This is a genomic window from Sulfitobacter sp. HGT1 (assembly GCF_013282155.1).
In the GTDB taxonomy this organism is placed as follows: Bacteria; Pseudomonadota; Alphaproteobacteria; order Rhodobacterales; family Rhodobacteraceae; genus Sulfitobacter.
The window spans coordinates 1-115,343 of the sequence record NZ_BLWI01000002.1 but is presented as its reverse complement, the minus strand read 5'-3'; the positions used below and the strand labels follow the sequence as shown (position 1 = coordinate 115,343).

105 protein-coding genes, 2 tRNA genes and 1 pseudogene (1 of these 108 running past the window's edge) are annotated in these 115,343 nt (G+C 58.4%); 58 read left to right on the top strand and 50 right to left on the bottom strand.

What is annotated here, in order from left to right; translation table 11 throughout:
* The 7 genes from HGT1_RS18270 to HGT1_RS02620 all read left to right on the top strand — a co-directional run.
* Positions 1–4,542: the 3' portion of a Hint domain-containing protein gene (locus HGT1_RS18270; RefSeq protein WP_255200073.1), read on the top strand. Its footprint begins 2,430 nt before the window's first position; 4,542 of the gene's 6,972 nt are visible here — the last part of the coding sequence; the start codon falls outside the window, past its left edge; it ends in the stop codon at positions 4,540–4,542.
* Between the two features lie 325 nt (positions 4,543–4,867).
* A complete protein-coding gene (locus HGT1_RS02645; RefSeq protein ID WP_176248438.1) occupies positions 4,868–5,998 on the top strand; it encodes a TRAP transporter substrate-binding protein in 1,131 nt (376 codons plus the stop codon).
* A gap of 75 nt (positions 5,999–6,073) precedes the next feature.
* Positions 6,074–6,658, top strand: a complete 585-nt coding sequence (locus HGT1_RS02640; protein WP_176248437.1) for a TRAP transporter small permease subunit — start codon at positions 6,074–6,076, stop codon at positions 6,656–6,658.
* Positions 6,655–8,073, top strand: a complete 1,419-nt coding sequence (locus HGT1_RS02635; protein ID WP_176248436.1) for a TRAP transporter large permease subunit — start codon at positions 6,655–6,657, stop codon at positions 8,071–8,073. The genes HGT1_RS02640 and HGT1_RS02635 overlap by 4 nt, the downstream gene beginning before the upstream one ends.
* A complete protein-coding gene (locus tag HGT1_RS02630) occupies positions 8,063–9,427 on the top strand; it encodes an amidase (RefSeq protein WP_176248435.1) in 1,365 nt (454 codons plus the stop codon). Before HGT1_RS02635 ends, HGT1_RS02630 begins: the two co-directional genes overlap by 11 nt.
* Positions 9,428–9,440: 13 nt before the next feature.
* Complete coding sequence (locus HGT1_RS02625; RefSeq protein WP_176248434.1) at positions 9,441–9,602, top strand: hypothetical protein; 162 nt, start codon at positions 9,441–9,443, stop codon at positions 9,600–9,602.
* Positions 9,603–9,606: 4 nt separating this feature from the next.
* Positions 9,607–10,566 (top strand): D-glycerate dehydrogenase, encoded by a 960-nt coding sequence (locus tag HGT1_RS02620; RefSeq protein ID WP_176248433.1) that lies wholly within the window; start codon positions 9,607–9,609, stop codon positions 10,564–10,566.
* A gap of 33 nt (positions 10,567–10,599) precedes the next feature.
* Here HGT1_RS02620 and HGT1_RS02615 read toward each other — a convergent pair whose 3' ends face one another.
* Positions 10,600–11,247 (bottom strand): GntR family transcriptional regulator, encoded by a 648-nt coding sequence (locus HGT1_RS02615; protein WP_176248432.1) that lies wholly within the window; start codon positions 11,245–11,247, stop codon positions 10,600–10,602.
* Between the two features lie 142 nt (positions 11,248–11,389).
* On the opposite strand from HGT1_RS02615, the gene dctP reads away from it, so the two are divergent.
* The 6 genes from dctP (at position 11,390) to HGT1_RS02585 (ending at position 17,350) form a co-directional block, all read left to right on the top strand.
* Positions 11,390–12,376 carry a TRAP transporter substrate-binding protein DctP gene (gene dctP / locus HGT1_RS02610; protein ID WP_176248431.1) on the top strand — a complete coding sequence of 329 codons (987 nt, stop codon included), beginning with the start codon at positions 11,390–11,392 and terminating at the stop codon, positions 12,374–12,376.
* Positions 12,377–12,450: 74 nt separating this feature from the next.
* Positions 12,451–12,999: a TRAP transporter small permease gene (locus HGT1_RS02605; RefSeq protein WP_176248430.1), complete on the top strand. Its 549-nt coding sequence runs from the start codon at positions 12,451–12,453 to the stop codon at positions 12,997–12,999.
* Positions 12,999–14,315 carry a TRAP transporter large permease gene (locus HGT1_RS02600; protein ID WP_176248429.1) on the top strand — a complete coding sequence of 439 codons (1,317 nt, stop codon included), beginning with the start codon at positions 12,999–13,001 and terminating at the stop codon, positions 14,313–14,315. Before HGT1_RS02605 ends, HGT1_RS02600 begins: the two co-directional genes overlap by 1 nt.
* Entirely contained in the window at positions 14,312–15,550 is a 1,239-nt protein-coding gene (locus HGT1_RS02595) for a malonyl-CoA decarboxylase (RefSeq protein WP_176248428.1), read from the top strand. The genes HGT1_RS02600 and HGT1_RS02595 overlap by 4 nt, the downstream gene beginning before the upstream one ends.
* 11 nt (positions 15,551–15,561) lie before the next feature.
* Positions 15,562–17,076 (top strand): malonyl-CoA synthase, encoded by a 1,515-nt coding sequence (locus HGT1_RS02590; protein WP_176248427.1) that lies wholly within the window; start codon positions 15,562–15,564, stop codon positions 17,074–17,076.
* 61 nt (positions 17,077–17,137) lie between these two features.
* Positions 17,138–17,350, top strand: coding sequence for a DUF2805 domain-containing protein (locus HGT1_RS02585; RefSeq protein WP_176248426.1), 213 nt, complete (start codon positions 17,138–17,140; stop codon positions 17,348–17,350).
* A gap of 7 nt (positions 17,351–17,357) precedes the next feature.
* Here the strand turns inward: HGT1_RS02585 and HGT1_RS02580 are convergent, their stop codons facing one another.
* From HGT1_RS02580 to glpD, 9 genes are all read right to left on the bottom strand, one after another.
* Positions 17,358–18,500 (bottom strand): iron-containing alcohol dehydrogenase, encoded by a 1,143-nt coding sequence (locus HGT1_RS02580; RefSeq protein ID WP_176248425.1) that lies wholly within the window; start codon positions 18,498–18,500, stop codon positions 17,358–17,360.
* 29 nt (positions 18,501–18,529) lie between these two features.
* The gene (gene glpK / locus HGT1_RS02575; protein ID WP_176248424.1) at positions 18,530–20,017 is read right to left on the bottom strand and encodes a glycerol kinase GlpK; all 1,488 of its coding nucleotides are present in this window, start codon (positions 20,015–20,017) and stop codon (positions 18,530–18,532) included.
* Positions 20,018–20,154: 137 nt separating this feature from the next.
* Positions 20,155–21,876 (bottom strand): ABC transporter substrate-binding protein, encoded by a 1,722-nt coding sequence (locus HGT1_RS02570; protein ID WP_176248423.1) that lies wholly within the window; start codon positions 21,874–21,876, stop codon positions 20,155–20,157.
* Positions 21,877–21,943: 67 nt separating this feature from the next.
* Positions 21,944–22,216 (bottom strand): DUF2160 domain-containing protein, encoded by a 273-nt coding sequence (locus HGT1_RS02565; protein WP_176248422.1) that lies wholly within the window; start codon positions 22,214–22,216, stop codon positions 21,944–21,946.
* 12 nt (positions 22,217–22,228) lie between these two features.
* Positions 22,229–23,077 carry a carbohydrate ABC transporter permease gene (locus tag HGT1_RS02560; protein WP_176248421.1) on the bottom strand — a complete coding sequence of 283 codons (849 nt, stop codon included), beginning with the start codon at positions 23,075–23,077 and terminating at the stop codon, positions 22,229–22,231.
* On the bottom strand, positions 23,077–23,949 hold the full coding sequence (locus tag HGT1_RS02555) for a carbohydrate ABC transporter permease (protein WP_176248420.1): 873 nt from the start codon (positions 23,947–23,949) through the stop codon (positions 23,077–23,079). Before HGT1_RS02555 ends, HGT1_RS02560 begins: the two co-directional genes overlap by 1 nt.
* Before the next feature lie 2 nt (positions 23,950–23,951).
* Positions 23,952–25,031, bottom strand: a complete 1,080-nt coding sequence (locus HGT1_RS02550) for an ABC transporter ATP-binding protein (RefSeq protein ID WP_176248419.1) — start codon at positions 25,029–25,031, stop codon at positions 23,952–23,954.
* Positions 25,032–25,042: 11 nt separating this feature from the next.
* Complete coding sequence (locus HGT1_RS02545; protein ID WP_176248418.1) at positions 25,043–26,131, bottom strand: ABC transporter ATP-binding protein; 1,089 nt, start codon at positions 26,129–26,131, stop codon at positions 25,043–25,045.
* Positions 26,131–27,753, bottom strand: coding sequence for a glycerol-3-phosphate dehydrogenase (glpD, locus tag HGT1_RS02540; RefSeq protein WP_255200072.1), 1,623 nt, complete (start codon positions 27,751–27,753; stop codon positions 26,131–26,133). The genes HGT1_RS02545 and glpD overlap by 1 nt, the downstream gene beginning before the upstream one ends.
* Positions 27,754–28,050: 297 nt before the next feature.
* On the opposite strand from glpD, the gene HGT1_RS02535 reads away from it, so the two are divergent.
* Genes HGT1_RS02535 through HGT1_RS02525 form a run of 3 tightly spaced genes read left to right on the top strand, consistent with a single transcriptional unit; the run spans position 28,051 to position 30,540 of the window.
* The gene (locus tag HGT1_RS02535; protein ID WP_176248416.1) at positions 28,051–28,809 is read left to right on the top strand and encodes a DeoR/GlpR family DNA-binding transcription regulator; all 759 of its coding nucleotides are present in this window, start codon (positions 28,051–28,053) and stop codon (positions 28,807–28,809) included.
* 58 nt (positions 28,810–28,867) lie between these two features.
* The gene (locus HGT1_RS02530) at positions 28,868–29,734 is read left to right on the top strand and encodes a carbohydrate ABC transporter permease (RefSeq protein WP_176248415.1); all 867 of its coding nucleotides are present in this window, start codon (positions 28,868–28,870) and stop codon (positions 29,732–29,734) included.
* Positions 29,731–30,540, top strand: coding sequence for a carbohydrate ABC transporter permease (locus HGT1_RS02525; protein ID WP_176248414.1), 810 nt, complete (start codon positions 29,731–29,733; stop codon positions 30,538–30,540). The genes HGT1_RS02530 and HGT1_RS02525 overlap by 4 nt, the downstream gene beginning before the upstream one ends.
* Before the next feature lie 3 nt (positions 30,541–30,543).
* Here the strand turns inward: HGT1_RS02525 and HGT1_RS02520 are convergent, their stop codons facing one another.
* From HGT1_RS02520 to HGT1_RS02510, 3 genes are all read right to left on the bottom strand, one after another.
* The gene (locus HGT1_RS02520) at positions 30,544–32,175 is read right to left on the bottom strand and encodes an alpha-D-glucose phosphate-specific phosphoglucomutase (RefSeq protein WP_176248413.1); all 1,632 of its coding nucleotides are present in this window, start codon (positions 32,173–32,175) and stop codon (positions 30,544–30,546) included.
* A 203-nt stretch (positions 32,176–32,378) separates the two neighbouring features.
* Positions 32,379–32,567 (bottom strand): hypothetical protein, encoded by a 189-nt coding sequence (locus tag HGT1_RS02515; protein WP_176248412.1) that lies wholly within the window; start codon positions 32,565–32,567, stop codon positions 32,379–32,381.
* Between the two features lie 534 nt (positions 32,568–33,101).
* A complete protein-coding gene (locus tag HGT1_RS02510; RefSeq protein WP_176248411.1) occupies positions 33,102–35,420 on the bottom strand; it encodes a hypothetical protein in 2,319 nt (772 codons plus the stop codon).
* A 127-nt stretch (positions 35,421–35,547) separates the two neighbouring features.
* On the opposite strand from HGT1_RS02510, the gene HGT1_RS02505 reads away from it, so the two are divergent.
* Entirely contained in the window at positions 35,548–40,686 is a 5,139-nt protein-coding gene (locus HGT1_RS02505; RefSeq protein WP_176248410.1) for a VWA domain-containing protein, read from the top strand.
* Between the two features lie 77 nt (positions 40,687–40,763).
* Here the strand turns inward: HGT1_RS02505 and HGT1_RS02500 are convergent, their stop codons facing one another.
* The 4 genes from HGT1_RS02500 to HGT1_RS02485 all read right to left on the bottom strand — a co-directional run bounded on the left by HGT1_RS02500 (position 40,764) and on the right by HGT1_RS02485 (position 43,118).
* The gene (locus HGT1_RS02500) at positions 40,764–41,129 is read right to left on the bottom strand and encodes a hypothetical protein (RefSeq protein ID WP_176248409.1); all 366 of its coding nucleotides are present in this window, start codon (positions 41,127–41,129) and stop codon (positions 40,764–40,766) included.
* A 108-nt stretch (positions 41,130–41,237) separates the two neighbouring features.
* Positions 41,238–41,747 (bottom strand): hypothetical protein, encoded by a 510-nt coding sequence (locus tag HGT1_RS02495; protein ID WP_176248408.1) that lies wholly within the window; start codon positions 41,745–41,747, stop codon positions 41,238–41,240.
* Positions 41,748–41,800: 53 nt separating this feature from the next.
* Positions 41,801–42,514, bottom strand: a complete 714-nt coding sequence (locus HGT1_RS02490) for a DUF3592 domain-containing protein (RefSeq protein WP_176248407.1) — start codon at positions 42,512–42,514, stop codon at positions 41,801–41,803.
* A 22-nt stretch (positions 42,515–42,536) separates the two neighbouring features.
* The gene (locus HGT1_RS02485; RefSeq protein ID WP_176248406.1) at positions 42,537–43,118 is read right to left on the bottom strand and encodes a hypothetical protein; all 582 of its coding nucleotides are present in this window, start codon (positions 43,116–43,118) and stop codon (positions 42,537–42,539) included.
* Between the two features lie 212 nt (positions 43,119–43,330).
* On the opposite strand from HGT1_RS02485, the gene HGT1_RS02480 reads away from it, so the two are divergent.
* The 5 genes from HGT1_RS02480 to HGT1_RS02460 all read left to right on the top strand — a co-directional run bounded on the left by HGT1_RS02480 (position 43,331) and on the right by HGT1_RS02460 (position 47,651).
* Complete coding sequence (locus HGT1_RS02480) at positions 43,331–43,861, top strand: hypothetical protein (protein ID WP_176248405.1); 531 nt, start codon at positions 43,331–43,333, stop codon at positions 43,859–43,861.
* Positions 43,862–43,897: 36 nt separating this feature from the next.
* A complete protein-coding gene (locus HGT1_RS02475; RefSeq protein WP_176248404.1) occupies positions 43,898–44,419 on the top strand; it encodes a hypothetical protein in 522 nt (173 codons plus the stop codon).
* Positions 44,420–45,360: 941 nt separating this feature from the next.
* Positions 45,361–46,362, top strand: a complete 1,002-nt coding sequence (gene dusA, locus HGT1_RS02470; protein WP_176248403.1) for a tRNA dihydrouridine(20/20a) synthase DusA — start codon at positions 45,361–45,363, stop codon at positions 46,360–46,362.
* Between the two features lie 32 nt (positions 46,363–46,394).
* Positions 46,395–47,216: a sulfite exporter TauE/SafE family protein gene (locus tag HGT1_RS02465; protein ID WP_176248402.1), complete on the top strand. Its 822-nt coding sequence runs from the start codon at positions 46,395–46,397 to the stop codon at positions 47,214–47,216.
* A 231-nt stretch (positions 47,217–47,447) separates the two neighbouring features.
* Positions 47,448–47,651: a hypothetical protein gene (locus tag HGT1_RS02460; RefSeq protein WP_176248401.1), complete on the top strand. Its 204-nt coding sequence runs from the start codon at positions 47,448–47,450 to the stop codon at positions 47,649–47,651.
* A gap of 5 nt (positions 47,652–47,656) precedes the next feature.
* Here HGT1_RS02460 and HGT1_RS02455 read toward each other — a convergent pair whose 3' ends face one another.
* Genes HGT1_RS02455 through ccmI form a run of 3 tightly spaced genes read right to left on the bottom strand, consistent with a single transcriptional unit; the run spans position 47,657 to position 49,601 of the window.
* The gene (locus HGT1_RS02455; RefSeq protein WP_176248400.1) at positions 47,657–47,896 is read right to left on the bottom strand and encodes a DUF1289 domain-containing protein; all 240 of its coding nucleotides are present in this window, start codon (positions 47,894–47,896) and stop codon (positions 47,657–47,659) included.
* A complete protein-coding gene (gene ruvX / locus HGT1_RS02450) occupies positions 47,893–48,378 on the bottom strand; it encodes a Holliday junction resolvase RuvX (protein WP_176248399.1) in 486 nt (161 codons plus the stop codon). Before ruvX ends, HGT1_RS02455 begins: the two co-directional genes overlap by 4 nt.
* A complete protein-coding gene (ccmI, locus tag HGT1_RS02445; protein ID WP_176248398.1) occupies positions 48,375–49,601 on the bottom strand; it encodes a c-type cytochrome biogenesis protein CcmI in 1,227 nt (408 codons plus the stop codon). Before ccmI ends, ruvX begins: the two co-directional genes overlap by 4 nt.
* Before the next feature lie 221 nt (positions 49,602–49,822).
* Here ccmI and HGT1_RS02440 point away from each other — a divergent pair, with 221 nt between their 5' ends.
* The 6 genes from HGT1_RS02440 (at position 49,823) to HGT1_RS02415 (ending at position 56,316) form a co-directional block, all read left to right on the top strand.
* Positions 49,823–51,067: a sarcosine oxidase subunit beta family protein gene (locus HGT1_RS02440; protein WP_176248397.1), complete on the top strand. Its 1,245-nt coding sequence runs from the start codon at positions 49,823–49,825 to the stop codon at positions 51,065–51,067.
* 103 nt (positions 51,068–51,170) lie between these two features.
* Entirely contained in the window at positions 51,171–51,416 is a 246-nt protein-coding gene (locus HGT1_RS02435; RefSeq protein ID WP_176248396.1) for a hypothetical protein, read from the top strand.
* Positions 51,417–51,512: 96 nt separating this feature from the next.
* Positions 51,513–51,842, top strand: a complete 330-nt coding sequence (locus HGT1_RS02430) for a sarcosine oxidase subunit delta (RefSeq protein WP_176248395.1) — start codon at positions 51,513–51,515, stop codon at positions 51,840–51,842.
* Between the two features lie 77 nt (positions 51,843–51,919).
* Positions 51,920–54,937: a sarcosine oxidase subunit alpha family protein gene (locus tag HGT1_RS02425; protein ID WP_176248394.1), complete on the top strand. Its 3,018-nt coding sequence runs from the start codon at positions 51,920–51,922 to the stop codon at positions 54,935–54,937.
* Positions 54,930–55,505 carry a sarcosine oxidase subunit gamma gene (locus tag HGT1_RS02420; RefSeq protein ID WP_176248393.1) on the top strand — a complete coding sequence of 192 codons (576 nt, stop codon included), beginning with the start codon at positions 54,930–54,932 and terminating at the stop codon, positions 55,503–55,505. Before HGT1_RS02425 ends, HGT1_RS02420 begins: the two co-directional genes overlap by 8 nt.
* Positions 55,506–55,716: 211 nt before the next feature.
* Positions 55,717–56,316 (top strand): superoxide dismutase, encoded by a 600-nt coding sequence (locus tag HGT1_RS02415; protein ID WP_176248392.1) that lies wholly within the window; start codon positions 55,717–55,719, stop codon positions 56,314–56,316.
* A 328-nt stretch (positions 56,317–56,644) separates the two neighbouring features.
* Here the strand turns inward: HGT1_RS02415 and HGT1_RS02410 are convergent, their stop codons facing one another.
* Positions 56,645–57,196: a TIGR00730 family Rossman fold protein gene (locus HGT1_RS02410; RefSeq protein WP_176248391.1), complete on the bottom strand. Its 552-nt coding sequence runs from the start codon at positions 57,194–57,196 to the stop codon at positions 56,645–56,647.
* Between the two features lie 109 nt (positions 57,197–57,305).
* On the opposite strand from HGT1_RS02410, the gene HGT1_RS02405 reads away from it, so the two are divergent.
* The 3 genes from HGT1_RS02405 to HGT1_RS02395 all read left to right on the top strand — a co-directional run bounded on the left by HGT1_RS02405 (position 57,306) and on the right by HGT1_RS02395 (position 61,901).
* Positions 57,306–58,481 (top strand): Ig-like domain-containing protein, encoded by a 1,176-nt coding sequence (locus tag HGT1_RS02405; RefSeq protein ID WP_255200071.1) that lies wholly within the window; start codon positions 57,306–57,308, stop codon positions 58,479–58,481.
* Positions 58,482–58,645: 164 nt separating this feature from the next.
* On the top strand, positions 58,646–60,448 hold the full coding sequence (locus tag HGT1_RS02400; protein ID WP_176248627.1) for an ABC transporter ATP-binding protein/permease: 1,803 nt from the start codon (positions 58,646–58,648) through the stop codon (positions 60,446–60,448).
* 253 nt (positions 60,449–60,701) lie between these two features.
* On the top strand, positions 60,702–61,901 hold the full coding sequence (locus HGT1_RS02395; RefSeq protein WP_255200070.1) for a multidrug effflux MFS transporter: 1,200 nt from the start codon (positions 60,702–60,704) through the stop codon (positions 61,899–61,901).
* A 3-nt stretch (positions 61,902–61,904) separates the two neighbouring features.
* On the opposite strand, the gene HGT1_RS02390 is transcribed toward HGT1_RS02395, so the two are convergent.
* On the bottom strand, positions 61,905–65,723 hold the full coding sequence (locus HGT1_RS02390) for an efflux RND transporter permease subunit (protein WP_176248389.1): 3,819 nt from the start codon (positions 65,721–65,723) through the stop codon (positions 61,905–61,907).
* On the bottom strand, positions 65,720–66,985 hold the full coding sequence (locus HGT1_RS02385; protein ID WP_176248388.1) for an efflux RND transporter periplasmic adaptor subunit: 1,266 nt from the start codon (positions 66,983–66,985) through the stop codon (positions 65,720–65,722). Before HGT1_RS02385 ends, HGT1_RS02390 begins: the two co-directional genes overlap by 4 nt.
* Before the next feature lie 215 nt (positions 66,986–67,200).
* Between HGT1_RS02385 and HGT1_RS02380 the strand changes: the two genes are divergently transcribed.
* The 3 genes from HGT1_RS02380 to der are packed head-to-tail and all read left to right on the top strand — an operon-like array spanning position 67,201 to position 70,869.
* A complete protein-coding gene (locus HGT1_RS02380) occupies positions 67,201–67,914 on the top strand; it encodes a hypothetical protein (RefSeq protein WP_176248387.1) in 714 nt (237 codons plus the stop codon).
* 52 nt (positions 67,915–67,966) lie between these two features.
* Entirely contained in the window at positions 67,967–69,343 is a 1,377-nt protein-coding gene (locus HGT1_RS02375) for a PQQ-like beta-propeller repeat protein (protein ID WP_255200069.1), read from the top strand.
* 50 nt (positions 69,344–69,393) lie between these two features.
* Positions 69,394–70,869 (top strand): ribosome biogenesis GTPase Der, encoded by a 1,476-nt coding sequence (gene der / locus HGT1_RS02370; RefSeq protein ID WP_176248386.1) that lies wholly within the window; start codon positions 69,394–69,396, stop codon positions 70,867–70,869.
* A gap of 59 nt (positions 70,870–70,928) precedes the next feature.
* On the opposite strand, the gene HGT1_RS02365 is transcribed toward der, so the two are convergent.
* From HGT1_RS02365 to HGT1_RS02355, 3 genes are all read right to left on the bottom strand, one after another.
* The gene (locus HGT1_RS02365; RefSeq protein ID WP_176248385.1) at positions 70,929–71,636 is read right to left on the bottom strand and encodes a tryptophan-rich sensory protein; all 708 of its coding nucleotides are present in this window, start codon (positions 71,634–71,636) and stop codon (positions 70,929–70,931) included.
* 66 nt (positions 71,637–71,702) lie between these two features.
* A complete protein-coding gene (gene serS, locus HGT1_RS02360) occupies positions 71,703–72,995 on the bottom strand; it encodes a serine--tRNA ligase (RefSeq protein ID WP_176248384.1) in 1,293 nt (430 codons plus the stop codon).
* 90 nt (positions 72,996–73,085) lie between these two features.
* Positions 73,086–74,627: a pentapeptide repeat-containing protein gene (locus HGT1_RS02355; protein WP_217902968.1), complete on the bottom strand. Its 1,542-nt coding sequence runs from the start codon at positions 74,625–74,627 to the stop codon at positions 73,086–73,088.
* Between the two features lie 227 nt (positions 74,628–74,854).
* On the opposite strand from HGT1_RS02355, the gene yajC reads away from it, so the two are divergent.
* The 11 genes from yajC (at position 74,855) to HGT1_RS02300 (ending at position 82,547) form a co-directional block, all read left to right on the top strand.
* Positions 74,855–75,133: a preprotein translocase subunit YajC gene (gene yajC / locus HGT1_RS02350; protein WP_176248383.1), complete on the top strand. Its 279-nt coding sequence runs from the start codon at positions 74,855–74,857 to the stop codon at positions 75,131–75,133.
* 36 nt (positions 75,134–75,169) lie between these two features.
* The gene (secD, locus tag HGT1_RS02345) at positions 75,170–76,819 is read left to right on the top strand and encodes a protein translocase subunit SecD (protein ID WP_176248382.1); all 1,650 of its coding nucleotides are present in this window, start codon (positions 75,170–75,172) and stop codon (positions 76,817–76,819) included.
* A 9-nt stretch (positions 76,820–76,828) separates the two neighbouring features.
* On the top strand, positions 76,829–77,797 hold the full coding sequence (secF, locus tag HGT1_RS02340) for a protein translocase subunit SecF (RefSeq protein ID WP_176248381.1): 969 nt from the start codon (positions 76,829–76,831) through the stop codon (positions 77,795–77,797).
* Positions 77,790–78,545, top strand: a complete 756-nt coding sequence (locus HGT1_RS02335; RefSeq protein WP_176248380.1) for a sulfite exporter TauE/SafE family protein — start codon at positions 77,790–77,792, stop codon at positions 78,543–78,545. Before secF ends, HGT1_RS02335 begins: the two co-directional genes overlap by 8 nt.
* A 4-nt stretch (positions 78,546–78,549) precedes the next feature.
* Complete coding sequence (locus tag HGT1_RS02330) at positions 78,550–78,903, top strand: Mth938-like domain-containing protein (RefSeq protein ID WP_176248379.1); 354 nt, start codon at positions 78,550–78,552, stop codon at positions 78,901–78,903.
* A gap of 1 nt (position 78,904) precedes the next feature.
* Positions 78,905–79,522, top strand: a complete 618-nt coding sequence (ccmA, locus tag HGT1_RS02325) for a heme ABC exporter ATP-binding protein CcmA (RefSeq protein WP_176248378.1) — start codon at positions 78,905–78,907, stop codon at positions 79,520–79,522.
* Entirely contained in the window at positions 79,519–80,175 is a 657-nt protein-coding gene (ccmB, locus tag HGT1_RS02320) for a heme exporter protein CcmB (protein WP_176248377.1), read from the top strand. Before ccmA ends, ccmB begins: the two co-directional genes overlap by 4 nt.
* Positions 80,176–80,239: 64 nt before the next feature.
* Entirely contained in the window at positions 80,240–80,974 is a 735-nt protein-coding gene (locus HGT1_RS02315; RefSeq protein ID WP_176248376.1) for a heme ABC transporter permease, read from the top strand.
* Entirely contained in the window at positions 80,971–81,123 is a 153-nt protein-coding gene (gene ccmD / locus HGT1_RS02310; protein WP_176248375.1) for a heme exporter protein CcmD, read from the top strand. The genes HGT1_RS02315 and ccmD overlap by 4 nt, the downstream gene beginning before the upstream one ends.
* Positions 81,116–81,655, top strand: coding sequence for a DsbE family thiol:disulfide interchange protein (locus tag HGT1_RS02305; RefSeq protein ID WP_176248374.1), 540 nt, complete (start codon positions 81,116–81,118; stop codon positions 81,653–81,655). The genes ccmD and HGT1_RS02305 overlap by 8 nt, the downstream gene beginning before the upstream one ends.
* A 163-nt stretch (positions 81,656–81,818) precedes the next feature.
* Positions 81,819–82,547: a DUF3445 domain-containing protein gene (locus HGT1_RS02300; protein WP_176248373.1), complete on the top strand. Its 729-nt coding sequence runs from the start codon at positions 81,819–81,821 to the stop codon at positions 82,545–82,547.
* An 18-nt stretch (positions 82,548–82,565) separates the two neighbouring features.
* Here HGT1_RS02300 and HGT1_RS02295 read toward each other — a convergent pair whose 3' ends face one another.
* From HGT1_RS02295 to HGT1_RS02275, 5 genes are all read right to left on the bottom strand, one after another.
* A complete protein-coding gene (locus tag HGT1_RS02295; protein WP_176248372.1) occupies positions 82,566–82,994 on the bottom strand; it encodes a glyoxalase superfamily protein in 429 nt (142 codons plus the stop codon).
* A gap of 263 nt (positions 82,995–83,257) precedes the next feature.
* Entirely contained in the window at positions 83,258–84,061 is an 804-nt protein-coding gene (locus HGT1_RS02290; protein ID WP_176248371.1) for a lytic transglycosylase domain-containing protein, read from the bottom strand.
* Positions 84,062–84,194: 133 nt separating this feature from the next.
* Positions 84,195–85,601 (bottom strand): type I glutamate--ammonia ligase, encoded by a 1,407-nt coding sequence (gene glnA, locus HGT1_RS02285; RefSeq protein ID WP_176248370.1) that lies wholly within the window; start codon positions 85,599–85,601, stop codon positions 84,195–84,197.
* A gap of 35 nt (positions 85,602–85,636) precedes the next feature.
* Positions 85,637–85,975, bottom strand: a complete 339-nt coding sequence (locus HGT1_RS02280) for a P-II family nitrogen regulator (protein WP_176248369.1) — start codon at positions 85,973–85,975, stop codon at positions 85,637–85,639.
* Positions 85,976–86,368: 393 nt separating this feature from the next.
* Positions 86,369–86,890 (bottom strand): Hint domain-containing protein, encoded by a 522-nt coding sequence (locus HGT1_RS02275; protein ID WP_176248368.1) that lies wholly within the window; start codon positions 86,888–86,890, stop codon positions 86,369–86,371.
* A 120-nt stretch (positions 86,891–87,010) separates the two neighbouring features.
* Here HGT1_RS02275 and HGT1_RS02270 point away from each other — a divergent pair.
* Positions 87,011–87,094: transfer RNA gene (locus tag HGT1_RS02270), tRNA-Leu, on the top strand.
* 240 nt (positions 87,095–87,334) lie between these two features.
* Here the strand turns inward: HGT1_RS02270 and HGT1_RS02265 are convergent.
* The 11 genes from HGT1_RS02265 to HGT1_RS02215 all read right to left on the bottom strand — a co-directional run bounded on the left by HGT1_RS02265 (position 87,335) and on the right by HGT1_RS02215 (position 98,246).
* Positions 87,335–89,137 carry a sodium:proton antiporter gene (locus tag HGT1_RS02265; protein ID WP_255200068.1) on the bottom strand — a complete coding sequence of 601 codons (1,803 nt, stop codon included), beginning with the start codon at positions 89,135–89,137 and terminating at the stop codon, positions 87,335–87,337.
* 352 nt (positions 89,138–89,489) lie between these two features.
* Positions 89,490–90,503, bottom strand: a complete 1,014-nt coding sequence (rsgA, locus tag HGT1_RS02260; RefSeq protein ID WP_176248367.1) for a ribosome small subunit-dependent GTPase A — start codon at positions 90,501–90,503, stop codon at positions 89,490–89,492.
* A 135-nt stretch (positions 90,504–90,638) separates the two neighbouring features.
* The gene (locus HGT1_RS02255; protein ID WP_176248366.1) at positions 90,639–91,112 is read right to left on the bottom strand and encodes a CIA30 family protein; all 474 of its coding nucleotides are present in this window, start codon (positions 91,110–91,112) and stop codon (positions 90,639–90,641) included.
* Positions 91,109–91,744, bottom strand: coding sequence for a glutathione S-transferase (locus tag HGT1_RS02250; protein WP_176248365.1), 636 nt, complete (start codon positions 91,742–91,744; stop codon positions 91,109–91,111). Before HGT1_RS02250 ends, HGT1_RS02255 begins: the two co-directional genes overlap by 4 nt.
* The gene (locus HGT1_RS02245; RefSeq protein WP_176248364.1) at positions 91,741–92,670 is read right to left on the bottom strand and encodes an AEC family transporter; all 930 of its coding nucleotides are present in this window, start codon (positions 92,668–92,670) and stop codon (positions 91,741–91,743) included. Before HGT1_RS02245 ends, HGT1_RS02250 begins: the two co-directional genes overlap by 4 nt.
* A gap of 82 nt (positions 92,671–92,752) precedes the next feature.
* Positions 92,753–93,550, bottom strand: coding sequence for an MBL fold metallo-hydrolase (locus tag HGT1_RS02240; protein WP_176248363.1), 798 nt, complete (start codon positions 93,548–93,550; stop codon positions 92,753–92,755).
* Positions 93,550–94,356 (bottom strand): TatD family hydrolase, encoded by an 807-nt coding sequence (locus tag HGT1_RS02235; protein WP_176248362.1) that lies wholly within the window; start codon positions 94,354–94,356, stop codon positions 93,550–93,552. Before HGT1_RS02235 ends, HGT1_RS02240 begins: the two co-directional genes overlap by 1 nt.
* Positions 94,357–94,374: 18 nt before the next feature.
* A complete protein-coding gene (locus tag HGT1_RS02230; RefSeq protein ID WP_176248361.1) occupies positions 94,375–95,490 on the bottom strand; it encodes a DNA polymerase III subunit delta' in 1,116 nt (371 codons plus the stop codon).
* Positions 95,491–95,572: 82 nt separating this feature from the next.
* Positions 95,573–96,199: a dTMP kinase gene (gene tmk / locus HGT1_RS02225; protein WP_176248360.1), complete on the bottom strand. Its 627-nt coding sequence runs from the start codon at positions 96,197–96,199 to the stop codon at positions 95,573–95,575.
* Complete coding sequence (locus tag HGT1_RS02220; protein WP_176248359.1) at positions 96,196–97,365, bottom strand: D-alanyl-D-alanine carboxypeptidase family protein; 1,170 nt, start codon at positions 97,363–97,365, stop codon at positions 96,196–96,198. The genes tmk and HGT1_RS02220 overlap by 4 nt, the downstream gene beginning before the upstream one ends.
* Before the next feature lie 23 nt (positions 97,366–97,388).
* On the bottom strand, positions 97,389–98,246 hold the full coding sequence (locus HGT1_RS02215) for an SPOR domain-containing protein (RefSeq protein ID WP_176248358.1): 858 nt from the start codon (positions 98,244–98,246) through the stop codon (positions 97,389–97,391).
* 231 nt (positions 98,247–98,477) lie between these two features.
* On the opposite strand from HGT1_RS02215, the gene HGT1_RS02210 reads away from it, so the two are divergent.
* Both HGT1_RS02210 and HGT1_RS02205 read left to right on the top strand, forming a co-directional pair.
* Positions 98,478–98,567 (top strand) — tRNA-Ser (locus HGT1_RS02210).
* 208 nt (positions 98,568–98,775) lie between these two features.
* On the top strand, positions 98,776–99,186 hold the full coding sequence (locus HGT1_RS02205) for a transposase (RefSeq protein WP_176248357.1): 411 nt from the start codon (positions 98,776–98,778) through the stop codon (positions 99,184–99,186).
* 209 nt (positions 99,187–99,395) lie between these two features.
* On the opposite strand, the gene HGT1_RS02200 is transcribed toward HGT1_RS02205, so the two are convergent.
* The 3 genes from HGT1_RS02200 to HGT1_RS02190 all read right to left on the bottom strand — a co-directional run bounded on the left by HGT1_RS02200 (position 99,396) and on the right by HGT1_RS02190 (position 101,200).
* The gene (locus HGT1_RS02200; RefSeq protein ID WP_176248356.1) at positions 99,396–100,031 is read right to left on the bottom strand and encodes a transmembrane anchor protein; all 636 of its coding nucleotides are present in this window, start codon (positions 100,029–100,031) and stop codon (positions 99,396–99,398) included.
* A 20-nt stretch (positions 100,032–100,051) separates the two neighbouring features.
* Positions 100,052–100,714 carry a HupE/UreJ family protein gene (locus HGT1_RS02195; protein ID WP_375708104.1) on the bottom strand — a complete coding sequence of 221 codons (663 nt, stop codon included), beginning with the start codon at positions 100,712–100,714 and terminating at the stop codon, positions 100,052–100,054.
* Positions 100,715–100,840: 126 nt separating this feature from the next.
* On the bottom strand, positions 100,841–101,200 hold the full coding sequence (locus HGT1_RS02190) for a hypothetical protein (RefSeq protein WP_176248355.1): 360 nt from the start codon (positions 101,198–101,200) through the stop codon (positions 100,841–100,843).
* A 64-nt stretch (positions 101,201–101,264) separates the two neighbouring features.
* On the opposite strand from HGT1_RS02190, the gene HGT1_RS02185 reads away from it, so the two are divergent.
* From HGT1_RS02185 to HGT1_RS02175, 3 genes are all read left to right on the top strand, one after another.
* The gene (locus tag HGT1_RS02185) at positions 101,265–101,537 is read left to right on the top strand and encodes a metal-sensing transcriptional repressor (protein ID WP_176248354.1); all 273 of its coding nucleotides are present in this window, start codon (positions 101,265–101,267) and stop codon (positions 101,535–101,537) included.
* 9 nt (positions 101,538–101,546) lie between these two features.
* Positions 101,547–102,863 (top strand): MFS transporter, encoded by a 1,317-nt coding sequence (locus HGT1_RS02180; protein WP_176248353.1) that lies wholly within the window; start codon positions 101,547–101,549, stop codon positions 102,861–102,863.
* Between the two features lie 232 nt (positions 102,864–103,095).
* Positions 103,096–104,160: a hypothetical protein gene (locus HGT1_RS02175; protein ID WP_176248352.1), complete on the top strand. Its 1,065-nt coding sequence runs from the start codon at positions 103,096–103,098 to the stop codon at positions 104,158–104,160.
* 166 nt (positions 104,161–104,326) lie between these two features.
* On the opposite strand, the pseudogene HGT1_RS02170 reads toward HGT1_RS02175, so the two are convergent.
* The 5 genes and pseudogenes from HGT1_RS02170 to HGT1_RS02150 all read right to left on the bottom strand — a co-directional run.
* A pseudogene (locus tag HGT1_RS02170) lies at positions 104,327–105,261 on the bottom strand (IS3 family transposase); the annotation flags it as partial.
* A gap of 180 nt (positions 105,262–105,441) precedes the next feature.
* Positions 105,442–105,807 carry a hypothetical protein gene (locus HGT1_RS02165; protein ID WP_176248351.1) on the bottom strand — a complete coding sequence of 122 codons (366 nt, stop codon included), beginning with the start codon at positions 105,805–105,807 and terminating at the stop codon, positions 105,442–105,444.
* Positions 105,804–106,664 (bottom strand): extradiol ring-cleavage dioxygenase, encoded by an 861-nt coding sequence (locus HGT1_RS02160; RefSeq protein ID WP_176248350.1) that lies wholly within the window; start codon positions 106,662–106,664, stop codon positions 105,804–105,806. The genes HGT1_RS02165 and HGT1_RS02160 overlap by 4 nt, the downstream gene beginning before the upstream one ends.
* Before the next feature lie 90 nt (positions 106,665–106,754).
* Positions 106,755–108,266, bottom strand: coding sequence for an amidohydrolase family protein (locus tag HGT1_RS02155; protein WP_176248349.1), 1,512 nt, complete (start codon positions 108,264–108,266; stop codon positions 106,755–106,757).
* A gap of 27 nt (positions 108,267–108,293) precedes the next feature.
* Positions 108,294–109,154: an IclR family transcriptional regulator C-terminal domain-containing protein gene (locus tag HGT1_RS02150; RefSeq protein ID WP_176248348.1), complete on the bottom strand. Its 861-nt coding sequence runs from the start codon at positions 109,152–109,154 to the stop codon at positions 108,294–108,296.
* 159 nt (positions 109,155–109,313) lie between these two features.
* Between HGT1_RS02150 and HGT1_RS02145 the strand changes: the two genes are divergently transcribed.
* The 7 genes from HGT1_RS02145 to HGT1_RS02115 are packed head-to-tail and all read left to right on the top strand — an operon-like array spanning position 109,314 to position 115,245.
* Positions 109,314–110,123, top strand: a complete 810-nt coding sequence (locus HGT1_RS02145; protein ID WP_176248347.1) for a citryl-CoA lyase — start codon at positions 109,314–109,316, stop codon at positions 110,121–110,123.
* A gap of 10 nt (positions 110,124–110,133) precedes the next feature.
* Positions 110,134–111,282 (top strand): CaiB/BaiF CoA-transferase family protein, encoded by a 1,149-nt coding sequence (locus tag HGT1_RS02140; RefSeq protein WP_176248346.1) that lies wholly within the window; start codon positions 110,134–110,136, stop codon positions 111,280–111,282.
* A 31-nt stretch (positions 111,283–111,313) separates the two neighbouring features.
* A complete protein-coding gene (locus HGT1_RS02135; protein ID WP_176248345.1) occupies positions 111,314–111,718 on the top strand; it encodes a YciI family protein in 405 nt (134 codons plus the stop codon).
* A gap of 19 nt (positions 111,719–111,737) precedes the next feature.
* Positions 111,738–112,808 carry a C4-dicarboxylate TRAP transporter substrate-binding protein gene (locus HGT1_RS02130; RefSeq protein ID WP_176248344.1) on the top strand — a complete coding sequence of 357 codons (1,071 nt, stop codon included), beginning with the start codon at positions 111,738–111,740 and terminating at the stop codon, positions 112,806–112,808.
* Between the two features lie 12 nt (positions 112,809–112,820).
* Entirely contained in the window at positions 112,821–113,390 is a 570-nt protein-coding gene (locus tag HGT1_RS02125) for a TRAP transporter small permease subunit (protein WP_255200066.1), read from the top strand.
* Positions 113,387–114,700, top strand: coding sequence for a TRAP transporter large permease (locus tag HGT1_RS02120; protein WP_176248343.1), 1,314 nt, complete (start codon positions 113,387–113,389; stop codon positions 114,698–114,700). Before HGT1_RS02125 ends, HGT1_RS02120 begins: the two co-directional genes overlap by 4 nt.
* 20 nt (positions 114,701–114,720) lie before the next feature.
* A complete protein-coding gene (locus tag HGT1_RS02115; protein ID WP_176248342.1) occupies positions 114,721–115,245 on the top strand; it encodes an NADPH-dependent FMN reductase in 525 nt (174 codons plus the stop codon).
* Positions 115,246–115,343 lie beyond the last annotated feature (98 nt).

Sequence of the window (115,343 nt, the reverse complement as noted above, 5' to 3'; positions counted from 1 at the left end):
AATCTGGCCGCGATCAACATCACCGATGTCTATTTCGACGCGCCTGTTGATGCATCTGTTGGCGGCGCGGGCTTTGGCAACGACTCCCTTATGGGCGACGAAGGCGAAGATTTCATTGACGGCGGCGCTGGCAATGACACGATCGAAGGGGGTGCCGATAACGACACGCTGATTGGTGGCGATGACCGTGATTTGCTGACCGGCGGCGAAGGTGCCGACGTCATCAGCGGTGGTGCGGATCAGGATACGATCATCGGCGGCACGGCCGGCGATGTCGTTGACGGCGGCGCGGGCGGCTTTAACCCCGATGCATTGATCAACACCGATACGGATACGCTGGATCTGCGCAGCGTGAACTTCCGCCTGACCGACCTGACCCCTGACAGCAACGGCAACGGCCAGAACGGCACGGTTAACCTGTTTGATAGCGCGGGTAACCCTGCGGGATCCTTCACCTTTACCGAAATCGAAATCATCCTTGGCACTCCCTATGTCGGTCCGGTCGACGGGTTGGAAACGGGCGAGGTGATGAACCCCGGCTATACCGACGCGCAGGGTGACCAGATTGACGGCACCGACGGGGATAATGACACGATCTTTGGCAATGGTGGCGACGACACGATCAACAGCGGCAACGGCGATGACACCGTTGACGGCGGATCGGGCGACGATACGTTTGTTCTGACCGACGGTCTGGACAGCGACGTGATTGTGGGCGGCGAACTGGGCGAGACCGGTGGCGATACCATCGACAGCACCGGCATCAACGACAACCTGACCGTGGTTCTGACCGCGCCGGAAACCGGCACGATCACCGATGGCGTTGACACGACTTCCTTCGAGGAAATCGAGAACATCGCCCTTGGCGGCGGCAATGACACGGTCACCGGCTCTGACGGCGGCGACAACATCAGCACCGGCGGCGGCGACGACAGCGTTGCAGCGGGCGGTGGCAATGACACCATCGCAGGCGAAGGCGGCAATGACATCCTCGACGGCGGCGCGGGCGACGACCTGCTGGACGGCGGCGATGGCAATGACAGCATCGACGGCGGGATCGGCAATGACACCCTGTCGGGCGGCGCGGGCAACGACACCATCAATGGTGGCGACGGGGCCGACAGCATCAATGCAGGCGACGATGCCGACACGATCACGGGCGGTGCCGGTCAAGACACCATCGACGGCGGCGCGGGCGATGACAACATTGCCGCAGGCGACGACGCGGATGTGGTGATCGGCTCCACCGGCAGCGACACCATCGACGGTGGCGCGGGCACGGATAGCTATGACGCGGACGGCTCCCTGCCGGCCGAGCGGATCATCGTCAACGTGGATGACAGCGGCAACGGCACGGTCGAAAAGGTCGTCGACGGCACCACAGATACGGTGACCAGCGTCGAGAATTTCGTGGCCGGCGAACAGCTTGAGCCTGACGTGATCACCCTGACCACGGCGATCAACGCAGGCGATATCCCCACGGATATCATCGGGTTGGACGACAATTCGGTCGGGACCGTGACGGCGCTTGACGGCACCGTGACGGCCTTTGGTCCGGGCGAGGATTACCTGCTCAGCGATATTCTAAGTTATACCTCGCCGGACGGCATTCTGCCCGCAGTGGCACCGCTTGGTGACTTCAAAATCACCGCCGGTGACGAAGCAGGCCAGGTCGGCGACATCACCTTCGAGAACTTCGAAGAGATCAACTTTACCATTGTGAATGATGGCACGATCATCGGTCCGGTTGACGGGTTGGAAACGGGCGAGGTGATGAACCCCGGCTATACCGACGCGCAGGGCGACCAGATTGACGGCACCGACGGGGATAATGACACGATCTTTGGCAATGGTGGCGACGACACGATCAACAGCGGCAACGGCGATGACACCGTTGACGGCGGATCGGGCGACGATACGTTTGTTCTGACCGACGGTCTGGACAGCGACGTGATCGCGGGCGGCGAGCTGGGCGAGACCGGTGGCGATACCATCGACAGCACCGGCATCAACGACAACCTGACCGTGGTTCTGAGCGCACCGGAAACCGGCACGATCACCGATGGCGTTGACACGACTTCCTTCGAGGAAATCGAGAACATCGCCCTTGGCGGCGGCAATGACACGGTCACCGGCTCTGACGGCGGCGACAACATCAGCACCGGCGGCGGCGACGACAGCGTTGCAGCGGGCGGTGGCAATGACACCATCGCAGGCGAAGGCGGCAATGACATCCTCGACGGCGGCGCGGGCGACGACCTGCTGGACGGCGGCGATGGCAATGACAGCCTGGATGGTGGCGATGGCAACGACGTTATCTCGGGTGATGAGCCGGGTGTTGCCGGGGTGCCGGATGCCGATCTGCCTTTGATCTCGGAACCATTCGATCAGGATCCGAACCCGAATGACAACAAAGACACGATCAACGGGGGGGCCGGCAACGACACCATCGACGGTGGTGACGATGCGGATGTGATCGACGGTGGTATCGGTGACGATGTCATCGAAGGCGGGATCGACGACGATACCATCACCGGTGGCGAGGGCGACGATATCATCACAGATATCCAAGGCTCGGACAGCATCTTTGGCAACGATGGCAACGACTCCATCATTGCCGGTGTCGATACGTTCTCGGATTATCCGAACGACCAGCAGTTCATCACGAACCCGCTGACCGGCGCGACAATCCCGAACCCGTTCTTTGGCACAGGTGATCCGAACCCGGACGACAGCCGCGACTATGTCGATGGTGGTGCGGGCAATGACACCATCCGTACTGGCGATGATGCCGACACGATCTTTGGCGGGACGGGCCACGATTCAATCAACGCCGGTATTGACGACGACTTTGTAAGCGGTGGTGACGGCAACGACAGCATCATCGGCAGCCATGGCTCCGATACGTTGCGCGGCAATGACGGCAACGACACGATCTGGGGTGGCTTCGGTCCTGAAACCATTGCAGGTGTCGATGGTGATATCATTGACGCGCTGGATCCACAGCCGAACAACGGCAAGGATCTGATCGAAGGCGGTGCCGGCGACGACGTTCTGTACGGTGAAGACGATGACGACACCATCTTTGGTGGTGCCGACAACGACTATATCGACGGCGGGATCGACGATGACAGCCTTGATGGCGGTATCGGCAATGACACCATTCTGGGGGGGCAGGGCGATGATACCATCCTCGGCGCACAAGGCGATGATGTCATTGACGGCGGCGTTGGCAACGACTCCATCTTTGCGGGCAATGATCACGACAGCGTCCTGGGCGGCGACGGCAACGACACCATTGACGGTGGTCAGGGCAACGACACCATCGACGGCGGCACCGGAGACGACTCTATCACGGGCGGCTTTGGCGAAGACAGCATCCGTGGTGGTGACGGCAACGACACGATCTTTGCGGCTGGCGACAATGACACCGTAGACGGTGGCGACGGTGACGACAGCATCAGCGGTGTACGCGGTGATGACAATCTTTTCGGCGGCGAAGGTAACGATACCATCGACGGCGGCGAAGATAACGACGCGGTGTCCGGCGGGGCCGGCAACGACAGCCTGCTGGGTGGCTTTGGCAATGACGAATTGCTGGGCGGCTCTGGCGACGACACCATCAGCGGTGGCGGCGACAACGACACCATTCGCGGCGGGGCCGGCAATGACAGCATGCGCGGCGATGACGGGCAGGATACCTTCCTTGATGTCAACGGCGGCGACACCATCGACGGTGGCAGCGGGTCTGACCCAAGCGACTTTGACGTCATCGACCTTACCGGTTCGTTGAACGGCGGCGGGTATCGTCTTGAAAACATCACCCCGGATAATGACCCCGGTGATACGATTGACGGTGACAGCCCCAATGACGGTTTCGACGGGACGATTGTCTTTACGGACGCCGCCGGGAACGACACAGGCCGGTTGGACTTTACCAACATCGAAAGCATCGTCCCTTGCTTTACGCCGGGCACGTTGATTGCGACGGCAAAAGGCCAGGTCCGCGTCGAAGATCTGCAACCGGGCGATCGGGTTATCACCCGCGACAACGGTTTGCAGGAAATCGCGTGGGTCGGTCAGAAATCGTTGACGCAAAAAGACTTTATCGCACGGCCAGAGCTGAAGCCGGTTCTGATCAAGGCAGGGTCTTTGGGTGAAAACATGCCAGAGCGTGATATAATGGTATCGCCGAACCACCGGATGCTGATCGCGGATAAAGGAGCGTCGATGTATTTCGACGAGCCGGAAGTTCTCGCAGCCGCCAAGCACTTTGTTGGCAAGGACGGGATCTGTCACGTTGATGTATCCCAGACGAGCTACATCCACTTTATGTTCGAGCGTCACGAAGTCGTGCTGTCGGATGGAACGTGGACGGAAAGCTTCTATCCGGGTGACTATACCATCGGCGGCCTTGGGGCAGAGCAGCGCGATGAAATCCTCGCACTCTTCCCAGAGCTTGAGACAGAGGTCGGCATGAAGGGCTACCGGACGGCACGTGCAACGCTCAAGAAGTACGAAGCCAAACTGCTTCTGCGTTAATTCAGGTTTTGGAGCCCGCTGGGAGGCGGGCTCCAAGGCAGCTACAGTTGATTGATGGGGCATCGGTGGGGAGCCGTTCCTGACAAACCGTCAGGCGAAATCAATCAATCCGAAACATAAACCACGCTGATACAATCAGAAGGCCGTTTCATCGGGGCGCAGAGTGCAGTTCTGCGCCCCGATTTTTGTGCATATGCATTTATTTTTCGATGTTTGCGCAAACATTCTTGCTTCTGCGTATGAACGATTTACCCTAGAGCTTCGGGTCGTCCTATGCGCCGCAAACTGCGAGGGCCTAAGCGCGATCACTCTGGGAGGAGAAAATATGACGGAAAATAAAAACCTTAACCGGCGGTCGTTTCTGACAAAATCCGCCGTTGCCGGTGGCGCTGCTGCTGGTGGTATGCTGGCTGCACCTGCCGTTCTTGCGCAAGCGCCGCTTGTGATCAAGATGCAGACATCTTGGAATGACGCCAACATCTGGCAGGACTTTGCCCGCGATTATGCGTCGCGCGTCGAGGAAATGTCGGGCGGCCGCGTCAAGGTAGACGTGTTGCCAGCCGGTGCTGTTGTTGCCGCGTTCCAGGTTCTGGATGCTGTGAACGACGGTCTGATTGATGCCGCGCACTCGGTTCCTGTTTACTGGTACGGCAAAAACAAAGCCGCGTCCCTGTTCGGCACGGGCCCTGTTTTCGGCGGTTCCGCAACGACCATGCTGTCGTGGTTCTATGAAGGTGGCGGTCAGGCGCTGTATAATGAACTGACGCAGGATATCATGGGTCTCGACGTTGTTGGCTACATGGGCTTCCCGATGTTCGCGCAGCCCTTTGGCTGGTTCAAAGAAGAAGTGAACACCGTTGCCGACTTGCAGGGCTTCAAATATCGCACAGTTGGCCTTGCGGCTGACCTGATGGCCAAGCTTGGCATGTCCGTGGCGCAGTTACCCGGCGGTGAAATCGTGCCTGCGATGGAACGTGGCGTGATTGACGCGTTCGAATTCAACAACCCGTCGTCGGATAAAGACTTTGGCGCGCAGGACGTTGCCAAGAACTACTATCTGTCCTCGTACCACCAGGCATCCGAAAGCTTCGAATTCCTGTTCTCCAAGACCTTCTTGGAAGATCTGGACCCCGACATTCAGGCGATCCTGAAATACGGTGTCGAAGCGGTGTCGACGGCAAACACAGCCAAGGCGATGAACCGGTACTCTGCGGATCTGCAATTCTTGCAGAACGATGCAGGCGTGAACGTACGCCGCACCTCCAAAGAAATCCTCGATGCGCAGCTCAAGGCATGGGACGAACTGATTCCAGAACTGGAAACAGATCCGTTCATGAAGAAATGCCTGGACAGCCAGCGTGACTGGGTCAGCCGTGTCTCGTACTACGAACTGATGAACGCGCCTGATTACGGGTTGGCTTACGAGCACTACTTCCCCGGCAAGATCAAACTTTGACCGCTAAGGTCTGAGTGGCGAAACGAACCTCGGCATTCTTTATGCCGGGGTTTTTATGCGAGGTAAGGGAGTATCATGTTATCAATTATTCGGTTCGCCGATAACCTCTCCGCTTGGTTTGGCAAATCATTTGCCTGGCTCATTTTGCTGATGTCGATTGGCACCGGTTACGAAGTGTTCGTGCGCTACGTCATGAACAACCCGACCGCATGGGCGCTGGATGTGTCGTTTATCATGTATGGAACGCTGTTCATGATGGGCGGGGCCTATACGCTGTCTCGGGGTGGGCATGTACGGGGCGATTTCCTGTACCGGCTTTTGCAGCCCAAGACCCAAGGCAAAATCGACATTGTCTTGTACATCGTGTTCTTCTTTCCCGGCGTTATCGCGTTGATCCTGGCCGGCTGGAAATATGCCGCCCGGTCGTGGCAATATGGCGAAGTGTCGGTCAACAGCCCCGCAGGCGTGCCGATCTACCAGTTCAAAGCGGTGATCGTAGCGGCGGGTATCTTGCTGTTTATTCAGGGCATTGGACAAGTATGCCGCTGCATCATCGCAATCAGAGACAACTATTGGGTAGAGGCCGACGAAGATGTTTTCGAGACCGAAGACCTTTTGATGCAAGAAGCCAATAAGGCCGAGAAAGACCATATCACATGACCGATCCGCATATTGCCCTGATGATGTTGGGCCTGTTCATCATCTTTGTTTTCCTAGGCTTCCCGATTGCATTCACGCTCATGGCGATGGGCATCGGCTTTGGCTATTACGCCTATTTCGATGCACGCCGCATGTGGCGCAGCTTTGACCGATTAGATGAAACCGCGGGGCAGTGGGACCAATGGTCAACCTGGTTCGAGGGGTTATTTAACAACCGAATATTCGATTTATTCGTGAACCAGACCTTTACGGTGATGTCGAACGAAGTTCTGACCGCCGTGCCGTTGTTCTTGTTCATGGGCTATATCGTCGAGCGGTCCAACATCGTTGACCGTCTGTTCACCACCTTGAACGTCGCGTCCAAAAACGTTCCCGGCTCCATGGGTGTTGCGGCGCTGATCACTTGCGCCTTGTTCGCGACGGCCACGGGGATCGTGGGGGCGGTTGTGACTTTGATGGGCTTGCTGGCGCTGCCTGCGATGCTCAAGGCGCGCTATGATCCGTCTTTTGCGGCGGGCATCATCTGTGCGGGTGGTACCTTGGGTATTCTGATCCCGCCGTCGATCATGCTGATCGTTTATGCGGCCGCGACCAACGTCTCTATCGTGCGGCTTTATGCGGCGGCATTGCTGCCCGGCCTGACACTGGTGGGCCTGTATCTGGTCTATATCGTCGGTCGGTCGCTGATCCAGCCATCTTCGGCACCCCGACCCACTGACGACGAAGTGCCAGACATGCCGATGGGCAAACTGGTTTGGATGATCATCACTTCCTTTGTGCCGCTCGCCTTCCTGATCTTTGCGGTGCTGGGGTCCATCCTGTTCGGCCTTGCCACCCCGACCGAAGCGGCATCAATCGGCGCATTGGGCGGTATCTTTCTGGCCTTTATCTACCGCGCGATGACGTGGCAGCGGATGCGTGAAAGCGTCTATCTGACTCTGCGTACAACGGCGATGGTTTGCTGGTTGTTTGTCGGTTCCTATACCTTCTCGGCGGTGTTCTCGTATCTTGGCGGGGAACATGTGATTTCCGAGTTCGTTCAGGGCATGGACCTCACACCCATCCAGTTCCTGATCCTTGCACAGCTGATCATCTTCTTGCTGGGCTGGCCGCTGGAATGGTCCGAGATCATCATCATCTTCGTGCCGATCTTTCTGCCGCTTCTGGCCGTGTTCGGGATCGACCCGTTGTTCTTTGGGATATTGGTGGCGCTTAACCTGCAAACCAGTTTCCTGACGCCGCCCATGGCCATGTCGGCCTATTACCTCAAGGGGATCGCGCCGCCCGAACTCCGGTTGACGCAGATTTTCGCGGGGGTCATGCCGTTCCTGTTCTGCGTGATCCTGTCGATGGTGCTGATGTATATCTTCCCGTCGATCGTGTTCTATTTGCCGGAAATGTTCTATGGTAAATAAGGCCCAGCAATCGGATCGCACAGTGGCGTCACCCAGCGTGACGCTCCTGCGCGACCGTCTGGCATCCGGTGCGCTGGATGCCAGCGTCCTTGTCGAAAGCTATATCGCGCGGATCGAGGTCCGCGAGGCCGAGGTCGGCGCGTGGGCGTGGTTTGACGCCGATTTCGTTCGGGCGCAGGCCAAAACGCTGGATGCCCAACGCCGCGCGGGGCTGCCCTTGGGCCGTCTGCACGGGCTTCCGGTGGGGTTGAAAGACGTCATTGATACCCTGCGCATTCCGACTGAAAACGGCTGCGCGGGCGATGCGGGGCGGGTGCCTTTGCGCGACGCCTTTATCGTTGAACGCCTCAAGAAAGAGGGCGCGATCATCATGGGCAAGACGGTCACGACCGAACTTGCCTTCATGCATCCGGGCAAAACCGCCAACCCGCATAATCTGGCCCATACGCCGGGCGGGTCGTCGCAAGGGTCTGCCGCTGCTGTCGCTGATGGCATGGTGCCACTGGCGATTGGCACGCAAACCGGCGGGTCCGTGATACGACCTGCATCCTTTTGCGGCGTAACCGGGTACAAGCCGACATTCGGGGCGATCCCGCGGCGCGGGGTGCTGACCCAGTCGCCAACGCTGGACACCATCGGTGTTTTCGCCAGCGATCCGGCTGGTGCTGCCTTGCTGGCCGAAGTGCTGTTCGGCCATGATATCGACGACCCCGCAACCACGCTTGCCCCCACACCCGCGCTGCACGCCGCCGCCACATCCAAGCCACCGCTGGCACCTGTGTTCGGTTTCGTGCGCCCGCCCGGTTGGGAAGAAAGCGCAGAACCACAGCTGAAAGAAGCGTTCAACGAATTGATCGAAGCGCTTGGTGATCAGGCATTCGAATTGCCGCTGCCCTCGGTTTTCCAATCGGCGGCAGACCAGCGCAAGCTGATCAACTTTGCCGAAATGGCCTATCACTATTACCCCTATGCCCGCGACATGGGTGATACGCTGGGACAAGTGACCCGCGATGCGATTGCAGAAGGAAACGCGGTGCTTGCCCGCGATTACCAGTCGGCCTGCGATATGCCAAAGGTGCTGAACGCGGCCTTGGGCGAATTGCTGACCCGCTGCGATGCGTTGATCTGCCCGTCGGCAACCGGGCCAGCCCCGCTGGGTCTGGACACAACCGGCGATCCGATTTTCAACGGTCTGTGGACCTTTTGCGGCACACCTTGCATCAGCCTGCCGCTGCTCACCTCGCAAGAGGGGCTGCCGATGGGCGTCCAGCTGGTCGGGGAGCGTGGCAATGACGCGCGACTGATGCGCACCGCGCAATGGCTTTTCGACTGGGCCGATGGCGCAACACAATAAGGAATGACATGATATGAACCGCTTCCTCGCTCTTTTCGCCTTTGTCACGATCACTGTCTTCCTGCTGATTTTGGCGGTCAAGGTCCCCAGTCCGGACCTGGTGATCATCATCGTCGTGACCCTAGGGTTCGTGGCCTATGACTTTGCCACCTCAAGCAAAAACAAACGGGATTAACCATATGACCAAGCCGGTGATCTGGATCACACGCAGCCTTTCGGCGGCGACGCTCAACCGTGCGCGCCGCGATTACGAGGTTATCTGGGACCCTGCCGATGCACCGGGCAGCGCCGAAGATATCATCGCGATGAGCGCCAAGGTCGACGGGATCATCCCGTGCCATTCCGAACATTTCAGCGCGGATGTCGTGGCCCGTCTTGACCCGCGGCTTCGCATCGTCGCGAACCATTCTGTCGGCGTGGATCATTGCGATCTGCCCGCGCTGCGCGCCAAGGGGATCACGGTCACCAACACGCCCGGCGTACTGTCGGATGCCACCGCCGAACTGGCGATGATGCTGATGCTGGGGGCCGCACGTCATGCGGTTGCCGGCGACCGCACGGTGCGGTCCGGCGCATGGGATTTCTGGTCGCCCGCCTTTCTGGTGGGCAAGCAGGTCACCGGCGCACGGCTGGGGATTATCGGCATGGGCGGCGTGGGCCGCGCTTTTGCCCGCAAGGCGCGCGGGTTCGATATGGAAATCCACTATCACAACCGCAGCCGCCTGTCCGAGGCAGACGAGGCAGGGGCCACCTATCACGAAAACCTTGATGATCTGTTGGCGGTGTCCGATTTCCTGTCGCTGCATTGCCCTGCCACGCCTGAAACGACCGGATTGATGAACACCGACCGCCTTGCGAAACTACCGCAGGGATGTGTGATCGTGAACACCGCACGGGGCAATCTGATCGACGAAGCGGCGCTGCTGCAAGCCGTCGAATCCGGCCATGTCGGGGCGGCGGGTCTGGATTGTTTCGTCACTGAACCCGGCGGCAATCCGGCATTTGCGCAGCACGAGAACATCATGATGATGCCCCATGTCGGCAGTGCCACTGTCAAGACGCGCGATGCGATGGGGTTCAAGGCGCTGGATAATCTGGATGCGTTTTTTCGCGGTGACACGCCACCGGACAAGCTGTGATCAACAAACCGTCAGGGGCGGGCAGGCAGCACCCTAGCTGTTGAAATTCGCCATCAACTGATGGAATTTTTCGCCCTGAACGGCCACGTGGTTGCGCAATACTGTCGCGACCTTTTCTGCGTCTTCAGCCTCAAGCGCCTCTACGATCTGGCGGTGTTCGGCCATAGACTGCCCCATGCGGCCGCGAAACCGCAGTTGCATTTTGCGGTAGGCGCGCAGCTTGTTCTGCAACCGCAAGGCTTGTTTTTCCAGATACCCGTTCGCTGACCCGCGATAGATGATCTGGTGGAACTTCTCGTTCTCGGCATAGTATTGCGCGTGGTCATTCTGGGTGATCGCCTCTTGGCAGCGGGCGTTTGCCTCGGCCAGTTGTTGCAATCCCTGCTCTGTCATTCTTGATGCGGCCAGCCGCCCGCAGGACGCTTCCAGCTCGGCCATCATCTCGAACATCTCCATCAGCTCGACGGGGCCGGGCTGGCGCACGAAAACGCCACGGCGCGGAATCTGTTCGGCGATTCCGGCGGCAACAAGCACCTGAAGCGCCTCGCGGACGGGGGTACGTGACACACAAAACTGTTCGGCAAGTTTCACTTCGTCCAGACGTTCGCCGTCGCGATATTTACCTGCAAACACAAGCTGTTCCAGTGTTTCGGCGATCTTGTCTGCGCGTCTGATTTCCATGGGTGCTTTGTAACAGCAGGCGAAAAACAATGCAATATGGAAGAAATTGTATACAAGAAATTTGACTTGGAATGCAAAACGTGGAAAGCATGACATCGTAGAACCGGGGCGTTTGACCTTGGTCACATTCTGGGAGGAATATATGAAATTTACTGCACTCAAGGCAGCCGCGACGCTTGCCTGTTTTACGCTTGGTTCGGCCGCTCATGCTGAAACCCTGCGTCTGTCCCACCAATGGTCGAACGCCGATGTGCGCAATCAGGTCGCACAGATCGTTGCTGATGGTGTCAAGGCGGCGGATGTGGATCTGGAGATCCAGATTTTCGGATCAAAGTCGCTGTTCAAGCCGCGCGAACAATACCGCCCCCTCAGCAGCGGGCAGCTGGATATGACCGTTCTGCCGCTAAGCTATGCGGGTGGACAACAGCCTGCGTTTAACCTGACGTTGATGCCCGGTCTGGTGAAAAACCACGATCACGCCGCCCGCCTGAGCGCCTCGCCCTTCATGGCCGCGCTCGAAGAGAAAATGGCCGATGACGATGTCATGGTTCTGGTTCACGGCTATCTGGCTGGCGGTTTTGTCGGCAAAGACAAATGCATCACCAAGCCCGAAGATGTACAGGGCCTGCAAACCCGCGCGGCGGGCAAGGCGTTTGAACAAATGCTGGCCGGGGCAGGGGCGTCCATCGCCTCGATGGCCTCGTCCGAGATTTACAACGCCATGCAAACCGGCGTTTTGACAGCGGCCAACACGTCGTCGTCTTCCTTCGTGTCCTACCGGATTTACGAACAGGTGTCGTGCTATACCCCTGCGGGCGATGTGGCGTTGTGGTTCATGTACCAGCCATTGTTGATGAACAAATCCAAGTTCGAGAGCCTGACAGAACCGCAGCAAAAGGCATTGCTGGATGCATCGGCCAAAGCGCAGGCCTTCTATCTGGAAGAAGCCAAAAAGCAGGATGCAGAATCCGAGCAGGTGTTCCGTGATGCGGGCGTAGAGATTGCGCAGATGACACAGGCCGACTTTGACGCATGGCGTGCCCTGGCGCAGGAAACATCGTACAAAGCGTTCGTGGCAGATGTGCCGGACGGTCAAGCGTTGCTCGATATGGCGTTCGCGGTCGAATAAACTTCTCAAGGAAGGCTGCACATTTGCGGCCTTCCTTGCACATCTCAAATTCTCAAACTTCTAAGGATGGTGTTATGGCGGGCCAAAGCTCGGCCGTCGCTGCGCGGACAGGGGATAATCTGTTCTTGCGTGTTGTGGCTGCTCTTTCAACGGTTGCAGGTTGGTGTTCGGCGGCGATGATCGTCGCTGCGGTGGGCATTACCTGTCAGATGATCTTTATCCGTTTTGTGCTGAACGGATCGACCGTCTGGCAAACCGAGGCGGTGATCTATCTGGCCATTGCGTCAACGCTGGTCGGTCTGCCCTATGTGCAGCGTTTGCGCGGGCATGTGAATGTCGATCTGGTCCCGCTGTCGATGGGGCCGCGTGCGCGCTATTTCATGGCGATTTTCACCTTGTCGCTGTCCACCGTCATGGTCGCGATCATGCTGTGGCACGGCTATGAATTCTGGCATCTGGCGTTTGAACGCAACTGGAAATCCGACACCATCTGGGGGGTCCGTTTGTGGATACCCTATGCCGCGCTGCCCATCGGATTTGCGCTGTTTTTATTGCAACTGATTGCCGACCTGATCGCGGTTATCCTGAAAATTGATAAGCCGTTCGGCTTGGAGGACAGCTAATGGATCCGCTTACACTTGGTGCGTTTGTCGCCTTTAGCACGATTATCGTTCTGTTTTCCGGTGTGTCTGTAGCCCTTGGCCTGCTGATCGTGTCGACCGGATTTCTGATGATCTTTGACGGGATGCGGTCGCTTGAACTGCTGCCCGAAATCCTGTTCGGCAAGCTGGACAACTTTGCGCTTTTGTCGATCCCGATGTTTATCATCATGGGCTCGTCCATTGCCTCCACACGCGCAGGGGCCGACCTGTACGAGGCGCTTGAACGCTGGCTGACCCGCGTGCCGGGCGGGCTGGTGATTTCGAACCTCGGGGCCTGTGCACTGTTTGCCGCGATGTCCGGGTCCAGCCCCGCAACCTGTGCCGCGATTGGCAAGATGGGCATCCCCGAGATGCGCAAACGCGGCTATCCCGACGGTGTGGCGGCCGGATCTATTGCGGCAGGGGGCACCTTGGGCATTCTGATCCCGCCCTCGGTCACGATGATCGTTTATGGCATTGCCACGGAAACCTCGATCGGGCGGCTGTTTCTGGCGGGGGTGATCCCGGGTCTGATGTTGGTGGCGCTGTTCATGGCGTGGTCGCTTTATTCCACCTGGAAGTCCGGGAACCGTGAATTGCTGGCGACGGGCAACTATACGTGGAAGGAAAAGTTCGAGATCCTGCCGCGCGTCCTGCCGTTTCTGTTTATCATTCTGGGGGTGCTTTACGCGATGTATGGCGGTGTTGCGACACCGTCTGAAACCGCCGCCGTGGGCGCGCTTTTGTGCCTGCTGATCGCGATGGTGATCTATAAGCTGTGGAACCCGCGTGACCTGTGGGTCGTGCTGCGCGACAGCACCAAGGAAAGCGTGATGATCCTGTTCATCATCGCCGCTGCCGGGGTGTTTTCCTATATGCTCTCAAGCCTTTACATCACGCAATCCATCGCCACCTGGATCGGCACTCTGGATGTGAACCCTTGGGTGTTGATGGGCTTTGTCAACGTATTCTTGCTGATTGCGGGCTTCTTTTTGCCTCCGGTCGCGGTGATATTGATGGCGGCACCGATCTTGTTGCCGATCATCACTACGGCGGGGTTTGATCCGATCTGGTTCGCGGTGGTGTTGACCATCAACATGGAAATCGGGCTGATTTCCCCGCCTGTCGGGCTGAACCTCTATGTGATCAACGGCATTGCGCCTGACATCTCGCTCAAGACCATTTTGATGGGGTCCTTGCCCTTTGTGGCCTGCATGGTGCTGGCGATCATCTTGCTCTGCGTCTTTCCCGGCCTTGCCACATGGTTGCCGGACGCGGTGATGGGGGCGGCGGTATGAGCTTTATCGCGGGCCTTTTCGCGTCGGTGTTTGAACGCAGCCATCGCAAGGCCATCAAGGACGAGGTCGAAGGCCATACAACGGCCGATCTGTGTCTCAAGCTGTTGGGCAGCCAGGGCGAAGTGTCGGGCAGCACCTTGGCCCGCCTGATCCTTGACCGCTACGGCGCGATGGATGCCGCCGAGAAGCTGGCGTTTTTCGAATTCATGACCCACGGTCTTGAGATCGACGCGCAGGCGGTCACCGAAACGCTCAAGACCTACAAAGACGCCCCGTCCAAGCAAAGCTACCGCGCCTTTGCCAGCGCCTGCGAACCGCGCCGTCAGGAATTGACCCGGCGCTTGAATCAGGTGCCGGGCGGCACGGGGCAGTTGGTGGCCATGCGCAAGGATTTGCTGGGATTGCTGCGCGATCACCCGTTGCTGGAACCGCTTGATGTCGATCTTCAACATCTGTTTGCCTCGTGGTTCAACCGTGGCTTTCTGGTGCTGCGCCCGATCAACTGGTCCAGCCCTGCGCAAATTCTGGAAAAGATCATCGCCTACGAGGCCGTGCACGCCATCGACAGCTGGGATGACCTGCGCCGTCGGGTGCAGCCCGCTGACAGACGGTGTTTCGGTTTTTTCCACCCTGCAATGCAGGACGAGCCGCTGATTTTCGTCGAAGTCGCGCTGACCAAAGGCACCCCGAATTCGGTCCAGAACCTGCTGGCAAACGGGCGCAACGCGATCAGCGCCGATGACGCGGATACTGCGGTGTTCTATTCGATTTCGAACTGTCAGGCCGGGCTTGCAGGCATTTCCTTTGGCAATTCGCTGATCAAACAGGTGGCAGCGGATTTGTCGCGCGACCTGCCGGGGCTCAAGACATTTGTCACCTTGTCGCCTATTCCGGGACTGAACAAATGGCTGGCCGCGACCGACACCGTGATCCCGCAAGATGCGGATCAAACGGCGGTGGCCGCCCATTACCTGCTCGAGGCAAAGCGCCCCGATGGCACCCCCCTTGACCCTGTTGCGCGGTTCCATCTGGGCAATGGTGCCATGGTACACGCAGTTCACGCAGGTGCGGATGTGTCGCCAAACGGTATGAAGCAGTCGAATGGCGCGATGGTCAACTATCTGTACGATCTGTCGCAGATATCAAAAAACCACGAACAATTCGTGAGTGAAAAAACGGTTGTTGCATCCGCAGACGTCCGCGCGCTAAGCGCCACCATAATGTCTGAAGCATAGGAATTTGAAAAATGGCTAATCCGCTTTTTGATAGTCTTTTTGGGAAACACGCTGGCAAGTCGCAGGTGTTTTTGCACCTGCCGGACGGGCAGACCATCACCTATGCCGACTTCCTGCGCATGGCCGCGCAATACGCCGGTGCCTTGACCAAATTCGGCCTTGTCCCCGGTGACCGTCTGGCCGTGCAAATCGCCAAATCCCCGCAAGCCCTGGCCGTCTATGCCGCCTGTGCGCAAGCCGGCGTTATCTTTTTGCCGCTCAACACGGCCTACACCCCCGAAGAGGTGTCGTATTTCGTTGAAAACAGCGGTGCGCGGTTGGTGCTGTGCGATCAGTCCAAACACGCAGGCATGGTCCCCGTGGCCAAGGCCTGCGGTGCGGAACTGGCGACGATGAATGCGGACGGGTCGGGCACATTTGCCGATGTGGCAGCCACCATGCCCGACAGCTTTGCCACCGTTGACCGCAGCCTGGATGATCTGGCGGCGTTTTTGTACACTTCGGGCACCACCGGCCGTTCCAAAGGGGCGATGCTGACCCAAGGCAACCTGCTGTCGAATGCGCAAACCTTGGTGGCCGAATGGCAATTCACACAAGACGATGTTTTGCTGCATGCCCTACCGATCTTTCACACCCACGGCCTGTTTGTGGCGTCGAACATCACCTTGCTTGCGGGCGGCCAGATGATCTTTCTGCCCGCCTTTAACGTCGATCAGATCATTGAACATCTGCCCAAAGCGACGACGCTGATGGGCGTGCCGACCTTTTACACGCGGTTGCTGGGCGACAAGCGGTTCACCAAGGAACTGGTGGCGCATATGCGGTTGTTCGTTTCCGGCAGCGCACCGCTTTTGGCCGAAACCCATGTGCAGTTTGAAAAGCTGACCGGCCTGCGCATCCTTGAACGCTATGGCATGACCGAAACCAACATGAACACCTCCAACCCCTATGCGGGCGAACGGCGGGCGGGCACTGTCGGCTTTCCATTGCCGGGGGTGGAGCTGAAGATCACCGACAGCAAGACCGGTGAAACCTTGCCCCAGGGCGAGATCGGCGAGATCGAAGTCCGTGGGCCAAACGTGTTCAAGGGCTATTGGCAGATGCCGGAAAAGACCGCCGAGGAACTGCGCCCGGACGGGTTCTTTATCACCGGCGATTTGGGGCAGATCGACGAAGACGGCTATGTCAGTATCGTCGGGCGCAACAAGGATCTGATCATTTCGGGTGGCTACAACATCTATCCCAAGGAAATCGAACTGCTGCTGGACGAGGAAGAAAACGTGCTGGAATCCGCTGTGATCGGCGTGCCGCATCCCGATTTCGGGGAAACGGTCGTCGCGATTCTGGTGCCGTCACCCGATGGCCAGCCCGATCTGGATGCGATCAAGGCACATATCGCCACCTCGCTGGCGCGGTTCAAACATCCGCAAAAGATGATCGTGATGCCCGAACTGCCCCGCAACACCATGGGCAAAGTGCAGAAAAAAGCGCTGCGAGACCAGTTCAAGGACTTGTTTACAGGCTGATACAGTCGCGGCGCGCAGGTCACGGCTTGCCTTGATCCCGTGCGCCGCTATTTGACCTCTCATGGATCCAAAGACGCTTTCCCCCGCCCATATCGACGACATCGTGCAGATGGCGCTGTCTGACCATGTCAGCTTTGCCGATATCAAAGGCGAATACGGCTTGGGCGACAAACAGGTAAAGGCGCTGATGCGCGAGAGCCTGAAGCCCGGCAGCTACCGGTCGTGGCGCAAACGGGTGCGGGCCTTTGGCGACCGTCGGGAACAGTATAAATAGGCGGCTGTTAGCGGGCGTCCACCAAGATCTCGACCAGTTCTGACTGTGACAGGGCAAAGGGGTTTCCCTTCATCGACGACGCCCCGGCCGAAGCCTGCGCGATGTCGTTCAGATCGGCCTTGATCACGCCCATTTCTGCCAGCCCCCGCAGGCCCATCTTGCGCGACCATGCTTTCAACTGCGCCAGCCCCGCACCATCAGTGCCGTCGCCGAACTGAAGGTCGATCTGCACCAAAACCCAGATCAGGCGGCGGTGAAGCTCTGTCCCGGCCTCTGCCTTGCGCATATGGGAGGCCAGAACCGCCGGTAAAAGCGCGCCGCAAATTTCGCCATGGGGCGCGTTGGTTCTGCCGCCGATCACACCGGCAAAACCATGCACAGCCCCCAGACCGGCATTGGCCAGCGCCAGCCCGCCCCAAGTGCTGACCCGCGCCATGTCATCCCAAGCAGCGGGCGCATCGTTTTCGACCAACTCCCTGATCGCGCCAAGGCCGGTGGGGATGGCCGACAGGCACAGGGCATCGGTCATCGGGTTTGCCTTGATCGAAAGATAGGGTTCGATGACTTGGGTAATGGCATCGAGCCCCGCCGCAAGCGCAACGCGGCGCGGGGCCCCTTGCATCAAACCGGCATCGACGATGGCAATGTCGGGGATCATCCTCTGGTCGCGCAGGCTGACCTTGATACCCTGTTCGGGCACCGAAATCACCGCGTTCTTGGTGACCTCTGCGCCGGTGCCAGCGGTGGTGGGCAGCGCGATCATTGGCAGCGGGGCGTGGTCAAGCGGGCGTCCGGTTCCCACGACCTCCAGATAGTCTTGCGGCGGGGCAGAGCAGGGGATCAGTGCCGCCAGTGCCTTGCCAAAATCAATCACCGCGCCGCCGCCCAAGGCGATAACGACATCAGGGGAAAACCCTTTGAGGTCGGCCAAGGCCCCTTCGATATCGGGCAGGCTGGGTTCGGTTTTGCAGGCAAGGGTCCGCACCGTCAGTCCGGTCTGTTTGCACCTGTCGATCAGCCATTTTGCCCGCCGCACGGTCGCCCCGTGCACCAACAGCACGTTGCCCCCGAAGGTTTTTGCCAAATCGGGGGTTTGCGCGCTTTGACCCCGGCCAAAGTGGATCGCTTGGGGGCTGAAGAATGAAAACATGCGAAAGATCCTTGTGCAGTGGCGGGCAATCAGACGCTGAGCGTAGCCTGAACGGCCCGTTTCCACGCGCTGTATTTTTGATCGCGCAGGGGTTCGTCCATGTGGGGGGCAAATTGCGTCTCGCGGGCCCATGCGGCGGCAAAGCCTTGTTGATCGGGGTAAACCCCCGCCCGCATCCCCGCCAGCCACGCCACACCAAGGGCCGTGGTTTCGTGGTTCACCGGGCGGTCCACGGGGGCTGCGATGATGTCGGACAGAAACTGCATCGCCCAGTCATTTGCCGACATGCCACCATCCACGCGCAAGGTGGGCTGTACGCCAGTGGCTTTCCAATCCGCCGACATCGCCTCGAGCAGGTCACGGGTCTGGAAGCCGACGCTTTCTAGGGCCGCCTTGGCCATCTCGGCAGGGCCGGTGCCACGGGTCAGCCCAAAGGTGGCCCCGCGGCAATCGGGGTTCCAATAGGGCGCGCCAAGGCCGACAAAGGCAGGCACAAGAATGACGTTTTGATGCGGATCGGCCTGTTCGGCCAGCGCTTGGGTCTGTGCCGCGTCCGAGATGATTTTCAACCCGTCCCGTAGCCATTGCACCACAGCACCGGCGACAAAAATAGACCCCTCAAGCGCGTAGGTGGGTTTGCCGTCCAGTTGATAGGCGATGGTCGTCAGCAAGCGGTTGTTCGATTGCACAGGCGTGTCGCCGGTATTGAGCAGCGCAAAACACCCCGTGCCATAGGTCGATTTCAACATGCCCGGTTCAAAGCAGGCCTGCCCGATGGTGGCTGCCTGCTGGTCGCCCGCAACGCCGTAGATCGGGACCGCGCTGCCAAGGATACCGGCTTGTGTCAGGCCGAAATCGGCGGCGCAATCCTTGACCTCGGGCAGCATTTCCATGGGGATGTTGAGCAGGCCGCAGATGGTCTGGCTCCACCGGCCTTTGTGAATGTCATAGAGCATGGTGCGCGCGGCATTGGTGGCGTCGGTGGCATGGACGGCCCCGCCGGTCAGCTTCCAGATCAGAAAACAATCGACAGTGCCAAACAGCAATTCGCCCTTGGCAGCGCGGTCGCGGGCACCGTCAACATGGTCTAGAATCCAGCCCAGTTTGCTGGCCGAAAAATACGGGTCCAGCAACAGGCCGGTGCGTGCGGTGATCATCGGTTCGTGACCGGCATCGCGCAGGGTCCGACAGGTGTTGGCTGTGCGGCGGTCTTGCCAGACGATGGCGTTGTAAATGGGGGTGCCTGTTGTCTTGTCCCAGACAATGACGGTTTCGCGCTGGTTGGTGATGCCGATGCCGGAAATATCAGATGCAGCAATGCCCGCGCCTGCAATGGCATCGCGGCAGGTCGCGACGGTGGTGTCCCACAAATTCGCGGGGTCATGTTCAACCCAGCCCGATTGCGGAAAATGCTGGGGGAATTCTTGCTGCGCTTGGGCGGTCACAGCCATCGCGCCATCAAATACGATCGCACGGGTCGACGTTGTGCCCTGATCAATTGCAAGAATATAGGTCATGTGAATCCCCGTTGCGTTAGGTGAAAAAAAGCGGCCGGCACGAGAACCAGCCGCTGATCTGACCATCGGCTAATTGCCCCGACGGTTCAAGAAGTTGGGAAGGTCCGGGGCCAGTTTCGTGGCCCCGGAAAGGTCGTTTACTGCCAGGATTTGATCAACTCGTCATAGGAAACAGTGACGGGCGTTTCATCTTCGTTTTCAAGCTTCGGCTTTGGCGAACCGGGCTGCGACAGCCAGTACTCCGCATCCTTTTCTTCGTTCATCACCGGGCCAAGTTCACCCTGAACCCCTGCACGCTCAAGACGGATCAGGACTTTTTCCTGATCGGCGCAAAGGGAATCCAGCGCTTCTTGCGGGGTTTTCGCACCGGACATTGCGTCGCCGATGTTCTGCCACCACAGTTGGGCCAGCTTTGGATAGTCAGGGACGTTGGTGCCGGTTGGCGACCACTGAACCCGTGCAGGCGAACGGTAGAATTCGATCAGGCCACCCAGTTTAGGCGCGCGATCGGTAAAGCTTTGGTGCTGGATCGTGGATTCACGGATGAATGTCAGACCAACATGGCTTTTCTTTACGTCCACAGTCTTGGAGGTGACGAATTGCGCATAAAGCCAGGCGGCTTGTGCACGGTCCACAGGTGTGGATTCCATCAGCGTCCAGGAACCGGCGTCTTGGTAGCCGATCTTGGTGCCCTCAACCCAGTATGAACCGTGTGGCGAAGGGGCCATGCGCCATTTTGGCGTGCCGTCTTCGTTCATCACGGGCAGATCAGGTTCAACGGATGCTGCGGTAAAGGCAGTGTACCAGAACATCTGCTGGGCGACGTTACCTTGGGCAGGGATTGGGCCCGCTTCAGAGAATGTCATACCGGCAGCGGCAGGCGGCGAATATTTTTGCAGCCATTCGATTGCTTTGGTCACAGCGTAAACAGCCGCTGGCCCGTTTGTGGCACCACCACGCGCAACGCACGACCCGACGGGCTGTGATTTCTCGTTGACGCGGATACCCCATTCGTCGACGGGCAGACCGTTTGGTTCGCCCACGTCACCAACGCCAGCCATGGACAGCCACGCGTCAGTGTAACGCCAACCCAGTGACGGGTCTTTCTTGCCGTAGTCCATGTTGCCAAAGACTTCGCCTTCGACGCCAAGACGCGACAGATCGCGACCGGTGAAGAATTCAGCGATGTCCTCATAGGCAGACCAGTTGACCGGAACACCCAGATCATAGCCGTATTTCGCCTTGAAGTCGGCCTTGTTCTGTTCGTCGTTAAACCAATCGTAGCGGAACCAGTACAGGTTCGCGAACTGCTGGTCGGGCAGTTGGTAGACCTTGCCATCGGGACCGGTCGTGAAGGACAGACCGATGAAATCTTCGAGATCGAGGTTGGGGTTTGTCACAGCCGCACCTTCGCCCGACATCCAGTCGGTCAGGTTGCGCGCCTGCTGGTACCGCCAGTGGGTGCCGATCAGGTCGGAGTCGTTGATATAGGCGTCATAGATGTTTTCGCCCGACTGCATTTGCGTTTGCAGCTTTTCAACAACGTCGCCTTCGCCGATCAGGTCATGTGTGACCTTGATGCCGGTGATGGCCTCGAACGCGGGGGCCAGAACGTTGGCTTCGTATTCGTGGGTGCCGATTGTCTCGGAGACCACGTTGATGGACATGCCTTTGTAGGGCTCTGCCGCATCTACGAAAAACTGAAGTTCGGCTTCCTGGTCGGCGCGGGACAGCGTTGACAGATCGCCGATCTCGCTATCAAGGAATGCCTTTGCGGCATTCATGTCTGCGAACGCAGGCGCGCCAAGCATGCAAGCAGCAAGCCCGATCGCCGTGGTTCCTTTAAGTCGCAAGTTCATTGTTGTTCCTCCCTAAATTAGAACAGTGAAAGCAGCCCGGTTCTTGCACGCCGGGGTACCTGATCGACTACACCCAGCGAAAAACCGCGATGGCGTAGAAGAAACACACAATCAGTGCCCCCCATTGGGGTGCGCTGAGCAGTCCGAGCCAGGCCAGATTGATAAAGGCCGAACCCAGCAGCGTGATGAAAAGACGGTCACCACGGGTCGTTTCGATCCCCAAAACACCGTTGCGCGGCGTTTCGGGAAATTTGATTGCCAGCACGGTGAAGGTCACCAATGTGGCCGCAATGATTGCGAAGAAAGTGGCGGTCGGCCATGTCCATGCCATCCATTCCATTAGGTTTCTCCCTTAGACGCGCCCAAGGGCAAAACCCTTGGCGATGTAGTTGCGAACAAAATAGATGACCAAGGCACCGGGCAGGATGGTCAAAACCCCGGCTGCGGCCAGCACGCCCCAGTCGATACCCGATGCGCCCACGGTGCGGGTCATGGTGGCGGCAATCGGTTTGGCATCGACGCTGGTCAAGGTGCGGCTCAGCAGCAGTTCAACCCAGCTGAACATGAACAGGAAAAATGCCGTCACCCCGATGCCCGAGGCGACCAGCGGCGTGAAGATCTTGATGAAAAACCGCGGAAACGAATAGCCGTCGATATAGGCGGTCTCGTCGATTTCCTTGGGCACACCGCGCATGAACCCTTCGAGGATCCAGACCGCCAGCGGGACGTTGAACAGGCAATGCGCCAAGGCAACAGCGATATGCGTGTCAAACAACCCGACCGAGCTGTAGAGCTGGAAGAACGGCAGGGCGAAAACCGCGGGCGGGGCCATCCGGTTGGTCAGCAGCCAGAAGAACAGGTGCTTGTCGCCCATGAAGGAATAGCGGCTGAACGCATAGGCCGCCGGCAATGCCACCGCCAGCGAGATGACCATGTTCATCACCACATAGGCCATCGAGTTCAGATAACCGGTGTACCACGAGGCATCCGTCAGGATGGTCAGGTAGTTGTCAAAGGTCAGGTCCTGCGGCCACAGGGTAAAGCTGTTGAGGATCTCTGTATTGGTCTTGAGGCTCATCATCACCAACCAGTAGATCGGCAACAACAAAAACAGCAGATACAGGCCCATCACCACGGCGCTGCCATTCACAGACGGCAGACCAAGCCCGCGTTTCTGGGGGGACTGGATAAAGTCGGACATCAGTTGCCATCCCTTTTATCAAGGTTCGTCATGACGGTGTAGAACACGTAAGACACCAGCAGGATCACCAGGTAATACATGATCGAGAACGCCGCCGCGGGGCCAAGGTCGAACTGCCCCAGGGCCATCTTGACCAGATCGATCGACAGGAAGGTTGTCGCGTTGCCGGGGCCACCGCCCGTGACCACAAACGGTTCGGTGTAGATCATGAAGCTGTCCATAAACCGCAGCAGAATGGCGATCATCAACACGCCCATGATCTTGGGCAGCTCGATAAAGCGGAACACTTTCCAGCGGCTTGCCTGATCGATTTTCGCGGCTTGGTAATAGGCGTCGGGGATGGATTGCAGACCGGCATAGGCCAGCAGGGCCACCAGCGACGTCCAGTGCCAGACATCCATCACGATGACTGTGATCCAGGCGGCGGTGGAATCCTGCGTATAGTTGTAATCAATGCCAAGTGCTGCCAGCGTGTGCCCCAACAGGCCGATATCGACGCGGCCAAAGATCTGCCAGATCGTGCCAACCACGTTCCACGGGATCAGCAGCGGCAACGACATCAGCACCAGACACAGCGATGCCCAGAACCCTTTCTTGGGCATGTTGAGCGCGACAAAGATGCCAAGCGGAATTTCGATGGCCAAGATGATCAGCGAAAAGATGATCTGACGCCCCAGAGCATCCCACATCCGTTCAGAGCCAAGCATTTCCTCGAACCACTCAAGCCCCGCCCAGAAGAACTGATTGTTGCCAAAGGTGTCTTGGACCGAATAATTCACCACGGTCATCAGCGGGATGACGGCAGAAAAGGCGACCAGCACCAGCACGGGCAGAACAAGAAACCATGCTTTTTGATTGACTGTCTTGTTCATGATCAAGCCCCCATCGGCGCGATGCGCCAGCTGTCGGAATACACATTCACACCTGCGGGATCGAACACGATGCGGTTCATATCGGGCGTTATTTCAGCCCCTTCGGCAGCGATCACGTTGATCTCGGTGCCTTGGAAATCGGCGCGCACGATTTTGTGGCGGCCTACGTCCTCGACCCGTTTGATGGTGACGGGCAGACCGCTGCCGCCTGCGTGCAAACTGGTGAACTCGGGCCGCACGCCCAGTTCGACATTGCCCTTTGGTGTGCCGAAACCTTTGCCCAGCGAAATCTCTGTCCCGCCCAGCACGGCCTTGTCACCATTCACCTGCGCGGGCAGCAGGTTCATACCCGGAGAGCCGATGAAATAACCGACGAACGTATGCTCGGGCGTTTCGAACAATTCCTGCGGCGTGCCCATCTGGACGACGCGGCCATCATACATCACGACGACCTTATCGGCAAAAGTCAGCGCCTCGGTCTGGTCGTGGGTCACGTAAATCATCGTGTGACCGAATTCATGGTGCAGCGATTTCAACTGCGTGCGCAATTCCCATTTCATATGCGGGTCGATCACGGTCAGCGGTTCGTCAAACAGCAACGCATTCACGTCTTCGCGCACCATGCCACGGCCCAGCGATATCTTTTGCTTGGCATCTGCCGTCAGTCCGCGCGCCTTGCGGTTCAACGTGTCTTCCATCCCGATCATCGCGGCGATCTGTTGCACCCGGTCCTTGATATAGGCCGGATCAGCACCCCGGTTGCGCAGCGGAAACGCCAGATTGTCGCGCACGGTCATGGTGTCGTAGACCACGGGAAACTGGAACACCTGCGCGATATTGCGCTGTGTGGTGGGGGCCATCGTCATGTCTTTGTCATCAAACAGGATGCGACCCTGACTGGGGTGCAACAGGCCAGAGATGATATTGAGCAGGGTGGATTTGCCGCAGCCCGATGCCCCAAGCAGCGCATATGCTTCGCCGTCGGACCAATCAAGGTTCAGTTCCTTGAGCGCAAAATCGTCTTCGGTGACGGGTTTGGGCAGATAGGAATGTGCCAGATTATCGAGGGTGATTTTTGCCATGTCGTGCTCCCTCAGGCTGCTGTTGCATAGGATGCAGGGGCGACCGACGTGCCGTCTTCTGCAAAAATATAGACGTGGGCGGGGTCCAGATAGACATCCAGCATCGTCCCGATCTTGAGGTTTTTGACCCCGTGGATCAGGCCAACCCAGTTTTCCCCGTGGTGATCCAGATGCACGAATGTTTCCGATCCGGTGATCTCGGTCACGTGCAGCTTGGCACTAAAGGACAGCGCAGTCGGGTTGGGCTTTGACAGCTCCAGATGGTTGGGGCGGAACCCGGCCAGATAATCGCCATCGCCAAGGGTTGCGAATGTGCCGGTGGCAGGGGCGGTTTGACCGTCGCCAAAAGACAGGCTGTCGGCGGATTTACGGACGCTGACGAAATTCATCGGCGGGTCGGAAAATACACGGGCTGTGGTTGCATTGACGGGTTGGCGGTACACGATCGGGGTGCGGTCAAACTGGGTGATCCGGCCTTCCCACATCGCGGCGGTATTGCCGCCCAGCAACAGTGCCTCTTCGGGTTCGGTGGTGGCATAGACAAAGATCGAACCGGCTTGCTCGAATATCTTCGGGATTTCGGCACGCAGTTCTTCGCGCAGTTTATAGTCAAGGTTGGCGAGCGGTTCGTCCAGCAGCACCAGTCCGGCGTCCTTGACCAAAGCGCGGGCAAGGGCGCAACGCTGTTGCTGCCCGCCGGATAATTCCAGCGGTTTACGGCCCAGAAACGGGGTCAGCTTCATCAGTTCGGCAGCATTCAGGACGGCCTGGTCAATCTGGTCTTTCGACTTGCCCAGCAACCGCATCGGGCTGGCGATGTTGTCATAGACCGACATCGACGGATAGTTGATGAACTGTTGATACACCATCGCCACGCCACGGTCTTGCACCCGCATTCCGGTCACGTCCTTGCCGTTCCAGATCACCTTGCCGGTGTTGGGCACATCAAGGCCCGCCATCAACCGCATCAGGGATGTCTTGCCCGCCGAAGTAGGCCCCAGCAGCACGTTCATCGTACCGGCGCGCAGTTCCAAATCCGTGGGGTGAATATGTGTCTGGCCGTTCACGACCTTGGACACACCCTCTAGAACGAGTGACATTAACCTCTCCCTTTTCGCAGCGATTGCTGCGTCTCGCTGGTGGTTTGCGGCGCGTTTTGCGCCATCCAAACATCCAGTTTTTCAATTTCTTGCGCCGTCATGCGCAGCCCCAGTTTCGAGCGCCGCCAGACCACGTCGGCGGCCTTGCGGGCAAATTCATTCTTGATCAGCCAAAGCACTTCCTGCGCGGTCAGCTTGGCCCCGAAATTCTGCCCCAGGTCGGCCTCAAGGGCCGCATCGCCCAATACCTCGAAGGCATCGGTTCCATAGGCCTTGACCAGACGGGTCGCCCAGGCGGGTGTCAGAAACGGGTACCGCGCCGCAAGCCGTGCGGTCAGATCGGCAACACCATCGACCGGAAAATCACCACCGGGCAGGGGCACGCCGGCAGTCCACGGCCCCGTGATTTCGGGGAAATACGGCGTGATTTTTTCAAGCGCGGTTTCCGCCAGCCTGCGGTAGGTTGTGATCTTGCCGCCAAAGACATTCAGCATCGGCGCGCCTGCGGTTTCATTTACCTTGAGCACATAATCGCGCGTGGCCGCCGTCGCCGATGTCGCCCCGTCATCATACAAGGGGCGCACGCCCGAATAGGTCCAGATAATGTCGTCGGTCGTTACGGGTTTCTTGAAATAGCTGGACGCGAAATTGGCGAGATAGGATTGTTCTTCGGGGGTGCATACCGGCTTGGTGCCGACATCGGTGTGTTCGGCGTCGGTGGTGCCGATCAGGGTGAAATCAGTCTCGTAGGGGATGGTGAAAATGATCCGCCCGTCTTCGCCTTGGAAGAAATAGCATTTGTCGTGGTCATAGAGCTTTGGCACCACGATGTGACTGCCGCGCACCAGACGCACCCCTTCGGTGGAATTGATCCGCACGGTGTTGCGAATGACGTCTTCGACCCAAGGGCCGCCAGCGTTCACCAACATCCGCGCGCGCACCACACGGGTTTCGCCATCCCCTTGGGGGGCCAGCGTGACGTGCCAGATGCCCTTTTTCTGTTCGGCTGACGCCACTTTGGTTTGGACATTGATCCGGGCACCGCGGGCTTGGGCGTCGCGGGCGTTCAGAACGACCAAGCGGCTGTCTTCGATCCAGCAGTCGGAATATTCATAGGCCTTTTCAAAGCGGTCCTGCAGCGGGGCCCCTTCGGGCGTGCCGCGCAGATCGAGCGACGTCGTGCCCTTGAGGATCTTTCGGCCGCCCAGATTGTCATACATGAACAGACCCAGCCGGATCAGCCAGGCAGGTCTGCGCCCTTTCATCCACGGCATCACGACATTGAGCAGTTTCGATGTGGGGGTGTCGCCCTCGAAGCGCATATCGCGGTGATAGGGCAGGACAAAGCGCATCGGCCACGAGATATGCGGCATGGCGCGCAACAGGGTTTCGCGTTCGATCAGCGCTTCGCGGACAAGGCGGATTTCCCAATATTCAAGATAGCGCAGCCCGCCGTGAAACAGCTTGGTCGAGGCAGATGACGTCGCCGAAGCCAGATCGTTCATCTCGGCCAGTTCAACACTCAGCCCACGGCCTACAGCGTCACGGGCGATACCGCATCCATTGATGCCACCGCCAATGACGAACAGATCGACCACGTCATGATGTTCGTGCTGGCTCAATGAAGCCCCCCCCGCATTCATTTTGCGTCGCAGCCTCCCAGCGTGCGATTGGCCACAAAGGAACACCTAAACCCGATAGAACGCAATAACGAATGTTCGTTTTTGTTCCTTTTTGCAGAACATGCTGGAAACAGGCGATTTTTCGGAAGGTTTATTTTCTGTCTTGGGCGGTTTGTTCGGATTTGCGACGATTCGAGCACTTGACGCTCGGGCAAGACTGCTGATTGTTGCAGGGGCGGCGCATTTGGCAGGGTAGGGCCTTGGCCGCAGGATCCGGCTGGTACCAAGGAGGGGGCGATGGTCTCGAACTTCAGGCAAAAAGAGATACTCGAGCTTGCGCGCAAGGACGGCAAGGTCATGGTCGACGACCTTGCCCAGCATTACGAGGTGACGGTGCAGACCATTCGCCGTGATCTGTCCGATCTGGCCGAAACCGGTCAGCTTGAGCGGGTGCACGGCGGCGCAGTGGTGCCCTCGGGTGTGGTCAACATCATTTACGAAGAACGGCGGCGGCTGAACGATGCGGGCAAAAAGGCCATCGGTGTCAAATGCGCCCAAGCCATCCCCGAGGGCGCGTCGGTGTTCATGAACATCGGCACCACGACCGAAGCGGTTGCGCGCGAATTGCTGGATCACGAAAACCTGCTGGTGGTCACGAACAACCTGAACATCGCCAATATTCTGGCCGCCAACCACAGTTGCGAAATCATCCTTGCGGGGGGCGTCTTGCGCCGCGCTGATGGTGGCATTGTCGGGGGGATGACGGTGGATATGGTGAAGCAGTTCAAGTTTGATTACAGCGTTCTGGGCTGTTCGGCGATTGATGCGGATGGGGATCTGCTGGATTTCGACGGTCAGGAGGTCATGGTCAGCAGCACTGCAATCCAGCGGTCGCGCAAGGTCATGGTCGTGGCAGATCACCTCAAGTTCCAGCGCACCGCCCCGCTGACGATCGGGACCTTGGGCGATGCGGATGTGTTGTTCACCGATGGCGCGTTATCGGCTGAACTTATGGCGAATTGCGCGGCATGGGAAACCGATGTGGTGATCGCATAGCGCGCGGTTTGGCTGGCACCGAGGCTGGCACCGAGGCTGGCACCATGAAAGGGCAGGGATGAAGGAACGCGACAACACCGGCTGGATCTTCGTGCTGCCCGCCGTGCTGGTACTGGGCCTTGTGGGGCTGGTGCCGCTGATCACCGTGGTGAACTATTCCTTCTTCGAGATTTTCATTCTGGATGCGCGGTTCTGGATCGGCACGGAATGGTACGAGGCGATCATCGGGTCGGGCCGGTTCTGGGCCAGCTTTGGCCGCAGCACCTTGTTTTCGATGCTGATCCTGAGCGTGCAAATCCCGCTTGGTATCGCCATTGCGCTGTGTATCCCCAGACGCAAGATGTGGGTCGGGATCACCCTTGCCGTGGTGGCGCTGCCGCTGTTGGTGCCGTGGAACATGATCCCGTCGCTGTGGCTGGCGTTGCTGAACCCGGACAGCGGCATTTTGGGGCGCGGGCTGGGGGCTGTCGGGTGGCCTGCGGATTGGAAACTGTCGATCCCGCATACTTGGGCCGTGTTGGTGGCGATGGATGTCTGGCACTGGACCAGCCTTGTGGTGATCTTGTGCTATAGCGCGCTGACGACGATCCCCGCGTCCCATTATCAGGCCGCCGCGATTGACGGGGCGGGCCCTTGGCAGGTGTTTCGTCACATCCAGCTGCCGCAGCTTTATCATGTGTTGCTGATGGCGGTTTTGCTGCGGTTCATGGATTCCTTCATGATCTATACCGAAGCTTTCCCGATCAATGCTGGCGGGCCGGACGGGGCCACGATGTTTCTGGCAGTCGACTTGGGCGAAGAGATCAAGGCCTTCAACTATGGCCCCTCGGCGGCACGGTCGGTGATCTATTTCCTGATCGTGTTGACCGTCGCCTACAGCTTTAGCAAAGCCCAATCCAAGCTTAGCGAGAGGCAAGCGGCATGAAGGGCACCACAGGTCTGATACGCATCGTCAAAGCCGCCTTGTTGCTGGCCTTTGTGGTCTTTGTCAGCCTGCCGCTGGTGCAGATGACGATGATCAGCTTTGTCGCCACGCTTGGGCACCCCGATGCCGAACTGGGGGCGTTCACCCTGCGCAATTACCGTGGCATTTTCACCGACCCGAACCTGCGGTCGGCTTTCGCCAATTCCATCGCCTATGTTGTGATCAATATTTGCATCACCGTGCCGGTTGCGATCCCTGCCGCCTATGCGTTTTCGCGCCTGTCCTTTGTGGGGGACAAGCACTTGTTTCTGGCGTTCATCGCATTTCGCATCACCCCGCCCGTGGTGTTGACCCTGCCGATCTTCCAGCTGTTTTCATCGCTCGGGATTGTGAATTCCGTCTTTGGCATCGCGCTGGCGCATTGCCTGTTCAACCTGCCGATTTCGATCTGGATCTTGCAGGGGTTCATATCGGCAGTCCCAAGGGAAATGGACGAAACCGCCTTTCTTGACGGCTATTCGCGCCGTCGGTTTATCTGGAAGATCCTGCTGCCCCTGATCGCGCCGGGCATCGCGGTGACGGCATTCTTTTGCTTTATGTTCTCGTGGGTCGAGGTCGTGTTCGCGCGCATCCTGACCACCACAAACGGCAAGCCGATTTCGATGGCGTTGAACGCCTTGTTCGGGTTTCAGACCGATATCGGGTTGGTGATGGCGGTCACGGTCGCGTCGATGCTACCGGGGGCCGCGCTGCTGTTTGCGATGCGCAGCCACCTGTCACGCGGGTTCAAGATCGGGCAGGTCTGACGTTCAGGTGATCACATCAGGCGTGGTCCGGCCAATGGTCGCGGCCATGTCGCTGACATCCTGTGCGGCGGCCCAAACATCGGCAAGGGCCGCTTGGGTGTCCAGCGTGATGTCGCCATCAGCCCCTGAATACTGCTCAAGATACAGGCGGATGGTAGCCCCTTCGGTACCCGTACCAGACAGACGGAAAACCGCGCGCGCACCGCCCTCAAAGCCGATCCGCACCCCTTGGTTTTTGCTGACGGACCCGTCGACCGGATCAAGATACGAAAACTCGTCAGCGGTTTTCACCGTCAATCCGGCCAGTGTTTTTCCCGCCAGATCAGGCAGTTTCGCGCGCAGGTTTTCCATCAGACGGTTGGCCTTGTCCGACGCGACTGCCTCGAAATCATAGCGCGAATAATAGTCGCGCCCGTAGGTCTGCCAGTGCTGCGTTAGAATGTCGGCGACCGATTGCTTGCGCACGGCCAGAATGTTCAGCCACAACAGCACGGCCCACAACCCGTCTTTCTCGCGCACATGGTTTGACCCGGTACCGGCGCTTTCCTCGCCGCACAGGGTAACCTTGCCGGCGTCCAGAAGGTTGCCAAAGAACTTCCAGCCGGTGGGGGTCTCGTAGGCTGCGATGCCCAGCTTTTCGGCGACACGGTCGCTGGCGGCACTGGTGGGCATCGACCGCGCGATCCCTGCCAAACCGTCGCGATAGGCGGGGGCCAGATGCGCGTTGGCCGCCAGAACGGCAAGGCTGTCGGACGGTGTCACATAGGCCCCGCGGCCCACAATCATGTTGCGGTCGCCGTCACCGTCGGACGCGGCCCCAAGGTCTGGCGCATGTTCGGACATCATCAAATCCATCAGCGATTTTGCCCAGATCGGGTTGGGGTCCGGATGGCCTTTGCCAAAGTCCTCAAGCGGGATGCCGTTGACCACGCTGCCTGCGGGTGCCCCCAAACTGCCTTCGAGAATGGCCGTGGCATAGGGGCCTGTGACCGCATGCATGGCGTCAAACTGCATGGTGAACCCACCGGCGAACAAGGCGCGGATCGCGTCGAAATCAAACAGATCGGCCATCAGCGCCTGATAGCTTTCGACCGGATCAACCACGCGGATCACCATATCGCCCTGTCGGGTTTCGCCCAACTGGCCAAGGTCCACATCGTCAAAATCGGCGATCTTGTAGCGGCTGATGGTTTGGGTGATCTCGTATATCTGCGCGGTCAGTTTTTCAGGGGCAGGGCCGCCGTTGCTGGCGTTAAACTTGACGCCGAAATCCTCGTCGATGCCGCCGGGGTTATGGCTGGCCGACAGAATGAAGCCGCCATTGGTCTTGTTCAGCCGGATCAGATGCGACACGGCGGGCGTGGACAAGATACCGTTTTGTCCGACGATCACTTCGGAGGCACCATTGGCGGCGGCCATTTTCAGGATCGTCTGGATGGCCTGCTTGTTGAAATAACGACCATCACCGCCCAGAATGAGCCGCCCCCCGGCACCGCCGCCGATGGCATCAAAGGTCGCCTGAATGAAATTCTCAAGGTAGTTCGGTTCCATAAAGACGCGGGTTTTCTTGCGCAGACCAGATGTGCCGGGAAGCTGCCCTGCAATAGGTGTTGTCGGGGTGATCTGGCTGGTCATCGTGGTCTTCCTAGGCTTGGCAAATTCTGCCCCCTACTGCGCATCAGACCAGCAGCGCCGTCAAGGCGTGTCTTGGGGTTAAATTGGATGGTTTGTGGGAAATGGCTTTGTTTTGCCAATCGTGACGGGCCCGTGTTGCGGCTTTTCATCCCCCCGCAGAACCCGCACGTGGACGTTTTCGCGCCGATCACCTAATAGTCCCCTTAAAGGGCCGTTTTGCGCGGTCCCTCGATGCTGGAAATATGGGCTGCCAAGGGCGCATGAGCGATCAAAAGACGCGAGAATATGCCGGAACTGTCTGAAAACCCGAACGCTGCAAACACACCGCTGTCCCCGCCGATCAGGAGCAGCGCCTTTGTCACAAGGGCCGCGCGCCCGTCTGTGACACCCATGATAGATTGAATGGCTTCGTCATTAAATTCATTCAGTTGAGGGGCGTTGTTTGCGCTATGTGTGCAACGTGAAATCGCGCTTCTAGCGCGCTTTGTCGGGCTTTTGACAGTTGCGAGGGATTGGTTGAACAGACGCGCGTTGGAAGCCGAACGGCTTAGGGAGCGCACCAACCCCGCAGGCGGGGGGGGGGAGGTTGGCTTGCTGCTGGGGCGTCAGCAGCCCTTTCTTGCCGACCTCGGATCACATTTTGATGATCGACTAATCTGGTGACCAGTAAAAGCGGACCTTGTCTGCGCGCGCGGCGAATGTCTCGGATGCAGGTCAAAGTACCAATGCGTCGGACACGTTGTGAAAATATGGCACCGCAAGGCAGATACTTCTAGCAACACCTAAATGACCGTCACGCTTTTGATCACGCAGGACGATAGTTTCTTAAATTGTTATCAAACTGACTGGTCTAGCGATTATTTGAAGGCCTCTGGGTTGTCGAAACGGAGTTGTTCCGACGCCCAGTGACATAAATGCGCCCAACCCTAATCTTCGTCGTCAGCGGGTGGCAGATCATCGTCTGGTGGCGGCTGGTCCTCTGGAGGTACGGGTTTGCCGTAAAGGCCCATTTCCCAGTTCTTGTAAATCATATAACCAAAGGAACTAACCACGACAACTGCGACCAATGCAATACCCAGAGTGAATAGCGTATCCTCATTGTCACCGCCGCGACCTGCGCTCGTGGGGAAGTTATTGGGAGTTCTGGCAGGAAGCCTCCGCCCTTCCAAATAGGCAAGTTCCCTTGATCCGATACTGTTTATCCCAGGTGCCCGTGCGTTGACATACCTTGATATGTAATCACCTGCGCCATTCCCCACACTCCCCAAGCGTGCATCTGCTGCGCCGCTTTTGGGGTCAATACGCCACCAAGCCGCAACAGGTGTTGTATCCGTTGGGACACCAAAAATCAGATAGCCGGCGTCAAGGTCATCCTGCGCAGATTTTTCCGCCAGATTGATGACGTCTTCCGGCGTCAAACGTGAAAGTGCGCCGTTCAGAACAAGGCTTGTCGAGGCTACGGCTTGAACGGCATCAACTTCATTGCCGCGTGAGGCGATTTGAACCTCGGTTTCGATTGCTGACCGTACTGCCGCGTTCCAAAGTCGCAATGCCGCGATTTCCTTGGGATTTGGCGTCCGCGACGATGACGCAAGGTCGATGCCATCGATTGTCCAGTCGCTCCACGTGCTGAATGTTTCGGAACTTTTGGGAACGACGCCCCACGTCATGACGTTCGCATGCCCTGAAAACACACAGATGGAACCGTCGGCCGATTGCAGGTCACGGGTCGCCCGTTCCGCGCCGATTGCGATGCCCTGCGCACGCGTCCAGGCAAGCCAGGCCAATGTCTCGGCGCGGATTGTCCCGTCCTCGATGTTGCTGATGATTTGGGCCCGTGAAGCCATGGCGAACTCAAGCTGATCGGCAAATTCGGACGGGTCCAGTCCACCATGAGATACAGTGATATGGCGCACGCCTTCAAGTTCTTGTGCATAGCGCAGGCCTTTTTGCGGCAACCGAACTGCTTCTGCAGGTATAGACGCGGACCGCCTCGTTTGCGCGGAAAGCAGGTCAATCACGGCACGGCGCGCGGTCCGTGTTTCTCCCCCGGGGGCGGTTGACCGAATATCAATCCAAACAGCGGTAACGGGGCTTTCTTCATTGCCAACACTCAGTCCGCCCGAAGCGGAGGCGCCCGGTTGTGCAAAGTCCCGGCCGATTTCGGGTTGCCAATTCAAAATGAAAACTGGCTTGACCCGCTGTGCCAAATCGATTGCATCACCAAGCTTGTCGGCCAGCACACCTGCCAGACCCGCACCTGCCGGCATGAAACCAATCTGAATTGGCATCCCGACAGTATCTCGGACAACAAAGTCCTTTGTGAGAACTGATTGTTCCCGAAGATGTCCGTCCGTGAGGGTTTCAGTCACGACAGCAATCGTCACCATATGCGGATCGGCACCACCCTGTGACAGTGCGGCAGGCTGCGTGAACGCATCCCCCGCCACCATATCGGCAACTGACGGATCAAGGTCGCGCCAACCATCCGGGCCCCGGTATTGCACCCAGTAATGCTTGGTTCCGAAATTGTTGGAAAACGCGGCGGATGCATCGATGTCGCCCATTGCCGCGTCCAGCAAAGAACGATAATCGCGCTGCGCTCGCTTGATTGTCGGCTCGGTTGCTTCGGATGTAAGCCCCAGAAGCTGGGGAATATGAGGGTCTGACGTCAGTGATATCGCACAAACTCCGCTGCGCAAACGATCCGCGATTTCATCAGTCATCGGCGCTTCGGCGATCCGGGCATCAAGCCCCATTTTGCGCAGCAGCACCATTAACAATTCGGACTTGTCTTGCAGGCTCCCACCAGAGGCCGCGATGACCGAGGAGGGCGCGCGCAACGATCCTGCGTAGGGCTCCGTTCGAATTCTATCGCGCACATACATGAACGCAGCTTCGGGATCAGTTCCGAATTGCAGTGCCAGCTGATCGAGCGAAAGCAGCGTCAAGCCGTAACCGTCAATCATATTGATCAACGGATCGCGTTCATCGTCACTTATCGCGGCATCTGAGGGCACTTCGGTGGGCAAAGGTGATGTGGCAACGCTGCTCGTCGGCGGTCGCAGCCACTCGGCCGGCCCCGTGCCCGCCGCTGCGACGCTTGGAAAGATCGCTTGATTAAAAACGATACCGACCGATACGGTGCAAGTGATTACTTTCGATAAGACCCCCCGTTTTGACGAGAACCACATTCTTATGAACCGTTTGGTCTGAGTACCACAAAAAAATTTCGGGGAGGCCATTGTGAAAATACCTTTTCTAAAATTCTTGTCGATAACAATTCTTTTCCAACTATCCTACGCTAAGCCTGCCGCATCCGATATCCAAGACAATTTGACGCTGGTTGGCATTCCGACGATTGCGCCCAATTTGGCCGAATTATCAGGCGACTTATCAGATGGGATGCAAGACCTGTGGCTTTTCACCGTCTCTCCGGATGATGCCTTGTCGCTTTTTTCGGCGCGCGTTGACGGGCTTGGGGATACGGGCGGTGCCATCGGTTTCATTGGCATCGAACGGAATGACGCAGACGAGGTGACGCGTCGCACGGACGTTTCACAGTCGGGCGCTGCGCCAAGCACGCGTGACGACGTATCGGCGCAGATCGGGCCGCTCATGTTGGAGGCAGGCGAATATATTCTGGGCGTCACGCCATTGATTGCGGGACAAGGGAACTATCGACTGCGGTTCGAAACCCAAAATGCGACCCAAACAACCACTGAGAACACGGGTTTGGCTGTCGGGCTTTGGCAGGGAGAGGTTTCTGATGACGCAGCCTGCTTCGCACTGCCCGACGGCGCTGCTGATTTGGCAGTCTGGGCACCCAAAGGCGCGGCCCTTACGGTCTGGATACAGGATATTGCGGGTGTCAAACATCTGCGCGCCAAAGCTGCACCTGTTTGGCAGGTCAGCGGGATCATTGTGGATAGCTATCAGCTTTGCTTCTCCGGGGCACCGGGCACGCCTTGGGTCGCACAATTGGCCCTGGCCGCCAAACCGGAGTCAGCAAGCGAACCTGATGATACGCCAGACATGCCACGGGCACTGCCCAACGGCGGCACAGTTTCTGGCCAAATTGATGCGCGCGGATCGCAGCGTGACACAGATACCTTTATGCTTCCTGCTGGTCCCGCCAGTTACCGGCTGCTGCTGACGGCACATGAGGGGCAGAAAATCGACTATGAGCTGCGCACCACTGCGGGCACATCTGTCAAGTCAGGGAGTGCCAGAAGCGCAGCGGACATCGCGCCAATCGTCGCAAAGGAGGACCTCGTTCTTTCGTTATCGGGAGACGCGGGCACGAAATACGAAATTTCATATTTTCCCTATCCAACTCCGCAGGACGGCGAGAAAATCGAACCAAATGACACGCTGGCAACGGCCACCATTTGGCCTCTGCAGACCCCCGCTACCGGAAACCTTATTAATGATGACAGTGATTTCTTTCAATTCCATCTGGATGACCCCGCCCAGTTATGGCGGCTGCAAGCGGACGGTGCGGGTGTCAGCCGCTTCACCGTCTATGATGTTTCCAATGAAGTGATCGCTGAGCGGCACGGCAACAACACCGATCTGCAAAGAATTTCCAACCTCTATATGATCCCCGGGCGCTACACCGTGAAAGTCGAAGGTGAGGGGCCGTATAGCTTGCGCATTCTTTCGCAAGGTCCGAGGCGCGACGATGTGGAAATCGAGCCGAACGATGATGCCCAGCGACTTGTCATCGGCCAAAGCCTGCGCGGACAACTTGACCCGGGTGATCGGGATGTTTTCAGATTTTCGGTGCGATCGACCGAGTGGTTGAACCTGCGCGTTTCACCGCCGCTTGGGGAAACCATTTCTGTCTATATGCGGGCCGAAGGCGGCGAAGTTTTTCGCAAGCTCTTGACGGGCGGCCAATCCACCATGGATTACACCCGTGCCTATCAGGCCGGTGACTACGAAATCGAGATCAAGACGGCCGGCGGCATTTCCGGACTTGATGACTACGCGATCGCGCTGCGTCCCTCTGACCAACCGTTCGGTCCGCTCAGGGATCGCGAGCCAAACGACTATGCCCATTCTGCGGAAAACTGGCCCGAAGATGGTCGGCTTGTCGGCAGCGTTGGCATCGTGCAGCAGGATCGCGATGCTTATCGGCTCCGCATTGTATCAAAAGGTGCAGACCTGCGATTTTGCGAGCTGCCCGCAGAGATTACAGTCTCTGTCCAGGGAGCAGACGGACGGGATGTCCGTCGAACGTCGCTGGAAAGGACGGACCAAGGGACTTGCCTGGTTTATGATGATTTGGCGAAGGGCGATCACATTGTCTTTCTAGAGCAAAATTCGAAAGGCTCCCGCACCGGAAACCCAACCGACTATGTTATTGCACCAACGGGGCAGGCGGCAGGCGAACAGGGTGCGCCCTTGCCACAAAGCCAGCTTGCGATCACCATTGATGCCGCGCCCCCGGTTCCCAAATCATTTGTCGAAGGGTTCGAACAGCATCTCCCCCTCGCATTTTCGATTGACGGCTATGATGCCTTGGCCTCTTTGTCGGCCACGCTTGCGGCGTCAGAACCCAATTGGGCAATCAGTGCGCTTGAAATTACCGATCAGGGGAATGGCCGTGCCTTGGTCAAAACCGAACTCATCGCGCCACCAGAACTTGGAGAAAGCGAAATAAGGGTTCATCTGGACCTGAAAAACGGGGGTGGTCGCGGCGTTATCTCTCAGGTTTTTGTGCCGACGCCACTTGTTCCCGTGCAATCTCCTAAACGGGCTTTCGCCGTGCCGGAGCCATTGCTTGGCGGTCTGAATATGGCATCTGCGCAACTTGGCGGACGGATTGTGGCACTCGATGGTGGCGACTTGGACGGGCGAGACCCTGACAAGGCGCGCGGCGCAAACGCGCTGATCGACGGGCTTGCAATTGCCAGCGAAGAATTCGGATTCCGGCATGTCGAAAACGGGCCCCTGTTCAACTTTGATCTTGGCGGTGACGATATCGTGCCTTTGGCAGGTCTGCTTTTGACCCCGCGCGGCGCACCGGGTGCCAGCCGGACGTTGAAGGGCTTTTTTGTTGAAGCCAGCGCAGACGGTGTCACATTCGCCGAGGTCCTGCGCGCCACGCTGAAGGCTGATCAAGTCGAACAAGGATTTGTTTTTGATCAGACTGTTTCAGCGCGGGCGTTGCGGCTTGTTCCCTTGTCAAGTTGGACGAACGACAACAACAACCTCTCGCCAGTCCGGTTGGGCGAGTTCAAGGCAGTTGCCGTTCCGGGATGGAGCCCGGAGGGCGGGTCGCCCCTGAATATCGCAGATCCTGCTTTCGGTGGTCAGGTCGTTTGGGCCGACCCCGCAGGCCAGATTGGAACGGATTGGGACCGCGAACTGTTATTGGATGGAGATACACGGCCAAGTCTGGTGCGTGATGTTGACCGCATTTCAGCCGTGTTGGGGTTTCATCATTCGCGGGCCGCAAGTGTATTGGCAATCGACTGGACGCTGGACAGCGAAACGATGGCCGCCCCGAATGCCGGCACCACTGATGCGATTACGATCAGTGCAAGCGTTGAAGGTCCTTTGGGTCCCTGGGTGGAGGTCGCAAAATGGACGTCCGCCGGGCAGGGCGGCACCAGAATTGATTTTGCGCAGCCCATTTGGGCGCGGTATCTTCGATTTGACATGTCGACGAAAACCACGGCTGACTATCTCCGTATCCCCGAGCAGATCCGCGTCTGGGAAGCCGCGTCAACATCACGGCTGCCCTCAATTCTGGGCGAATGGGGCGAGTTTTCGCAAGCCTCTGCATATGAGCGCGACAATGCCGTTACGCCAACTGTGCTTCCGGCCCCCGCAGGCGGTGCGACAGTTGCTTTGGCTGTGGCCCTGGAACAAGACGACAAGGTTGCGTCATCCGTACAGCGCGGGGTGAACGCCGATTGGTGGGGTATCACCCCGCCAGTTGGTGCAGGCGAATTGCGTGTGACGCTTGATACAAAGCAGCAGGGTGGCGCACATCCCAGCCTTTTTGACACCAATGGCAATGTCGTCGCACTCAGGCGCGCCACCGAGGTCGAGGCTGAAGCGCGCGGGTTGCCAATGCCGCTCTATCTTGCACCGATCGATGAAAATCTCCCCTATGATTTGCGGGTAGAAGAGCCGCTTCGCCCGATCGCCATTGTTTGGGACACCAGCGGATCGACGGTGCCTTACAAACCCGCGATGGACCGGGCGCTACGCGATATCGCCTTGTTGGCAAACCCTGATCGGGACCTGATTGGGTTTCTGCCTTTTGGCGGCTCTCTGCTGGGGGGCAGTTTGCTGGGCGACCCGGAGCTCCTTATTCGCAGGTTGGGAAATGAAACCGCCACTGGCGATTCCAGCAATGCAGAGGCTGCCTTGGTGCAGGCGGGTGGTGCACTGAAGGACCTCGATGGTGTGCGTGGCATTATCTTGATTACTGACGCGGCCACAAACAGGGATTTGCCCCTGTGGCAAACCCTAAGCGACGTGCGCCCACGCATTGGTGCGCTGGCCATTCCATCGACGGGCGCGTTTGGCCGCAACCCTGACCGCGAACGCGACCTGATGGAGAATTGGGCCCGCGCAAGCGGTGGCTTCTATCAATACATCTCGACGCAGGCTGATTTCAGCCAAGGGTTCGCGCGTGCCGTAGACAAGATGCGTGGCCCGAAGCCGTTTCAAATCAGCATTTCGTTTGGCCCATTTGTGCCAGCGCCTGAAGGAAGCCTGCGTGCGTTTGAGATGCCCGCCGAAGAAAACAGCGACCAACGCACCACTTCCAGTGTTTTGATCTTGATGGATACGTCAGGTTCCATGCTGCAACGTATCGATGGCAAACGCCGCTACCAAATCGCGCAGACGGCACTTGCCCCTCTTGCGCAGCAAGCCAATGCGCGCGGCATTGCGATTGGGTTGCGGCGCTTTGGAATAGCACCCGATGCCTGCGACACAGAACTGCTGGCTCCCATATCACGCAGGTCGCCAAATGAATTCACCGACATGCTTGCTACGATCGTTCCGCAGAACAACGCGCGGACGCCGATCGCGGCCGCACTGGCGCAGGCTGGCGCGGATTTGGCAAATGCCGTAGGTGTCCCGCGTATCGTCATTCTGACAGATGGCGAAGAAACCTGTGAAGGGGACCCGGAACAAGTGATCAGCGACCTCGCTGAGCAAGGCATCGCTGTGCGGATCGACATTGTCGGCTTTGCGATCGACGATCAGGCCTTGTCCGCGACATTCACTGATTGGGCGCGTGTCGGGCGTGGGCAATATATCAACGTGTCAGACAGTGATGCCCTTGAGCGTGCGCTGCTCGACGTCAGTCAAAAACAGTTCCGTGTGCAAGCCGCAGACGGAACCGAGACGATAGGCACCGTTGGCGGCGATGCTCTGCCGTTGGCTGCTGGGCGCTATACAGTTGTTGTCGAGGGGCGCGACGCGCCACTTTCGGTCGATATATTGGCAGGAACAGAAAGTGTGATTGATCTGACCGAGTGACAGGTTTTCTCATGGGTGCGGTATCAAGAGCACCAATCACGTCGACCGTCATTCACCAACGCGGATCAGATCCAGTGTCACTCCGAATCCCGCTTCGCGTCGATTTGAATCTCAAACCCGTCCGCATCATCGGCAACACGCGTCACAATCTGCGCGCTCTCCAGGCCATTGCCGCTAAACAGCAACCGCTGCTCGAACAACATGCTGGTATCGAGAGCATAGCCAGCATCCGCAAGAACAGTTTGCCATTCCGGGATCATGCCACTTGGGTCGTCAGAAACACTGACGATGAGCAGATTAGTCGACCCGATCGTCATAGTCTGGCTAATGTCATACGGGTCGGGCAGAACGATGCCAGCGGGTACCCAGTCAGGCAGAACTGCATCCTGCGCAGTCGCAAATGCGGGCAAGAGGCAAAGTGCGATGGAAAGTCGAGAGATCATTGTTAATTCCCTAAGTTACAAAGTCGATGTCGGTAGGGCTGATGTTTTCGCATCGATGCAGATGCATCACGCGCGAACCTATCAGCCAAGAAGTCGGTAGTGAGCGCGTCACCTTGCGGCCAGCAGATAAGCCGCGACCTGCGTCGCAACGGCCTTGGTGTCCTCCAATTCCGGGATCTCAACATTGACATGAATGACCATGTAATCGTCTGTGATCAGGGAAAGCTGGTCGCGGGCCTCGGACCAGACAGCTGCCACCCCCAGATACTCTAGGGGCACCGCATCTTTGTAGGTGGAAAGCACGCGGTCAAAATCCTGCGCGCTCTTCGCCTGTGCAAAGATCGTCATGAGCTTGTCGCCATCAGGTTTGCCGCCCATCTGCACGCGCAGGGCATCGGCACTGTCAGGTACACCCCAGATATAGGTGCAGGTCGGGTATGACTTTTTCTCGCACTCTGCGTATTTCAAGGACGCCTCTGCGCCAAAGGGGACCAAAGTCCGCAGGTCGGCTTCTGACATCGGCATCGGAATTTCGTCGGCCACCAAGGGTGACCCGAGAAAGAGGAAGGTTGCAAAGCAGATTTTCGCGGATAATTTCGGATTAAAGTTGATCACCATCTTATCTCCATGTTGCGGCCTGAATGCGTCATGGCCTTGTTCTTAAATAACGTTCAGCGGCTTCCGATATCGCCTTCCCAGACGGGTTTCAGCCGACGTGCGGGATCGGCGAAAACAGTGATGGATGATCCAACCGGCGGCAAATCGGCCAATGCCGCCGTCAGGCTGCGCCCCTCCAGCCCATCAGCGTCACGCCATTGAAAATGGCCGTTAATCTTCTTTTTCCCCTCGGCAACATGATCGGTTACCGTGGCGACCAAGGCGTCCCCGGTCTCGCGCAGCTTGATGCAGGCGCGCGCGCGGGTCACGCTGAAATTAAGGCCAATCATCCCTGCAAGGAACACACCCGCAGCAATCGCCAGCGTCAGCCAGAACCCGCTTGATAGCTTCTCCAGATCGACAGCGTTCGACGTCGGATCAGATGGCAGGTACCAAACGGTGATTGGCCCCCCGTCTTTCTGGGCCCCGTAAAACTCTTCGCTGACGTCTTGAATGCCATTGTTATAGGGGTCTGACGGTGTGGCGAATGTATATGACATACGAAATGTCTTGCTACCGCTCAGTGATTTGCCTCTGGTCGTGGCGTAGTCCGTCATATGCGTGACTTCACCGATGACTTGAACGCCGTCCGCGGCAAACTGCGACGCGGTTTGGTAGGCTGAAACCTTGAAGGCTCCAAGGCCAAGGCCCGCGATGACAAGTATCGCAAAAACCCAGCCTTGCCGGTGCCAGGCAAAGCTGGCCAAAGACCTCTTTTGATAGCTCATTGGTATTTCCTTGCTTACAAAATCAACGGGTCAACGTCACCGCACGCCAGCTTTTCACAGGTATCCCACCGGACACGGCAGAGGTGTGAAATATGCCGTACATCTGGTCAGGGCCAACAACCATCAGTCGCAATGTCATATCTATGTGGACACCGTCGATGGTCGCCTGAGTATGGCCGATCAGACGCGCAAGTTTTTCGACACCGCACCCCATCAGCATCTCGACCTCTGATGACGACAAAAGCGGCGCGGGGGACCCATCTTTGCTGGCATCCGCCTCAAACTGCCAAGGTGGCTCATCCGCCCAGATAAACGGGATGGGTTGCTGTGCCTCAGGGTGGGTTCCGACCAGTTGGCCACTTGGCAGCATCTCGATGCCCATCGTATCAATAACACTGTCTGCCGGAAATGGCATTGTCATCGGTCCCGCCACGACGAAGCCTGAATGGTGCGCAATGTTCCATGCGCCAACATACATAAGGCTGATCTGATCCCAGGCATCCGCTGTGCCATACCGACAGGCGATGTTCGGTTCGGCAGCCACCGGCGAAGCAGATAGGAAGCAAACCGCGAAAAATCCACGCAGCACCATATTCTTAAACATTTTTCAGGTCTTTCTAGGATGGGAAAACTTTGTGCGTTTCGCGTGTGCTTAGCACATTTTGCACAATTGTATGTTGTTTTGTTCCAACGATGTGGCAAGGTCAGGCAGCTGGGATACGCGGACGCGCAAGTTTACCAGACGAAACACGCTTACGATGCTTGCTGTGATTTTTCTTCCATTTCGGCAGAACCGCTATTCCAAGGAATATAAGAATGATGTTCCACATTCTTCGCGCAACCATTGCCACAATCGCGATCGTCATCGGGACTGCTGGCAGCGCGCAAACCGCGACTGACACCATGACGTTCACAATGGACGGATCAGAGGTCGAGCTGCTTGTATCGCCGAGCTTTGCACGTGCGCAGTCGCGTCGGGAAATTTCAAGTGCGGCAGATTACATCGACGAGATCGACGTCATTGGCTATCTTTTGGATGGAAACGCCATCGACAAGCAGGTGATGGTCAGATTTACGGTATGGAATTTACCCAATGAATTGCGCGTCGGAGGGGCCTACTTCCAAATAACAGAGCGTGGTAACGAAGGCGGCTGGACGACGCTTGATCTTGAAGAAAGGGCGGTCGTCATTTTGAACACCTATGAACGAACAGATGCCGGACTTTTGGTTGAAGCAATTTTTTCCGGTTACCCTGATTTTTGGCCAAACATTTACAAAAAGCCGCAAGAGCGTGGTCCGTTCAAAACTGCCAGCGGTCAATTCTCGATTTTCTTTCCTGCGGAATAAATTAATCACAGCCTTTTCCATAAGATGAGCAAAGCCATGACTGTAAAATACATGATCGCAGTACTGATCGCATTCGCCGGTGCGACAACAGCTTCTTCAGAAGGTGAAATAGGATCACCGATGGAAACCTGTGAAAAGGGCGCAATTGTCAAAGACACAATGGGTGCCACCGGCAGGATCATTTCAGAGATGGCGGGCATGTGCCTGGTGACGTTTCCCAACGGCACGGCAAACGTCAATCCAGGTGGCAGCAATATGCATCCGCCTGCGTCATTGATCAGGCGGGCGGCACTGAATGTGGTGGCGGAAAGCGGTGCGATTATCGGAGAATACCAATGCACAAACCCGTCTGACATGTTTCAATTCTATTTTGAACTTGCAGAAAACGGCACGTATACACTGCAAGAAAGTGCCGGAACCTACGAGAATTCGGATCGCAATTCGATCAATTTCATCGATGGCGAACTTGATGGCGCTTCTGGGTGGATGAACCAGGGGACCATGGGGTTAAGGGTCGCAAACAGTAACAACGAGTTGCGCTGCGTTCTCCAACAGTGATTGACTGTGCTGTAGGCTTGGTGCTGCCTATTGCACGACTGCATACACCAAAAAGCTTCGAACGCATTCTTCGCAAGAATGAGACGAAAACGGCTCCATGCGACGGGCTGTAAGTGCTGGTGCGCGGGACCCAAGTCGGCCAAGGCAACACGTTTTCTTGAATTGAACGGCAAGCAGACTTTCGAGGAATTGCAGAATAATTACGTTTTACGATAGTCTTTTGCGTCCTCCGTTGCGCATAAAAAGGGCCGCTATCGGCAATTGGGTGTGGTGCAGCTGTCCTATGACAAATGTTCCGGTTTAGCGATCCGCTGGAAGGGCGGAATTAAAGTGACAATATATCAACGGGTTAGGTGGCGTGGTAATGCGGGCGAGGTCAACCGGTTCCGAGGGGATATCGAGCCCGTGCACGGCTGCAGCGTGCGTGATGATCATCCTGATGACACCGATGTCGATGCCAAGCGTCACGGGACCGGCCCCTTTCTTGGCACGCTTGCGACCATATAGATCAGCATCGCGCGATCGATATGGCCGATCCGCTCGTTGCCAAGGCCGTTCTTCAAAGTAGCCAAGGTTGCAGCTTTACTTCTGCGGGGTGGTTTCCCAACCGTGCACATGTCGTCTATACGCAGGTCGACGAGACCGCCAAACGTCGCAAGGCGCGCGGCGGACGACTTGTTCGGTGACAGGCTCTGATCGACACGCGTTTGAGCCTGACGGGCCCATTTATAGGCGTCGCTTGAGCGGTGAAAGGTCTCGCTGGCGTGAGCAACCCTTGCGTCCGATCTGGACCCGGTATCCACCGGAGGGAAGCTTGCTTATAGTGGCCATATCGTGTGCGCTGAGTGTGCAATGAGTCGTCGAAAAGGGGCAAAGCGGGGGATATTGGGGCGTATTCCTGCGTAGCAACTTTGCCCCGCAACAGTTTGAATGAATAAAGAATGCAAATAAATCAACACGCTAGACTTTCTATTGCACCCATGATGGATTGGACCGATCGCCATTGCCGCTATTTGCACCGGCTGATGTCAAAGCAGACTTTGCTTTATACCGAAATGGTGACTTCGCCTGCTTTGGTGCGGGGCGGGGCTTTGCATTTGCTGGATCACAATGCGCAAGAACACCCTTTGGCGCTGCAATTGGGCGGATCGGACCCGGCCGAACTGGCCGAGGCCGCGCGGCTGGGGGCGCAGGCGGGCTATGACGAGATCAACCTCAATGTCGGATGCCCGTCGGACCGTGTGCAATCGGGCTGCTTTGGTGCTGTCTTGATGGAACAGCCCGCGCTGGTGGCCAAATGCGTGGCGGCGATGCGCAGGGCGGTGGATGTCGATGTCACGGTGAAATGCCGCATCGGTGTGGATGATCAGGACCCCGAAACCGTCTTGCCGGAATTTCTCGCGCATATTGTCGGCGCGGGCTGTGAACGGGTCACGATCCATGCGCGCAAAGCCTGGCTCAAGGGGCTAAGCCCCAAGGAAAACCGCGATATTCCGCCGCTTGATTATGACCTTGTCCACCGGATGAAGGGGCTTTTCTCGAACCTGCATATTTCGGTGAACGGCGGCATTACATCGCTGGATCAGGCCGAGACGTTTCTGGACGGAGGTCTGGACGGTGTAATGATCGGGCGCAGCGCCTATCACAGCCCCGCGGATATCCTGTGTCAGGCAGACCGGCGCATCTATGGTATGGGCGAAGACACCACCGCCGAGGCGGCTGTCGCACAGATGCTACCCTATATTGATGCCCATATCGACGGGGGCGGACGCCTGAACCAGATCACCCGCCATATGATGGGGCTTTTTGCGGGCCGGCCCGGCGCGCGGGTCTGGCGGCGCATGCTGTCTGAAAACGCATCAGGCCCAGATGCGGACCGTCAGGTTTTGATTGATGCGCTAGATGCAATGCAAACGCTGGCAGAGGCGCAAAAAGCGGTGTAGCACAAAGGCCAATCTTTTGAGGAGCCAGCGCCATGCCCGATACATCCCTTTTGATCCAAATGATCGTGCTGATCATGTTTATCGGGGCCTTTGCGGGGGTTCTGGCCGGGCTGTTGGGCGTGGGCGGTGGCATCGTTCTGGTGCCCGCATTCTTCTATGCGTTCCAAACTCTGGGCTATGACGGGCCGCAGTTGATGCAAATGTGTCTGGCAACGTCGCTGGCGACGATCATCGTCACCTCGCTTCGGTCGGTGCACAGCCACAACAAGAAAGGTGCCGTTGACTGGGACATCCTGAAGACATGGGCACCGGGCATTGTGATCGGGGCCGTGATCGGGATGCTGACCGTTGCCCAGTTGCGCACCTCGGTGTTGCAGGGGATTTTCGGCGGTCTGGCCCTGATCGTTGGGTTTTATATGGCGTTTGGCCGGTCTGAATGGCGCTTGGGGCAGGCGATGCCAAAGGGCATGGGCCGCGCGGCGCTGTCGCCCTCTGTCGGGTTTCTGTCGGTGCTGATGGGGATCGGCGGTGGCAGCTTTGGGGTGCCGCTGATGAGCCTGTTCAATGTCCCGATCCACCGCGCGGTCGCGACCGCAGCGGGATTCGGCGTTTTGATCGCTGTGCCGTCAGTGATCGGCTTTCTGATGGTCGCGTCACCTGAAAACAGCCCGCCCCTGACCATCGGCGCAGTCAACCTGCCGACCTTTGTCATCGTGATTGCAATGACCCTGATCACCACGCCCTTGGGGGTCAAACTGGCCCATGCGATGGACCCAAAGCCGCTCAAGCGGGTGTTTGCAGTGTTCTTGATTCTCGTGGCGCTGAACATGTTGCGCAAATCACTGGGTTTCTGATCTGCGGTCCTGCATCTGATGCCCTTCACAGCGCAGGGCTGCCCAAACTCCGGGCAGTTGTGCCAAATTTCGAAACAATGCCCGGCATTGGTTCACAATTACGCGTAAATTCCTCAGTTCTGCCCCAATCTCGCCTTAACTTGGGGGTTAGTTAAGAAAATCGGAAGCTAGAAATCCGACAGATGAGCCACGAGACAGAATCAGCGTGGTTCTTGATTGAGAGACAGAGCAATGACAGCGAAACTTGACACCAGAGGCGCAAATGTAATCGCCTTTACGCCAAAGGCCCCGGTATGCGGCGCTTGGACAGTGGCACAGCATTTTCAGGCGTCAGGCCATGTTGTTCCGGCAAATGACAACTATGGCCCCTACAAATGCGAAGGCGCACAAACCAGTGAACTGTTGCTGGAATTCCTGTACGGCGTCGCGCAGTAACCGACCTAATCTTGCTGTCTGGCCAGTTTAGCGGCCCGACCACCGCGCCGTTTTGAATGCGCGCCCGCCCGCGAGGGCAGTTCAGCCATCACCTGACGCCGTGCCTGCGGTGTCATCCGCGACCAGCCGCCAATTTCGTCGATGGACCGCAAACAGCCCGTGCACAGCCGCGTTTCGGGATGCACGACGCACAGCTTGATGCAGGGGCTCTCGATCTCGTCCCGTTTCCAGATATTATCCGTCACAGCATGTCTCCTTGGCTGCGCAAGACGCGCAAACGGTCCAGTACACCTTGCAGAATATACCCCGCCGCCACGTGATCGATCACCTCGGCGCGACGTTTGCGTGACGTATCCGCCTCCAGCAGCGCACGTTCTGCGGCAACAGTACTAAGCCGTTCATCCCAAAAGCCGATCGGGATATCGCCCAGCTTGTCGAAATTGCGCGCAAAGGCGCGGGTCGACTGGCAGCGTGGCCCCTCTGATCCGTCCATATTGCGCGGCAACCCAAGGATCAGCCCGCCAATGCGCCGGTCTGCGATGATCTCGGACAGGCGGGCGGCATCAAGGCCGAACTTCTTGCGTCTGACGGTTTCAAGCGGGGTCGCGACGGATAAAAAGCTGTCGGTCACCGCAACGCCGATGGTTTTCTCGCCCAGATCAAGCCCGATCAGGGCCTGCATGGGGGGCAGTGCTGCGGCGAACTCTGTGATGTCTTCGTAAATCATTGTGCAAGATTCGCCCGTTCGCCGGCGCGTTTGATCACGTCCGTTGCGGTTGGATCGTCGGCAAACACCTCGATCGCGTTGTCATAGATCGCCTGCGCGCGGTCGGTCTGACCCAAAACGCCAAGGCTGGAAATCAGCCGCGCCCAATCCTCGACGGGCCCACCTTGGGTGGCCAGCCGCTCTGACAGACCTTCGACCATAGACCCGATCATCTCCATCCGTTCGGCGGGGGTCATGTCTTGGGCTGCCTCAATATCGTCCTTGGACGGGCCGGGCAGGGCACTGCCGCCTATGTCGGGAATGGTGTAATCGACACCCGCCAGATCAGCGACGGGTTTGATTTGTCCCAAAATCGGTTCGATCCACGGCGCATCCGCAGGCCCGCGGCGCAACAACCCGTCCCAGATCCGGAACCCCTGATCCGGACGCCCGGTCTGGATCAACATCAACCCCCAATAATAGCTGGCAGTCCCGTTTTCCGCATCGCGGGTCAGCACGGCGCGCAAGACAGCTTCGGCTTCGGGCGACACATATCCCCCCGCAGCCATGATCAACAGCTCGCCATAATTCACGACCTCTTCGGTCGTCGCATCGGGGCCCTTCAAACGCACCACAGCAGATTGCGCATCAGCCGCAGCCGAGAAATTGCCCACCCGCGCTTCGTTTTGCGCCAGCAATGTCTGGCCTTGCACGTCATTGGGCCGCTTTGCCACGGTTTCACGCAATTGCGTCAGCAAGGCTTGGTATTCCGGGCTCAGCTCCGGTGCTACCGTTACCTCGGGCATGCCCGCGATGGCATCGGCCTGACTGGGGCGGGTTTCGCGCAGGGTCTTCGCAAAGGCGATGCGGTCCTTGAGCGCCAGATCACCGTAGCCCGGTGCGCCCAGTCTGGAATACATAAACAAACTGCCCCCGACCAGCGCCAGCGCAATCACGGCCATCAGCGGCTTTGAGGGTGCCCCCCCGGCCTGCATCTGCGCCACGCGACTGGTATCTGCCGCCAGAATCCGCCGCGAGATTTCAGTCTTGGCGCGTGCCGCGTCTTCGGTTGAAAGAACACCGCGGGCCACTTCGCGTTCCACCTCGGCCAGCTGGTCGCGGTACACTTGCAGGTCGTGTTCACCCCGTGTCGGTCCCGGTACCGTCGCCCCCCGCCACAAGGCGCGGGTCAGCAAAACGGTTACAAGCACGGCACCAGCAGCGGCAATGATCCAAAAGTTCATGAGGGTAGGGTCCATTCATTCAGTCGGACGCACATCTAAACCGTGTTGGGCTGCGACAAAAGAGGCCATATTGCAGCACCCTGTTCAATGATTTGTCCGATTGCAGGGTATGTCGTAAAACTGATACATAATGCCGCGCAGGGTATCCTCTTTTTTGCCTGCTCACCCAGAAAGAACTCAACTGCGCGCAAGCGTGCGAATCCATGCCGGGGACCGTCTTTATGAAGAAGTATTCAGCCTTTGCCATCGCCCGCGAAGCGTTGCGCCACCATACAGGATGGACACGGGCATGGCGCGATGCGCAGCCCAAGAAACGCTATGACGTGATCATCATCGGGGCAGGCGGGCACGGGTTGGCGACAGCCTATTATCTGGGCAAGAACTTTGGCATCACCAATGTCGCGATCCTTGAAAAGGGCTGGCTGGGCGGCGGCAACACGGGGCGCAACACGACGATCATCCGCTCCAACTATCTGCAAGACCCCTCAGCGGCGATCTATGAAAAGGCCCGCAGCCTGTACGAAACCATGAGCCAGGATTTGAACTATAACGTCATGTTCTCGCCGCGTGGGGTGATCATGCTGGCACAAACCCATCACGAGGCACGCGGCTATCAACGCACCGCCCACGCCAATGCGCTGCAAGGCGTGAAGACAGAATTCATCGGCCCCGAAAAGGTCAAGGAACTGGTCCCGATCATCAACATCAACGGCCCGCGCTATCCCGTCTTGGGCGGGCTATGGCAGGCCCGCGGCGGCACGGCACGCCACGATGCGGTGGCCTGGGGCTATGCGCGGGCGTGTTCCGACATGGGCATGGACGTGATCCAGAAATGCGAAGTCACCGGCATCCGTTCCCAGGGCGGCAAGGTCGTGGGCGTTTCCACCAACCGCGGCGATATCGATTGCGATAAACTGGGCATGGTGGTCGCGGGCCATTCCGGCCATCTGGCGGATATGGCGGGCTTCCGGCTGCCGATCGAATCCGTTTCGCTTCAGGCGCTGGTGTCCGAGCCGATCAAACCTTGCATGGATGTGGTCGTGATGGCCAACACGGTGCATGGCTATATGTCGCAATCGGACAAAGGCGAGATGGTCATCGGCGGCGGCACCGACGGCTATAACAACTACACCCAACGCGGGTCTTTCCACCATATCGAGGAAACCGTGCGCGCGTTGATCGAAACCTTCCCGATGGTCTCGCGCCTCAAGATGTTGCGGCAATGGGGCGGCATCGTGGATGTGACGGGCGACCGCTCGCCGATCCTCAGCAAAACCCCGGTCGAGGGCGTGTTCATCAACTGCGGCTGGGGCACCGGCGGCTTCAAGGCGATCCCGGGCTCGGGCTGGGCGATGGCCGAACTTATGGCCAAAGGCCGCTCGCCGCTGACGGATGCTTTCGGATTGAACCGCTTTCAAGAAGGCCGGTTCATCGATGAATCCGTCGCAGCAGGGGTTGCGCACTGATGTTTTCAGGGCTCGTTTCAAATTTTCGCACAGGCTGGAACCATTCCGGCGCTCACGGTGTTGTGTCCTCATACAGATACAGAGTTTATGAAGGACGAGTAAAATGGCTAACCCTGACAACAATCAAGCACCCCACACCACTGTCAACAAAACCAGCGGAACCGGATCGGGCATCATCATCGGCATCCTTGCCGTGCTGGTTATCGGCTTTGGTTTCTTTTTCTTCTCGGGCGGCGATCCGTTGGATAACTCCAGCGATGTCAACGTCACGGTTGAAGGCGCAGGCGATGCTGTCCAAGGTGCTGCAGAAGCCGTCGAAGGCGCTGCAGAAACCGCGACAGGCAACTAAGCCCGCGACACCAAACATTTTTTTACCGACCAAAGTCGATCCCGTCACCGGGGTCGGCTTTTTTGCGTCCCGCGCAACCTTCCCAAGGAGCGTCCCATGCTGATCCTGACCTGTCCCAATTGCGGCATCACCGCCGAAGAAACCGAATTTCACGCAGGCGGCGAAGCACACCTGACCCGTTTTGGCCCCGGTGCCTCGGATGACGATTTTGAGCAATACCTGTTCATGCGCGACAACCCCAAGGGCGTGCATTTCGAACGCTGGCGCCACGTCTATGGCTGCGGCAAGTGGTTCCATGCGGCCCGCGATACCATGACGCTGGAAATCTTTGGTACCTACACGGCCCAGACCAGCACGGTGCCCCAGAATATCATCGACAAAATAACCGACCGCCGCCCCGACTGGCAGCCCCCCGAGACCGCGTAAATGCCGCTGTTTCATTTTGCCAAGAAAACTCCCGCCGGAGGCTCCGACGCCTGCCGCAAACACCAAGGTTTGAACTCATGAGCACCAGAATTGCCACAGGCGGCCGCCTGCTCAACAAATCCAACGCTGTCAATTTTTCGTTCAACGGCAAACAGTTGCGCGGATACGAAGGCGACACGCTGGCCTCGGCACTGCTGGCCAATGACCAGATGCTTGTCGGTCGGTCGTTCAAATATCACCGCCCCCGCGGCATTGTGGCGGCAGGCCCAGAAGAGCCCAACGCGCTGATGAACCTTGGCCGTGGTGGGCAGTTTGAACCCAACCAGCGCGCCACCACGACCGAATTGTTCGACGGTCTGGAGGCCGCGAGTCAGAACCATTGGCCCAGCCTTGAATTCGACGTGGGCGCGATCAACAAACATCTGTCGCGGTTCCTGCCTGCGGGATTTTACTACAAGATGTTCATCCATCCGCGCCCGTTCTGGAAGCACGTGTATGAACCGATCATCCGCCATTCCGCCGGTCTGGGCAAAGCGCCGAAAGAAAAAGACGCCGATAGCTACGAACATTTCCACGCCTTTTGCGATGTGCTGGTCATTGGCGGCGGTGTCGCGGGGCTAGAGGCCGCGCGCACCGCAGCGCTGGCCGGTGCCAAGGTGATCTTGCTGGAACAAACCGCCCATTGGGGCGGCCGTGCCCCCGTCGATGGTGGCACGGTCGAAGGCGCTTCGGTGGCGTCCCACATTGATGCGCTGGTCAGCGCCTTGTCGGGTATGGAAAACGTCCACATGCGCACCCGCGTGATGGGGGCAGGGGTCTATGATCACGGCTATGTGCTGGGCTATGAAAGCCTGAAAGACCACGCGCCTGCGGCCCAAGGGCCACGCCATCGTTTGTGGCGCATCCGTGCGGGGCATATCATCACGGCAACCGGCGCGATCGAGCGGCCTTTGTCCTTTGCGGGCAATGACATACCGGGCGTGATGCTGGCGGCTGCGGCACGTGATTATCTGGTCAATTTTGGTGTCTCTGTTGGCGATCGCACGGTTGTTGTCACCAATAACGACGATGCTTACCGAACGGCCATCGCCTTGGTCGAAGCAGGTCTGACAGTGCCCGCGATCCTTGACGCCCGTGTACTGCCCGAAGATTCCGCCCTGATGGCGCGGGCCAAAGCCTTGGGCATTCGCGTCATGATGGGCCACGCGGTGTCGTCGGTCAAAGGCGGCAAGCGTGTGACGGCTGTGACTGTGTGCAGCCAGGCGGGCGAAGGCGCGGTGTTGGAAACCATCGAATGTGATGCGGTTGCCATGTCCGGTGGCTGGTCGCCCGTGGTGCATCTGTGGTCCCATTGCGGGGGCAAGCTGGTGTGGGACACAAACCTTGCCACGTTCCGCCCCGATGTGAACCACCCGCCGATCGGTGTGGATGGTCTGGGGTTTGTGACAGCGGCGGGTGCTGCGGCGGGCTTCTTCGGGCTGGATGACATCCTGCACGATGCCCATGCCGCCGCAGATGGTGTTGTCACCACTTTGGGCTTCAAGCTGCCCGTTGATGCCGTGTCGCCAAATGCGGACCGCCAAGAGGAATCCCCCCTGGCCCCGGTCTGGATGATGCCCCACGGTGCCAACGTCAAACTGCGCGAAAAGACGTGGCTGGATTATCAGAACGACGTCAAGGTTTCCGATGTCCGTCTGGCCGCCCAGGAAGGGTTCGTCAGCGTCGAACATACCAAACGCTACACCACCCTTGGCATGGCCACGGATCAGGGAAAGCTTAGCAATATCAACGGTCTTGCGACCCTTGCGGGGGCCTTGGACGCCGATATTCCGACTGTGGGCACGACCACCTTCCGCCCACCGTATCACCCCATTTCCATGGGGGCGATCGGCGGCGAGGCGCGCGGTGATGTGTTCCAGCCGCTGCGCCGCACGCCCATGCACGCCTGGCACGAGGCCAACGGTGCCGAATGGGAACCTGTCGGCCATTGGCGCAGACCCTATTCCTATAGCCGCCCCGGCGAGACGACCCATGACGCCGTCATGCGCGAAGTCACCAACACCCGCACCAATATGGGCCTGCTTGATGCATCGACCCTCGGCAAGATCATCGTCAAAGGGCCGGATGCGGGCAAGTTCCTGAATATGCTCTACACCAATATGATGAGCACCCTGAAACCGGGCAAATGCCGCTATGGTCTGATGTGTTCGGAAAACGGGTTCCTGATTGATGACGGCGTGGTTGCGCGCATCGATGACGATACTTTCTTGTGCCATACCACGACGGGCGGTGCCGACCGTATCCACCAGCATATGGAGGAATGGCTGCAAACCGAATGGTGGGATTGGAACGTCTATGTTGCCAATGTCACCGAGCAATATGCGCAGATCGCCGTGGTCGGCCCCAATGCCCGCAAGTGCCTTGAAAAGCTGGGCGGGATGGATGTCAGCAAAGACGCGCTTGGCTTTATGGAGTGGGTCGATGGCGAGCTTGGCGGCTTCAAATGCCGGATCTACCGGATCTCGTTCTCGGGCGAGCTGAGCTATGAAATCGCCGTGGACGCGGGCGTAGGCCAGGCCTTCTGGGATGCGCTGATGGTGGCGGGCCATGATCTGGGCGTGATGCCTTATGGCACTGAATGTCTGCACATTCTGCGCGCCGAAAAAGGCTTTATCATGATCGGGGACGAAACCGACGGCACCGTGATCCCGCAGGATCTGGGGCTGAACTGGGCGATCTCGAAAAAGAAGGAAGACTACCTTGGCAAGCGCGCCCAAGAGCGCAGCCATATGGTTGATCCGACCCGCTGGAAACTGGTGGGGCTTGAGACGACCGATGGCAGCACCTTGCCCGATGGCGCTTATGCGGTGGGCGAGGGCGTGAACGAGAACAACCAGCGCAACATGATCGGGCGGGTCACATCGACCTATCATTCGCCAACGCTGGGCAAGGGCATCGCGATGGGTCTGGTCCTGAACGGCCCTGACCGCATGGGCGAGGTGCTGGAATTCCCCGGTACCGACGGCAAAACATACAACGCCAAAATCGTCGATCCGGTGTTTTACGATAAAGAAGGGGAGAAGCAGAATGTCTGAGCCCATTAGCGCGCTGAACGGTGCCACCTACACGCAAGGTATCGCAGAGATTTCCGCCCTTGATCCGATTGGCATGATCTCGATCCGGGGTGATCTGGCGGCGGGTTACCTGAAAAAACCGCTCAAGAAGATTGCCGGCGTCGATATCCCCGCCATGCGCGGCATCAATATGATCGGGGGCAAAGGTATTGCCTGGATGTCGCCCGACGAATTGCTGCTGATCTGCCCCTATGCGGATGTGGCGGCGAACCTTGAGGTCTTGCACAAATCCATCGGCAGCAATCACGCGCTGGCGGTGAATGTGTCCGACGCCCGCGCCGTGTTCCGCCTGAAAGGCGCACATATCCGCGAGGTTCTGGCAAAGCTGGCCCCTGTCGATACGTCGCCGGACGCCTTTGCCCCCGGCATGATCCGCCGCACCCGTCTGGCGCAGGTCCCTGCCGCGTTCTGGATGGTGGACGGTGACACAGCCGAACTGGTCTGTTTCCGCTCGGTCGCGCAATACGTGTTCGATCTGCTTAAAACCGCAGCGCAGCCCGGTTCCGAGGTAAAGTACCACAGCCACTAGGCTGTGGCCCGCCTGCCTGCCGGATCGCGCAGAAAAGCCCATGGATCAGGGAACATAAGGCCGGTTTGACATGTTGTGTTCCCAAGACGTTAGGTGAAACCCGCCTGAATGGTGTGTCTTGGGGGGACGATCTTTGTGTCCTGCCCCTTGACCTTAGGCCACGACGGGCTTCATGTGACCCAGATGAAATCAATCAACGGAGGCCCAAATCATGGCTTTTTCACTTCCCGATCTTCCCTATGCCCACGACGCCCTTGCATCCAAAGGCATGTCTGCTGAAACGCTGGAATATCACCACGACAAGCACCACAACGCCTATGTCGTGAACGGAAACAAGGCGATTGAAGGCACCGAATGGGCGGACAAGTCCCTCGAAGAGATCATCAAAGGCACCTATGATCCCAAAGCTGTCGCGCAAAGCGGCATCTTCAACAACATCAGCCAGCTTTGGAACCACAACCAGTTCTGGGAAATGATGGGTCCAAAAGGCAATGCAATGCCCGGCGATCTGGAAAAAGCGATCGTCGAAAGCTTTGGGTCCGTGGACAAGTTCAAGGATGATTTCAAAGCTGCAGGCGCGGGCCAGTTCGGTTCGGGCTGGGCGTGGCTGGTCAAGGATACAGACGGCGGCCTGAAAGTTACCAAAACCGAAAACGGCGTGAACCCCGTCTGCTTTGGTCAGACTGCATTGCTCGGCTGTGACGTGTGGGAACATTCCTACTACATCGACTTCCGCAACGCGCGTCCGAATTATCTGACGAACTTCCTCGACAACCTTGTCGATTGGGAAAACGTCGCCTCGCGCATGTAAGCGAGCGACCGTTTTAGAGTTCAAGCCCTGCAAACGCCGTTTGCGGGGCTTTTTATTTGGCGCTGCCCGTGCCTTGCACCGCCACTGTCCGAGACAATTTTGCAACATCGGAAGTCGGCGGGTTTCTGACCATTAATGCCTGATCTTGGGGCATTGATGGCGCAAAGTCAGCCCATCGTCAGGGTCGCCTTTCTGGTGCCAGCGCTCCGCGTCCCCTAGGGTTTGCGCACTCGCACAGTTCCGTAAAACCGACACCGCACCAACAAGCAGATTGTGGATCGTTGGGTGAATTCCTTAGAAGACGGCCCACGACCCTGCCTTTGTTGCGTTAATCAAACGCAGTCTTCAACGCCGCCAGCGCGGATGGCGCATCGGGGACCGAGACGAAATAATCCAGCAGCGATTTATCCGCAAATCCATTGGCAACGACATGGTTCAGCAACTGCACCAAGGGGTCCCAGTAACCGTTTGTATTCACAAGGATAACAGGCTTTTCATGCAGCCCAAGCTGCCGCCATGTCAGCACCTCGAAGAGTTCGTCCAATGACCCCGCACCGCCCGGCAACACCACCACAGCATCGCAGTTCATGAACATGACCTTTTTGCGCTCATGCATGGTTTCGGTGACGATATATTGGGTCAGATCGGTTTTCCCGACCTCCCATTTGACCAGATGTTCGGGGATCACGCCAAAGGTCACAGCACCCGCATCCTGGGCCGCGCGGGCGACCGCACCCATCAGGCCGACATCCCCGGCACCGTACACAAGCCGCCAGTTGTTATCGGCCAGCCCGCGGCCAACGGCCTGCGCATCCAGAATATATTCGGGGTCGGCACCGGGGCGCGATCCGCAATAAACGCAGACGGATTTTTCAAACATGGCAGGGTCCTTGTCAGCAAATGTGAAACTGCGATGCAGCTCTATTTTGACCCTTGTTACCCTGCTTGATACAAGGTCTCAATGCGGTGCGTTCAAAGGGAAAATGGTTATGTCGGTGTTCCAGTCACGTAATGCTCGGGTTTTGGGCGGGGTTGCTGCGGCAGCGATTGTGGTTGTGGCCGCGTATTTCTTTATCAACCGCGCCTATCCGGTCGTGGAAGTCGCGATGCCAGCGCCCGAGGTGACGCCCGAGGCTGCGCCGCAAACGGTGGCAACACCCCCCGCAGCCGCGCCAGAGCCGGCGGCCACCGCTGAAACGGCTGAAACTGCCGTGCCCCCCCAAACACCCAGCTTTGACGAAGTGCGCCGGGAGCCTGACGGCATGACGGTTATCGCGGGGCGGGCAGAACCGGGCAGTGCGGTCAAAGTCATCAGCAACGGGGCCGAGATCGCAACGACAACCGCCGACAGCGCAGGCAAATTCGCCACACTCGCGATCCTGCCGCCCGACGGCAAAGGGCAGGTGCTGAGCCTTGAGGCCGCAGTGCAGGAAACAACCGTCCAGTCGCTGGACGAGGTTATCCTTGCGCCACTTTCACCGGCACCCTTGGCAGCGCCCGTTGTAGCCGAAACGGAGCAAGCGGACGAAGTAACCCCAGCAGCGCCCGTTGAACCCCAGCCCGATGCCGTCGCCGCCCAGCCTGCAACCGTTGAACCGACCCCCCTGACCCAGGCACCCGATGCACCCGCGCCGCAGATCGCGCTTTTGAAATCGACCGCAGACGGGGTTGAACTGTTGTCTGACGTGCCCCCCGAAGTCACGGGCAGCATTGCGCTGGACACGATCACATATTCCGAACAGGGCGAAGTGCGCCTTGCGGGCCGGGCCCAAACATCGGGCACCAATGTGCAGGTCTATCTGGACAACGCGGCAGTTGCGAAACTGGACGTTGACGAACAGGGCCGCTGGCGCGGTGACATCGAAGGGATCAATACCGGAATCTACACCTTGCGCGTGGATGAACTGGACCAGGGCGGTCAGGTCATCAGCCGTGTCGAAACCCCGTTCAAACGCGAAAGCGCCGAAACACTGGCGCGCGCCACCGCGAATTACGATGGCCCGATCAAGGAAGTAACCGTGCAGGAAGGGGCCACGCTTTGGGCGATTGCCCGTGAGCGCTATGGCGACCCGACCTTGTATCTGCGCGTGGTCGAGGCAAACCGAGACTCGATCCGTGACCCCGATCTGATCTATCCGGGGCAGGTTTTCGATCTGCCTGACTGATACAGGGCTGATGTCGCGCCGGCCCGCCGCAAGATCAATTTGACCATCGCACTGGCAACCGCCTGACTTGCGGCCTATGTTGTGATCCTAGCATTTCAGGATCATTCATGTCAGCCGATACCGCCCGCGCCCAGACCGGTGCCAATAAATCCCCCCATGCCCCGATGACCGAAGAAGAAATCGCCGACGCAGCCGAGCGTCAGTCGAACATGTTGGTTATCAAAAAGGTCGCACCTTACCTGTGGCCCGAGGATATGCCTTGGGTGAAAAGGCGCGTCGTTTGGGCGATGATCTTTCTTGTGGTGTCCAAGCTGATTTCGGTCCTCATCCCTGTTCTTTACAAAGGGGCCGTTGACGGTCTGGCAAACGAAGGCGTGCCGCTTTTGGCGCTTGGCGCGATTGGTCTGACCATCGCCTATGGTATCGCGCGGGCGATGAATGTGGGCTTTCAACAACTGCGCGATGCGGTGTTTACGCGGGTCAGCCAGCGGGCGTTACGGATGCTGGCGCTGGAAACCTTTCAACATATTCACAAACTTTCGATGCGCTATCACATCACCCGCAAAACGGGCGGTCTAAGCCGGATCATCGAACGCGGTGTCAAAGGCGTTGATTTCCTGCTGCGTTTCTTGTTGTTTTCCATCGGCCCGCTGATCCTTGAGCTGTTGATGATCGGCGTCATTCTGACAGTGCTGTTCGATTTCTGGTATCTGCTGGTCGTGGCCGTGACGATCGCGCTTTATGTCTGGTTTACCTTTGCGGTGACCGAATGGCGGGTCAGGCTGCGCCGCCAGATGAACGACCAAGACACCGACGCCAACCAAAAGGCGATCGACAGCTTGCTGAACTATGAAACGGTCAAATATTTCGGCGCGGAATCCCGCGAGGCGCAGCGCTATGACACCGCGATGGCAGGCTATGAAGAAGCCGCGATCAAGACAAACGTTTCACTGGCCTTTCTGAACTTTGGCCAATCCTTGCTGATCACGTGCGGCTTGGTCGGTGTGATGGTCATGGCGGCGATTGGTGTGCAGGACGGCACGCTGACGGTCGGTGATTTCGTCATGGTGAACGCCTATATGGTCCAGATCACCATCCCGCTCAACTTTCTTGGGACGGTTTACCGCGAAATCCGGCAGGCTTTGGTCGATATGGGACAGATGTTCACCTTGCTGGATCAACCTGCTGAAATCACCGACAAACCAAATGCGCCCGACCTCAAGGTCGATGGCGGGCGGGTCACGTTGCGTGATGTGCGCTTTGGCTATGATCCGGACCGCGAGATCCTCAAGGGGGTGTCCATCGAGGCAGCACCGGGCGAGATGGTGGCAATTGTCGGGTCGACGGGGTCGGGTAAATCCACCATCGGGCGGCTGTTGTTCCGCTTTTATGATGTGCAAGGTGGCGCGTTGTTGATCGACGGGCAGGACGTGCGCGACGTGACCCAGACAAGCCTTCACAAGGCCATTGGCGTGGTGCCCCAAGACACGGTGCTGTTCAACGACTCCATCGGCTATAACATCGGATACGGGCGCGACAACGCCACCCAAGCCGAGATCGAAGCCGCCGCGAAATCCGCGCAGATCCATGATTTCATCCAAAGCCTGCCCAATGGCTATGACACGGCTGTGGGCGAAAGGGGCCTCAAGCTTTCGGGCGGTGAAAAGCAGCGCGTGGGGATTGCACGGACATTGCTGAAAAACCCGCCGATCCTGTTGCTGGACGAAGCCACCAGCGCGCTGGACAGCGAGACAGAACACGAGATTCAGGACGCCCTGCGTCAGGCGGGCAAGGGGCGCACGGTGCTGACCATCGCGCACCGCCTGTCCACCGTCGCCGAAGCCGACCGGATCGTGGTGCTGGAGCAGGGCGAGATCGTGGAGCAAGGCAGCCATGACGATCTGCTGGCCCGCAATGGCCGCTATGCGCAACTGTGGCAGCGCCAGCAATCCGAGGATGCTAAGTGATCTGACCGGTGTGATCGGGGCAGGGGGCACCGGCCTTTGGGGCCGGTGCCATTTCGCGATCAAATTTCAGGCAACGGCCTGCCAGCGTTAGGCTGTCATCCCGCCACACACGGGCTTGTGCAATTGCGCACAGCTCTGTCCCTTGAAACTTATTGTTTGCGTGATAATTAAAATCAGACGTTGCTGCATTGCAGAAATTTGCAGCGGCGCAGGTCTATACCCAATCCAAAAAGGAACACCCATGCAAACCGGAATGCTCCGTACTGCTCTCATTCTTGGTCTGATCTGTGTGACCGGTCCCTTTGCCATCGATATGTATCTGCCCGCCTTGCCCGCAATCGAAGCCGCACTTGGCACGTCGGTATCGGGCGCGCAGTTGACATTGGTTGCCTATTTTCTGGCCTACGGGGCGTCGCAGTTGGTCTATGGCCCGCTGTCAGACCAGATCGGGCGCAAGAAAACCTTGATAATCGGGATGAGCATTTTTGCCGTCGGGTCCGTTGTCTGCGCAGCCGCCCCGTCAATCGAAGTGCTTGTGCTGGGCCGATTGATCCAAGGCATGGGTGGCGCAACGGTGATGGTGATCCCGCGGGCGATCATCCGCGATATGTACACCGGCGCACAGGCGACGCGTTTGATGGCGACGATCATGCTGGTCATCTCGATTTCCCCGATGCTGGCCCCGTTGGCGGGCAGTGGCATTGTGGCGGTGGGCAGCTGGCGTGAAATCTTTCTTGTGATGGGGATATTCGCGGGGCTGAGCCTGACGCTGGCCCAAGTAACGCTGCCCGAGACATTGACGCCGGAACGCCGCCGCAAGGTGAACATCAAGGAATTGTCGCGCAGCTGTGGCATCTTGCTGCGTGATCCGGTTTTTGTCGGCCTGACCTTTATCGCGGGCTTTGGCATGGCCAGCTTTTTCCTTTTCGTATCAAGCGCATCCTTTGTTTATACCGGCCAATATGGCCTGACGCCGACGCAATTCTCACTGGCCTTTGCGTTTAATGCGGTCGGGTTTTTCATCGCCACCCAGTTGGCGGGGCGTCTGGCGGATAAATGGGGGCTGGCCACATTGATCGGGCGCGGGGTCATCGGCTTTGCGACCTGCGCGACCGTTCTTGCCATGCTCGAACTGGCGGGTTTCCAAGGCATGTGGCTGCTGCTGATCGGCCTGTTTCTGGCCTATGCCTTTTTGGGCGTGGTGATCCCTTCGGCCATGGTTGCGGCTCTTGATGCCCATGGCCGGCGCGCGGGTATGGCATCGTCGCTCAGCGGCAGCATGACCATGCTGACCAGTGCCATTTGCATCGGGCTTTCGACGCCGTTCTTTGACGGGACGGCCTTGCCGATGGTGGTCAGTATCGCGCTTTGCGGGTTGGCGGCGGTGGCATTGGTGATCGTGACCATGCCGAAACTCAGGCAGCAGCAAACAGACCTTGCCGCTGCTGCCTAAGCTTTACTCAGCGGCGCGCAGTTCAGCCGACGCGCTGGTTGCCGCCGCCGGGGCAGGGTCTTCGCCCCAGATCAGAATATCCGTCTTGAGCCGCTGTGCGTCCTTCTCCAGCGCCCAGTCCTGCGCTGCCTTGCTGGCACGGCCCAGCGACATCTTGGCCAAAAGCTGCGCGATCCAGCGGGCATAGGTCGTCGCCCACACGCGCACCGCCAGCAGGGATGGCGTCACCATCAGCGTCAGAACCGTCGCCACGCCAAGGCCAAAGACAACGGCGGTGGCCAGCTGTTTCCACCACAGGGCGGTGGGGCTGTCGATGGTGTAGCCGCCATTGGCGAAATCAAGGCTCAGGCCGAACATCATCGGTGCAAGCCCCGCCATCGTCGTGATGGTGGTCAGCAGAACGGGCCGGATACGCGCCTGCGCGGTGCGAATAATCGCCTCGATCCGCGGCATGTACTGGCTGAATTCCTGATAGGTATCGATCAGGATGATGTTGTTGTTCACAACAATCCCCGCCAGCGCGACAATCCCCGTGCCCGTCATGATGATCGAGAACGTCTGATCCATAATTAGCATCCCGATCAGCACCCCGGTCGTGGACAGAACCACCGCGACCAACACCAGAACCGAGTTATAGATGCTGTTGAACTGCGCCAGCAGAATGATGAACATCAACCCCAAGGCCGCCGTAAAGGCAGAGCTCAGGAAGGCCTGACTTTCGGCTTGATCCTCTTGGTCGCCGGTCCATTCGGTGCTGACACCGGCAGGCAAGGGGTTGGTATCAAGCCATTTTGTGATCTCGGCAATGCGCTCATTGGCGTTGATCGGCACCATCCGCAGGCTTGCCTTGTTCAGCCCGTCTTGCAGATCAACACCTGCGGCCGCGACGGTGCGGTTGGTGATCTTGAACCCTGCGCCGTCGATGGCGGTGATATCCGCATCCGCCGCAGCAGGGCGCATGGTGGCAAGGGTGGTATCCGTTTCCTCGCCATTGATCACATCGGTTTTCACCAGCTTCATCAGGCCCGGGAACACATCGGCCTTGATATCAAGGTGGCGCTTTTGGTCGACGCGGTTGATCTCGGCCAGTTTGGGGACCGGCTTGCGGGTGATAAAGTTCGACAGCGGGATCAACCCGTCAGCGGTGCGCACCTTGAGGGTATCAAGGGTGCTGAGCACGCGGTCGGCTTCGGGCAGGCGGACCCTGATCTCGATCTCTTCGTCCGAGGTATCGACCCGCATGGTATCCAGCAACAGCCCGCGTGTGACGAGTTGCACCATCGCCCCGACTGTCAGAACATCGGCCCCGTATTGACCGGCTTTGGCCACATCAACGTCGATCTGCCAGTCAATGCCGGGCAGGGGGCGTGTGTCTTCGATCAAGGTCAGACCGGGGGTTTTGTTGAACTCGTTGCGCGCCTGTTCGGTGGCGACGACCAGATCCTCGAAACTGTTGGATTTCAACCGCAGATGCACGGGCTTGCCCGATGCGGGGCCACGGGCCTGCGCCAGAATTTCGATCTTGATCCCCGGTATCTGGCTCAGCTGCTCGGTCAGTTCGGCAATCACGATGTCGCCGTCCAGTTCAGGCTGCAAGGCGCGGTCTTCCCAGGGGATCGTTTCCAGCTGGATCTGGCCAATGCTGTCCTTTGGGGTCTGCGCACCGCCGGTGTTGCTGTCCAGCCCGCCCTTGCCCGCAAAGGCAAACGCGGTCGACACACCAGGATGGGCCAGCACGATGTCTTCGGCCTGCTTCATCACGGCGTCTTTTTCGGTCAACGACAGGTTGCCGCGTGCCAGAACATAGACGATCGCCTGTTCGGGTTCGGATTCAACAAAGAATTCAACGCCCTTGTTGTTATTGCCAAAGAAAATCATCGTGGTGCCGACAAAAACGAACACCACACCGATCACGACCAAAGGCATGACCGGATTGCCTGCAATCACCTCGATCACGCGGCCAAAGCGGGACCGGCGATAGCCAGCGTGGATCACATCAGGGGTTTTGCGAAACAGCTTGGAGGTGACCCATTTGCCGCCGCGCCCCATGCGGGTGAACAGCGCGAAAAAGCTGATCAACCCCAGCATCGCCCCCGACAGGCCCAGGGCCACCAAAGCGGCAAGCGCTGCAATGCACAGGAACACCACCGCAAAGGCGGGGATGACAGACCCAAGGATATCCAGCCCGTCCATCGCGCCAAACTGCGCCGAGATCACGGCGAACAGCGGCTGCATCAGCGCCATAGGCAGCGCCACCATGACAAAGGCCACAGGGATCAGCAGCAGATGCAGGTACAGGCGCAGGTTCGCGATGGCGGTCATGTTATCGGCCATCCAGCGCTCAAGCCGCCCGGTCACACCGCCCAGAACCGGCAGATAGACCAAGGCAACCACCAGCGACGCCGACAGAACAAAGATCAGCGTGACCGGCAACATGCCCATGAATTCACCCGGCACACCGGGCCAGAACAGCATCGGCAGGAAGGCACATAGCGTCGTCGCCGTTGAGGAAATGATCGGCCAGAACATACGCTTGGCGGCCGTCACATAGGCCTGCATCGGCCCTTCGCCTTGTTGTTGGCGGGCATCGGCATATTCGACCACCACAATGGCCCCGTCGACCAGCATCCCCACGGCGAGGATCAACCCGAACATCACGATGTTCGAGATCGAAATGCCCATGAGTGCGAGGAACGCGAAACATAGCAGGAACGAGGTCGGGATCGCAAAACCGACCAGCAGCGCCGCACGGATACCAAGCGCGGCAAGCACCACGATCATCACCAGCGCCACAGCGGTAAAGACAGAGCCCAAAAGCTGCTGCACCATGCTGTCCACGATGCGGCTTTGATCATTGGAAGTGCCGATTTCCACAGCCGCCTTCAGCCCCTCAGGCCAGTTGGCGGATTGCTCGGCCACGACTTCTTTGACGCGGGCCGAGGTGTCGATCAGGTTGAAACCTTTGCGTTTGACCACCTGCAACGCCAATGTTTTTTCGCCATTAAAGCGGGCGGTGCCTTCACGGTCCTCGAAGGTCAGGTTGATCGTTGCCAGATCGCCCAAGGTCACCACACGGTCGCCATTGGTTTTCACCGGCAGGTCGTAAACATCGCGCGGGTCGTCAAAGGACGACGGAATCTTGACCGAGAACGTGCCTTGATCGGATTGCACTTCGCCCGCTGCAATCAGCTGGTTGTTGTTCTGAACGGTGTTGATCAATTCGCCCGCCGTGACGTCATAGGCCTCCAGCCGCAAAGGGTCGATCAAGACCTCGAGCATCTCGTCGCGGTCCCCGGCAAGCCCGGCTTCCAACACCGCATCCATGCCTTCCAATTCATCCTGAAGTTCCCGCGCGACACGGGCCATCGTGCGTTCCGGCACGGGGCCGGTCAGATTGACGATAATGATGGGGAATTCGGAAAAGTTGATCTCGCGGATCGAATATTTCTCATACCCTTCGGGGAATTTCCCTTCGGCCGTGCTCATCGCGTCGCGCACATCGGCCATAATACGGGTCTTGTCCCAGCCGAATTCAAACTCAAGCGCGACACCGGCGTAATTCTCGGCGGCGGTGCCGGACATGGTTTTCAGGCCATCCAGATCGGACAGTTCTGTTTCCATCGGTTTGACCAGCAGGGTTTCACTGTCGACAGCGGAAATGCCGGGGAACTGCACCGATACGAACAGGGCAGGGATTTCGATGTCCGGCTCGCCCTCTTTGGGCAGGGTCGAATAGGCATAGCCGCCCACCACAAGGCTGAGCAGGATAAATGCCATGACCATGCGGGCACGGCCGGCGGCCCAATCGACGATGCTGCTCATTGGGTGACCTCGCGGTAGGTCGGCGCAACGGTCACGCCTGCGGTCACATATTCCTGCCCCAACACGATCACGTTCGACACATGCGGCAGACCCATGACCCAGATGCCCTGCGGGGTGTCGCGGATCAATTCGATCGGGACAAAGCCCACCACATCCGCGTCGTCAATCACACGAACACCAAGCGTGCCGTCATCATTCAGCGTCAAAGCGGATTGCGGCAGCAAATGCGCATCCACACCCGCCGAAGAAATGGCGATTTCAGCCGTCTGACCGTCACGGATGCTCAGGTCGGCGTTTGGCACGTCGATCTCGATGCGGAAGGTGCGGGTCGATGGATCGGACGCGCGCGAGATAAAGCTGACCTGACCGATGATTTCACGGTTGCCAGCGGCCAGCCGCGCTTGGGCAGGAGCCCCCAGCGTGACGCGGTCGACTTCGGTTTCGGGCACAAAGCCGACCAGTTTGATCGGATCGAGCTGGATCACACGGGCGCACAGGCTGCCCTTTTGCAGCAGGCTGCCCAGTTCGGCGGTGTCGCTTTCCAGCAGCCCGTCAAAAGGCGCGGTCAATGTCAGGCGGTTGATTTCGGCCTCGGCCCCGGCGACGGCGGCATCCGCGGCTTCGATGCCGGCCTTTGCGGCGTTCAAACCTGCCTCGGCCGAGCTAAGGCTGGCGCGTGCGCTGGCCACGGCCGCCTGCGCTGTTGCCAGCTGGGTTGTCGATGAAAACCCGCCCTGGCCCAGCTTTTCGGCCGCGTTCAGCTTGATCAATGTCTCGTCCAGCCGGGCTTGGGCCTCGGCCACGCGTGATTCCGCTTCTGGCACGCGGGATTTTGCCTCGGCAAGGCGGGCCTCGGCCTCGCTTTTGGCAGCACCTCGGGTGCCCAGATCAAGCGCGCACAGGGTTTCGCCCGCCACGACATTGGCCCCTTTGCGCAGCGGCGGGGATGTCACCACAGCCGAGGTTTCGGACGCCACATCGACGGTGCGTGCAGCAGCGGTTTGGCCCCGCACGATAACGGCTGAATCCAGCTGGCGGGCCGTGCTGCGCAGCACCACGACCTTGACCAGCTCTTGTTGTGCGATCTGGGACGGGGCGGGGGTGCCGGTCAGCGCGGGGGAGTTATCGGTAACACCGTCTGTTGCTGTCGCCGTCGAAACTGCCACATCGCCGGTGCGGCCCAACAATTTGTCGCGTTCAAAAATCGCCATATACATCAGAACGGAAACGACAATCGCCGCAAGAATTGGAAAAATACGCATAATGTGCCTTTGGCCTGTCGGAATGGAGTGGTCGATAAATCAGTCAAAAAATTTGTTAGGACATATCATGTCAAGTGACCAGTTCACATTGCCGTTTTCAAGCCAACTGTGACGCTGTTACCGGTTTGATGCATAGATAGGGTGCAACGATGCCCTTGGCAGTATCGCTGCTGCAGGTTAAGAGGGGCATTAATTCACGGTGGGACAGGCAAAACATGAGCGATACAGACAGCTTCATTGACGAGGTGAACGACGAGGTTCGCCGCGACCGTTTCTATTTTATGCTTAAACGCTATGGCTGGATTGCGATTTTGGCGGTTGTTTTGCTGGTGGGCGGTGCTGCTTGGAACGAATACCAAAAAGCCCAGGCCCGCGCCAAAGCCGAGGCGCTTGGCGATGCGATGTTTGCCGCCTTGTCTATCGAGGATGCACAGGCACGGGCTGCAGCGCTTGCGGCGATTGAACCGAATTCGGCGCAATCTGGTGCCTTGATCGGGTTTCTGACCGCCGCCCAACAAGCCGATGCCGGTGACAAAGCCGCAGCCATCGACACGTTGAATGCGGTTGCGGTGAACAATGACGTGCCTGCGATCTACCGCGAAATCGCCCAGTTCAAAGCGGTCACCCTGCAAGGGACCGACACGCCCGCCAGCGAACGCCGTCTCGCGCTCGAAGCCCTTGCACAGCCCGGCAACAGCCTGCGGCTTTTGGCAAGTGAACAGTTGGCGCTGATCGAGATCGAGGAAAACAAACCTCAGGCCGCGATTGACCGCTATCAGGACATCTTATTGGACGCCGAAGTCACCACAGACTTGCAACAACGTGCCCTTCAGGTGATTGTAGCCTTGGGAGGCGAACCCGACATGGGGTCTGCGGCCCCTATGGCACAGCCTGATGTTTCTGATACAGCAGGTACGAACAGCAATTAACGTCAGCAATGGCGCAAAAATGATATGAGTTAAGAGCAAAGCGAGCAGGGCCATGACCAATCTCCACCGCATCTGTACAAGATCACCGCAAACCTGGCGGGTCTCGTTGGGCATGGGGGCTGTGATGGCGTCATTGCTTTTGTCCGCATGTTCCGAGCCCGAGGTGATTCTCCCCGGTGTGCGTGAAAATGTCCGCTCTGTTATCGAAAACAGCGACGGGTTCGAGGCTCCGGCCGATCTGCCCGTCCCCGAAAACACAAGCCGCGCGATTTCACTGCCCGCGATGACCAATAACGCAAGTTGGACGCAGGCCGCCGGCACACCTAGCACCCGCATCAACCACGCGGCATTGTCCACAGCGCCGCAACTGGCGTGGTCTGCCAATATCGGCAAAGGGGACAGCCGCAAGCAACGCATCACGGCGGCACCCGTGGTTGCGGGCGGCAAGATCTACACCATCGATTCAAGCGCTTTGGTCACGGCAACCTCTGCATCCGGCACGCCGCTGTGGTCGCGCGATCTGACACCCCCAAGCGACGGGCAGGGCGACGCCACAGGCGGCGGATTGGCCGTTGACGGTGATACGCTCTATGTCTCGCTCGGGTTCGGCACGGTAACCGCGCTGGATGCCGCAACAGGTGCCACACGCTGGGAACAAGATATCGAAGCCACAGGATCGGGCGCGCCGACTGTCTATGGTGATATGGTCTATTTCACCTCTGGCGATGACATGGGCTGGGCGTTGAACAAGAACAACGGCCGCGTGCAATGGCAAACCGGGTCCAGCACCGTGGTTGGCAACATCCTGACGACGCCAGCGCCTGCGATCAGCCCCGAAATTGCCGTCATGGCATTTGGCTCCGGCGAAGTCCAAGGCCTGTTCCGCAGCGGTGGTTTGAACCGCTGGAACGTATCGGTATTGGGCAAGCGCCCCGGCCGCGCCTTGTCGAATGTCTCTGATATCTCCAGCGGACCGGTCATTTCGGGCAATACCGTTTATGTGGGCAACATGTCTGGCCGTCTGGCTGCGGTCACGCTGTCGGGTGGTGAACGCCAATGGACCGCAAACGAAGGTGTGGTCGGGGCCGTCTGGCCCGCGGGTGACAGCGTGTTCGGCGTCACCGACCTGAACGAGCTTGTGCGCTTTGATGCCAGCACCGGCCAGCGCGTCTGGGGTGTGAAATTGCCGAATTTCGTCAAGGAAAAGCCGAAACGCCAATCCGAGATCGTCACCCACCACGGGCCGATCCTTGCGGGCGGGCGGATCATTCTTGCCTCCAATGACGGGGTGCTGCGCAGCTTTGATCCAACCAACGGGGCCTTGATCGGCACCGCTGAAATCCCCGGTGGTGCGACAACTGCACCGGTTGTTGCGGGGGGCACGCTTTATGTCGTGTCGTCAAAAGGGCAATTGCACGCTTTCCGTTGACCTTGAAATAGTCTAGAGGGCAGGCTTGACCTGACCTTCGGAGCCTATCAATGTCTTTCACCCTCGCCATCGTGGGCCGCCCCAATGTGGGAAAATCCACGCTGTTCAACCGTCTTGTCGGTAAAAAACTGGCGTTGGTCGATGACCAACCCGGTGTGACGCGCGACCTGCGCGAAGGTGCCGCACGTCTGGCGGATCTGCGATTCACCGTGATCGACACCGCCGGACTTGAAGAAGTTACCGATGACAGCCTTCAGGGCCGGATGCGCCGCCTGACGGAACGCGCGGTCGATATGGCGGATGTCTGCCTGTTCATGATCGACGCCCGCGTCGGCGTCACCCCGTCCGATCTGGTCTTTGCCGATATCCTGCGCAAGAAATCTGCCCATGTGATTCTGGCCGCCAACAAGGGCGAAGGCAAAGCCGCCGACGCCGGTGTGATCGAAGCCTACAGCCTTGGGCTGGGCGAACCGATCCGCATGTCGGCCGAACACGGCGAAGGGTTGAACGATCTTTATACCCATCTGATGCCAATCGCCGACAGCTTTGCCGAACGCGTTGACACCGACACCCCCGATACCGACGTCGACCTGACCGAGGAAGAGGCCGAACTGGGCGATGAAGATGCGCCCATGCCCGTGCCCACCAACACCAAGCCCTTGCAGGTTGCCGTGGTTGGCCGCCCGAATGCGGGCAAATCCACGCTGATCAACCAGATCATGGGCGAAGACCGCCTGCTGACCGGACCAGAGGCGGGGATCACCCGCGATGCGATCTCCCTTCGGACGGTCTGGGACGATGTACCAATGCGTATCTTTGATACGGCGGGCATGCGCAAAAAGGCCAAGATTCAGGAAAAGCTGGAAAAGCTGAGCGTTAGCGACGGCCTGCGCGCGGTGAAATTCGCCGAAGTCGTGGTTGTTCTGCTGGACGCCGAAATCCCTTTTGAACAGCAGGATTTGCGCATCGCCGATCTGGCCGAGCGTGAAGGCCGTGCTGTGGTTGTCGCCGTCAACAAATGGGACCTTGAGACCGACAAACAGGGCAAGTTGAAAGACCTGCGTGAAAGCTTTGAACGGCTGCTGCCGCAGCTTAAGGGCGCGCCTTTGGTGACGGTCTCGGCCAAAACCGGCCGTGGCCTTGACCGCCTGCACCAAGCGATCATGCGTGCCTATGACGTCTGGAACCGCCGGGTCACGACCGCGCAACTGAACCGCTGGCTTGCGGGCATGATGGAGGCGCATCCGCCCCCCGCGCCCCAAGGCAAACGCATCAAGCTGCGCTATATGACCCAGGCAAAGACCCGGCCACCGGGCTTTGTCGTGATGTGTAGCCACCCTGACAAGGTGCCCGAAAGCTATAGCCGTTATCTGGTCAATGGCTTGCGGGTCGATTTTGACATGCCCGGTACGCCGATCCGTATCTGGATGCGCGGCCAGTCTGACGCGAACCCCTATAAGGGACGCAAAAAGGCCAAGCCGTCAAAACTGCGCAAACATACCGAAGGTCACCGCAAGGACCGCTAGGCGCGTCAGATTTTTTCAAAAAATCTGGGCCGGAATTTTTCTAAAATTCCGCGCGCCGCTTAGGCGGCACGCCATGATTTGAAGGTTGGCAGCAGCAGTGCGATAGAACCGCCTGCTGCCAGCGCTGCAACGCTGGGTGTCGTGGCATAGTTATGTAACACGATCGCAATCAGCGCCCAGATCACTGCAATCCCGTAGCTCGGCGCGCGCATTAGCGTCGATTGCACAGCGGCGGCAATCACGATGGCAAGGGTGACAAAGATCAGCCCTGCCGTTTCTGCACTGACCCAGCCATATCCCGCAGCCAACAGCCCCAATGACACGCAGGACGCCGCACTCAGCCAGCCTGCATAAAGCCCGACGGGCAGGGCGGCAAACCAGGGGTCATTCCGAGGTGCCTCGAACAGCGCCATCAACGCGCCAATCAGCATGGCCCAGATCAGGACCGATGCCCAGACCGGGCTGGCATTGGCGACAGCCAGCCAAAAGCACCCGATGAACAGCGACACGGCAAGCGGCACGCGCATGTCATGCCAGACGAAATCCTCGCGTGCTTTCCACAGGCCCCAGCCCATGCCGATGATCAGCCACAGATAAATGACCCCCCAGATCGAAAACGCATAGCCCGCCGGCTGCACAGGTGGCGACACCTGCGGCACCGGGAACTGGTCGGGGTCAAAACCGGCAAAGCTGGTCACGAAAAATGGCGATGCGGCAAAGCCTATGGCCAGCAGAAAGGTAACAAGTGCAGTCAACGGGCGGGCCATCATGCGTCCTTTTTCGAAATGTCATTCAAGAAAGAACATAGCACAGCGCCCGTTGGTTCCCAGTGCTTATGACAAAGCGCCATCAACGCCCAAAACCGTCTTGCCGCCCAGATAGGGGGCCAGCACCTGCGGCAGTTTCACCGAACCGTCAGCTTGCTGCCCGTTTTCAAGCACCGCGATCAGGCAGCGCCCCACGGCCAGACCGGACCCGTTCAGCGTGTGCACGAACTGTGGCTTGCCGCCATCGGCGGGTTTGAAGCGGGCGTTCATGCGTCGCGCCTGAAATGCGCCTGTGGTCGAAACCGAACTGATCTCGCGATAGGCGTTTTGCCCGGGCAACCACGCCTCGATGTCATAAGTGCGTTTCGCGCCAAAGCCCATGTCGCCGGTGCACAGCAGCACGGTGCGGTAAGGGACGTGCAACCGTTCCAGCAAATCCTCGGCACAGCGCAACATGCGTTTTTGTTCGTCGTCCGAGGTGTCGGGATGGGTGATCGACACCATCTCGACCTTTTCGAACTGGTGCTGGCGCAGCATACCGGATGTGTCGCGGCCCGCCGATCCTGCCTCGGAGCGGAAGCACAGGGTGTGGGCGGTCATGCGGCGGGGCAGGGCGGATTCTTCCAGCACATCGCCGGACACCGAATAGGTCAGCGTCACTTCGGAGGTCGGGATCAACCACCAGCCATTCGTGGTCTGATAGCTGTCATCGCCGAATTTCGGCAGCTTGTCGGTGCCATACATCGCCTCGTCGCGCACCAGAACGGGGGTTACATATTCGGTCAGCCCGTTGTCATCCACATGGGTGTCGACCATGAACTGCGCCAGCGCGCGGTGAATACGTGCCACAGCCCCCTTGAGCATCACAAACCGTGCGCCCGACGTCTTGGACGCCGTTTCAAAATCCATCGAGGCGGCAACGCTGGCGATCTCGAAATGCTCTTTTGCGGTGAAATCAAGCGTGGGCACGTCGCCCCAGCGGTTCACCTCGACGTTGTCATTTTCGTCGGCCCCTTGGGGCACATCATCGGCGGGCAGGTTGGGGATGCGCGCCAGTTTGTCGGTCAGTTGCGCGTCCAGCTCCTTGGCCTTGGCCTGCATCTGCGCGACTTCGGCCTTCTTTTCGCTGACCAAGGCGCGCAGGCGTTCAAATTCGGCCTCGTCGCCCGATGCCTTGGCAGCCCCCACCAGCTTTGAGGCCTTGTTCTGTTCAGCCTGCGCCGTTTCGGCCGCATTGATCATCCCGCGCCGCGCTTCGTCCAGCTCAAGGATTTCGCCCGTGACCGGCGCATCCCCGCGCCGCGCAAGGGCCGCGTCAAACGCTTCAGGATTTTCGCGGATGGCTTTGATGTCATGCATGGGTCTGTCCTTTGATCTTGAATCGCTTTCGGCGCTTTGAATGCGTTATGCCCGATTGTGGATCGCGGGGCCAGATGTGGTGTGGCGGGTTTATGCGGGGTTGTCGGGGTCTTGTCCGATGGAGCGCTGGAAGTCGCGGTGTTGGATGTTGAATTCTTCCCAGTCTAATTCTTCTTTTGACCAACGCTCGGGCCAGTTTTCGTGATCGGGGCCATGGCCGCTGGGTATGATCGTCGTCGCGTCGCCAAAGGCGGAATTGAGCAGTCTCACTTTTATGGTGCTATCAGTAAAATCAACACCCTTCAGCGCGCTACCTTTGATTGATGCCCCGTTAAACGAGGTTAAGGCATCTAATGTGGCCTCAGAAATATCCGCACCGTGCAATTTCACCCAGTCGAAGTTTGCACCATTTAGCTCCGCCTCTACGAGATTTGCTCCATGTAGCCACGCTCCCGAGAGGTCCGCCCCCTGCAATTGCGCCCCGTTGAGGTATGCCCCCTGCAATCGCGCCCCGCTGAGGTATGCCCCCTGCAACTGCGCTTGGCCGAGGTCTGCCCTCTGCAATTGCGCCCCACTGAGGTCCGCCCCCTGCAATTGCGCCCCGTTGAGGTATGCCCCCTGCAATCGCGCCCAGCCGAGCTTCGCCCCCTGCAACTGCGCCCCCCAGAGCGCCGCCCCCTGCAACTGTGCCCTGCTAAGGTAAGCCCCCTGCAACTGCGCCTCGCCGAGGTTGGCTCCTTGCAACTGGACCCCTTTCATTTTGGCACCGCTAAAATTCAGTCCGGCTAGATCACATCCCTGCATGTTGGCCTCGGTTAAATCAATCTCGCCACTGTCCAGTGGCAAGCCTGTCGTCTCCTTTAGCCGTCCCAACACCTGCATCGCGTTTTGCATGTCGGATCGGGCCGGGGTCAGGGCGCGGACCCAATTTTGAAGGACAGTGCGTTCATCTGATGTTGGCACCGTCTTTGGTGGATGTTCGCGTGACAGCTCGCGTACATAAACCGAAAGCATCCGCGCGATGCGCGGGGCGGCTTTGGGTTCCTCACCCGCCAGCCCTTCAAGCCGATCAATGGCACCGTTTCTGCGGGTCACATCGTCTTGCCATACTGTTTCATGGGTTTTCGTTTCACCATCTGTGACTTTAACTGAAACCTGACGCTGTGCATGAAGGTCCTCTACTGCTGCGTTAATCTTGTCGTTGAACAAGGCTTCGACCGCTGTTTCGGTCTGAGTCCGCGTGAATGTCAGGCGGATCAGGGTGAAGGGCAGTGCGACTACAGCGCCAAGCGTTGCGGTCAAGGCCGCCATCTTGGCCAAGGAAAACCGCCAGTCCCACGTTTGCTCTGAACTTTGAGGGGTTGCAGACATGATGAATGACCAGACCACCCCTAGCAAACCCATAACGAGAGATGCGAAAATTATAGTCCAAAGGGCGATAGCAACGAACAGCAGGCCAGAGTTTATGCTGCCAAGCCCCATGCGGGCCTGCAATCTGTCAAACAGGGGCGGCTTGGCTGGATCGCCCTTATAAAGGAATTGAGAAATCCCAATCGGGACGAATAAGAACGCCAGCAGCAACACGAACCCCAACAGATCACGCTGATTGATTTCAAAGATAATATCGTCCAACGGCACACCCCCATATTCCCCACCACCATGCCGTGCAAAACCATCTGTCACAACCGCTCAAAACGTGTGCCGCCCTGCAAACCCTGCACAGAAGCCCGCCCTTGGCCCGTGGCGGTCTGAAATACACGTGAAGCCACCTTGCAAAGCCCCGCATCTGGACCTAGGTTCCGCCAAACTTCGACGGCAGGCCGGAACGGGCGTGCTCCCTCAATAAAAGGACCATCCCCATGCAAGGCATTCAGCAATTCGTGCCCCTCATTCTGATCTTCGCGATCATGTATTTCCTGCTTATCCGCCCTCAGCAGAAGAAGGTGAAAGAACATCAGGCGATGGTTGCGGGTCTGCGCCGTGGCGATCAGGTGGTCACCCAGGGCGGGTTGATCGGCAAGGTTGTCAAGGTCAAGGACGATGGCGAGCTTGAGGTCGAACTGGCCGAAAACGTCAAAGTACGCGTTGTGCAGTCGACCATCGCGACGGTTGTGTCCAAGACCGAACCTGCCAAATAAACTGCCCAACCGGCAGCGTTAAGAAGGGCTTAAGCCATGCTTCAGATTGATCTGTGGAAACGGGTGTTGATCATCCTCACCTGTGTGACAGGCCTGTATCTGGCGCTGCCGAACGCGTTCTACGGCCCCGTAGAACAGCATAATGACGCGCTCAAGGCGATGGATGTGGCCGGGTCCACCCCCGAGCTTGAGGCGCAGGCGGCCCTTTGGCCGGAATTCCTGCCCGAGCGGTTGGTGAACCTTGGTCTGGATCTGCGCGGCGGTGCGCATCTGCTGGCCGAGGTCAACGTGGCCGAGGTTTACGCCAACCGGATGGAAGCGGCATGGCCCGAGGTGCGCGATGTCTTGCGGTCGATCACGCCGGTCCGCCGCGTCGATGCGCCCGAAGGTGAATTGCGGGTCCGGATCAATGATCCCGAACTGCTGGCCCAAGCGCTGGAGGCGACACGCACGCTGGCGCGGCCTGTGCAATCCATCACAGGGGCCGGCCAGAATGATATCGTGGTTAACGGTGCCGATAACATCATCACCGTGACCCTGTCGGAGGCCGAAAAGCAGGCCACAGACGAACGGACCATGCAGCAATCGCTGGAAATCATCCGCCGCCGTATCGACGAGGTTGGCACGCGCGAACCCACGATCCAGCGTCAGGGGTCTGATCGTATCCTTATTCAGGTGCCGGGCATCGGGTCTGCGGCTGAATTGAAAGCGATCATCGGGACAACCGCGCAGCTGACCTTTAACCCTGTTGTGAACCGTGGCGCGGATGAAAATGCCAATCCCGGTCTGGGCAATTCGCTGCTGCCTGACGCCGAAGCCCCCGGTGTGTACTATATTCTTGAAACTGCCCCCGTTGTGACCGGCGAAGAACTGGTCGACGCGCAGCCCAGCTTTGACCAGAACGGCCGGCCCGCTGTCAGCTTCCGCTTTGACACCACCGGTGCGCGCAAGTTCGGGACCTATACAGCCGAAAACATCGGCGCGCCTTTTGCGATTGTTCTGGATAACGAGGTCATCAGCGCCCCCACCATTCAAAGCGCCATTCCCGGTGGCTCCGGCATCATCACCGGTAATTTCTCGGTCGAGGAATCAACCAATCTGGCCGTGCTGCTGCGGGCAGGGGCCTTGCCTGCGGGTCTGACCTTTGTCGAGGAACGCACAATCGGGCCGGAACTGGGACAAGACAGCATTGACGCGGGCAAGATCGCAACAAGCGTCGCGTTCATCGCGGTGCTGTTCTTTATGTGGGCGACCTATGGCCTGTTCGGGTTCTTCGCCAATATCGCCTTGTTGGTGAACGTCGCGATGATCTTTGGTCTGCTCAGCCTGATCGGGGCGACGCTGACCCTGCCGGGGATCGCGGGCATCGTGCTGACTGTCGGTATGGCGGTGGATGCGAACGTGCTGATCTTTGAACGTATCCGCGAGGAACTGAAAACCGCCAAGGGCCCCGCGCGTGCCATCAGTCTGGGATATGAGCGCGCGCTCAGCGCCATTCTGGATGCCAACATCACCACCTTTATCATCGCTGTGATCCTGTTCGTTCTGGGGTCGGGGCCGGTACGCGGCTTTGCCGTGACGCTGGGGATCGGCATTGTTACCTCGGTTTTCACCGCATATTTCGTCACCCGTCTGATGGTTGTGTTCTGGTTTGAACGCGCCCGTCCCAAGACGATCACGGTCTAGGAGACTGAAATGAAACGCATGCGTTTAATCCCCGACGAAACCAATATCGACTTTTTCAAACACGCCAAGCTGACCTTTGGGGCGTCTTGCGTGGCGGTGGTTCTGGCCCTTGCCGTGTGGTTCACGATGGGTCTGAACTATGGCATCGACTTCCGCGGTGGCACGACATTGCGCACCCAAAGCGAGACGGCTGTTGACGTGGCCGCCTACCGCGCCGCGATGGAGCCGTTGGGTCTGGGCGATGTGTCGATCTCAGAGGTGTTCGACCCGACAAGCGACAGCAGCAAACATGTGGCGATGGTCCGCATTCAGGCGCAAGACGGCGAAGAGGCCGCGACCCCTGAAATGATCGAAGCCGTTGAAGCCGCCCTGAAAACCGTTGCGCCAAAGATCGTTTTCACCTCGGTGGAATCGGTCGGGCCGAAAGTGTCGGGCGAACTTATCCAGACTGCCCTGCTTGCGGTTGGCGCATCGCTGGGGGCAATCCTGATCTACATCTGGTTGCGGTTCGAATGGCAGTTTTCCGTCGGTGCGGTTGCGGCCCTGTTTCACGATGTGATCCTGACCGTCGGCATTTTTTCGGCCCTGCAAATCCGGTTCGATTTGCCTGTGATCGCAGCAATCCTGACGATCATCGGCTACTCGATCAACGATACGGTGGTCATCTTTGACCGCCTGCGGGAAAACCTGCGCAAATACAAAAAACGCCCCCTGCGCGATGTGATGAACATCAGCGTCAACGAAACCCTAAGCCGGACCTTGATGACATCGGGCACCACCCTGCTGGCGCTGATTGCGTTGCTGGTTCTGGGTGGCGATGTGATCCGCGGTTTCGTCTTTGCGATCACATGGGGTGTCGTCGTGGGTACCTATTCGTCGGTTTATGTGGCGAAAAACGTGGTGCTGTTCCTGGGCGTGAAACGTGACTGGACCAAGAAAGACACCGGTTCGGGTCAATACGCCAACATAGATGCATGACGTCTTAGCGGCGGCCGGATCAACCTCGGGTCTGATCTGGCTGCTTTTGAGCGTTATCGCATCGGGGTTGGTACGCGGTTTTTCCGGCTTTGGCAGCGCCATGATTATCATGCCCGTCGCCGCATCGGTGCTAAGCCCCGTTCAGGCCATCATCTTCCTGTCCACGACCGAATTGCTTGGCCCGCTGCCAAATCTGCCGTCGGCCCTGCGCCAAGGGTCCAAACGCGATATCTGGCTCTTGCTGTCAGGTGTCTTGCTGGCCATGCCCGTGGGCTTGGTCGTTTTGTCCGCCATGTCACCCGATGTCTTTGGCTGGATCGTGTCGGGCGTCGTCATTGCACTGTTGATGCTGTTGATCACCGGCTGGCGCTATTCCGGCACGTTGGGCAAACCGCTGATTGTCGGGACCGGCGCTTTGGGTGGTTTCATGACAGGGTTTGCAGGTGTCGCGGGCCCGCCCGTGATCATGCTTTATATGGCCAGCAAATTGCCAATCGCAGCGATCCGAGCGAATTTCCTGCTGTATCTTGTCGGCGTTGATTGCCTGCTGTTCATCATGCTTTTGCTCAGCGGGCAGTTGGTGTGGCCCGTTGTTGTGCTGGGCCTTTTGATGGGCATCCCAAACGTTTTGGCCAATATGATCGGGGCGCGACTATTTAACCCGCAATCCGAGACGCTTTTCCGCGTGGTGGCCTATATTGTCATCGGGCTTTCCGCTATTATCGGATTGCCGTTGTGGAAAGGATAAGGTCATGCGCCTGAACGAGGTTGTGTTTAACGATGCCAAACCTGTCGAAGGGTATGGCCCCGGATTTTTCCGCATTGGCGGCACCGTGATCCACGGGCCGGTGATTACGGGCGCGTCGGGCACCCGGACATGGGGCGGGTTTGACGACGCCGACGCGCTGCTGGCACTGGCAGGCACGGTTGATATCCTGTTTCTGGGCATGGGGGCCGAGATCGCCCATATCCCCGCTGACCTGCGCCGCCAGATGGATGACGCGGGTCTGGGCCTTGAAGTGATGTCATCGCCCGCCGCATCGCGCACCTATAACGTCTTGCTGAGCGAAGGCCGGCGCGTGGCGTTGGCGATGATCCCGATCTGATATGACATTATGCATCCACGATCTGGCCGTCGCCCGTGGCGGCGTCCCTGTGCTGAGCGGGGTCAGCTTTGAGATTGCCCCCGGAGCGGCGTTGATCTTGCGCGGCCCGAATGGCGCGGGCAAGACCACGCTGCTGCGCACCATCGCGGGGCTGCAACCGGCGCTGTCGGGGCAGATCGACGGGGCGGATGAAACCATCGCCTATGCGGGCCATGCGGATGGCCTCAAGGCGATGCTCAGCGTGACCGAAAACCTGACCTTCTGGGCGCAGGTCTTTGGCAACAGCGATATCGAACCGGCGCTGGCTGCCTATCAGCTGGACCCGTTGCGCGACCGGCTGGCGGGCACCCTGTCGGCGGGGCAAAAACGGCGGCTGGGGTTGGCGCGGTTGATGGTCACGGGGCGGCCCGTGTGGGTGCTGGACGAACCCACCGTGTCGCTGGACGCGGACGCAGTTGCGATGTTCGCCTCCGCCGTCACGGCGCATCTGCGGGCAGGGGGCATGGCGCTGATCGCCACCCATATCGACCTTGGCCTGAATGCCGCCACCTTTGATGTGGCCCCGTACCGCGCCAAAGCGGACCAGCGCAGCGGTGCCAGCGACGAGGCGTTTTTATGATTGCGCTGCTGCACCGCGACCTGATGCTGGCATTTCGCGCCGGCGGCGGCTTTGGCCTCGGGCTCGCGTTCTTTTTGATTGTCACAGTGCTGGTGCCGTTCAGCGTCGGCCCGCAATCCGAACTGCTGTCCACCATCGCGCCGGGGGTGTTGTGGCTGGGGGCGCTGCTGGCCTGCCTGCTGTCGCTTGACCGGCTGCTGGCCCTTGATTTCGAGGACGGTACATTGGATCTGCTGGCCACCGCGCCCCTGCCGCTGGAGGCCGCGCTGAGCATCAAGGCGCTGTCGCACTGGTTGACCACCGGGCTGCCATTGGTGCTGGCCGCGCCGGTGCTGGGGCTGATGCTGAACCTTGCCCCTGACGGGTATCTTTGGTTGATCGCGTCGCTCGCACTTGGCACGCCGGCACTGTCGGTGATCGGTGCCTTCGGGGCGGCCCTGACGGTGGGGATCAAACGCGGCGGGCTGTTGATGTCGCTGCTGGTGCTGCCGCTTTATGTGCCGACGTTGATCTTTGGGGCCGAAGCCGCACGTCGCGGGGCGATGGGGCTGGATGGTACCACGCCGCTGATCCTGCTGGCGGGCATCACGCTGGGCACGATTGCGCTGATGCCTTTCGCCTCGGCTGCGGTGTTGCGGATGACGTTGCGATGAGCGGGCCAACGCCTGAGGCGTTTTGCCCATTGAGTGCATCCTAGGGGAAGGGTAAATACCGAACATGTCATTGTGGGAATACGCCAATCCGGTAAAGTTTTTGGGCCTGTCAGCCCGTGTGCAACCCTATCTCTGGGCGGCAGCCGCGATCTGTGTGGTTGTGGGGCTGGTGTGGGGGTTCTTTGCCACGCCGGATGATTTCCGCCAGGGATCAACGGTCAAGATTATCTACCTGCACGTCCCTGCTGCGCTGATGGCAATCAATGCGTGGTTCATGATGCTGGTTGCCTCGCTGATCTGGCTGATCCGCCGCCACCACGTCAGCGCCCTGGCCGCCAAAGCGGCGGCACCGGTCGGTATTACCATGACGGTTATTGCGCTGGTGACCGGTGCGATCTGGGGCCAGCCGATGTGGGGCACATGGTGGGCATGGGACCCGCGCCTGACGTCATTCCTGATCCTGTTCCTGTTCTACCTTGGCTATATCGCCCTGTGGGAAGCCGTCGATGACCCGGACACTGCCGCCGATCTGACCTCTGTGCTGTGTCTTGTGGGGTCGGTGTTTGCGGTACTGTCACGCTATGCGGTCAAGTTCTGGAACCAGGGGCTGCATCAGGGCACATCCGTGCCCGTGGCAACGGGGGGACGAACGGTGTCTGACGTGTTCTTTTATCCGCTGGTGATCAGCATGGTCGGCTTTGGCCTGCTGTTTCTGGCGTTGGTTTTGTACCGCACCGGCACAGAAATCCGCCTGCGCCGCGCCCGCGCATTGCTCGCCCGCAGCAAGAAAGAAGCATGATGCCTGATCTTGGAAAATACGCCGCCGAGGTGCTTGCCGCTTACGGTCTGTCCCTGGTGCTGATGGCGGGGCTGATCCTGTTGTCCTTGCGCAAAGGCCGCCGCGCAAGGGCGGAACTGGCCCGGATCGAGGCGCAAAAAGATGCCTAAGATATCACCATTGATGCTTGCCCCCCCGCTGATCTTTGCCGCATTCGTGGCCCTTGCGGCCTTTGGCATGTTCAGACCCGACCCCGAAGGGTTGCCGTCAACTCTGGTCGGCCAAACGGCCCCGGCGCTGCCTGAACAGGAACTCAGCGGTTTTGCGCCCCCCGCAGCCGACGCCCTTGCAAGCGGCAAGGTGACGCTGGTGAACTTCTGGGCCAGCTGGTGCCCGCCCTGCCGCGCAGAGCATCCGACCCTGTTGAAAATGCAGGCCGACGGGATCGCGATCATCGGGGTGAATTTCAAGGACACAGCTGGGGCGGCAACCAGCTATCTGACTGATGACGGTAACCCGTTTCAAGGCGTAGCCTTTGACCCGCAAGGGCGCACGGCCATTGACTGGGGTGTAACCGCGCCGCCGGAAACCTTTATCATCGACGGGGATGGCACCGTATTGTTCCGCTTTGCCGGCCCCTTGGTCGGAAGCGACTATGAACAGCGTTTCCTGCCCGCGTTACGGGATGCTTTGGCAGAGTAGTCTGTTATTCCAAATGGACTTAAATCCTCGCCGAAGGCATTTCTTCCTTTGCGCGCCGGCCAAAAGAATTTCGCCTTTGGCGAGGATATTTAAGAGCCAGAGAAGCCCGGGGCGGGGCGGAGTGTGGCGAATTTTCTAGGTTACTTGGTAGGGGTGTTGACCCGTGAGACAGATTTTACAAAAGCGTTTGCCGAATGAGCAGGGCGGCGATGTGCGCTTGCCGGGGGTTGGACCTTGTGCGGCGAATGACTGGCTGCGGGCGGACGATGCTTACGCTGCGCAGATGCAGTACCGCGCCGAGCTGATTGCCCAGAGGCCCCAGGATGTATTGTATGAACCTGACACTGCGCGCGAGGCCAGTCTCGAGGTGTTGCGCGAGGCTTTGGGGATTTTGCCACAGCTTGGCTTTGCCGTTGAGGGGAGCCGGGTCATCTGCCCTGACGGGCGCGCGGTCGATCTGGACTGGGACGCGCCCCTGCGCAGTTTGGGGCATTTGGTGCAGGAAGACATTTGCATTTTGCAAAAGCGGGGGAATGAGCATGTTCTGGCCGCCGCTGTGCTGTGCTTTCCTGCGAATTGGCGTTTGGCCGAGAAAATCGAGCGCCCGTTGACGGCAATCCATGTGCCGGTCGAAGAATATGACGATAACATTGCCCGCCGGGTGCAGCGTCTGTTTGACGGGGTTCGGGTGGGCCAGCCGTTGTGGCGGTTCAACAGGTTGACCTATGCCGATGCCGATCTACATCAGCCGCGCCGGCGCGAAGTGGGGGATGAAATGCCGTTTCTGAGGTCGGAGCGGCAATGTATCTTGCGCTTGCCCGAAACGGACGCGGTTGTGTTCACCATTCATACCGTCGTGGTGCGCGGCGATGTTACGCCTGTTGGACGCTGATCCAACAGGCGTGTGAGCTTAGCGCGGGTCAAGCACCAGATGTGGCTGCCCGTCCGAGGTCTTGCGCGGGGAAATCCCGTTTGCGCCCACCACGGCGTTCACCTGCCGTCGCAGGTTGCTGAACAGGGGCGAGGTCACCACGTCAACGGCTTGGTCAAAGCAAAGCGTCAGGGACCACATGCCGGAGCCGGAGAGTTTCGCCGCTTTCACCACGCCTTTGAACGGTTGGCCAAGATAGCGGCCCGAGGCGCGGTCGCCGGGTTTCCAGCCGATGGTCGGGGTGCTGGCTTGGGCGCTCAGGGTGTTCCAGTCGCGCGCGCCCCATTGATGGGCAACCATTTCCAGGGTCGCAGCGTGGGAAACGGTGTTTCCTTGCGCTGCCAGATCTGCACGCAGGCGTTTTGCCTGAGATTTCAGGACATCGGTCGGGGGGATCGGGGTTGTCATTTTAACACTCCTGCTCTCGCAAAAGTCGAAGGGGGTCCGCGTTACCCGTCAATCGGCGAGATTGAAGGTGTCGTGTTTCAAAGGGCTTCACCGGAATGCGGACGGCAGGGGCCTTTCCCTGACCCCCATATGGCGCGTTGGCGCGAAAGTTGCAAGGGACGCGGTTCGGGGCCCGGTTCGGATACCTTCGGCGAGGATTTTTGGCCATTTGGAAGGCAGGGGATGCGCACCTGTCCGGGTGCGCATTCTGGTGCCAGGTTAGGTTAGCCGTCGATGCGGGCACCCATGATGGCGATGGCTTTTTGATACACGCCGGCGGCGTTCCATTGCTTGATCACGGCGAAGTTTCCCTGACCTTCCTGATAGCCGACGCCGGGTTGCCAGCCCTTCTGGCGCAGGAAATTGGCGGTCGAGGCGAGGGCATCGGTCTGGTTATAGAAATCAATGCGCCCGTCGCCATTGCCGTCAACGCCGTAGCGCAGGGCATTGCCCGGCAGGAACTGTGTATGGCCCAGTTCGCCGTGTTTCGCGCCTTTGGTCGATCCGGTGATTGCGCCCATATCGACCAGCTTCAACGCGCCGATTGCGTGGGGTTCAAAGAAGGCGGAGCGGCGGCAGTCATAGGTCAATGTGGTGATGGCCGAGACAACAGCGCTGTCGCCCATGAAGCCCCCGAATGCGGTTTCCATCCCGTGGATCGCGATGATGACCCCTGCCGGCACGCCAAAGCGGGATTCCAAGGACTGGTAGAACGCGGCATCGCGGGCTTTGCGTTTGCGGCCTTGGGCGACGATGGTATCGGCCCCGCGCACCTGCATGAATTTCGACAAGGAGTATTTGAACGACTTTTGGTTGCGGTCTGCGGCGATGGTGCGCGAGGCGTATTGGGCATCGGCCAGGGCTGCCAGACCGCGTTTGCCAACCCCTGCGGCTGCTGCTTCTTTTGCGAAGGAGGATTTCCAGGCGTTAAAGCCGCCGCCGCTGTTTCCGCATTCTGCGGCAACCACGGGTGCGCAGAGGCCGGCTGTCAAAAGGCAGGCGGCGGTAATCGTTTTAAAGAAATACATAAAAAACCCCAAAGTGACTGAATTAATGCGACATTAACCAACGGGGCCTGATCTGCAAAGTGAAACTGCCGTGATCAATGCACAAAGGGCGCCCCGCTTGGGACGCCCTTTGGATTTTCTTAACTTCTGTTGATTAGCAGCTGTAGTACATGCCGAATTCAACAGGGTGGGGTGTGTGCTCGTATTTGTGCACTTCTTCCATCTTGAGTTCGATGTAACCTTCGATCTGGTCCTTGGTGAACACGTCACCGGCCAGCAGGTAATCCATGTCGTTTTGCAGCTCGTCCAGCGCTTCGCGCAGGGACCCGCAAACGGTTGGGATACCGGCCAGTTCCTCGGCAGGCAGATCATACAGGTTCTTATCCATGGCTTCGCCCGGATCGATCTTGTTCTTGATGCCGTCAAGGCCAGCCATCAGCAGTGCTGCAAAGCACAGGTAGGGGTTGGCTGCGGGATCGGGGAAACGTGCCTCGACGCGCTTGGCTTTGGGGCTTTCTGTCCATGGGATCCGAACGCAGCCAGAGCGGTTGCGGGCGGAATAGGCGCGCAGAACGGGGGCTTCGAAGCCCGGGATCAGGCGCTTGTAGCTGTTGGTCGCCGGGTTGGTGAAGGCGTTCAACGATTTGGCGTGGGACAGGATGCCGCCGATGAAATACAGCGCTTCCTGAGACAGGTCGGCGTATTTGTCGCCTGCAAACAGCGGCTTGCCGTCTTTCCAGATCGACATGTTCACGTGCATGCCTGAGCCGTTATCGCCATAGATCGGCTTGGGCATAAAGGTTGCCGATTTGCCGTAAGCATGTGCCACGTTGTGGATCACATATTTGTACTTTTGCAGCTCGTCCGCCTGATGCGTCAGGGTTCCGAAGATCAGACCAAGTTCGTGCTGGCAGGACGCCACCTCGTGGTGGTGCTTGTCGACCTTCATCCCGAGGCGCTTCATCGTGGACAGCATCTCGGCGCGCAGGTCTTGTGCTTCGTCGACAGGGTTGACCGGGAAGTAGCCGCCCTTGAGGCCGGGGCGGTGGCCCGTGTTGCCCATCTCGTAATCGGTGTCGGTGTTCCAGGACGCGTCGGACGCATCAACTTCGTAGGATACCTTGTTGATCGTGTTCGAGAATTTGACGTTGTCGAACAGGAAGAATTCGGCTTCGGGGCCCATATAGGCCGTGTCACCAATACCCGAGGATTTCAGATATGCTTCGGCTTTCTGGGCCGTGCCGCGTGGGTCGCGGTCATAGGCTTCGCCTGTGTCCGGCTCGACGATCGAGCAGTGCACGCAAAGTGTTTTTTCAGCATAGAACGGGTCAACGTAAGCTGTGTCGGTGTCGAGCATCAGTTTCATGTCGGATGCTTCGATGCTTTTCCAGCCCGCGATCGAGGAGCCGTCAAACATGAAGCCCTCTTCGATGAAGTCTTCATCGACCAGATCAGAAACGATTGTGACGTGCTGCAGCTTGCCGCGCGTGTCCGTAAAGCGAACATCTACGTATTCGATGTCCTCGTCCTTGATCTTTTTCAAGAAGTCCTTGGTGCTCATTGGATGATATCCTCTTTCTTGGAACCTTTGGTGGATTACAGCGCGTCTGAACCGGTCTCGCCGGTGCGGATGCGAATTGTTTGTTCGATGGTGCTGACAAAGATTTTGCCATCCCCGATCTTTTCGGTCTTCGCGGCGTTCACGATGGCCTCGATGGCGGCGTCTACCTGATCGTCATCCAGAACAATCTCGATTTTGACCTTGGGAAGGAAATCAACGACGTATTCGGCACCACGGTACAGTTCGGTATGGCCCTTCTGACGGCCGAAACCTTTGACTTCAATCACGCTAAGCCCCTGAACGCCGACGTCCTGAAGCGCCTCTTTGACTTCATCAAGCTTGAACGGTTTGATCACAGCTTCGATCTTTTTCATCTGAGGCCTCCCTGCCGATATGCGGTATTCAATGTTTGCATGAGCGTCATTTCACTATGCAAGGCGACGGTCTACCAAGCGTCAGGCGGAGTCCACATCGGGCGATGAAATTTCGAGCGGGTAGCATGAAAAATGTGCTGTGAGATTAAAAATTAGGCAGTTGTGAAATTGAAAAGGCCGGGGCAGGGGCAATTCGGTCGCGCGGCAGGCGTCAAGATGCGGGCCCTGATGCGTTTTCGGTGGAATTTACCGATGGCTGATTCCGCGGTTGGCGGATGTTCGGCGCAGTGCTGGGTATACCTGTGGGGCACACGAACGGGGCGCGAGGGTCGCGCGCGGCAGTTTGCGGGGGATGGAAACAACGGCTGCCCAATCCCTTGGGCAGCGGTCGTGTTATGCGGCGTCCAGGACTGCGCCACGTGCGCGGCAGGCATCTGCGGTTCCCAGCTCCAACCCGCCGGCATACAGAATATGCGGACCGTCGCAGAAGATCTGGATCAGGACCTGTTTTTGTTCGCCTTGGTCGATGATGAATTCACCATCCACAAGGGCGCGTGCCGCAACCAGGGCGCGTTCGGAATTGAACATCGCCTGCGCACGCCAGTCGCGAACCAGAACCATCTGGTCAGCCGCCAGCAGGGTATCGGATTCAGGACGCGTATGCCCCAGCGATCCGGCTGCAAAAGCGATGGTATGAACTTTACGAGTGGTGCGTTGGATATGGGTGACAGTGGAAATCCCACAATCACGCGTAATAAGTTTGTCACCGATGCTCAGAACTTCCACCGGAATCTCCCCATCAAGGGTGAGCAAACGTGTGCCAGATATCAGGCCGCTATCGACGCTGACATAGGGCATATAATGGCCCGCTAGCGAATCCTGTTCGCTGACGCGCCCGACCGTATTCGGTTTCATGGGCGTCTCTTTCTTGCTTTACCTACCTCAGGTAATGAAGTGGATAAGGTAAAAAAGTGTTGATGTCTTGTGTTTTTTACACTCGCCTATCCCAAACTTGTTTGATAGAGACCGCGCAATGCGGGTGTGGCGGAATTGGTAGACGCACCAGATTTAGGTTCTGGCGCCTATGGCGTGGGGGTTCGAGTCCCTTCACCCGCACCAATTTATTTTTGGCCTACCGGCATTGGCTACTTGAGGCCGTTTGTGAACTGCCGCCTTTGGGTTTGGTTCCGAACTTTCCTCTTCATTCATATCATCACCATCCAACGTGACTGAATGCTGCCTGAAGCACGCACGCCGAACGCTTTTCCATGCGCTCGGTCTTTCGGATTTCTGCCGCTATTTGGGGGTGGGCCGCACTACCAGCGCCGTGAAATCCAGCGGCGGCAGTGCGGTATTCACTCAGTCTTGTGGGGGGCGCAGGGCGATGATGCGGATGTCGGGCGCGCCTTTGAACTCTTCGTTTTTGCGGATGAACCGGATCGCTCCGTTGGGCGCAATCCGCGCCAGCAGTTTTGCATCAGGGCTTTCTGCGCGCCAGTCCTCCAAGGAAAACTCTTCCGTCAGTCTGGTGGTCCGGAAGCGCCAGCCATCGGCCATCATCGCCTCAAGCTCGGCATGGGTGGCCTCGAGCGCCAAGGGCCGGCCGCCCAAGGTGCGCGGCAGCTGGTGGCGGGTGCTTTCAGACCGTTCACGCATCACCTGAAACACATTTTCGCGCCCAAATTCAGGGGCAAGGTCGGTGGTTACCAAGGTGTTATAGGCGTCATTATCCGTGGCTGCGATCAGCGTCGCATAGCTGACCAGTTCGACCCGCTGTTCCGCCGCTTCGGACAGAATATCGCCCGAAAACGTGTCGATGCCCGCTGCACGGGCCTTGCGCAGCCGGATGAAATTGGGGTCGGTCATCAGCACCGGCACTTCAGCCTTTCTGAGGGTTTCGGCCAGCGCCGTTGTCCAGTTCGCACCCCCGATGATCACCACGCCCGGCACATCCGCACCGGCCAGGCCCAGCACCCGCGCAAAGGGCGCAAGGCTAAAGCCGTTAACCACAACCGTCACCGCGACCAAGGCAAAGGCCAAGGGCGCGATCAGTGCCGCGTCTTCAAAGCCGAGGTTGAGCAGACGGTCGCCAAACAATCCCGCAACGGCAACCAGCACCACACCGCGCGGACCGGTCAGCGCGACCAGCAGTTTTTCGCGAAACGGGATGCCCGAACCAAAGAGCGAAATAAAAACCGTCACGGGCCGCGCTATCAGAACGACCACCGCGACAAAGGCCGCAGCGCGCCAGTCAAGATTGCCGAGCGCGTCAACGTCCAGCCCCGCAGCAAGCAGAATGAACACACCCGATACCAGCAACACGGTCGCGTGTTCCTTGAAGCGGCGCAGTTCCTCATAGCTGGGCAGTTTGGAGTTCGCGATCACAATGCCCATGATCGTCACGGCCAGGAGCCCGCTTTCATGCAGCACCGCGTCGGATGCTGCAAAGACACCCAGCAACAGGGCAAACAGCACCGGCACTTTCATGTACTCCGGCACCCAGCCGCGCTTGAAACTACGCGACAGGCCAACGCCCGCGGCGACCCCTGCGGCAGTTGCCACAACGGCACCCAGCAGCAGATCGACCATTGCCTCTGACGCGGTGGTTGCGGTGTTCAGGGCCAGCACGACTTCGAACGCCAAAACGGCAGCCAGCGCGCCGATGGGGTCGTTAATGATCGCTTCCCATTGCAACAAGGTGGCAGGGCGGCGCGACAGGCGGGCGGTGCGCAACAGCGGCGCGATGACGGTGGGGCCTGTGACGATCATGATCCCGCCAAAAACCGCAGAGCTGGACCAGCCCAAACCTGCCACATAATGCAGCGACAGGGCCGACAAAAGCCAGCCCAAGGGCGCACCGATATAAACCAGTCGCCTGACCCCGCCCACCGCGTCTTGCAGCGTGTGAAAGTTCAGCGAAAGCCCGCCCTCGAACAGGATAATGGCCACTGCGATGGATATCATCGGGGCCATCAGCGGCCCGATATCGCGGGTCGGGTCAAAGATACCCAGAACCGGCCCGATCACAATACCGGCGACCAGCATAAGCACGATGGCAGGCATGCGCAGCCGCCACGCGATCCATTGTGATCCGACGCCGATTGCGCCGACCAATGCGATTGCCGTTACGGGGGTAAGCGCGCCAAGTGCTTCTGTTGCCACAATGGTATCCTTTTTTAATCGTTCATCAAATTAACATGAGAAGGAGAGAAAATAACAATAAAACTGGAGGGGCGTTCCGTTACGTCGGCACGACATAAGCTGCGGGACGCGGCACCGTCACAGCGCCTGTTGGTCTAATAGAGTGGTTTTGATGTCACCTTTGGCGGCGGGGGAATTGTGGGGTTTTCGGGCATGCTTGCTCTTTTCGACTTCGCAAGGGCAACGCATGTATCGCGCAATGGTTCCGGCCCGCAGACCTGTGCGGGCAGCGTTGCAAGGCGCGCTGTCTGTGGGACGCCTTTATAAGGCGTTGATTTCATGTAGCTAAAGGGTGGCTAGCCCCCCGCAGTCGCTACCACCGTTTTCCGCGGGTTTGTGTTGACGCGGCAGTGTTATCGCGGTTTTCATCACCCAGCTTGCGCCATCTTTCAAGCCGCGCAGGGTCGAGCGTACCCGCCCTGACCGCCGCTTGCACGGCGCATCCGGGTTCATGCGAATGGGTGCAATCGCGGAACTTGCAGTTTGGGCCCAGTTCGGTGATCTCGGCGAACAACATGTCCAACCCGTCCGATACATCGCTGACGTGCAGCGTGCGCATGCCCGGCGTGTCGATCAGCCATCCACCGCCCTTGATCGCATGCAAGGACCGCGAGGTCGTCGTATGGCGGCCCTTTGCGTCATCCTCGCGAATGCCGCCTGTCTGCTGGGCATCTTCACCGGTTTTGCCGGAAAGGGTATTCAGCAAGGTCGATTTCCCCACACCTGAAGACCCGACAAGGGCAACGGTCTGACCATTGCTGCACCACGGGGCCAGCACGGCGGCCGCGTCGGGCGTTTTGCCATTGACCGTGACCACATCAAGGCCGCGTTGCAGCGCCTTGGCCTGATCCAGAAAACTGGCGGTATCATCGACCTTGTCGGCCTTGGTCAGAACGATCACCGGCTTGGTGCCTGCCTCGTTGGCAAGGGCAAGGTAACGTTCCAGTCGGGCTGGGTTGAAATCATCGTTGCACGAGGTGACGATAAATAAGGTATCGAGATTGGCCGCGATCAACTGTGGCACACGGCCGCCCTTGGCCGCCCGTTTCAACAGCGACTGCCGGTCGAGCCGGCGCACCAGCATGTTGTCATCGGCGGCCAGCAGCACCCAATCGCCGACCGCGAAATCGGTGGTGTTGGTTTTGGGCGGCAACAACAGCCGCACAGGCCCGTCGACAGTCTCGGCTGACATGCGCGACCGGTGCACGGTTGCAATACGCGCGGGGCGCAGGGCTGCCTCGGACGGGTCCAACTGGTCCGAGAAGAACGCGGACCAGCCTAGATCAGCCAAGCAGAGTGCGGAGGGAATATTGTTTTTCACACCCATTGGATGATCGCGCAGACGGGATGATGCAAGGGGTTCTGATCACACGGCAGAGTTTTTTCATCAAGTTTCACGGATTAAAACGCCGATACTGCTGCGCAAGATGCGGTACTGTGGCGGTATTCGATGCCAAGCGATCTAGTAAAACCACAGATCACGCACAGCGACATCGACCTTGAACGCGCGGCCTACGGCGACGATGCCCAAGCGGCGCAATGCTTTGGGATCAAAATCCGCGTCAGTGCGGTGGGCTTCGAGATCGGCAAAGGCAAATTCCAAGGTCGTCCATTCAGCCGGTGCCGTAAATGCGCTGCGAAAGGACTGCCACGGTTTTTCCAGATCGGTGGTGCGCAGGCGCAGATCATAGCGTTCCCCGTTGCCGCAAACGTCAATCTTGATCCCTGTCCACGCGCTGGCATCAAACGCACCGCCACCTGCTGCAAAATCAAAGGCCATTTGCAAGAAACCGCCGTTGTTTTCCAATGATACTTCACCCGTCAGCCGCGTCGCGGGTGCGCCTTTGACCGGCTCTTGCGAGATTTGACCGCGCGACAGCCCGCCCATGACGGCATCGGGGACAAATTCCCAACCGGGCGTGATCTGTTGCGTCATGATCTGGGGTCTTTCACTGGAAATTGCGTGGGTGCGTCGCCGGGCACCCAAGCGGGGTACTTCATCATAGCTAGTCCGAATGCGTCAGAGGACAAGAACCGGTCGAGCCAGCCGTGCAGATCAGGCCAAGGCTGCGCATCAAACCACGGCTTGTCGATAAAGGCGAATTGACGGACGAAGGGCGCAATCGCCAGATCGGCCAGTAGGGGGCGATCAAACAGATGCGTGTCGATCCGCGCATCAAGATCAGACAGGAAACGGCAGGCATCGGCGCGGTGCCGGTCAGGATCTTGGTCGGGATAGCGGGTGGCGTATTTGGTCCGGTCCAGCGCATGTTTAAAAGGGCCGTCGCAGCGGGCAATCAAATCCCACCCCGCATCTGGCATGGCGTGCAGGCGCTGTGGATCAGACCGCAGAAACGCCCAGATCATGATATCAAGGCTTTCGTCGATCACGTGATCGGGAAGGACCAGACAGGGGACGGTCCCGCTGGGGGAGGCCTCCAGAAAAGCCTGCGGCTTGTCGCGCAAGACGATTTCGCGCAGCTCGACCTGAACGCCCGATGCCAAAAGCGCCAGCCGCGCGCGCATGGCGTAGGGGCAGCGGCGAAAGGAATAGAACGTCGGCATCATGGCAGGATCGACAGCCACATCCACGCGGTCAGAACCGAGGCCACGGTGGCGATCAGCACCGAACTGGCCGCCACACGGCGCGCACGGCCATACATATTGGCAAAGATATAGGCGTTGAACCCCGGTGCCATGGCAGCGGTCAGCACGCCCGAACGGAACAGGTCTTGGGGCAGGGCAAAGCTGGACCCCAGCAGCCAGACAATCGCCGGATGGACCAGCAAGGCAATGCCGCAGACCATTGCAATCGCCTTGAGGTCGCCTTCGGGTTTGTATTGGAACAGCACACAGCCAAGCGCGAAAAGCGCTGCCGGCAAGGCGGCGCGCACGATCAGCGACAGGGCGTCATCAATCACGGCCGGTATAGCGACGCCGCTGAAATTGACCAAGAACCCCGCGATGATCCCGATGACCAGCGGGTTGTGGAACATCGCATTGGTGACGTTGCGCGCAAGGCTCAGCCCGGATTGCCCGCGGTTGCGCACGAATTCCATCACCGTGATGCCAAGGCCGTAGCAAAACGGCGAGTGCATGGCGATGATCGCAAAGTTGCCTGTCAGCGCGTCGGCCCCGTAAGCGCGTTCGGTGATCGGCAGGCCCAGCAGGACCGAGTTTGAAAAGAGGCAGCAAAACCCGATGGCCACGCAGTCTTCCCAGTCGCGTTTGAAGATGAACCTTGCGCCAAAGATACCAAGGGCAAAACAGATCGCGGCACCGGAGTAAAAGCTGAACAGAAGGCGCGGGTCGAAGGAGGCGGACAGATCAAGATTTGCGATGGACTGGAACAGCAGGCAGGGGACGGCAAAGCTTTGGGCAAAGCGCATGACGCCGTCGATGCCCGCGACCGGAAACACGCCCCGCCAGACAGAGACATATCCGAAGCCGATGACCAGAAAGACGGGGAGAATTACATCGAGGAGTGTCTGCACAACGAAAGCCTTGGGGGTTTTTGCGGATCGCTGGGGGTTTCACACCCCCAGACCCCCGTGGAGTTTATCTGGCAAAATGAAATCAGGCGGGAAAGGTCAGCGTCATGCCGTCATAGGCGGGTTGGATGTGATCGGGGGTTTCGGCGGCGACGGTGTCGTAATCCAGATCATTGTGCATATTGGTCAGCACGGCGGTTTGGGGGGCCATTTTTTCGATCCAGCCCAGGGTTTGTTCAAGGTGGCTGTGGGTCGGGTGCGGGTCGCGGCGCAGGGCGTCGACGATCCAGCAGGTGAGGTTTTCCAGATGCGGCCATGCGGCGTCGGGTATTCTGGCCACATCCGGCAGATAGGCGACATCGTTCATCCGGAAGCCAAGCGCGTCGATGCCGCCGTGGTTGACCAGAAACGGGGTGAAGTTGAGGGGGCCGCCGGGGCCGTCGATGGTGACGTCGCCGTCGATCAGGTTCATGTCCAGAATGGGCGGGTAGGACGACCCTTCGGGTTGGATGAAGACATAGCCAAAGCGGTCGAACAGGGCCTCGCGGGTAGGGATATCGGCCCAGACGGGCAGGCGTTTGCGCATGTTGATCACGATCATGCGCAGGTCGTCGACGCCGTGCACATGGTCGGCGTGCGAATGGGTATAGATCACCGCATCAAGCCGTCCGACATTGGCATCCAGCAACTGGCTGCGCATGTCGGGTGAGGTGTCGACCAGCACGGATGTGGTGCCCGTTTCGCTGATCCGTTCCACGAGGATGGAGCAGCGGCGGCGGGCATTTTTGGGGTTTGTCGGATCGCAAGCGCCCCATTGCCCGCCAAGGCGCGGCACCCCGCCCGACGAGCCGCAGCCCAGAATGGTGATCTTCATCGTTGCCATTATGCTGCCCCGGTGAAGGCCGCGACCTTGGTAAACAGGCGGTCGAAATTGGCTTGGGTCTGGGCCGCGAAATCGGCGTAGTCGAGGCCAAAGGTTTGCGCGCCGCGCCGGGCGGTATGTGCCGTATAGGCCGGTTCATTGCGTTTGCCACGGTGCGGGGGCGGGGCCAGATAGGGGCTGTCGGTCTCAACCAGTATCCGGTCGAGCGGTGCGGCCGCAAAGATGTCGCGCAAATCGCTGCTTTTGGGGAAGGCGGTGATGCCCGACATCGACAGATAGAACCCCAGATCAAGGGCGGCACGGCCCAGTTCAGCGGTGCTGGAGAAGCAATGCATCACGCAAGGAAATGCGCCGTTGCTGTATTCCTCGCGCAGGATACGGGCCATGTCGTCATCGGCGTCGCGCGAATGGATGATCAGGGGCAAGCGCGTATCGCGGGCCACGGCAATATGGGTGCGCAGCGAGGTTTGCTGGATGTCGGCCGATTCAGCGGTGTAGTGGTAATCAAGCCCGGTTTCGCCGATGCCCACCATCTTGGGGTGACGGGTCAGCGCCAGCAGGTCGTCATAGCTGGCCATGGGTTCTGTTGCCACGCTCATCGGGTGGGTTCCGGCGGCGTAAAACACCGGCGCGTAGGTTTCGGCGATGGCGCGCACGGCGGGTTCGTTTTTCGGCTTGGTGCAGATGGTGACCATGCGCGTGACGCCGGCCTGCACGGCGCGGTCGATCACATCTGGCAATTCATCCTGAAAATCGGGAAAATCAAGGTGACAATGGCTGTCGGTGATGGGGTAAATGTCGCTCATGCCGGTCCCGTTTGTTGATCATCTGGGTGCGGTTTGACCCATCTTGAACAGGGTATCTAGGACCAGTGCAGCAGGGTCAAGGTTGACGGCCATCCCGTGACGCGCGCGGGTGCCGATCTCGTGGGCGGCTTCGGCCCATGCGCGGCCCTGCGCGGGGGTTGCGGACAGGCGCGCAAGCACGGCCCGCTCGTTCGGGGCGGCTTCGGTTTCGGGGGGCTGGCCTGTGGCACCGCTACGGGCAAGGCGCAGCATCAACAGGTCAATCAGGGTAAACAGCAGCGTCAGTTTTTCTTCGGCACCGCGGGTGGCGGCGGCTTCGGCCAGAGCCAGCGCGCGGGACCGGTCCATCTGGGGCAGGGTGCCCAGAATGCCGACCAGTTCGGCATACATCTTGAGGCCGCCCATCAAGGAAAGCCCGAGCGCGCCACCGACAGAGCCGCCCGACAGCGCCGCAAGGGCCGCGGGATCGCCTTGGACATCCACACCCGATTGGGCCAGCGCCTGCGCCATCTGGTCGGGCGACAAGGTGCCCAGTCGCAAGGTACGGCACCGCGATTTGATGGTGGGCAGCAAGCCTGACGGGCGGTGGCTGATCAGCAGGATAATCGCGCGGGCAGGGGGTTCTTCAAGCATCTTGAGCAGCGCGTTGGCCGCGTTCGGGTTCATCAGGTCGGCGTCATCCACGATCACCACACGGCGGCCACCATCTGCCGCCGACATATGGAAAAAACCGTTCAGTTTGCGGATGTCATCCACAACGATCTGTTTGCGCAGACGTTTGGTTTTTTCATCCACGGTGCGGGTCACGGATTTAAGCGCCCCTTCGCCACCGGCGGCAATGCGATGCGCCACCGGGTGGTCGGGGTCGATATCCAGACTGGTCGGGGTTTCGGGGGCAAACATGCCGCCCTCATCGGGATCAGGGGTTGCCAGCAGAAATCTGGCGATGCGCCAGGCCAGGGTTGCCTTGCCCACACCCCGAGGGCCGGTCAACAGCCAGCCATGATGCAATTTACCGGAATTGAAGGCGTCCAGAAACGCGGCTTCGGCAGCCTCCTGACCGATCAGGCGGGGGGTGTCGCGCGGGTGGTGCGTGCCGTCAATGCGGTCTGGCTGGGGGGTATCGTCGCTCATGTATTGCGTTTAACACGGAATGCGTCCGTTGGAAGAGGGCGCACTGCATAATTCGCGGATGCCTGAGCGGGAAAGCGGTGGATTATGCCAGCCGCTGTCGGGTCGCGGCCAGAATATCCTGTGCAACGGCTTCGATCGCTTGCGCGCCGTCAATCACGACAAAGCGGTCGCTGAATTCCTGCGCGAGGGACAGGAACCCTTTGCGCATGGCCACTTGCAGGCTTTCGCCGAAATCCTCGAACCGTTCTTCGGCGGTGTTGCGCGACAGGGCGCGCGACAGCCCTTGGGCAGGGTCCATGTCGATCAGGATGGTCATGTCGGGTTCAATGCCGATCATCAAGTCGTGCAACTGGTCAACGGTGCTGCGCAGATCGCCACGGCTCAGCCCCTGATACATACGGGTGCTATCGGCGAAACGATCGCAGATCACCACCTTGCCCGCATCCAGCGCAGGCTGGATGGTGCGTTCCAGATGGTCGCGCCGGGCGGCGGTGAACAACAGGATTTCAGTATGCGCCGACCAGCGGTCCGGATCGCCCTGAAGCACCAGCGCGCGGATTTCCTCGGCCCCCGGAGACCCGCCGGGCTCGCGGGTCAGGATCACGTCATGGCCCGATGCCTCAAGCGCTTGTTTCAGCAGTTTGGTCTGGGTCGACTTGCCCGATCCGTCAATGCCCTCAAAGCTGATGAAAAACCCCTTTGCGGTCACGAAGCGTCCTCGGGGCCTTCGTTAAGGCGGTTCAGCAGATGTTGGGCGGCGGCGGTCAGTTTCACCATGAAACCACCGGGGGCCACGGCCTCGGAGGCGACAAGCTGGGCGCGGACTTCGGGCAGATCGCCACGGGTCAGAACCAGTTCGCCCACAGGGTCACCCTTGGCAACAGGGGCGCGCAACGGGCTTTTATAGACCACTTCGGCAACCACTTGGCTTCCGCCCGAAACAGGGATCAACACCGATAGATCCTTGGCCAGTTCCAACCCGACCGAGCTTGCCGATCCGATGGCAACAGGAGCCCGCGCGATTTCAGTACCCGCCGCCCCCATCGAGCGTTGCGAGAACTGCCGGAAGGCCCAGTTTACAATCGCCTCGGATTCCTGTGCACGCGCGGCGGCGGTTTCCAGCCCCGAGATCACAAAGATCACCCGGCGATTGCCCTGTTTGGCCGACCCCACCAGACCATATCCGGCCTCTTCGGTGTGGCCCGTTTTCAGACCATCGGCACCGATACCAAGACCCAGCAGCGGGTTGCGGTTGCTTTTGTTTTGCGGCGCGCGGCCGTCAAACAGAAACTCGCGTTGCGAAAACAGCGGATAATATTGCGGGTAGTCATTGATCAGGTGCATCGCCAGCAACCCCAGATCGCGCATCGACATACGCTGCCCGGCGGCGGGCCAGCCGTTTGAATTGGCAAAGGTTGAATTGGTCATCCCCATTTGCTGCGCGCGCTGTGTCATCAACCGCGCAAATCCCGCTTCGGTGCCATCAGGGCTGAGCGCTTCGGCGATCACGGCGCAGGCATCGTTGCCGGACAAGACGATAATGCCGCGCAACAGATCCTCCACCGACACGCGGTCGGTGGTATCCAGAAACATGGTCGACCCGCCATAGGACATCGCATGTTGGGACACCGGCAGCTTTTCGGTCAGATCAAGCCCGCCATTGCTTTTGCCCCGTTCGATCGCCTCGAACGCCATATAGAGCGTCATCAGCTTGGACATCGACGCGGGCGGCAAAGGCGTGTCCGCATCCTTTGCCATCAAGACGGTACCGGTGGTCTGGTCAACCACATAGGCCGCCGTCGCGCGGGTCTCGAAGGCCAGCGCGGGCAGGGATAGAAAGACCAGCGCCAGCGTGGCAGCGAAGATGCGGATCATGTTAAAGCTCCTTTGGCTTTGGATCAGTTGGACACGGCATATGCGTCCGAGAACCCTTCAGCTTTGATGGATTTCAGCAAGGCGGTCAGCTCCGTCTTGGTGGCGGCGGGGCCGACCAAAACGCGCCAGAAGGCTTTGCCGTTAATTTCACTACGTTTGATGGTGGGCAACATACCGGCGCTGCGCATCTGGTTGGCAGAGCGGTCGGCATTTGCCTCGACGCTGAAGATCCCGATCTGGACATAAGGTTTTGCCAGATTGGAGGGCTGCGTCGGCGCAGGGGCGGGGGTCGCGGGGGCGGGGGTCGCGGGGGCCGCTTCAATCGCGGCAGCCGCAGCAGTGGCCACAGGGGCAAGCGCGGTTTCGGTCACGGTTGCCGGTGCTTCGACCGTCGCCTCAGGGGCTGAATCCTCAGCCGGCGCACCCACCTCTTGGCGGCGCAATGCGGTCACATTCAGCGGGGCAGGGGCACCGGCCAGCACATTCAAGGCCGCCGCCGCATCAGATGATATTTGCAGATTTGGCCCCGGCAGATCGCGTTCACGGCGGAACAACGCACCGATCACGAATTTCCCGTTGGCCTCGTTGCGGATGATCACGCGTTCGGGGTCTGTCACATCGGGGTGGGCGACCCAGACGCCGCCCAAACTGGGCCGTCCGTCCCAAAGCCCCTGATCTGTCACGGAAAACACATCCGGCGCTTCGACATCACGCTCCACGAGCTTGGTCGAGGTGGGTGCCGATGCCGTGTCGTTCTTTTGGCCCAGTCCAAACTGGCCGTTGGCATCGCACCCCGCCAGCGCAGTCAACGCCACAAAGCCCACAGTCGCCATCAAAAGCGGCCGCGCCTGAGAGAATAAAGAAACCTTACGCCTGTCCATACCCGTCGTCCTTGCCTGCGGACCCGGCGTTTTCGCCGTTGCCCATTCGCGCCGTGAATACGGCATGTTTCACGCCCCGTTGCCGAGGTCTTGGCGTCACACTAGCCTTTGCAGCCCGCGCTGAAAAGGCTGCCGCTGCAGGATCGGCAAAATTCCCCGCCGATTGTCGTGAACTGGGTGCATTTCGAGGTTTGCAGAATCGCTGGCACCCCTCTATGCGGTCTGTGCTGCGGAGGAGTGGCAGAGTGGTCGAATGCACCGGTCTTGAAAACCGGCGTGCGTGAGAGCGTACCGTGGGTTCGAATCCCACCTCCTCCGCCATCCCGTCATTTTTGTCAGTTTGATCAGGTCGCTTTGAGCGGCCTTTTTCATTGCTTAACAGTAGCTTAGTGTCAGGTTTTAATTGTCTTGAGTTTCTTTCGATTGCGTCTGTATTCGTTCCTTGAGTGGTATGGGATGTGGTGTTTTTGAATGGCTTTATCCGGCAAGCTGACAAGGAAACTGGTCGAGAACCTGGGCGCTGGGCGGGATGGCGACGGTACGGGCGCGCAAATTTGCGCGGGCGATCCGCGCAACAAGCAACCAAGAACAGGCCGTCGTAAATATCAGGCGAGCAAATGTGTGTGCGACATATGCCCTTCAAAATCCAATTGCTGTCCAAGGACAAACGCGCGGACTTATCACCCGCGAAGAGCACGAGGATGCCCGTGACTTCACTCGGATGGCATTGAAATCCGACTTCAACCCAAAGGCTCAAGCCAAGCGCAAGAAGGTCGAGATGCTCTTCGCTAACCTCAAACGGATATTGAAACTGAGGCGGCTCAGGCTGCGAGGGCCCTGTGGCGCGAAAGACGAATTTACGCTTGCCGCCATTGCCCAAAACCTGCGAAAACTCGCAAAGCTAAGACCACAGACCGCCAAAACGAGGATCGCAATATGATCTAAACCAGCAAATCACCCAATCAGCGAACCGCCCCTCATATTGGGCGGAACAAGAAGCCTATGCCCATGCATGCGTGGCAGTTCGACTGCCAATCTACAACGACTTTTCCAACGCAATAAGCCCATTTTACCGATTTTCTGCGACGCGGCTAAAGTCGCATTAGAGCAATGGCCGGCCCCCACCCTGCGACAGGGGCCGCCTTTCTCTTATGGCAGCTTCATCTCGCTGTAATCGCCACGAACATAAAGCGTGACCGTGACATCCTGCCCATCGCGGTTGCGCCAGAACCAGCCGTGATTGCCGGCGAACGCTGCGGTCAGAACGCCTTCATCACCCGCAACAGCGCGGCCCTTTTGGTAGCTGATGTTCTGTCCGCTACCGTCGCCGTGCAGGTCGAAGTTGACGACGCCATTTTCAGCAACCCAGTGGAACTCCGCCTCAGCCCCTTCTTCCATGACCAGCTTGGCCTCGATGCCTTCGCCGGGGGTCAGCGTGACGCTGTATTGATCCGTCCATTCCGGTTTGGTTGTTTGTGCGTGGGCTGCACCGACAAAGACGCTGAAGAACCCGCCGCCGAGATTGGGTTGTTCTTCAACCGTCCCGTTGTTTTGAAGCTCCAGCAGGCGGTCGGCTTCCGCCTCTTCGGCAAGCTGGACCTTGATCTCGCCCATTTCAGCCAGCCCCACGGCCTTACCGATGCCCGTTGGATCAATCCCGTATTCCGACGGCAGGACGACAGTCACGAGGATCACGACAGCCGCGACGGCGGCGATAATCGTTGATTTGATAAGTTGTGCCGAGGTTGGCAAGTCATCAAGATTTGGTTTGTTTCCATTATGCATTTTCTTGTTCTCCAAAGGGATCAGGCGACGAAGTAGCCGGTCATCTGATATCCGATCAGAATGAACCCGGCCGACATCATTACGACATTTGCGGTGTAAGCGTGTTTCCAGAAGCCAGTGGTCTTGCGCCAATAGCCCATGATAATCAGGATCATGGCGAGGGCGATCAACTGACCAATCTCGACGCCGACGTTGAAGGCCAGCAGGTTAGGGATCAGGCCGTCCTGCGCGATATCATATTCCAGGATTTTGGTTGCAAGACCCAGCCCGTGAAAGAAGCCAAAGATCACGGTGGCGGCCTTGGTGTTGGGTTGGAATCCGAACCACCGCTGGTAAGCTCCAAGATTGTCCAGCGCTTTGTAGACCACCGACAGCCCGATGATGGCGTCGATGAGGTAGGCGCTGACATTCCAGCCGAAATAGACCCCGGCCAACATCGTTGTTGAATGGCCAATGGCGAACAGACTGACGTAGATAGCGACGTGCTTCATCTTGTAGAGGAAGAAGACGACGCCGAAGAGGAACAGCAGATGGTCGTATCCGGTGACCATGTGTTTGGCCCCCAGATACATGAACGGGATCAGCTTCATGCCGCTGACCTCCTGGATATAGCCCTTGTCGCCTTCGGTGACGGCATGGGCATAGGCCGTGGCCGCAAAGGCGAGCAACGCCAACAGGACCATTGCCATTAGGATCAGGGATTGCCGCATAGGATGCAACAGATGCCTCGACCCGTAGGATCGGTTGTGTATCATTGTGATTTTCCGCTTTGTAAAAGTGTGGGATGACAGCGCCTAAAGGGCGCAGCATCACACGCGCGGAGGTCGATCCAGATTGAAGCCCCTGCGATCCGGCATGGCATAGCTTGCCAATGCCCAATGCGTTCGTGTCGGCAACACCATACCTGATGGCGTGCGAGGCGGCAGGAATGCAATGTTATGGTCGTGGTCTGCTACATCATGGGCGTGTCCATGATAGGCATGCATCACATCAATGATGTCCTCGTGGGCATGGCCGTGATCCGCGATCTCGGCGTGATGCTCGGTCACGATCTTTGCCAGTTCGGTGATATCGTGAGAGACCATGCGGGAATTGGATGACAAGATTATGCCCACCGCGAAAGCGATGGTCAGCACAATTCTCAAATAGCCCGTCACTATCCGTGTCATCCCACTCTTTTCCGCAGGTCTTGGCCCACTTGCCTCATCCCCCCAGGGGGGTTACCTGTTTGATATGACAAAACATGCACCTCATGCAACCCATCCGGCAATCGTCAAGCGGCTGAAACGTGCCAATGGACATCTGTTAAGCGTCATTAATATGATTGAAGATGCGCAGCCTTGCACCGACATCGCACAGCAACTTCATGCCGTTGAGAAGGCGATCCAGCAAGCCAAACGCACATTGATCCAAGACCATATAGATCATTGCCTCGATACCGCGCAGACTGGCTCCAGCGGTTCTCCTGTCGCGGCAGAGTTCAAAGCGATTATTAAATACCTCTGAGGGATCATTATGCTTTCTGTTCTCGCTGACCGCACCTACCGGCACCTGTTCCTGGCACAAATCGTGGCGCTGCTCGGCACCGGCCTGGCCACTATTGCACTGGGGCTTTTGGCATATGATCTATCAGGTGAACGGGCCGGTCTGGTTTTGGGAACCATCTTCACGATCAAGATGGTGGCCTATGTCGGCATAGCCCCAATCGCCGGAGCCTTTGCCAATCGCTGGCCACGCCGGACCATGCTGGTCAGCCTTGATCTAATCCGGGCCGCAGTGGCGCTTTGCTTGCCCTTCGTGACCGATGTATGGCAGGCTTACATCCTGATTTTTGTGCTTCAGTCCGCCTCTGCCGCCTTCACGCCGACGTTTCAGGCCACAATCCCCGACATCTTGCCAGAGGAAGACCGATACACCCGTGCCTTGTCACTTTCCCGGCTGGCCTATGACCTTGAAAATATCATCAGCCCGATGCTGGCCGCGATCCTGCTGACCTTCGTCAGCTATCACGTGTTGTTTGTCGGCACTGTGATCGGGTTTGTCGGGTCGGCCTTGCTGGTCGTGTCAGTCCTGCTGCCCAGCCCGCAACCAACGGCGTCAAGGGGGATCTATGACCGCACCACACGGGGGATGCGGATATATCTCGCCACGCCGCGCCTGCGTGGGCTTTTGTCGCTCAACCTCGCAGCAGCGGCGGCGGGCGCGATGGTGCTGGTGAATACCGTGGTTCTGGTCCGCTCCGATCTGAGCCTTGGCGACACTCAAGTAGCAATAGCTCTTGGTGCCTTTGGCGGCGGGTCGATGCTGGCGGCCCTTTTGCTACCCCGACTTTTGGACAACTGCCCCGACCGCTCGGTGATGATCGGCGGAGCCGCTGTGCTTGTTGTCTCGCTTCTAAGCCTGTCTCTGATGTCACTCATCTACGACACACAATGGCTCCCGCTTCTCGCGGGCTGGCTGATCATCGGGATCGGTTATTCTGTAGTGCTGACCCCATCGGGACGGCTGCTCAAGCGATCCGCACATGCCGAAGATCGGCCTGCCGTCTATGCTGCTCAGTTTGCTTTGTCACACGCTTGCTGGCTTATCACATATCCGCTTGCAGGATGGCTGATCACGGTCGCCGGGCCAACAATGGCCTTTGCTGTCCTTGCATTGCTTGCGGCAATTGGGATGATAAGCGGGGTCATCCTTTGGACGCGGGACGACTCTGGAGCTTTTGAACATACGCATGAAGACCTGCCAGCAGACCACCCGCATGTTCAGAATGGCCGAACACATAGCCACCCGATTGTCATTGATGACTATCATCAGCACTGGCCAAGACTGTGATTTCCAAAAAGCAGCCATCGGAAGACGACCAGTTAACGGTAGCAGAGTCCGCTGAACGGCGTTTCATCCAACAAAATGCTGCGCGGTTCACGAATGGCCGCTTTGACTGGCTGCGTCGCAGCATCGCTCTGACTGGCGAAGGGCAGGTTTGGGCCGCGAGTGCCGATGGCGCTTGCCCGTCGGCTTGCGCTGCGATTGAATGGTGGTGAACCCAGAAAGGTAAGAATTGCAAATGCCAATCTACGAGTTTGCCACAGAAGAAATTCGTCCTCTGATCAAGACCACATTCAGCCAAATGCAGATGCAGGAGCGGCGAGATCTTCAGCGTCTTCTCCGAGCGAACATCTCAGTCGTCGCACCCGACACGCTGGTGATCGCGGAGGAGTTCGGAGACTGGGACGAATCGCGTCGGCGCATCGACCTCCTCGGCATCGACCGCGATGCGAACCTCGTTGTGATCGAGCTCAAGCGAACGGAAGATGGCGGCCATATGGAACTCCAGGCGATCCGCTATGCCGCGATGGTCTCGACCATGACCTTTGATCAGGCCGCCGACGTCTTCGATCATTATCAGGCACAGATCGGCAATTCCGATACCGATGCGCGAGCTGAGTTGCTCGATTTCCTCGGGTGGGAAGAGCCTGACGAGGATGCGTTCGCCCAAGACGTTCGGATCGTTCTGGCCTCAGCCGAGTTCGCTCTCGAATTGACGACATCGGTTCTTTGGCTCATCGAGCGCGGTATCGACATCCGATGTGTGCGGCTCCAGCCTTACAAATACGACAGTCGAGTTTTCGTGGATGTCCAGCAGATCATCCCGCTCCCGGAGATGGCGGAATACCAGGTCCGAGTAACCAAGAAGAAGCGTAAGGAGCGAGAGGCGCGCTCGGACACCCGAGACTGGACCAGCTACGATATAATTCTCGGTGAACGTAAGATATCTGGGTTGCGCAAGCGGCATGCCATCTATCAAACGTTCCGCTACCTCGTCGAGCAAGGCGTCGCCCCGAAGAAGGTTGCAGAACACCTTGGGCGGTCTATTGATCGTGCTCTCGTTTCAGTCAATGGCGAAGTGAGTGCGAACGAATTCTATCTCCTTGCACAAGAAAAGCGGCAAAAGATGGGACGTAGTTTTGATCGCACCCGGTTTTTCTGTGGCGATGAGGAACTCCTCCACTTCGAGAATTGCACTTACGCTTTTATTAATCAGTGGGGCGGATCAAATTGGCTTCAGGCAATGAAAAACCTTCGTGACGCATTCCCTGATCAGAGAATCCAGTTCGCACCATCCGAATAGTAGCGACAACCGTTTGCCTCTTCGATGGGTTGACTTACGGCCCTTATATTTTGCTTAAGTGAATGTCCGGTTTGACGGACCGTACCGCAGCATAGTCTGTTGTAATTACATGTCTCCTTTGGACCGTGTGGACCTGTCGCGCTTTTGTGCCGCCCCAAGCGCTCGTTCAAGCCACTTTCCGTTCGAAAGCGACGGGGCTTTTCCAGCCCAGTGCTGAGTGGCGGCAGCGCGGTTTGTAGAAGCCGTTGATGTAGTCGAAGATCGCCATTTCAGCCTGCCGCCGTGTTTCCCATGACCTCCGCCAGATCAGTTCAGCCTTGATGGTTTTGAAGAACGTCTCGACCATTGCCCGGCAGGCGCATGCAAAGCATGCTGCCGGGAGGGGGCGGCATTATCATAACAATTCCCTTTGCCGCTCATGGACACGGTGAACCCGTGTTGGCGCAGGATCTTCTGATAGTCGTGAGAGCAATATTGCGACCCACGATCTGTGTGATGGACGCAGCCTTTGGGCGGTGAGCAGAATGCTATAGCCATTTTTAACGCCCGGATCGCCAGATCGCGTTTCATGCGATTGCTAACGGCCCAGCCGATAACGCGTCGGGAATGCAGGTCCAGGATCACGGCCAAATACAGCCACCCGTCACCTGTCCAGACGTAACTGATGTCACCAGCCCATTTCTGGTTCGGGCGCTCAGCCACAAAGTCGCGATCTAGCAGGTTTGGTGCAATGTTGAACTTGTGGTTGCTATCCGTTGTGACTTTATGTTTGCGCGTTCGCACCACCGATATGCCGTTCTGGCGCATCAAACGGCCAACACGGCGGTGACCGATATCCAATCCGATCTCCTTCAGCTCTTCGGTCATCCGTGGGCGTCCGTAGCTGCCCAGACTGAGGCGTGACTGTTCCTTGATATGCGCCAACGCAACAAGATCCGATCGCTGCCTGCGGCTGGCTGGCCGACTGCGGAAAGCCCGCAATCCGCGCGCGCTGACCTCCATAGCATGACACAAGCGCTCTGTCGGAAACTGATCTCGGTGCTCTTCCACAAACCTGAACCTCACGGCTTTTGGCTCGCGAAGAACCGCGCCGCTGCTCTGGCCGAGTGGCGCGGTCTCTGCGCAGCCTGACAGATTGAGGTTGCTGAAGAACAGAGACTGGTTCGCATTTGTCTGACAGCACCATTTGCGCCAATCGGTGGAAGTCATGCTGCCGCAAGGATCACGTCCCAGTGGCCCCATAGTTTGGGAAAGACTAATATTTGTCTTCAAAGGGTTAGTTCATGTCGCGACAGATGGATAATCCTTACCAACCCAATGCTGCAATTTGGCTGCGAACTCTTTTTGAAACGCCAGCGGTCCGCTTTTTTCCATATATGGCTCATCATAGATCCCGATGAAGATCGTCAGGTTCAGGAAGAAATGCGCGCCCATTTCAAACAGTGCCACATAGTCGTGGTTGATCAGTGCTTCGCGTTCTTCCGGTGTAAACCCGTTGACAGTGGACATCTCTGCATCGCTTAGCCTTGGTCCAATTGACTGTTCCCATGTTGCGACGAAATTGCGCGGGTCTTCGGTGTACCGCTTAAGGTATTCGGGGTCCCGATCTACGGTAAATAGGAATTTGTTGACGTAATACTTGCTCATGCTGCGGTCTCCTTGGGATACCAAGTAAAGTAGGCTTCCATCGTGTGGAACAGATCATAGTTGTCGACGTAATCCGCGCCTTCGGGTCCGGCCACACCCAACATCAGAATGAAGTTCAGGAAGCCGTGGGTCGCGTTGCCGCTTTTGGCCATGCTTTCGTGATCGACATTGGCAAGGATCGCATCAATGTCGCCGTTGCGCAGCCACTCGATCGCTTGAAGATCGAATTCGGGGTCGGGTCCGGTTTCCATGAACTGGCGCGGTCCGCCAAGTTCCAATGAAAGATGCCCCGTGCCGATGGCCGCAATGCGTTTGTCCGAAGGGTAGGCGTCAATTGCTTTGCGAATTGCCCGACCCAGTTCATAAAAGCGCTTTGGCGACGGCAGCGGTGGGGCGAAAATGTTTGTGTATATCGGCACCACCGGCAGGTCATTGTCGGGGCGTACGGTAATGATAGGGCAGATGATCGAATGGTCGATCTTCAGCTCGTTGGAGAATGCCAAGTCAAAGTCCTGATCCATCAGGTTCTGGTGCATGAAGCCGGACATGTCTTCGTCGCCTTCCAGCACGTATTTCGGAATGCCGAATTCGCGTTCTTCATTATAGAATGTCGCGTCATAGCGTGGCGCTTTGCCGATCAGGAACTGCGGGCAGTTGTCCAGAAAAATCTGGTGGAAGTGGTCCGAGCCGATCATCACCAGAATATCAGGCTTCGTGCGTTCCAGCGTTTCACGGTAGGCTTCGATCTTGCGCTTCCACTCTGGCGCAAAGGGTGGCTGCTCCGCGGGCGGCGCAGTTGTCGCCTTGAGGTAAAACGGGTGGTGGGTCGAGGCCAAGGTGGCAACTAATTGAGCCAAATTATCACTCCTTCATCAATCGGGTGGCCCGGTCGGGCCTGTTCATAAGGTGATCCCGCAGCATGTTGCTGCGGGGATATAGGTCATGCTTTAGGCGAAAAGGTCGCGTTCGACGCCAGCGGCTTCGAACAGATAGTCGCGGCTTGCTTCCAACTCGCCGCGCAGGCGTTCGATGTCAAAGCCCAGAATCTGGCCTTTCCATTTCTTCACCTGACCGGCGACCATAACTGTATCGACGTTGCTACGCTCCATCAGGGTCACAACGGCACCGGGGACATTGTTCAGCGGTGCAACATTGATAGCTTCGGCATCCAGCAGGATGATGTCTGCCTCTTTGCCCGGCGTCAGTGACCCGATCTTGCGATCCAGCTTCAGCCCTTCAGCGCCGCCCATCGTGGCATGGCGAATGGCTTGCATGCACTGCATCAGTTCTGGATATTCCTGACCTGACAGCGCCTTTTCGTTGGCAATCATGCGTTGCAGCGTGATCAAGCCGCGCATCTGGGTAAAGAAATCAGCCGTCATGGTGCATTCCACGTCCGTCGACAATGACGTGGACATTCCCATGTCGATGGCCTTCTGGATCGGCGGCGTGCCGTGGCGCATGTGCATCTCAATCGGGACCGAAAGTGAGATGTGCGCACCGGCGTCCTGAGCGTACTTCCAACCTTCATCAGACATTCCGGTCATGTGGATGAAAATATTGTCTTCGCCGAACATGCCAGCAGCGCCCAGTTCGTCAAAGGTTGGTTGCATACCAAACGTTCCGACCACATGCAGTGCAATCGGCAGGCTCAATTCGCGGCCGATTTTCCACGCTTCTTCGTATCCGGGAAGGTATATTTCGCCGCCCATGACCATTGTTGTCAGTTGGTCGTCGGATGAAAAGTACTGTTCTTTGATGCGCGCAGCATCCCCCGGATATTTGGCGCGATCGCCCCAACCTTCGAAATAGCCAAAGACACCGCGACGACCCGCATCGCGCAGGCCCTCGATGGCCGCGTCTGAATGTTCTGGCGAATGGTGGATCTGGCTGACATCCATGACGGTTGTGACGCCAGCATCAAGCTGCGAGATGCCGCCAAACAGTTCATTGATATAGACGTCCTCGGGACGATAATGCATGGAAAATCCCTGCAGGATCGTCTCGTAATAATTGGATGCATTTGCAGGGCGGCCATCGTTGACAAGAATACCGTTGGACAGTTGGCTGCGCAGGGCGGTTTCGAACTGGTGGTGGTGTGTGTCAACAAACCCGGGCATGACGACCTTGCCTGCCGCATTAATCACGGCCGCGTCGGGCGCATCGATATTGGCACCCACGGCAATAATATTCTTGCCGTCAATCAAGACATCACCCACGGCAAAGTTGCCCACGGCGTCGTCCATCGACATGACAGCACCGCCTTTGATCAGTACACGCCGACCGGGTGTTCCGACGCCTTCGGGCAATGTTGAAGCAGCAGCTTGTTGCGCGTGGGCCGTGCCCGCGATTGAAATACCGGCTGTGCCAGCGACGCCCGCGACGGCGCTTGCCTTAAGAAAGTCGCGCCGCGTGGGGCAGGGCAACTGGGGTTTTTGCGGATCGCAAAGTCTACACATGTTTGGTTTTCCCTCCTGAAAGACCTTCTATTGTCCGATGACCGATGCAAGCGCGGGATAGCGCGTGAGGGTCTCAGCAATGCTGGATGCTACGGCGCGCATTTGCGGTAGCCGTTCGTTGATCAAATAGTCGGCATCAATGATGCCGCTGTAGCCTGATGTATTGAGGGCAGCGATTGTCCGGCCATCCACCGCGCGTATCGGGACGGCCAGCGCGGTGATCCCATAGTCAAGCTGATCTACTGTCGTTGAATAATGCGCCGCGCGCGCGGCATCAATTTCTGCACGTAATGCGGTTGGATCGGTGATTGTCTTGGATGTGAGCGGCGCAATGACAAGGTCGTCAAAATAGGCATCAAGTTCAGCGTCTGGAAGACCGGCAAGCAAGACGCGACCAAGCGATGTCGCGTAGGCCGGGTAACGGGCACCAACGACCGCTGCGGCACGGCGCGCGCGCTGAACAGAACTGTGGGCAATATAGATCACGTCCTTGCCATCGAGCGTGCCAACAGAAGAGGCATCGCCGAACCTTGCCACCAAATCTCGCAGGAATGGCTGGAGCACTTCATCGATTCGCGCTGAATAGTAGAACGCTGATCCCAAGGTCATGATCTTGGGGCGAAGGTGAAAGCGTTTGTTGTTTTGCCCGACATAGCCAAGCGTCTTGAGCGTGATCAGACTCCGTCGCGCAGCCGCTGGGCTTAGGCCGACCTTCCGCGCAATTTCGCTGAGGGTCATTTCGGGGCTGGAGACATCAAAACTTTCAATAATAGCAAGGCCTTTTGCAAGCGCCTCGACAAATTCGGCTGGTCTTTCAAGCTCGTTTTTGTTGCGCTTCTGCGTTGGCTTAGACGCTGCCGGATCCTGATTTTTTCCAAGCTCAAGCATGCAGCACCTTGTTCAAATTCGCCGTCATCTTTGCCTCCCGTTTTTGTTTCAATGAAGTGCCGTGATGTTGGCAGGAAACATGAAGCTTGACGAAACCTTAATTCGCTGCAATTGTTTCGGCAAGAGAAAATATTTTCGGTATGCGAAAAAGGACACAATATGCGAATTGGCAAACAGGATCAGGCTTTAACAGCAATCGCGACATCGGACGTCGATTCGATCACGGTGCGGGGGTATGACCTGTGTGACGATTTGATCGGTCAGATTGATTTCAGTGACTACTTTTGGCTGCTGGTGATCGGTCAAAAGCCATCATCTGCGCAACGCAAGATGCTTGATGCTTGTCTTGTCGCGATTGCGGAACACGGGTTGGTCCCTAGCGTTCAGGCGGCGCGCATGACGTTGGCCGCAGGCCCCGAGGCATGGCAGGGCGCTATGGCCGCAGGTCTGCTGGGCATGGGTTCTGTTGTGGCGGGCAGCACCGAGGTTTCTGGGCAATATCTGGCGCAGGTCATGGCAAAGGCAGATGCCGACGGCACCGACCTTGAGACAGCGGCAATCGCATGCCTTAACGAGCTCAAGGCGCAGCGCAAGAAAGTCCCCGGCCTTGGCCACCCCCAACACAGCGACGGTGACCCGCGTGCCATCAAATTGCTGGATATTGCAGATGATCTGGGTGTGACAGGGAGATATATTGAAACGCTTCGTGCGCTGGCCAAACACGCACCCGGCATCATCAACAGACCGCTGCCAATCAATGTGTCCGGTGCGATACCGGCGGTCATTCTGGATGCAGGTTGGCCGTTGGAGGCCCTGAAAGCGGTGCCACTATTGGCGCGCACCGCCGGTCTGGCAGCCCATCTTTACGAAGAATCACTGCGGTCCATCGGGTTCATCATGTCGCATCAGGCCGATGTGGCGATTTCCTACGATGGTGAGACGTCAAAACCTTCAAATTCAACATCCTGAGGCGGGCATTATGGTCAAAATTCTGAAAAATATCCGCGTCATCGAGATGGGAACATACATTACCGGTCCTGCAGCCTCGATGCATTTGGCCGATCTTGGTGCCGATGTCATCAAGGTTGAAAGACCCGGTTCCGGTGATCCGTTCCGTGCGTTCAAAGGCGGGCTCTATTCACCGCATTACCAGACGTATAACCGTAACAAGCGATCGATCGCGCTGGATACAAAGCTGTCCGACGACCTGGCGACGTTTCATGATCTGATCGCCTCGGCGGATGTGTTCATCCAGAATTTCCGCCCCGGTGTGGCGGAAAAACTGGGTGCTGGAGGAGAGGATCTGCGCAAGATCAATCCAACTCTGATCTATTGCGCGATTTCAGGATTTGGCAAGTCTGGTCCATACCGCGACCGCCCTGCTTATGACACTGTTGCACAGGCCGCGAGCGGGTATTTGCGTCTGCTTACGCCGCCCAAAAATCCACGGGTTATCGGCCCTGCGATTGCCGATGCCGTGACTGGCCAATACGCCGCAATGGGCATTATGGCGGCCTTGGTCGAACGTGGCGTCTCGGGCAAGGGCCGCAGGTTGGATATCTCGATGTTGGAAGCGATGGCGCATTTCAACCTCGACAGCTTTACGCACCACTATTCAGCGGGTGAAGTCATGGGCCCACTGTCGCGCCCGGTTGTGTCCCAAAGTTACACCTTCGAATGCAGCGACGGCAAATGGGTCGCCATTCACATGTCTTCGCCGACCAAGTTCTGGGAAGGGTTCTTGTCTGCGACAGGGCAAGAGGCGCTGAAAGAAGATCCACGATTTGCTGAACGTCTTGAGCGGATCAAACATCAAGACGAGATGATCGAGATTTTGACGCCGATCTTCAAGGCTGAGACGCGCGACACATGGTGTGCCCGCTTTGAGGCAGCAGAGGTCCCGCATTCACCGGCTTATGACGCGGATGAGGCACTTGAAGACCCACAAGCAAAGCATCTGCGCATCGCGGTCACTTCCGAGCACGCCGAGATGGGCAGCTTTACCACGGTGCGCCCGCCTTACAGCTTTGATGACACGCCCGAATATGAGGTTCTGCCGCCGCCGACGCTTGATGAGCACGGCGATGAAATCAGGGCCGAACTGAACAGCGCGCGCAAAGCCAGCTGACACCATTGGGCTACAAGGGAGGAGCAACAACATGAGTGACGTGGACAACCCCAAAGCCGTACCAGCCGCCGCCGTGCGTGAAGCCAGCAGTGCGATGCTGCAAAAGCAGCTTTACGCGATCTTTACGACGCCAACAGACGGGCTGGGCGCGGTTTTTGCCAATCTTGAGGCGCATCTTGCCTTTCAGGTCGGGCTTGAAAAAGACGGCATCATGTATGCGGCAGGGCCCTTGTGGACCGACGACGAAGACCATTGGGAGGGCGAAGGCATGGTCGTCATACGCGCCGCATCGCGCGCGGAGGCCATCGCCATCGCAGAACGCGACCCCATGCATCAATGCGGCGCACGCACTTTCACGGTCCGCCCGTGGATGATCAACGAAGGGTCAATAAGCGTGCGTCTCGACTACTCAACACAGACTTTTGAAATCAACTGAACATCGAGGGAGGAATACGATGAAGACTTTTCTAGGAACAATGACGGCGGTGATCGCCTTTCCTGCGGCTTTGCTGGCGCAAGAGACGATTGATATCACAGTGGCGTCCAGCCACCCAACCGTTGTGCCATGGGTTGGCATGATCCAAACGCATTTCATGGCGCGCACGGATGAAATCCTTGCTGAAAGCGGTGAATATGAAATCGCATGGAACGAAGCCTTTGGCGGCACGCTGTATAAAGCCAACGCAACGCTGAGTTCTGTTGAAGAAGGCATCACTGACGTAGGCTGGGTGTTCTCGTTCTTGGAAGCGGCAAAGCTTCCACTGAGCCAAGTATCGACCAATACACCGTTTGCCACAGCCAACCCGCCCGTCTTGCTGGACGTTATGGAAAGCCTGTTTGAAACAAACGACGCCTTCCGCGCTGAGTGGGAAGATCACAACCTCAAGGTTCTGGGCCTGACCGCAACGGACCTATATGACATCTACACCAAAGAACCACTGACAGGTATTGCCGACATCAACGGGATGAAGCTTTCTGCCCCCGGTGTTCTGGGTAGCTGGCTGCGTGGCACGGGTGCCAACGCTGTCGATGGTGCGCTGACAACATTCTACACGGATGTTCAGACAGGTGTATCTGACGGGGCTTTGACGTTGGCGCTTGGGGCGATGCCGATCAAGCTTTATGAGGTCGCACCTTACATCAACCGCTTCGACGCCGGTGCGGCGTTCTCGGGTGCTGTCGCAATCAACCGCGACACATGGGATGGCCTGCCAGAAGCAGTACAGAATGCGATGATCGAGGCCGGTGCCTACTACACAGAAAGCCACGGACAGGACATGGTGGATCGTCACGAGTTGATGATGAATCTGATGGTTGAAAATGGTGCCGAGCAATCGCCACCAGTGACGATCGTCCAAATGCCTTCTGGCGAACGTCAGGCTTGGGTGGACATGCTGCCTGACCTAGCTGGCGAATGGGCTGCTGCTGTCGATGAGCAGGGCGCGCCCGGTACCGCCTTTTTGTCAGAGTACATGGACGGGTTGCGTGCTGCGGGTGAAACCCCTGCGCGTGACTGGGACAAGTAACGGTCCAGACCTGTGAAAACTGAAAACAAACCAGACAGTGCCCGCGTATCGCGTGGGCACGGCAGCCACGGTATTGCCCGCATTTGGGCATTCGTCGTGGAAGGCCTCGCGGTCTTAGGAACGCTGATGATCGGTGTTCTGATGATCATTATCTGCGCCGATATCGTATTCCGCAACCTGCTTGGCGCATCCTTGCCATTGGTGTCGGAACTTGGGGCATTGGTTCTGGTGATGATCGTTTATCTGCAACTTGCCACGACAGTGCGGGCCGACAGGCTAGCGCGGACCGAGATTTTTCTGCCACCTTTCAAGCGCCGCTTTCCCAAATCGGGCCGTTTGATTGCCGCTCTGTTTGATTTTGTTGGTGCCGCCATGCTTGGCCTGATCGCGTGGTCAACACTGCGAATTTTCGAAAAAGATTTCAGCTCTGGCGAATTTATCGGTGTCACCGGTATCGCGACACTGCCGACGTGGCCATTCCGCGCAATGATCCTGTTGGGCGTGACCGTGGCTGCAATTGAATTCATCGTGCGGGCCGCAAGCAACCTGCGGACGTCCGACACAGGAGCTGACCCCCAATGACCCCTATTGAAATTGGGATATACGCCATTGGCGCGTTGATCCTGTTGATCTACATCGGGCTACCCATCGGTATCGGGATGCTGCTTGTGTCTTTTGCAGGCGTTGCCTTGATCCGGAATGAAGCCGTTGCGACACGGATGATCGGTGCGGTGGCCAACGATTCACTGCAAGAATATCTCTTTGCCGTCGTGCCCCTGTTTGTTCTTATGGGGCTGCTTGTGACGGTGTCGGGGGTCGGTAAGGATACCTTTGACGTTTTTGAACGCTTGCTAAAGCGCGTGACTGCTGGACTTGGTATTGCCACTGTCTTTGCCAATGCTGTGTTCGCCTCGATCACCGGCATTTCCATTGCATCCGCAACCGTCTTTAGCCGTGTGGCGGTGCCAGAAATGACGCGACACGGATACACCAAGAAATTCGCAACTGGCGTTGTCGCCGGTTCCTCAGTGTTGGGCATGATGATCCCGCCTTCGCTGTTGATGATTGTCTACGCGGTACTGGCCGAAGAATCGGTCGGGCGGATGTTCCTCGCCGGGATTGGGCCGGGCCTTTTGCTGGCGGTTTTGTTTTCAGCAACGATCATTTTGTTGGCGAAGACCCAAAAGAACTTTGTGTTTGCCAACACTGAGGACACGATCGAATTCCACGATATTACCGGAGGCGAAATTGTCCGAAAGTCGATACCCATCGTCAGTCTGATGATGCTGGTGTTGGGTGGTTTATACGGCGGGTTCTTTAACCCAACCGAGGCTGGTGCAGCGGGTGCCTTCGGCGCGCTGGTCATCGCATTGCTGCGCAAGTCGCTTGGGAATGGCACGCTTTGGAAGCTGTTGGTCGAAACCGGTCAAATCACCGTATCTGTCCTGCTTTTGATCATGGCCGCGACCTTCTTTAGCCGCATGCTGGCTTTGTCTGGCGTGCCGCGCGAACTGGCGGAATTCTTTCTGTCTGGCCCGGTTGGTCCATTTGGCTTTCTCATTCTGTATCTGCTGATCATCATCGCGCTGGGTTGTCTGATCGACTCGATCTCGATCATGTTGATCATGCTGCCGATTGCCTTGCCCGTGGCCAATGCCGCCGGGTTCGACCTGATCTGGTTTGGCGTGCTGACAGTTGTCGCCGTTGAGATCGGACTTCTGACCCCGCCCTTTGGATTGTCCGTCTACACGATCAAATCCGCTATGGATGACCCTGACCTTAAAGTCGGCCAAATCTTTCGTGGGGCGTTTCCTTTCGTTATCGCCATGCTCGTCTCGCTGGCGCTGATCATTGCTTTCCCTTCAATCGCGACGTGGCTCGCCCGTCTGTAAACAAATAGAGAAGATCACCCATGACCAATCTACTTTTCGTGGTCGGAAGCCTGCGGGCAGCCTCTGCTTCTAAAGCTGCGGCACGCGCGCTTGTTGACCGGCTTGGGTCTGATGTGACCTGCAGCTTCGCCGACATCGGTGGGCTGCCGCACTACAATGCAGATCTGGGCGACGTGCCTGCGGCGACTGGTTTGATCAAGCAAATACATGATGCCGATGGTCTTGTGTTCGTTACGCCTGAATATAATTACAGCGTTCCTGGCGTTCTCAAGAACGCGATCGACTGGGCGTCGCGGCCCGCGTTTGAATCTGTGTTCAAGGGCAAGAAATGCTTTGTCATTTCCGTATCCGGTGGTGCGTTGGGTGGGGTGCGCGCGCAATCCCACCTGAAGTATATCCTCAACGGCATGCTTGCAGAAACCTATACATGCAAAGAGGTCGTTGTTCCCATGGCCAATGCAAAGGTCGACGCCGGCAAGCTGAACGACACTGCCATTCTTGATTTTGCCGAAGAGAATATTCGTGGTTTTCTGAAAAATCTCTGACCCGCGCTGGCGGGGCCAGCCGAGCCTTGCAGCCCACAAACGAATTGCCCACAGAACATTTCAGGAGCTTACATATGGGCACTGTCAGAGCAAAATCG

Excerpts from the sequence above, each read along its gene's own strand:
- HGT1_RS02645 (WP_176248438.1), top strand. The coding sequence starts at position 4,868 with ATGACGGAAAATAAAAACCTTAACCGGCGGTCGTTTCTGACAAAATCC.
- HGT1_RS02640 (WP_176248437.1), top strand. The coding sequence starts at position 6,074 with ATGTTATCAATTATTCGGTTCGCCGATAACCTCTCCGCTTGGTTTGGC.
- HGT1_RS02635 (WP_176248436.1), top strand. The coding sequence starts at position 6,655 with ATGACCGATCCGCATATTGCCCTGATGATGTTGGGCCTGTTCATCATC.
- HGT1_RS02630 (WP_176248435.1), top strand. The coding sequence starts at position 8,063 with ATGGTAAATAAGGCCCAGCAATCGGATCGCACAGTGGCGTCACCCAGC.
- HGT1_RS02625 (WP_176248434.1), top strand. The coding sequence starts at position 9,441 with ATGAACCGCTTCCTCGCTCTTTTCGCCTTTGTCACGATCACTGTCTTC.
- HGT1_RS02620 (WP_176248433.1), top strand. The coding sequence starts at position 9,607 with ATGACCAAGCCGGTGATCTGGATCACACGCAGCCTTTCGGCGGCGACG.
- HGT1_RS02615 (WP_176248432.1), bottom strand. The coding sequence starts at position 11,247 with ATGGAAATCAGACGCGCAGACAAGATCGCCGAAACACTGGAACAGCTT.
- dctP (WP_176248431.1), top strand. The coding sequence starts at position 11,390 with ATGAAATTTACTGCACTCAAGGCAGCCGCGACGCTTGCCTGTTTTACG.
- HGT1_RS02605 (WP_176248430.1), top strand. The coding sequence starts at position 12,451 with ATGGCGGGCCAAAGCTCGGCCGTCGCTGCGCGGACAGGGGATAATCTG.
- HGT1_RS02600 (WP_176248429.1), top strand. The coding sequence starts at position 12,999 with ATGGATCCGCTTACACTTGGTGCGTTTGTCGCCTTTAGCACGATTATC.
- HGT1_RS02595 (WP_176248428.1), top strand. The coding sequence starts at position 14,312 with ATGAGCTTTATCGCGGGCCTTTTCGCGTCGGTGTTTGAACGCAGCCAT.
- HGT1_RS02590 (WP_176248427.1), top strand. The coding sequence starts at position 15,562 with ATGGCTAATCCGCTTTTTGATAGTCTTTTTGGGAAACACGCTGGCAAG.
- HGT1_RS02585 (WP_176248426.1), top strand. The coding sequence starts at position 17,138 with ATGGATCCAAAGACGCTTTCCCCCGCCCATATCGACGACATCGTGCAG.
- HGT1_RS02580 (WP_176248425.1), bottom strand. The coding sequence starts at position 18,500 with ATGTTTTCATTCTTCAGCCCCCAAGCGATCCACTTTGGCCGGGGTCAA.
- glpK (WP_176248424.1), bottom strand. The coding sequence starts at position 20,017 with ATGACCTATATTCTTGCAATTGATCAGGGCACAACGTCGACCCGTGCG.
- HGT1_RS02570 (WP_176248423.1), bottom strand. The coding sequence starts at position 21,876 with ATGAACTTGCGACTTAAAGGAACCACGGCGATCGGGCTTGCTGCTTGC.
- HGT1_RS02565 (WP_176248422.1), bottom strand. The coding sequence starts at position 22,216 with ATGGAATGGATGGCATGGACATGGCCGACCGCCACTTTCTTCGCAATC.
- HGT1_RS02560 (WP_176248421.1), bottom strand. The coding sequence starts at position 23,077 with ATGTCCGACTTTATCCAGTCCCCCCAGAAACGCGGGCTTGGTCTGCCG.
- HGT1_RS02555 (WP_176248420.1), bottom strand. The coding sequence starts at position 23,949 with ATGAACAAGACAGTCAATCAAAAAGCATGGTTTCTTGTTCTGCCCGTG.
- HGT1_RS02550 (WP_176248419.1), bottom strand. The coding sequence starts at position 25,031 with ATGGCAAAAATCACCCTCGATAATCTGGCACATTCCTATCTGCCCAAA.
- HGT1_RS02545 (WP_176248418.1), bottom strand. The coding sequence starts at position 26,131 with ATGTCACTCGTTCTAGAGGGTGTGTCCAAGGTCGTGAACGGCCAGACA.
- HGT1_RS02535 (WP_176248416.1), top strand. The coding sequence starts at position 28,051 with ATGGTCTCGAACTTCAGGCAAAAAGAGATACTCGAGCTTGCGCGCAAG.
- HGT1_RS02530 (WP_176248415.1), top strand. The coding sequence starts at position 28,868 with ATGAAGGAACGCGACAACACCGGCTGGATCTTCGTGCTGCCCGCCGTG.
- HGT1_RS02525 (WP_176248414.1), top strand. The coding sequence starts at position 29,731 with ATGAAGGGCACCACAGGTCTGATACGCATCGTCAAAGCCGCCTTGTTG.
- HGT1_RS02520 (WP_176248413.1), bottom strand. The coding sequence starts at position 32,175 with ATGACCAGCCAGATCACCCCGACAACACCTATTGCAGGGCAGCTTCCC.
- HGT1_RS02515 (WP_176248412.1), bottom strand. The coding sequence starts at position 32,567 with ATGGGTGTCACAGACGGGCGCGCGGCCCTTGTGACAAAGGCGCTGCTC.
- HGT1_RS02510 (WP_176248411.1), bottom strand. The coding sequence starts at position 35,420 with ATGGCCTCCCCGAAATTTTTTTGTGGTACTCAGACCAAACGGTTCATA.
- HGT1_RS02500 (WP_176248409.1), bottom strand. The coding sequence starts at position 41,129 with ATGATCTCTCGACTTTCCATCGCACTTTGCCTCTTGCCCGCATTTGCG.
- HGT1_RS02495 (WP_176248408.1), bottom strand. The coding sequence starts at position 41,747 with ATGGTGATCAACTTTAATCCGAAATTATCCGCGAAAATCTGCTTTGCA.
- HGT1_RS02490 (WP_176248407.1), bottom strand. The coding sequence starts at position 42,514 with ATGAGCTATCAAAAGAGGTCTTTGGCCAGCTTTGCCTGGCACCGGCAA.
- HGT1_RS02485 (WP_176248406.1), bottom strand. The coding sequence starts at position 43,118 with ATGTTTAAGAATATGGTGCTGCGTGGATTTTTCGCGGTTTGCTTCCTA.
- HGT1_RS02480 (WP_176248405.1), top strand. The coding sequence starts at position 43,331 with ATGATGTTCCACATTCTTCGCGCAACCATTGCCACAATCGCGATCGTC.
- HGT1_RS02475 (WP_176248404.1), top strand. The coding sequence starts at position 43,898 with ATGACTGTAAAATACATGATCGCAGTACTGATCGCATTCGCCGGTGCG.
- dusA (WP_176248403.1), top strand. The coding sequence starts at position 45,361 with ATGCAAATAAATCAACACGCTAGACTTTCTATTGCACCCATGATGGAT.
- HGT1_RS02465 (WP_176248402.1), top strand. The coding sequence starts at position 46,395 with ATGCCCGATACATCCCTTTTGATCCAAATGATCGTGCTGATCATGTTT.
- HGT1_RS02460 (WP_176248401.1), top strand. The coding sequence starts at position 47,448 with ATGACAGCGAAACTTGACACCAGAGGCGCAAATGTAATCGCCTTTACG.
- ruvX (WP_176248399.1), bottom strand. The coding sequence starts at position 48,378 with ATGATTTACGAAGACATCACAGAGTTCGCCGCAGCACTGCCCCCCATG.
- ccmI (WP_176248398.1), bottom strand. The coding sequence starts at position 49,601 with ATGAACTTTTGGATCATTGCCGCTGCTGGTGCCGTGCTTGTAACCGTT.
- HGT1_RS02440 (WP_176248397.1), top strand. The coding sequence starts at position 49,823 with ATGAAGAAGTATTCAGCCTTTGCCATCGCCCGCGAAGCGTTGCGCCAC.
- HGT1_RS02435 (WP_176248396.1), top strand. The coding sequence starts at position 51,171 with ATGGCTAACCCTGACAACAATCAAGCACCCCACACCACTGTCAACAAA.
- HGT1_RS02430 (WP_176248395.1), top strand. The coding sequence starts at position 51,513 with ATGCTGATCCTGACCTGTCCCAATTGCGGCATCACCGCCGAAGAAACC.
- HGT1_RS02425 (WP_176248394.1), top strand. The coding sequence starts at position 51,920 with ATGAGCACCAGAATTGCCACAGGCGGCCGCCTGCTCAACAAATCCAAC.
- HGT1_RS02420 (WP_176248393.1), top strand. The coding sequence starts at position 54,930 with ATGTCTGAGCCCATTAGCGCGCTGAACGGTGCCACCTACACGCAAGGT.
- HGT1_RS02415 (WP_176248392.1), top strand. The coding sequence starts at position 55,717 with ATGGCTTTTTCACTTCCCGATCTTCCCTATGCCCACGACGCCCTTGCA.
- HGT1_RS02410 (WP_176248391.1), bottom strand. The coding sequence starts at position 57,196 with ATGTTTGAAAAATCCGTCTGCGTTTATTGCGGATCGCGCCCCGGTGCC.
- HGT1_RS02405 (WP_255200071.1), top strand. The coding sequence starts at position 57,306 with ATGTCGGTGTTCCAGTCACGTAATGCTCGGGTTTTGGGCGGGGTTGCT.
- HGT1_RS02400 (WP_176248627.1), top strand. The coding sequence starts at position 58,646 with ATGACCGAAGAAGAAATCGCCGACGCAGCCGAGCGTCAGTCGAACATG.
- HGT1_RS02395 (WP_255200070.1), top strand. The coding sequence starts at position 60,702 with ATGCTCCGTACTGCTCTCATTCTTGGTCTGATCTGTGTGACCGGTCCC.
- HGT1_RS02390 (WP_176248389.1), bottom strand. The coding sequence starts at position 65,723 with ATGAGCAGCATCGTCGATTGGGCCGCCGGCCGTGCCCGCATGGTCATG.
- HGT1_RS02385 (WP_176248388.1), bottom strand. The coding sequence starts at position 66,985 with ATGCGTATTTTTCCAATTCTTGCGGCGATTGTCGTTTCCGTTCTGATG.
- HGT1_RS02380 (WP_176248387.1), top strand. The coding sequence starts at position 67,201 with ATGAGCGATACAGACAGCTTCATTGACGAGGTGAACGACGAGGTTCGC.
- HGT1_RS02375 (WP_255200069.1), top strand. The coding sequence starts at position 67,967 with ATGACCAATCTCCACCGCATCTGTACAAGATCACCGCAAACCTGGCGG.
- der (WP_176248386.1), top strand. The coding sequence starts at position 69,394 with ATGTCTTTCACCCTCGCCATCGTGGGCCGCCCCAATGTGGGAAAATCC.
- HGT1_RS02365 (WP_176248385.1), bottom strand. The coding sequence starts at position 71,636 with ATGGCCCGCCCGTTGACTGCACTTGTTACCTTTCTGCTGGCCATAGGC.
- serS (WP_176248384.1), bottom strand. The coding sequence starts at position 72,995 with ATGCATGACATCAAAGCCATCCGCGAAAATCCTGAAGCGTTTGACGCG.
- yajC (WP_176248383.1), top strand. The coding sequence starts at position 74,855 with ATGCAAGGCATTCAGCAATTCGTGCCCCTCATTCTGATCTTCGCGATC.
- secD (WP_176248382.1), top strand. The coding sequence starts at position 75,170 with ATGCTTCAGATTGATCTGTGGAAACGGGTGTTGATCATCCTCACCTGT.
- secF (WP_176248381.1), top strand. The coding sequence starts at position 76,829 with ATGAAACGCATGCGTTTAATCCCCGACGAAACCAATATCGACTTTTTC.
- HGT1_RS02335 (WP_176248380.1), top strand. The coding sequence starts at position 77,790 with ATGCATGACGTCTTAGCGGCGGCCGGATCAACCTCGGGTCTGATCTGG.
- HGT1_RS02330 (WP_176248379.1), top strand. The coding sequence starts at position 78,550 with ATGCGCCTGAACGAGGTTGTGTTTAACGATGCCAAACCTGTCGAAGGG.
- ccmA (WP_176248378.1), top strand. The coding sequence starts at position 78,905 with ATGACATTATGCATCCACGATCTGGCCGTCGCCCGTGGCGGCGTCCCT.
- ccmB (WP_176248377.1), top strand. The coding sequence starts at position 79,519 with ATGATTGCGCTGCTGCACCGCGACCTGATGCTGGCATTTCGCGCCGGC.
- HGT1_RS02315 (WP_176248376.1), top strand. The coding sequence starts at position 80,240 with ATGTCATTGTGGGAATACGCCAATCCGGTAAAGTTTTTGGGCCTGTCA.
- ccmD (WP_176248375.1), top strand. The coding sequence starts at position 80,971 with ATGATGCCTGATCTTGGAAAATACGCCGCCGAGGTGCTTGCCGCTTAC.
- HGT1_RS02305 (WP_176248374.1), top strand. The coding sequence starts at position 81,116 with ATGCCTAAGATATCACCATTGATGCTTGCCCCCCCGCTGATCTTTGCC.
- HGT1_RS02295 (WP_176248372.1), bottom strand. The coding sequence starts at position 82,994 with ATGACAACCCCGATCCCCCCGACCGATGTCCTGAAATCTCAGGCAAAA.
- HGT1_RS02290 (WP_176248371.1), bottom strand. The coding sequence starts at position 84,061 with ATGTATTTCTTTAAAACGATTACCGCCGCCTGCCTTTTGACAGCCGGC.
- glnA (WP_176248370.1), bottom strand. The coding sequence starts at position 85,601 with ATGAGCACCAAGGACTTCTTGAAAAAGATCAAGGACGAGGACATCGAA.
- HGT1_RS02280 (WP_176248369.1), bottom strand. The coding sequence starts at position 85,975 with ATGAAAAAGATCGAAGCTGTGATCAAACCGTTCAAGCTTGATGAAGTC.
- HGT1_RS02275 (WP_176248368.1), bottom strand. The coding sequence starts at position 86,890 with ATGAAACCGAATACGGTCGGGCGCGTCAGCGAACAGGATTCGCTAGCG.
- rsgA (WP_176248367.1), bottom strand. The coding sequence starts at position 90,503 with ATGGGTGTGAAAAACAATATTCCCTCCGCACTCTGCTTGGCTGATCTA.
- HGT1_RS02255 (WP_176248366.1), bottom strand. The coding sequence starts at position 91,112 with ATGACGCAACAGATCACGCCCGGTTGGGAATTTGTCCCCGATGCCGTC.
- HGT1_RS02250 (WP_176248365.1), bottom strand. The coding sequence starts at position 91,744 with ATGATGCCGACGTTCTATTCCTTTCGCCGCTGCCCCTACGCCATGCGC.
- HGT1_RS02240 (WP_176248363.1), bottom strand. The coding sequence starts at position 93,550 with ATGGCAACGATGAAGATCACCATTCTGGGCTGCGGCTCGTCGGGCGGG.
- HGT1_RS02235 (WP_176248362.1), bottom strand. The coding sequence starts at position 94,356 with ATGAGCGACATTTACCCCATCACCGACAGCCATTGTCACCTTGATTTT.
- HGT1_RS02230 (WP_176248361.1), bottom strand. The coding sequence starts at position 95,490 with ATGAGCGACGATACCCCCCAGCCAGACCGCATTGACGGCACGCACCAC.
- HGT1_RS02220 (WP_176248359.1), bottom strand. The coding sequence starts at position 97,365 with ATGATCCGCATCTTCGCTGCCACGCTGGCGCTGGTCTTTCTATCCCTG.
- HGT1_RS02215 (WP_176248358.1), bottom strand. The coding sequence starts at position 98,246 with ATGGACAGGCGTAAGGTTTCTTTATTCTCTCAGGCGCGGCCGCTTTTG.
- HGT1_RS02205 (WP_176248357.1), top strand. The coding sequence starts at position 98,776 with ATGGCGACGGTACGGGCGCGCAAATTTGCGCGGGCGATCCGCGCAACA.
- HGT1_RS02200 (WP_176248356.1), bottom strand. The coding sequence starts at position 100,031 with ATGCATAATGGAAACAAACCAAATCTTGATGACTTGCCAACCTCGGCA.
- HGT1_RS02195 (WP_375708104.1), bottom strand. The coding sequence starts at position 100,714 with ATGGTCCTGTTGGCGTTGCTCGCCTTTGCGGCCACGGCCTATGCCCAT.
- HGT1_RS02190 (WP_176248355.1), bottom strand. The coding sequence starts at position 101,200 with ATGACACGGATAGTGACGGGCTATTTGAGAATTGTGCTGACCATCGCT.
- HGT1_RS02185 (WP_176248354.1), top strand. The coding sequence starts at position 101,265 with ATGACAAAACATGCACCTCATGCAACCCATCCGGCAATCGTCAAGCGG.
- HGT1_RS02180 (WP_176248353.1), top strand. The coding sequence starts at position 101,547 with ATGCTTTCTGTTCTCGCTGACCGCACCTACCGGCACCTGTTCCTGGCA.
- HGT1_RS02175 (WP_176248352.1), top strand. The coding sequence starts at position 103,096 with ATGCCAATCTACGAGTTTGCCACAGAAGAAATTCGTCCTCTGATCAAG.
- HGT1_RS02165 (WP_176248351.1), bottom strand. The coding sequence starts at position 105,807 with ATGAGCAAGTATTACGTCAACAAATTCCTATTTACCGTAGATCGGGAC.
- HGT1_RS02155 (WP_176248349.1), bottom strand. The coding sequence starts at position 108,266 with ATGTGTAGACTTTGCGATCCGCAAAAACCCCAGTTGCCCTGCCCCACG.
- HGT1_RS02150 (WP_176248348.1), bottom strand. The coding sequence starts at position 109,154 with ATGCTTGAGCTTGGAAAAAATCAGGATCCGGCAGCGTCTAAGCCAACG.
- HGT1_RS02145 (WP_176248347.1), top strand. The coding sequence starts at position 109,314 with ATGCGAATTGGCAAACAGGATCAGGCTTTAACAGCAATCGCGACATCG.
- HGT1_RS02140 (WP_176248346.1), top strand. The coding sequence starts at position 110,134 with ATGGTCAAAATTCTGAAAAATATCCGCGTCATCGAGATGGGAACATAC.
- HGT1_RS02135 (WP_176248345.1), top strand. The coding sequence starts at position 111,314 with ATGAGTGACGTGGACAACCCCAAAGCCGTACCAGCCGCCGCCGTGCGT.
- HGT1_RS02130 (WP_176248344.1), top strand. The coding sequence starts at position 111,738 with ATGAAGACTTTTCTAGGAACAATGACGGCGGTGATCGCCTTTCCTGCG.
- HGT1_RS02120 (WP_176248343.1), top strand. The coding sequence starts at position 113,387 with ATGACCCCTATTGAAATTGGGATATACGCCATTGGCGCGTTGATCCTG.
- HGT1_RS02115 (WP_176248342.1), top strand. The coding sequence starts at position 114,721 with ATGACCAATCTACTTTTCGTGGTCGGAAGCCTGCGGGCAGCCTCTGCT.